Annotated in this window: 94 protein-coding genes, 4 pseudogenes and 1 riboswitch (1 of these 99 running past the window's edge); of the genes and pseudogenes, 47 read left to right on the top strand and 51 right to left on the bottom strand. The window is 67.6% G+C overall.

The window, feature by feature from the left end; all coding sequences use genetic code 11:
* The first annotated feature begins 206 nt into the window (after positions 1-206).
* The gene (locus ACJH7A_RS06835; RefSeq protein WP_406801642.1) at positions 207-800 is read left to right on the top strand and encodes a dihydrofolate reductase family protein; all 594 of its coding nucleotides are present in this window, start codon (positions 207-209) and stop codon (positions 798-800) included.
* On the opposite strand, the pseudogene ACJH7A_RS06840 reads toward ACJH7A_RS06835, so the two are convergent.
* From ACJH7A_RS06840 to ACJH7A_RS06860, 5 genes and pseudogenes are all read right to left on the bottom strand, one after another.
* Positions 737-1,306: pseudogene (locus tag ACJH7A_RS06840) on the bottom strand (TetR/AcrR family transcriptional regulator); the annotation flags it as partial. The gene ACJH7A_RS06835 and the pseudogene ACJH7A_RS06840 overlap by 64 nt on opposite strands.
* Before the next feature lie 56 nt (positions 1,307-1,362).
* Positions 1,363-1,497 carry a hypothetical protein gene (locus ACJH7A_RS06845; protein WP_020103445.1) on the bottom strand — a complete coding sequence of 45 codons (135 nt, stop codon included), beginning with the start codon at positions 1,495-1,497 and terminating at the stop codon, positions 1,363-1,365.
* A 439-nt stretch (positions 1,498-1,936) separates the two neighbouring features.
* Complete coding sequence (locus ACJH7A_RS06850) at positions 1,937-2,158, bottom strand: hypothetical protein (protein ID WP_212807964.1); 222 nt, start codon at positions 2,156-2,158, stop codon at positions 1,937-1,939.
* 175 nt (positions 2,159-2,333) lie between these two features.
* Positions 2,334-3,806: an aldehyde dehydrogenase gene (locus ACJH7A_RS06855; protein ID WP_212807965.1), complete on the bottom strand. Its 1,473-nt coding sequence runs from the start codon at positions 3,804-3,806 to the stop codon at positions 2,334-2,336.
* 55 nt (positions 3,807-3,861) lie between these two features.
* A complete protein-coding gene (locus ACJH7A_RS06860; protein ID WP_406801694.1) occupies positions 3,862-4,620 on the bottom strand; it encodes a class I SAM-dependent methyltransferase in 759 nt (252 codons plus the stop codon).
* Between the two features lie 57 nt (positions 4,621-4,677).
* Between ACJH7A_RS06860 and ACJH7A_RS06865 the strand changes: the two genes are divergently transcribed.
* The gene (locus ACJH7A_RS06865) at positions 4,678-5,865 is read left to right on the top strand and encodes a glycosyltransferase family 4 protein (RefSeq protein ID WP_346416515.1); all 1,188 of its coding nucleotides are present in this window, start codon (positions 4,678-4,680) and stop codon (positions 5,863-5,865) included.
* Between the two features lie 483 nt (positions 5,866-6,348).
* The gene (locus ACJH7A_RS06870) at positions 6,349-7,650 is read left to right on the top strand and encodes a sugar transferase (protein ID WP_406801643.1); all 1,302 of its coding nucleotides are present in this window, start codon (positions 6,349-6,351) and stop codon (positions 7,648-7,650) included.
* On the opposite strand, the gene ACJH7A_RS06875 is transcribed toward ACJH7A_RS06870, so the two are convergent.
* Together ACJH7A_RS06875 and ACJH7A_RS06880 are read right to left on the bottom strand one after the other, a co-directional pair.
* A complete protein-coding gene (locus ACJH7A_RS06875) occupies positions 7,616-9,271 on the bottom strand; it encodes a hypothetical protein (protein ID WP_406801695.1) in 1,656 nt (551 codons plus the stop codon). The genes ACJH7A_RS06870 and ACJH7A_RS06875 overlap by 35 nt on opposite strands.
* A 17-nt stretch (positions 9,272-9,288) precedes the next feature.
* Positions 9,289-10,485: a DUF3068 domain-containing protein gene (locus ACJH7A_RS06880; protein ID WP_318984785.1), complete on the bottom strand. Its 1,197-nt coding sequence runs from the start codon at positions 10,483-10,485 to the stop codon at positions 9,289-9,291.
* A gap of 217 nt (positions 10,486-10,702) precedes the next feature.
* Here ACJH7A_RS06880 and ACJH7A_RS06885 point away from each other — a divergent pair, with 217 nt between their 5' ends.
* Positions 10,703-11,812, top strand: a complete 1,110-nt coding sequence (locus ACJH7A_RS06885) for an acyltransferase family protein (protein WP_406801696.1) — start codon at positions 10,703-10,705, stop codon at positions 11,810-11,812.
* A 76-nt stretch (positions 11,813-11,888) separates the two neighbouring features.
* Positions 11,889-12,230, top strand: coding sequence for a type II toxin-antitoxin system HicB family antitoxin (locus ACJH7A_RS06890; protein WP_020103455.1), 342 nt, complete (start codon positions 11,889-11,891; stop codon positions 12,228-12,230).
* A 200-nt stretch (positions 12,231-12,430) separates the two neighbouring features.
* On the opposite strand, the gene ACJH7A_RS06895 is transcribed toward ACJH7A_RS06890, so the two are convergent.
* Positions 12,431-16,672 (bottom strand): alpha-(1->3)-arabinofuranosyltransferase, encoded by a 4,242-nt coding sequence (locus ACJH7A_RS06895; RefSeq protein ID WP_406801697.1) that lies wholly within the window; start codon positions 16,670-16,672, stop codon positions 12,431-12,433.
* A complete protein-coding gene (locus ACJH7A_RS06900; RefSeq protein ID WP_020103457.1) occupies positions 16,623-16,796 on the bottom strand; it encodes a DUF2613 domain-containing protein in 174 nt (57 codons plus the stop codon). Before ACJH7A_RS06900 ends, ACJH7A_RS06895 begins: the two co-directional genes overlap by 50 nt.
* 99 nt (positions 16,797-16,895) lie before the next feature.
* Here ACJH7A_RS06900 and ACJH7A_RS06905 point away from each other — a divergent pair, with 99 nt between their 5' ends.
* The 5 genes and pseudogenes from ACJH7A_RS06905 to ACJH7A_RS06925 all read left to right on the top strand — a co-directional run bounded on the left by ACJH7A_RS06905 (position 16,896) and on the right by ACJH7A_RS06925 (position 22,010).
* Positions 16,896-18,083, top strand: a complete 1,188-nt coding sequence (locus tag ACJH7A_RS06905) for a glycoside hydrolase family 3 N-terminal domain-containing protein (RefSeq protein ID WP_406801644.1) — start codon at positions 16,896-16,898, stop codon at positions 18,081-18,083.
* Between the two features lie 25 nt (positions 18,084-18,108).
* A complete protein-coding gene (locus ACJH7A_RS06910; protein WP_073697390.1) occupies positions 18,109-18,708 on the top strand; it encodes a TetR/AcrR family transcriptional regulator in 600 nt (199 codons plus the stop codon).
* Positions 18,709-18,956: 248 nt separating this feature from the next.
* Positions 18,957-19,143: riboswitch (cobalamin riboswitch) on the top strand.
* Positions 19,144-19,210: 67 nt separating this feature from the next.
* Positions 19,211-20,218 carry an ABC transporter substrate-binding protein gene (locus tag ACJH7A_RS06915; RefSeq protein WP_406801645.1) on the top strand — a complete coding sequence of 336 codons (1,008 nt, stop codon included), beginning with the start codon at positions 19,211-19,213 and terminating at the stop codon, positions 20,216-20,218.
* A gap of 20 nt (positions 20,219-20,238) precedes the next feature.
* Positions 20,239-21,228: a FecCD family ABC transporter permease gene (locus tag ACJH7A_RS06920; protein ID WP_406801698.1), complete on the top strand. Its 990-nt coding sequence runs from the start codon at positions 20,239-20,241 to the stop codon at positions 21,226-21,228.
* Positions 21,225-22,010, top strand: a pseudogene (locus tag ACJH7A_RS06925) (ABC transporter ATP-binding protein). The gene ACJH7A_RS06920 and the pseudogene ACJH7A_RS06925 overlap by 4 nt, the downstream one beginning before the upstream one ends.
* A 177-nt stretch (positions 22,011-22,187) precedes the next feature.
* On the opposite strand, the gene ACJH7A_RS06930 reads toward ACJH7A_RS06925, so the two are convergent.
* Positions 22,188-23,030, bottom strand: a complete 843-nt coding sequence (locus ACJH7A_RS06930; RefSeq protein ID WP_406801646.1) for a MaoC/PaaZ C-terminal domain-containing protein — start codon at positions 23,028-23,030, stop codon at positions 22,188-22,190.
* 4 nt (positions 23,031-23,034) lie between these two features.
* The gene (locus tag ACJH7A_RS06935) at positions 23,035-24,396 is read right to left on the bottom strand and encodes a 3-oxoacyl-ACP reductase (RefSeq protein ID WP_406801647.1); all 1,362 of its coding nucleotides are present in this window, start codon (positions 24,394-24,396) and stop codon (positions 23,035-23,037) included.
* Positions 24,397-24,541: 145 nt separating this feature from the next.
* Between ACJH7A_RS06935 and ACJH7A_RS06940 the strand changes: the two genes are divergently transcribed.
* On the top strand, positions 24,542-25,849 hold the full coding sequence (locus ACJH7A_RS06940) for an acetyl-CoA C-acetyltransferase (protein WP_406801648.1): 1,308 nt from the start codon (positions 24,542-24,544) through the stop codon (positions 25,847-25,849).
* A gap of 210 nt (positions 25,850-26,059) precedes the next feature.
* On the opposite strand, the gene ACJH7A_RS06945 is transcribed toward ACJH7A_RS06940, so the two are convergent.
* Together ACJH7A_RS06945 and ACJH7A_RS06950 are read right to left on the bottom strand one after the other, a co-directional pair.
* Positions 26,060-26,383: a DUF488 domain-containing protein gene (locus tag ACJH7A_RS06945; RefSeq protein WP_406801649.1), complete on the bottom strand. Its 324-nt coding sequence runs from the start codon at positions 26,381-26,383 to the stop codon at positions 26,060-26,062.
* Positions 26,380-27,495 (bottom strand): TDT family transporter, encoded by a 1,116-nt coding sequence (locus ACJH7A_RS06950; RefSeq protein WP_406801650.1) that lies wholly within the window; start codon positions 27,493-27,495, stop codon positions 26,380-26,382. The genes ACJH7A_RS06945 and ACJH7A_RS06950 overlap by 4 nt, the downstream gene beginning before the upstream one ends.
* Between ACJH7A_RS06950 and ACJH7A_RS06955 the strand changes: the two genes are divergently transcribed.
* From ACJH7A_RS06955 to ACJH7A_RS06965, 3 genes are all read left to right on the top strand, one after another.
* Entirely contained in the window at positions 27,494-28,459 is a 966-nt protein-coding gene (locus tag ACJH7A_RS06955; protein WP_406801651.1) for a TIGR03564 family F420-dependent LLM class oxidoreductase, read from the top strand. The genes ACJH7A_RS06950 and ACJH7A_RS06955 overlap by 2 nt on opposite strands.
* Positions 28,460-28,520: 61 nt before the next feature.
* The gene (locus ACJH7A_RS06960) at positions 28,521-29,234 is read left to right on the top strand and encodes a VIT family protein (protein ID WP_406801652.1); all 714 of its coding nucleotides are present in this window, start codon (positions 28,521-28,523) and stop codon (positions 29,232-29,234) included.
* Between the two features lie 335 nt (positions 29,235-29,569).
* The gene (locus ACJH7A_RS06965) at positions 29,570-29,929 is read left to right on the top strand and encodes a hypothetical protein (RefSeq protein ID WP_406801653.1); all 360 of its coding nucleotides are present in this window, start codon (positions 29,570-29,572) and stop codon (positions 29,927-29,929) included.
* Positions 29,930-30,092: 163 nt separating this feature from the next.
* On the opposite strand, the gene phaZ is transcribed toward ACJH7A_RS06965, so the two are convergent.
* The 3 genes and pseudogenes from phaZ to ACJH7A_RS06980 all read right to left on the bottom strand — a co-directional run bounded on the left by phaZ (position 30,093) and on the right by ACJH7A_RS06980 (position 34,097).
* Entirely contained in the window at positions 30,093-30,911 is an 819-nt protein-coding gene (gene phaZ / locus ACJH7A_RS06970) for a poly(3-hydroxyalkanoate) depolymerase (protein WP_406801654.1), read from the bottom strand.
* A pseudogene (locus ACJH7A_RS06975) lies at positions 30,908-32,593 on the bottom strand (PHA/PHB synthase family protein). The gene phaZ and the pseudogene ACJH7A_RS06975 overlap by 4 nt, the downstream one beginning before the upstream one ends.
* 1 nt (position 32,594) lies before the next feature.
* Positions 32,595-34,097 (bottom strand): long-chain-fatty-acid--CoA ligase, encoded by a 1,503-nt coding sequence (locus tag ACJH7A_RS06980; protein WP_406801655.1) that lies wholly within the window; start codon positions 34,095-34,097, stop codon positions 32,595-32,597.
* 107 nt (positions 34,098-34,204) lie between these two features.
* On the opposite strand from ACJH7A_RS06980, the gene ACJH7A_RS06985 reads away from it, so the two are divergent.
* Together ACJH7A_RS06985 and ACJH7A_RS06990 are read left to right on the top strand one after the other, a co-directional pair.
* Entirely contained in the window at positions 34,205-35,383 is a 1,179-nt protein-coding gene (locus tag ACJH7A_RS06985; RefSeq protein ID WP_406801656.1) for a PucR family transcriptional regulator, read from the top strand.
* A gap of 340 nt (positions 35,384-35,723) precedes the next feature.
* On the top strand, positions 35,724-36,620 hold the full coding sequence (locus tag ACJH7A_RS06990; RefSeq protein ID WP_406801657.1) for a DUF559 domain-containing protein: 897 nt from the start codon (positions 35,724-35,726) through the stop codon (positions 36,618-36,620).
* A 185-nt stretch (positions 36,621-36,805) separates the two neighbouring features.
* Here the strand turns inward: ACJH7A_RS06990 and ACJH7A_RS06995 are convergent, their stop codons facing one another.
* A complete protein-coding gene (locus tag ACJH7A_RS06995) occupies positions 36,806-38,641 on the bottom strand; it encodes an acyl-CoA dehydrogenase (protein ID WP_133425841.1) in 1,836 nt (611 codons plus the stop codon).
* Between the two features lie 607 nt (positions 38,642-39,248).
* Entirely contained in the window at positions 39,249-50,303 is an 11,055-nt protein-coding gene (locus tag ACJH7A_RS07000) for a type I polyketide synthase (RefSeq protein ID WP_406801658.1), read from the bottom strand.
* Positions 50,304-50,661: 358 nt separating this feature from the next.
* On the opposite strand from ACJH7A_RS07000, the gene ACJH7A_RS07005 reads away from it, so the two are divergent.
* The 4 genes from ACJH7A_RS07005 to ACJH7A_RS07020 all read left to right on the top strand — a co-directional run bounded on the left by ACJH7A_RS07005 (position 50,662) and on the right by ACJH7A_RS07020 (position 57,291).
* A complete protein-coding gene (locus ACJH7A_RS07005; RefSeq protein WP_133425844.1) occupies positions 50,662-52,071 on the top strand; it encodes a condensation domain-containing protein in 1,410 nt (469 codons plus the stop codon).
* Between the two features lie 6 nt (positions 52,072-52,077).
* Positions 52,078-55,053, top strand: a complete 2,976-nt coding sequence (locus ACJH7A_RS07010; RefSeq protein ID WP_133425845.1) for an RND family transporter — start codon at positions 52,078-52,080, stop codon at positions 55,051-55,053.
* Positions 55,050-56,219, top strand: a complete 1,170-nt coding sequence (gene pe, locus ACJH7A_RS07015) for an acyltransferase PE (RefSeq protein ID WP_133425846.1) — start codon at positions 55,050-55,052, stop codon at positions 56,217-56,219. The genes ACJH7A_RS07010 and pe overlap by 4 nt, the downstream gene beginning before the upstream one ends.
* Positions 56,220-56,394: 175 nt before the next feature.
* Entirely contained in the window at positions 56,395-57,291 is an 897-nt protein-coding gene (locus tag ACJH7A_RS07020) for a hypothetical protein (protein WP_406801659.1), read from the top strand.
* A 118-nt stretch (positions 57,292-57,409) separates the two neighbouring features.
* On the opposite strand, the gene ACJH7A_RS07025 is transcribed toward ACJH7A_RS07020, so the two are convergent.
* Both ACJH7A_RS07025 and ACJH7A_RS07030 read right to left on the bottom strand, forming a co-directional pair.
* Positions 57,410-58,051, bottom strand: coding sequence for a GAP family protein (locus ACJH7A_RS07025; protein WP_406801660.1), 642 nt, complete (start codon positions 58,049-58,051; stop codon positions 57,410-57,412).
* Positions 58,052-58,060: 9 nt separating this feature from the next.
* On the bottom strand, positions 58,061-59,773 hold the full coding sequence (locus ACJH7A_RS07030) for an AMP-binding protein (protein WP_406801661.1): 1,713 nt from the start codon (positions 59,771-59,773) through the stop codon (positions 58,061-58,063).
* Between the two features lie 316 nt (positions 59,774-60,089).
* Here ACJH7A_RS07030 and ACJH7A_RS07035 point away from each other — a divergent pair, with 316 nt between their 5' ends.
* The 7 genes from ACJH7A_RS07035 (at position 60,090) to ACJH7A_RS07065 (ending at position 66,959) form a co-directional block, all read left to right on the top strand.
* A complete protein-coding gene (locus tag ACJH7A_RS07035; protein WP_406775417.1) occupies positions 60,090-60,962 on the top strand; it encodes a CDP-diacylglycerol diphosphatase in 873 nt (290 codons plus the stop codon).
* Between the two features lie 234 nt (positions 60,963-61,196).
* Positions 61,197-61,514: a WXG100 family type VII secretion target gene (locus ACJH7A_RS07040; protein ID WP_406775416.1), complete on the top strand. Its 318-nt coding sequence runs from the start codon at positions 61,197-61,199 to the stop codon at positions 61,512-61,514.
* Complete coding sequence (locus ACJH7A_RS07045) at positions 61,515-62,603, top strand: glycoside hydrolase family 19 protein (protein WP_406775415.1); 1,089 nt, start codon at positions 61,515-61,517, stop codon at positions 62,601-62,603.
* A gap of 512 nt (positions 62,604-63,115) precedes the next feature.
* Entirely contained in the window at positions 63,116-63,985 is an 870-nt protein-coding gene (gene rfbA / locus ACJH7A_RS07050) for a glucose-1-phosphate thymidylyltransferase RfbA (protein ID WP_212808001.1), read from the top strand.
* Entirely contained in the window at positions 63,985-64,983 is a 999-nt protein-coding gene (rfbB, locus tag ACJH7A_RS07055) for a dTDP-glucose 4,6-dehydratase (RefSeq protein ID WP_406775414.1), read from the top strand. Before rfbA ends, rfbB begins: the two co-directional genes overlap by 1 nt.
* A gap of 14 nt (positions 64,984-64,997) precedes the next feature.
* Positions 64,998-66,404, top strand: a complete 1,407-nt coding sequence (locus ACJH7A_RS07060; protein WP_406775413.1) for a sugar nucleotide-binding protein — start codon at positions 64,998-65,000, stop codon at positions 66,402-66,404.
* 69 nt (positions 66,405-66,473) lie between these two features.
* The gene (locus tag ACJH7A_RS07065) at positions 66,474-66,959 is read left to right on the top strand and encodes a flavin reductase family protein (RefSeq protein ID WP_406775412.1); all 486 of its coding nucleotides are present in this window, start codon (positions 66,474-66,476) and stop codon (positions 66,957-66,959) included.
* Between the two features lie 3 nt (positions 66,960-66,962).
* Here ACJH7A_RS07065 and ACJH7A_RS07070 read toward each other — a convergent pair whose 3' ends face one another.
* A complete protein-coding gene (locus tag ACJH7A_RS07070; RefSeq protein ID WP_406775411.1) occupies positions 66,963-67,451 on the bottom strand; it encodes a CGNR zinc finger domain-containing protein in 489 nt (162 codons plus the stop codon).
* Positions 67,452-67,515: 64 nt separating this feature from the next.
* On the opposite strand from ACJH7A_RS07070, the gene ACJH7A_RS07075 reads away from it, so the two are divergent.
* Positions 67,516-68,913, top strand: a complete 1,398-nt coding sequence (locus tag ACJH7A_RS07075; RefSeq protein ID WP_406775410.1) for an MFS transporter — start codon at positions 67,516-67,518, stop codon at positions 68,911-68,913.
* Between the two features lie 8 nt (positions 68,914-68,921).
* Here ACJH7A_RS07075 and ACJH7A_RS07080 read toward each other — a convergent pair whose 3' ends face one another.
* The 5 genes from ACJH7A_RS07080 to ACJH7A_RS07100 form a co-directional block, all read right to left on the bottom strand.
* The gene (locus ACJH7A_RS07080; protein ID WP_166427982.1) at positions 68,922-69,083 is read right to left on the bottom strand and encodes a hypothetical protein; all 162 of its coding nucleotides are present in this window, start codon (positions 69,081-69,083) and stop codon (positions 68,922-68,924) included.
* A 77-nt stretch (positions 69,084-69,160) separates the two neighbouring features.
* The gene (locus tag ACJH7A_RS07085; RefSeq protein WP_029121197.1) at positions 69,161-69,913 is read right to left on the bottom strand and encodes a succinate dehydrogenase/fumarate reductase iron-sulfur subunit; all 753 of its coding nucleotides are present in this window, start codon (positions 69,911-69,913) and stop codon (positions 69,161-69,163) included.
* A complete protein-coding gene (locus ACJH7A_RS07090) occupies positions 69,910-71,820 on the bottom strand; it encodes a fumarate reductase/succinate dehydrogenase flavoprotein subunit (protein ID WP_212808005.1) in 1,911 nt (636 codons plus the stop codon). Before ACJH7A_RS07090 ends, ACJH7A_RS07085 begins: the two co-directional genes overlap by 4 nt.
* A gap of 50 nt (positions 71,821-71,870) precedes the next feature.
* Entirely contained in the window at positions 71,871-72,698 is an 828-nt protein-coding gene (locus ACJH7A_RS07095; protein WP_064986059.1) for a hypothetical protein, read from the bottom strand.
* A 92-nt stretch (positions 72,699-72,790) separates the two neighbouring features.
* Complete coding sequence (locus tag ACJH7A_RS07100) at positions 72,791-73,075, bottom strand: hypothetical protein (RefSeq protein ID WP_064986061.1); 285 nt, start codon at positions 73,073-73,075, stop codon at positions 72,791-72,793.
* Positions 73,076-73,220: 145 nt separating this feature from the next.
* On the opposite strand from ACJH7A_RS07100, the gene ACJH7A_RS07105 reads away from it, so the two are divergent.
* The 4 genes from ACJH7A_RS07105 (at position 73,221) to nirD (ending at position 77,430) form a co-directional block, all read left to right on the top strand.
* Positions 73,221-73,979 carry an isocitrate lyase/phosphoenolpyruvate mutase family protein gene (locus ACJH7A_RS07105; RefSeq protein ID WP_029105699.1) on the top strand — a complete coding sequence of 253 codons (759 nt, stop codon included), beginning with the start codon at positions 73,221-73,223 and terminating at the stop codon, positions 73,977-73,979.
* Complete coding sequence (locus ACJH7A_RS07110; protein ID WP_406775409.1) at positions 73,970-74,380, top strand: hypothetical protein; 411 nt, start codon at positions 73,970-73,972, stop codon at positions 74,378-74,380. Before ACJH7A_RS07105 ends, ACJH7A_RS07110 begins: the two co-directional genes overlap by 10 nt.
* A gap of 130 nt (positions 74,381-74,510) precedes the next feature.
* A complete protein-coding gene (gene nirB, locus ACJH7A_RS07115) occupies positions 74,511-77,027 on the top strand; it encodes a nitrite reductase large subunit NirB (protein ID WP_212808007.1) in 2,517 nt (838 codons plus the stop codon).
* A 13-nt stretch (positions 77,028-77,040) separates the two neighbouring features.
* Positions 77,041-77,430: a nitrite reductase small subunit NirD gene (gene nirD, locus ACJH7A_RS07120; protein WP_212808008.1), complete on the top strand. Its 390-nt coding sequence runs from the start codon at positions 77,041-77,043 to the stop codon at positions 77,428-77,430.
* A 13-nt stretch (positions 77,431-77,443) separates the two neighbouring features.
* Here nirD and ACJH7A_RS07125 read toward each other — a convergent pair whose 3' ends face one another.
* From ACJH7A_RS07125 to ACJH7A_RS07160, 8 genes are all read right to left on the bottom strand, one after another.
* Positions 77,444-78,256 carry a hypothetical protein gene (locus ACJH7A_RS07125; RefSeq protein ID WP_212808009.1) on the bottom strand — a complete coding sequence of 271 codons (813 nt, stop codon included), beginning with the start codon at positions 78,254-78,256 and terminating at the stop codon, positions 77,444-77,446.
* A gap of 65 nt (positions 78,257-78,321) precedes the next feature.
* A complete protein-coding gene (locus ACJH7A_RS07130) occupies positions 78,322-79,005 on the bottom strand; it encodes a sirohydrochlorin chelatase (RefSeq protein WP_133425856.1) in 684 nt (227 codons plus the stop codon).
* The gene (locus tag ACJH7A_RS07135) at positions 79,002-80,150 is read right to left on the bottom strand and encodes a uroporphyrinogen-III synthase (RefSeq protein WP_133425857.1); all 1,149 of its coding nucleotides are present in this window, start codon (positions 80,148-80,150) and stop codon (positions 79,002-79,004) included. The genes ACJH7A_RS07130 and ACJH7A_RS07135 overlap by 4 nt, the downstream gene beginning before the upstream one ends.
* A 137-nt stretch (positions 80,151-80,287) precedes the next feature.
* Positions 80,288-80,854: a GNAT family N-acetyltransferase gene (locus ACJH7A_RS07140; protein WP_133425858.1), complete on the bottom strand. Its 567-nt coding sequence runs from the start codon at positions 80,852-80,854 to the stop codon at positions 80,288-80,290.
* Positions 80,855-80,903: 49 nt separating this feature from the next.
* Positions 80,904-81,797, bottom strand: a complete 894-nt coding sequence (locus tag ACJH7A_RS07145) for a 5-oxoprolinase/urea amidolyase family protein (RefSeq protein WP_133425859.1) — start codon at positions 81,795-81,797, stop codon at positions 80,904-80,906.
* 10 nt (positions 81,798-81,807) lie between these two features.
* Positions 81,808-82,470 carry an allophanate hydrolase subunit 1 gene (locus ACJH7A_RS07150; protein ID WP_212808010.1) on the bottom strand — a complete coding sequence of 221 codons (663 nt, stop codon included), beginning with the start codon at positions 82,468-82,470 and terminating at the stop codon, positions 81,808-81,810.
* A gap of 74 nt (positions 82,471-82,544) precedes the next feature.
* Positions 82,545-83,240, bottom strand: a complete 696-nt coding sequence (locus ACJH7A_RS07155; protein ID WP_133425861.1) for a queuosine precursor transporter — start codon at positions 83,238-83,240, stop codon at positions 82,545-82,547.
* 28 nt (positions 83,241-83,268) lie between these two features.
* A complete protein-coding gene (locus ACJH7A_RS07160) occupies positions 83,269-84,258 on the bottom strand; it encodes an ABC transporter substrate-binding protein (RefSeq protein WP_212808011.1) in 990 nt (329 codons plus the stop codon).
* A gap of 477 nt (positions 84,259-84,735) precedes the next feature.
* Here ACJH7A_RS07160 and ACJH7A_RS07165 point away from each other — a divergent pair, with 477 nt between their 5' ends.
* Together ACJH7A_RS07165 and ACJH7A_RS07170 are read left to right on the top strand one after the other, a co-directional pair.
* Entirely contained in the window at positions 84,736-85,407 is a 672-nt protein-coding gene (locus ACJH7A_RS07165; protein ID WP_133425863.1) for a hypothetical protein, read from the top strand.
* A gap of 163 nt (positions 85,408-85,570) precedes the next feature.
* Positions 85,571-85,987 (top strand): DUF732 domain-containing protein, encoded by a 417-nt coding sequence (locus ACJH7A_RS07170; RefSeq protein WP_212808012.1) that lies wholly within the window; start codon positions 85,571-85,573, stop codon positions 85,985-85,987.
* A 13-nt stretch (positions 85,988-86,000) separates the two neighbouring features.
* Here ACJH7A_RS07170 and ACJH7A_RS07175 read toward each other — a convergent pair whose 3' ends face one another.
* The gene (locus ACJH7A_RS07175) at positions 86,001-87,059 is read right to left on the bottom strand and encodes a patatin-like phospholipase family protein (RefSeq protein WP_406801662.1); all 1,059 of its coding nucleotides are present in this window, start codon (positions 87,057-87,059) and stop codon (positions 86,001-86,003) included.
* 307 nt (positions 87,060-87,366) lie between these two features.
* On the opposite strand from ACJH7A_RS07175, the pseudogene ACJH7A_RS07180 reads away from it, so the two are divergent.
* Positions 87,367-88,122, top strand: a pseudogene (locus tag ACJH7A_RS07180) (L,D-transpeptidase); the annotation flags it as partial.
* Between the two features lie 161 nt (positions 88,123-88,283).
* The gene (locus tag ACJH7A_RS07185; RefSeq protein WP_131810278.1) at positions 88,284-88,505 is read left to right on the top strand and encodes a hypothetical protein; all 222 of its coding nucleotides are present in this window, start codon (positions 88,284-88,286) and stop codon (positions 88,503-88,505) included.
* 376 nt (positions 88,506-88,881) lie between these two features.
* Here the strand turns inward: ACJH7A_RS07185 and ACJH7A_RS07190 are convergent, their stop codons facing one another.
* Complete coding sequence (locus ACJH7A_RS07190; protein WP_133425867.1) at positions 88,882-91,776, bottom strand: RND family transporter; 2,895 nt, start codon at positions 91,774-91,776, stop codon at positions 88,882-88,884.
* The gene (locus ACJH7A_RS07195) at positions 91,773-92,204 is read right to left on the bottom strand and encodes an MmpS family transport accessory protein (protein WP_133425868.1); all 432 of its coding nucleotides are present in this window, start codon (positions 92,202-92,204) and stop codon (positions 91,773-91,775) included. Before ACJH7A_RS07195 ends, ACJH7A_RS07190 begins: the two co-directional genes overlap by 4 nt.
* Before the next feature lie 304 nt (positions 92,205-92,508).
* Here ACJH7A_RS07195 and ACJH7A_RS07200 point away from each other — a divergent pair, with 304 nt between their 5' ends.
* Positions 92,509-93,090, top strand: a complete 582-nt coding sequence (locus ACJH7A_RS07200; RefSeq protein WP_166427985.1) for a TetR/AcrR family transcriptional regulator — start codon at positions 92,509-92,511, stop codon at positions 93,088-93,090.
* Here the strand turns inward: ACJH7A_RS07200 and ACJH7A_RS07205 are convergent.
* The gene (locus tag ACJH7A_RS07205) at positions 93,077-93,496 is read right to left on the bottom strand and encodes a nitroreductase family deazaflavin-dependent oxidoreductase (protein WP_133425869.1); all 420 of its coding nucleotides are present in this window, start codon (positions 93,494-93,496) and stop codon (positions 93,077-93,079) included. The genes ACJH7A_RS07200 and ACJH7A_RS07205 overlap by 14 nt on opposite strands.
* Before the next feature lie 141 nt (positions 93,497-93,637).
* Positions 93,638-94,810: a hypothetical protein gene (locus ACJH7A_RS07210; RefSeq protein ID WP_212808014.1), complete on the bottom strand. Its 1,173-nt coding sequence runs from the start codon at positions 94,808-94,810 to the stop codon at positions 93,638-93,640.
* A gap of 427 nt (positions 94,811-95,237) precedes the next feature.
* Between ACJH7A_RS07210 and ACJH7A_RS07215 the strand changes: the two genes are divergently transcribed.
* Positions 95,238-96,095: a DUF732 domain-containing protein gene (locus ACJH7A_RS07215; RefSeq protein WP_212808015.1), complete on the top strand. Its 858-nt coding sequence runs from the start codon at positions 95,238-95,240 to the stop codon at positions 96,093-96,095.
* Between the two features lie 78 nt (positions 96,096-96,173).
* Here the strand turns inward: ACJH7A_RS07215 and ACJH7A_RS07220 are convergent, their stop codons facing one another.
* Positions 96,174-97,289 carry a hypothetical protein gene (locus ACJH7A_RS07220; protein ID WP_212808016.1) on the bottom strand — a complete coding sequence of 372 codons (1,116 nt, stop codon included), beginning with the start codon at positions 97,287-97,289 and terminating at the stop codon, positions 96,174-96,176.
* A gap of 416 nt (positions 97,290-97,705) precedes the next feature.
* Here ACJH7A_RS07220 and ACJH7A_RS07225 point away from each other — a divergent pair, with 416 nt between their 5' ends.
* Positions 97,706-98,272, top strand: a complete 567-nt coding sequence (locus ACJH7A_RS07225; protein WP_244872705.1) for a hypothetical protein — start codon at positions 97,706-97,708, stop codon at positions 98,270-98,272.
* A 9-nt stretch (positions 98,273-98,281) separates the two neighbouring features.
* Here ACJH7A_RS07225 and ACJH7A_RS07230 read toward each other — a convergent pair whose 3' ends face one another.
* Positions 98,282-98,683 (bottom strand): MerR family transcriptional regulator, encoded by a 402-nt coding sequence (locus ACJH7A_RS07230; RefSeq protein WP_133425877.1) that lies wholly within the window; start codon positions 98,681-98,683, stop codon positions 98,282-98,284.
* Positions 98,684-98,738: 55 nt separating this feature from the next.
* Between ACJH7A_RS07230 and ACJH7A_RS07235 the strand changes: the two genes are divergently transcribed.
* Complete coding sequence (locus ACJH7A_RS07235) at positions 98,739-99,200, top strand: PPOX class F420-dependent oxidoreductase (protein ID WP_212808018.1); 462 nt, start codon at positions 98,739-98,741, stop codon at positions 99,198-99,200.
* A 186-nt stretch (positions 99,201-99,386) separates the two neighbouring features.
* Here ACJH7A_RS07235 and ACJH7A_RS07240 read toward each other — a convergent pair whose 3' ends face one another.
* The gene (locus tag ACJH7A_RS07240) at positions 99,387-99,857 is read right to left on the bottom strand and encodes an STAS domain-containing protein (RefSeq protein WP_073694664.1); all 471 of its coding nucleotides are present in this window, start codon (positions 99,855-99,857) and stop codon (positions 99,387-99,389) included.
* 165 nt (positions 99,858-100,022) lie between these two features.
* Positions 100,023-101,261, bottom strand: coding sequence for a non-homologous end-joining DNA ligase (gene ligD / locus ACJH7A_RS07245; RefSeq protein ID WP_212808019.1), 1,239 nt, complete (start codon positions 101,259-101,261; stop codon positions 100,023-100,025).
* A gap of 77 nt (positions 101,262-101,338) precedes the next feature.
* Between ligD and fadD2 the strand changes: the two genes are divergently transcribed.
* Positions 101,339-103,039: a long-chain-fatty-acid--CoA ligase FadD2 gene (gene fadD2, locus ACJH7A_RS07250; RefSeq protein WP_318984738.1), complete on the top strand. Its 1,701-nt coding sequence runs from the start codon at positions 101,339-101,341 to the stop codon at positions 103,037-103,039.
* A 4-nt stretch (positions 103,040-103,043) separates the two neighbouring features.
* Here fadD2 and ACJH7A_RS07255 read toward each other — a convergent pair whose 3' ends face one another.
* The 5 genes from ACJH7A_RS07255 to ACJH7A_RS07275 form a co-directional block, all read right to left on the bottom strand.
* Positions 103,044-103,337, bottom strand: a complete 294-nt coding sequence (locus ACJH7A_RS07255; RefSeq protein WP_318984737.1) for a hypothetical protein — start codon at positions 103,335-103,337, stop codon at positions 103,044-103,046.
* A gap of 126 nt (positions 103,338-103,463) precedes the next feature.
* Positions 103,464-105,674 (bottom strand): acyl-CoA dehydrogenase, encoded by a 2,211-nt coding sequence (locus ACJH7A_RS07260; protein WP_406801663.1) that lies wholly within the window; start codon positions 105,672-105,674, stop codon positions 103,464-103,466.
* 90 nt (positions 105,675-105,764) lie between these two features.
* Positions 105,765-106,748, bottom strand: coding sequence for a 2-hydroxyacid dehydrogenase (locus ACJH7A_RS07265; RefSeq protein ID WP_406801664.1), 984 nt, complete (start codon positions 106,746-106,748; stop codon positions 105,765-105,767).
* The gene (locus tag ACJH7A_RS07270; protein WP_212808024.1) at positions 106,724-107,863 is read right to left on the bottom strand and encodes an alpha/beta hydrolase; all 1,140 of its coding nucleotides are present in this window, start codon (positions 107,861-107,863) and stop codon (positions 106,724-106,726) included. Before ACJH7A_RS07270 ends, ACJH7A_RS07265 begins: the two co-directional genes overlap by 25 nt.
* A complete protein-coding gene (locus ACJH7A_RS07275; RefSeq protein ID WP_212814446.1) occupies positions 107,860-108,489 on the bottom strand; it encodes a TetR/AcrR family transcriptional regulator in 630 nt (209 codons plus the stop codon). The genes ACJH7A_RS07270 and ACJH7A_RS07275 overlap by 4 nt, the downstream gene beginning before the upstream one ends.
* Before the next feature lie 95 nt (positions 108,490-108,584).
* Between ACJH7A_RS07275 and ACJH7A_RS07280 the strand changes: the two genes are divergently transcribed.
* The 3 genes from ACJH7A_RS07280 to ACJH7A_RS07290 are packed head-to-tail and all read left to right on the top strand — an operon-like array spanning position 108,585 to position 110,650.
* The gene (locus tag ACJH7A_RS07280; RefSeq protein WP_133425883.1) at positions 108,585-109,163 is read left to right on the top strand and encodes a VOC family protein; all 579 of its coding nucleotides are present in this window, start codon (positions 108,585-108,587) and stop codon (positions 109,161-109,163) included.
* Between the two features lie 5 nt (positions 109,164-109,168).
* Positions 109,169-109,789, top strand: coding sequence for a hypothetical protein (locus ACJH7A_RS07285; protein WP_212808025.1), 621 nt, complete (start codon positions 109,169-109,171; stop codon positions 109,787-109,789).
* Between the two features lie 33 nt (positions 109,790-109,822).
* The gene (locus ACJH7A_RS07290; protein ID WP_212808026.1) at positions 109,823-110,650 is read left to right on the top strand and encodes a hydrolase; all 828 of its coding nucleotides are present in this window, start codon (positions 109,823-109,825) and stop codon (positions 110,648-110,650) included.
* 19 nt (positions 110,651-110,669) lie between these two features.
* Here the strand turns inward: ACJH7A_RS07290 and ACJH7A_RS07295 are convergent, their stop codons facing one another.
* The 3 genes from ACJH7A_RS07295 to ACJH7A_RS07305 are packed head-to-tail and all read right to left on the bottom strand — an operon-like array spanning position 110,670 to position 112,973.
* Positions 110,670-111,491: an SAM-dependent methyltransferase gene (locus ACJH7A_RS07295; RefSeq protein ID WP_406775406.1), complete on the bottom strand. Its 822-nt coding sequence runs from the start codon at positions 111,489-111,491 to the stop codon at positions 110,670-110,672.
* Between the two features lie 58 nt (positions 111,492-111,549).
* A complete protein-coding gene (locus tag ACJH7A_RS07300; protein ID WP_406775405.1) occupies positions 111,550-112,359 on the bottom strand; it encodes a helix-turn-helix domain-containing protein in 810 nt (269 codons plus the stop codon).
* Positions 112,356-112,973 (bottom strand): TetR/AcrR family transcriptional regulator, encoded by a 618-nt coding sequence (locus ACJH7A_RS07305; RefSeq protein ID WP_226520446.1) that lies wholly within the window; start codon positions 112,971-112,973, stop codon positions 112,356-112,358. Before ACJH7A_RS07305 ends, ACJH7A_RS07300 begins: the two co-directional genes overlap by 4 nt.
* A gap of 77 nt (positions 112,974-113,050) precedes the next feature.
* Here ACJH7A_RS07305 and ACJH7A_RS07310 point away from each other — a divergent pair, with 77 nt between their 5' ends.
* The 3 genes from ACJH7A_RS07310 to eccA all read left to right on the top strand — a co-directional run.
* Positions 113,051-113,929, top strand: a complete 879-nt coding sequence (locus ACJH7A_RS07310) for an oxygenase MpaB family protein (protein ID WP_133425888.1) — start codon at positions 113,051-113,053, stop codon at positions 113,927-113,929.
* A gap of 46 nt (positions 113,930-113,975) precedes the next feature.
* Positions 113,976-114,863, top strand: a complete 888-nt coding sequence (locus ACJH7A_RS07315) for a class I SAM-dependent methyltransferase (RefSeq protein WP_133425889.1) — start codon at positions 113,976-113,978, stop codon at positions 114,861-114,863.
* 347 nt (positions 114,864-115,210) lie between these two features.
* A protein-coding gene (eccA, locus tag ACJH7A_RS07320; RefSeq protein WP_406801699.1) for a type VII secretion AAA-ATPase EccA crosses the window boundary here: on the top strand, positions 115,211-115,343 show its beginning. 1,709 nt of this gene lie beyond the right edge of the window; only the first 133 of its 1,842 coding nucleotides appear in the window; the start codon lies at positions 115,211-115,213; the stop codon falls past the right edge of the window.

A 115,343-nucleotide genomic window follows, 5' to 3' on the forward strand; every position in this document is an offset into this window, starting at 1 on the left:
GCCGGCATTGCCCAGACATTCCACAAGCAGGAGTCCGTCAGTGGACGGCTCCAAGTTCCCAAACAGGGACACCCGCCTGGCCACGGGTCGTGCTCGCAGACGGCCACTCAAATTTCAGGAATCCGCGAGGTCCCAGTCGGTGGGTTCGGCCGTCCGCGAGCACTCACCCAATCTAAATGTCGGTGGGTCACGGCATACTCGGCGAGATGGCGACCATCTACTACACCGCATCCAGCTTGGACGGCTTCATCGTCGATTCCGCGGGCAGCCTGGACTGGCTGCTCTCGCGTGACATCGACGTCGACGGGCCGTTCGGCTACAAGGCGTTCGAGAAGTCCGTCGGTGCCCTGGTCCTGGGGTCGACGACGTACCAGTGGGTCGTCGAGCACGAGCCGGGCGACTGGCCGTATCCCCAGCCGACGTGGGTGCTCACGTCCCGGCCCGGCATCATCGTCGACGGCCATCCGGTGCAGGCGGTGAGCGGTGATGTGGCGCAACTGCATCCGACGCTGGTCGAGGCGGCGGGCGACCGTGACGTGTGGATTCTCGGAGGCGGGGACGTTGCGGCGCAGTTCGTGACGGCCGGCCTGGTCGATGAACTGGTGGTGTCGTACGCGCCGTGCTCGCTGGGCGAGGGCGCGCCGGTGCTGCCGGTGCGCTCGGAGTGGCGGCTGGTGGAATCCGCCGTCAACAGGGACTTCGTGTGTGCGCGCTGGGCTCGCGCGGAAGGCAAACTGCCGGCGGTCGGCAGGCCGTTGTTCTTGACGAAAGCCTTTGCCTTGATCAGGAATTCGAGCTGAGTGGCAACATCGTGCAACGGCTCGACCCTGCGTGACGAGCGGCTGAGGATCACGGCGCCCTCGAGCGCGGCCAGGCAGGTGACGGCCAGGGTTGACGCGTCGGTGTCGCTGAAGCCTTCGGCGGTAAAGGCGTGTCCGAGCGCGGTGCGCCACCGGTCGAAGATCTCGGCGGCGATGGGGGTCAGGGTCGGCGCTTCGTCGCCCGACCCGACCGCCGCGGCGACCACCGGACACCCGGCGGTGAAGTCACTGTCGGCGAGGATGCGATCCCAGAACGTGACGAATCCGCGGACGAGGGCGATGCCGCCGTAGGCGGCGGAACCGTCGATATGGGCAGCAATCGCATCGCCGGCGAACTGCAGGGCCTCGATCAGCAGCTGGCTGCGGCCCTCGGGAAAGTGGTGGTAGACCGAGCCGCGCGGGGCACCGCTACGGACCAACACCTCGTCGATGGTCAGGCCCGCGGCGCCGCGTTCACGCAGCACGGCGGCGGCGCTGCGCACCATCCGTTCCCGAGTGGCGCCTCGCTTGTTGACCGTCTTGGTGACGGGCTCAGCTGACGTCAATGCGTGACCCGGTTCCGCAGCTGCGTCATCCGATCCTGCACGCCCCGCGCCGCTTCACGCAGCCGCTCGTTGGCACCCAGGACGGTGTGCGTGAAGCGATGGCCCTTCACGTTGACCTCGACGACCCACATGGCGCCCTCCTCGATATGGGTCTCAGCATAAAACGTCGGACACATCGGGCCAAAGAATGTATTCCAGGTCACTATTGGGCGGCCGCAGCGGCCAAATGGCGTCGAAATTATGGCCGGTTACATAATTCTGTGATCAAGAATTCACTTCTGGGTGGACGTCCGAACTCGATGTGCAGACCGTCATCAGGGGTCTTCCGCAGGGGCGTTGTGGGTTCGCCTCCGAGCGTGCGCTCAGATCGGGGATCTGGCCTGCAGGACGATCTGTCCGCACATTGGCGAAGATGTACGGCCGCGTTGATCACGAGCGTGCAGCCAGATCGAAGATCGGGCGAGAGGTGCGATCTGAGTGCACCCTCGTGGCGGGCAACGAGACGAGCAGACACAAAACTGCCCCCACTCCGAGGAGTAGGGGCAGTTTTGTGTCTGCTCGCGGAGAAAATTAGCCGGCGTTCTCCAGCGCGACGAGCGCGGCCGCGACGGCGAAGTACTTGTTGGAGCCGAGCTGGCGCACGGTCTTGATGTTGAATGCCGCGGCGAGGTGCTCGGCGTCGGAGTCACTGACCCCGGCCAGCGCGGCGGGCGATGCGTCGAGGATGTCCTTGAGGGACTTGTCCTCATATGCCTTGTCGAGCGACTTGTCGAGATCCACAGAGACAGCCATACGTTTCCTCCCAGATTGTTTGCCAGACCTTCGGACGGGCGTGACGCTATCAGCGTTCGCTGGGCGCCGCCTGGGATAAAACACCTGTGCTGAAAAGCCGAATGGCCACCCGGCCGAGTCCCCCGAGGGGCGAAGGACAAGGCGCGGATGGCCATCCGGACGAAGGCAGTACTGCTTACTCCGGGGTGTAGCCGAACGGCATGAGCACGCTCTTGGCCTGGCAGTAGGCCTCGATGCCCTCGGGGCCGTTCTCGCGGCCGATGCCCGAGTTCTTGTAGCCGCCGAACGGCGCGCCCGGATCGAAGGCGTACATGTTGACCGCGTAGGTGCCGGTGCGAATCTGCGAGGCGATCTTCATGGCCCGCGGGATGTCGGTGGTGTAGACGCTGCCGGCCAGACCGTAGGCCGAGTCGTTGGCGATCCGGATGGCGTCCTCTTCGGTGTCGAAGGGGATGATCGCCAGCACCGGGCCGAAGATCTCCTCCTGGGCGATGGTCATCGAGTTGTCGACGTCGGCGAACACCGTCGGCTGCACGAACCAACCGGAGTCCAGGCCCTCGGGACGGCCGCCGCCGGTGGCGATGCGGGCGCCTTCTTCGACGCCCTTCTTGATGTAGCTCTCGACGCGCTCGCGCTGCTTCTCGCTGATCAGCGGGCCGATCATCGCGGCCGGGTTGTCCGGCAGGCCGACCTGCATGGCGGCCGCGCCGGCGGCCACCTTCTCGACGACCTCGTCGTACCGCGATCGCGGGGCCAGGATGCGGGTCTGTCCGACGCAGGCCTGGCCGGTGTTCATCAGGCCCGAGAACAGCAGCATCGGGAGGGTGGAGTCCAGGTCGGCGTCTTCGAGGATGATCGCCGCGGACTTGCCGCCGAGTTCCAGGGTGCAGGGCTTGAGCCGCTCGGCGGCGACCTTGCCGATCTCCTTGCCGACGGCCGAGCTGCCGGTGAAGGTGAACTTGTCGATCTCGGGGTTGGCGGTCAGCGCGCGGCCGGTCTCGGGGCCGCCGGGCACGATCGACAGCACGCCCTCGGGCAGGCCGGCGTCGGCGAAGGCCTGCGCCATGGCGAAGACCGACAACGGCGTCTCGGCGGCGGGCTTGAGCACGACGGTGCAGCCGGCCAGCAGTGCCGGGCCCAGCTTGTTGGCGGCCAGGAAGAACGGCACGTTCCACGCGGCGACGGCGGCGACGACGCCGATGGGCTCGCGGGTCACCAGGGTCTGGCCGTAGATGCCATCGCGGATGTCGCTCCACTGGAATTTGTCCGCGGCACCGGCGTAGTAGTTGAACGACGACATGGCCGCGCCGTACTGCATCATGTCGACGATGCTCGGCGGCTGGCCGGTCTCGGCGGAGAGCAGGAACTTCAGCTCGTCGGCGCGCTCGGTCATGATGCGCGACGCCTCGGCGATCACCGCGGCGCGCTCGGCCGGGGACATCTTGGGCCACGGGCCCTCGTCGAACGCCTTGCGTGCGGCGGCACAGGCGGCATCCACGTCGGCCTTCGAGGCCAGCGGCACCTTGCCGACGAGCTCGCCGGTGGCCGGGGAGTGCACCTCGATGACGTCCGACGTCGAGGGTGCGGTCCACTGACCGCCGATGAACAGCTGATCCCACTCGGTTTTGAATGCCGTGCTCTGTGTCATGGCCGTCACACTACCCAGTTTTCGGCCAAACGAGAACATGTTCCAATTAGGTCATTCAGCTGGGCTGGAGCACCAACACCAGGTTGCTCGTCAAGAACTCCTGTAACACCGGTACAGAAGTCGCACGCCAGGCCCATCGCGGGTGGTAGCGGGGGAATGCGGCGACCAGCGTCCCCGTGCTGCGCGCCCACTCCAGCCCAGCTGCGGCAGATACCGCGAACAACGACGATCCGTAGTCGTTCTTCGGCCGATGGCCGTGTTTGCGGGTGTACATCTCGGCGGCCCGCCGGCCGCCGAGGTAGTGCGTCAGCCCCATCTCGTGGCCGCCGAACGGACCCAGCCACACCGTGTACGACAGGATCACCAGCCCGCCCGGCCGGGTCACCCGCAACATCTCCCGGCCCATCAGCCACGGTTCGCGGACATGCTCGGCGACGTTCGACGACAGGCAGACGTCGACGCTGCCGTCGGCGAACGGCAGGGCCATGCCCGAGGCGCGTACGAAGGTGCCGGCGCCGTCGGGTTGGGCGGCCGGGCCGGCATGCATCTCCCGGGGGTCGGGTTCGACACCGATGTATGTCATTCCGGCGCTGGAGAATTCGGTGGCGAAGTAGCCGGGACCGCCGCCGACGTCGAGCACCGTGGCGCCGTCGGGTGCGGCTCCGTTGAGATCGCGCCACAGGCCGTCCACCAGGGCGACGGTGTCGCGGGCGAGACCGCCGTAGAAGCGGGCCGGGTCGCTCTGCTCGAAACGGAACTCGCTGAGCAGGCGGATCGAGCGGGCGAGGGTGGCCCGCTCACGCGTGATGACCAGTCGTTTGGCTGCCCAGCGATTCACTCCGCAACCCTACTGACCGGTACCCTTCATTCGATGCCAGACCACCCCCAGCAACCCGCTGGATCTCCTGACGAGATCCGGTCGGTGCTGCTGCTCTGCTGGCGGGACACCGGCCATCCCCAGGGCGGTGGCAGCGAGACGTATCTGCAGCGCATCGGCGCGCAGCTGGCCGAGTCCGGGGTGCGGGTGACGCTGCGGACGGCGCGCTATCGCGGGGCGTCGCGCACCGAGGTCGTCGACGGCATTCGGATCAGTCGCGGCGGCGGCCGGCTGTCGGTCTACATCTGGGCCGGGCTGGCCATGGTGCTGGCCCGTGTCGGGCTGGGTCCGCTGCGCGGCGTCCGGCCGGATGTGGTGATCGATTCGCAGAACGGCATCCCCTTCCTGGCTCGCTTGGCCTACGGCCGGCGCGCGATGGTGCTGGTACATCACTGCCACCGTGACCAGTGGCCGGTAGCTGGGCGGTTCATGAGCAAGTTCGGCTGGTTCGTGGAGTCGCGGCTCTCGCCCCGGCTGCACCGCAACAACCAGTACGTGACGGTGTCACTGCCGTCGGCCCGGGACCTGGTGGACCTGGGTGTCGACGCTTCGCGGATCGCCGTCGTCCGCAACGGGGTCGACCTCGCTCCGGCGGCGTCCCTCGCGCTGCCCCGCGCTGCCGAGCCGCGCATCGTGGTGCTGTCGAGACTGGTGCCGCACAAGCAGATCGAGGACGTGCTCGACGCCGTCGCGCTGCTGGCGCCGGTGGTGCCGGGACTGCGCCTGGACGTCGTCGGCGGCGGCTGGTGGGACGAGCGGCTGGTCGCCCACGCTCGCCGGCTCGGTATCAGCTCGGCGGTCACGTTCCACGGCCACGTCGACGAGGCCACCAAACACGAAGTGCTGCAACAGGCTTGGGTCCACGCGCTGCCGTCGCGCAAGGAAGGCTGGGCGCTGGCCGTCATCGAGGCCGCCCAGCACGGTGTGCCGACGGTCGGCTACCGGTCCTCGGGCGGCCTGACCGACTCGATCGTCGATGGGGTGACGGGCCTGCTGGTCGATGACCATCGCGGTCTGGTCACGGCGCTCGAGACTCTGCTGACCGACGCCGTCCTGCGCGACGAGCTGGGTGCCAAGGCGCAGGTGCGGGCGGCCGAATTCTCGTGGCCGCAAAGCGCTTCCGCGTTGCGGACCGTTGCCGAAGCGGTCCGGGACGGCAAGTTTGTCAACGGGATCGTCTGACGTCGCATCCGGGCCGCGCAGTACTGCCGCCGGGCGTCCACGCCCACCCCGGAAATTCTGCGTGACGGCCAGCCAAATCTGCCGTTTTGCTGTTGGACACCGCCGGGCCGCATAAACTGACGGCCAAGTCAAATTTAATAGCAATGAGGGCCGCCTGCGGGTTCCGGCTTTCGTGGTGTCCCTCGAATTTTGCGGATCCAGGCAACTGGGCCCGGTGATGCAGTGCGTTCGAACTCCGTTCTCATTCAATGTAATTGGATATACCGCTCCATCGAAGTACCACCGGGTCTGAGGAGTTGAGCATGTGGAGTTGCCGATGACGCTTTCGACGTTCGGGCTCACGCGGCTGGCGAGTTCACGCACGGTCTGGCAGCCGCATTACGCGCGTCGTGTGCTGCTCACCGACGCCGCGACCATCGTCCTCGCGATGCTGTTCGCACAATGGGTCCGATTCGGCGGAGTGGGCTACGGCCCGTCGCCTCCATGCTCTATACCGGGTACTCGCTGGTGCTGGCCTGCCTGTGGCTGGGCGTGCTGACGCTGCATCACGCCCGGTCCGCGTCGATCCTCGGCTGCGGCATCGAAGAGTATCGCCGCGTCGTCGCCGCATCCTTCTGGACGTTCGGGGTCATCGCGATCGTGGCGCTGCTGGCCCGCCTCGAGATCGCGCGCGGCTACCTGGCCCTCGCGTTCCCGTTGGGCACCATCGGGCTGCTCATCGGACGCAAGCTGTGGCGGCGGCGGGTGCGGGCGCGCCGACAGGCCGGCGAATGCCTGACATCCGTTCTCGCCATTGGTGATCGGGACGCCATCGCCGTCCTGGCAACTGAACTCATGAACGATCCCGGCGACGGTTATGTGGTGGTCGGCGCCGGCATCCCGGGAGACCCCGGCGCGCGCGGCGACGTCATCAGGGTCGGTGACCGGATGATCCCGATCTTCGGCGACGAGAACGACGCCCTCGGCGCGCTCGGCGACCGGTGCGCCGCCGACACCGTGGCGCTGACCGACGCCGAGCACTTCGGTGCCGCCGGAATCCAGCGGCTCACCTGGCGTCTCGAGGCCTCCGACGTCGACCTGGTGGTGTCGCCCGGCCTGCTCGACGTGGCCGGCGCGCGACTCGCGATGCGGCCGGTGGCCGGCATGCCGCTGCTGCACGTGGAGAAGCCGCAGTACCACGGCGCCAAGAGCTTCCTGAAGAAGGCGTTCGACTTCGGCTTCGCGCTGGCGGCGCTGATCGGGACGGCGCCGCTGCTGGTGCTCGCGGCCATCGCCATCAAGATGACCAGTCGCGGCCCGGTGTTCTACCGGTCGGAGCGCATCGGGCTGGACGGTGAGCCGTTCACGATGATCAAGTTCCGCAGCATGGTGGTCGACGCGGAGGAGCGCCTCGAAGACCTGCTGCCCTCGAACGAGATGGCCGGCGGCGTCATGTTCAAGATGCGCGACGACCCGCGGGTGACGATGGTCGGAAAAGTGTTGCGCCGCTACAGCATCGACGAGCTGCCGCAGTTCATCAACGTGCTCAAGCAGGACATGAGCGTCGTGGGCCCCCGGCCACCGCTGCGCCGGGAGGTCGAGACGTACAACGGCGATATCAGGCGCAAACTACTCGTCAAGCCGGGTGTGACGGGGCTGTGGCAGATCAGCGGCCGGTCGAACCTCACATGGGACAAGGCTGTGCGCCTGGATCTTTCGTACGTCGACAACTGGTCGATGCTCACCGATGTCGGCATCATCCTGAAGACCGTCAGTGTGGTGGCTCGCGGCGAAGGGGCGTACTGAGGCCCCGCCGCCGCTGGATCACCATCGCGGTCAGGGCTCCGATCAGCACGCCCAACCACACCACGTGTGCGGCGATCAGCAGCGCGCGTCCCGACGCCGCGGGCGTCGTCCCGCCCACTCGGTACAACGCAATGTCGTTGTCCCGGTAGGCCATCGGTAGCGACAGCGGCGGAGCTGAGCCTTCCACCACCACCCAGCCCACCCCGGCCGCGGCCAACTGGTGCACGTCGGCGCCCCGCAGCAGCAGGTCCTGCACCCGCCGCGCCCGCACGCCCTCGCCGGGCACGGTCCGGCCCCCGATGACGAGGTCACCGGTCGCCAGCACGTCGGCGGACACCCAGCGCGGCAGCGGGTCGAGTACGGCCGTCGGGCCGGCCCAGGGGAACTGGCGGATGACGTCGGGCGGCAGGACCGCGACGGGTTTCGGGTCCGAGTTGATCTGTGCGGCAACCGCGTACCAGCCGGCCGGGTACTGCACCGACCGCAGCTGGCCGCCGACACCCCAGGCGAGGTCGGGCAGCGCCGCCAGCACCACTACGCAGCAGCCCGCAGCAGCGAAAGCCGTTGGTAGCCAGCGCCGTAGCACCGCCACCGCGGCCGCCGCGGCCAGGGCATAGCCCGGCATCGCCAGGGCCACCCACTTCTGTCCGTCACGCAGCACGCCGGTGCTGGGGACGGTCCGGATCAGCCAGTCGAGGAACGCCGACCCCGGGTCGGTCGCCAGCAGCGCGGGCACCACCACGGCGACGACGGCGAGCACCAGCAGCGGCCGGGCCGCGGTCACGGACCACGCCTTCCGCGCGCCACAGGCCACCACCGCCAGCAGCGCGACGGTCCCGACCACGGCCCACAGCGTCGTGCGGGACACCGGTACCGCCGCGGCGTTCCAGATGCCGCCGAGCCCGGCCAGGCTGCCCAGCGTCCCGAGCCCCGGTTCGGCCCGCGCCGCGAACGCCGGCACTCCGGCACTGGCCACCGGTAGGACCGAGCGGGCGACGACCGTCGCCACCAACCAGGGCAGCGCCGCTCCGACCGCGGCGGCCAGTGCGACCCACACGCCGCGCCAGGTGCGCGAACACGCCAGCGCCACCACCAACGCCAGCAGCAGGCCCGTCGGCGTCAGCCCGGCCAGCGCGATCCAAAAGACGAGGCCCCAGTGATTTGTGCACGACTTTTCGCGCTCACCGCGGAAAATCGTGCACAAATCACTGGAGAAGGCGACCCAGGGCAGGCAGCCGTAGCCGACGAGCAGGCTCCAGTGCCCTTGCAGCAGTCGCTCGGCGACGTAGGGGTTCCACACCGCGACGGTGACGGCCACGAGCTGCCCGCCGAGGCCGGCGTCCAGCACCGCGGCGGCCAGCTTCGCCGCGCCCCAGCCGGCGAACCACAAGCCGAGGATCGTCAGCGCCTTGACCAGCACCCCGCCGTCGACGACGGGCGAGAGGACGGCCAGGAAGAAGTCCTGCGGCAGGGCCCGGGGCGCGGCCTCGGACAAGCCGAGGGCGGCGTCGGACAGGTAGGACCGCGGCGTCGAGACCGCATCACGCAGCAGCAGATAACCGGGCGCCAGCAGCGGCGCGGTGACAGCGAGCGTCAGCCCCAGCGCGTACAGCGCCGGCAGGGCACGACGAAAAGCGATCAGATCCGGTCCGGTGGCAGATCGGTCGGCCGCTGGGTGGGCAGCTTCTCGGTCATGGCCTCGGCCGCGGGCATCGGGCCGGAATCGGTCTCACGCCGGCCGAAGAAGCCGTGCCCGGCGGCATCGAGGCCCGGATCGATCAGTGCGGCCTGCGACCGCAGGCTGTACCCGGCGAGCAGCACACCACCGACCAGGAACACCAGGCCCAGGCCACCGAAGGTGATGGGCAGGATGCGGTCCCACAGGGCGAGCTTGTCGCGCTCGTCGTGGGCGGCGGCGACCTGCGACTCGACCGTCTGCTCGTTGGAGGTGACGGTGTAGTCGGCGAACGTCACCTCGGGCTTGAGGGCGTCACGCGAGTAGTAGTGGAAGCCGCGGTCCTTCTCCTTGACGATGGTGCCCGAGACCGGGTCCACCCAGAAGGTGCGCGCCGCGGCGTAGTAGCGCTGCATCGTGATCGGGTCGGTCGGCTCGGCCGACGGCACGCCCCACAGTTCGGCGCGCGCGGTCACCGAGCCGTCTTCATCCTTGTCGTACAGCGACGAGTACTTGATGGGCTCGACCAGCTTGCCGTCGGCGTCGAAGCCGACGTTCTGCGTGAACTTGTAGACCGACAGCCCGTTGACGTCTTCTTCGCCCTCGTAGTTGGCGTCGTACGCCTTCTGCGCGATCGGGTCGAACACCTGGTAGGTCTTCTTCTCCGTGCTGAACGGGAAGCGGTAGCTCAGCCCGGTGTGGGGCAGCGCGATGTTGGTCGGCGGGTTCTGGTCCTCGATGGTGCGTGGCTTCTGCACCGAGCCGGCCGCACCGGTCACCGCCGCGGCGGTGGTGCGGTTGAGCGTCACGGTGTCGACGAGCGCGAGCAGCAGACCGTTGTCCTGTTGCTTGTCGGTGCGGCGCACCGTGCTGCCGACCTGCAGCGTCACCACATCGGCGTTCGCCGGGTTCTCGACACTGATCTGGCGCTGCAGCACCAGCGGCACGTTCTTGTTGACGACGAACTTCTCGCCCAGCAGCGACGCGGGGTCCAGCGCGGTCCCGGTGCCGTTACTGACCAGCGTGGTGTCGATGTCGAGCGGGATCTTGGAAATCTTGCCCGACGTATAGGTACTCAAGAGCAGAGCAGCAATCAGCAGGGCGGCGCCGAGCCCCATCAAGACGCATGCCGCGATTCGCAACCCCACAGCGCGGTTCAACCCGTGCTCCTTACTTTGTCTGCCAGCCACACAGCAACCCGACTGACCCTAACAGCCCTTACTAAGGCACACCCTCAGAGTGGTGTGCGGGTGTCGGTGAGATTCGCCGCCGAGACCGGGCACCCGGCACACTGGGGTCGTGGGCGACCTGGGACACGACACCGCGGGCAGTGCTGAGGTGAGCGGCACCCGCAGTTTCCTGCCCGCTGTCGAGGGCATGCGGGCCTGTGCCGCCATGGGCGTCGTCCTCACTCACGTGGCGTTCCAGACGGCCAACAGCAGCGGCTGGTACGGCCGCTTGTTCACCCGGTTCGACCTGGCGGTCGCCGTGTTCTTCGCGCTGTCGGGCTTCCTGTTGTGGCGCGGGCACGCCGCCGCCGCGCGCGGCCTGCGGCACCGGCCGCCGACGGGCCACTACCTGCGCTCGCGCATCGTCCGCATCATGCCGGGCTATCTGGTGGCCGTCGTGGTGATCCTGGCGCTGTTGCCCGAGGCGCACGCCGACCTGACGGTGTGGCTCGCCAACCTCACGCTCACCCAGGTCTATGTACCGCTGACGCTGACCGCCGGGCTGACGCAGATGTGGAGCCTGGCCGTCGAGGTCAGCTTCTATCTGGCCCTGCCGCTGCTGGCGCTCTTGGCCCGCCGGTTGCCGGTGGACTGGCGGGTGCCCGCCATCGCGGCACTGGCGGTGGCGAGCTTCGCGTGGCCTGCGCTGCCATGGCACCTGCCGTTCGGCGTCAACCAGATGAACTGGCTGCCGGCGCTGTTCTCGTGGTTCGCCGCCGGCATGCTGCTGGCCGAGCTGACCGTCATGCCCGTCGGCCGCATGCACCAGCTGGCCCGGCGCCGCTGGGTGATGGCGGCCATCGCCGGGGTCGCGTTCGTCATCGCGGCGACGCCGCTGGCCGGCAACATCGGACTCGCACCGGGCGCCGTCAGCCAGGTCGTGGTCAAGACGGCGATGGGTGCGGTGGTCGCCGGGGCACTGCTGGCGCCGCTGGTGCTGGACGCACCCGGGACGCCGCACCGGATCCTCGGCAGCACCACGATGGTGACGTTGGGCCGCTGGTCCTACGGCCTGTTCATCTGGCACCTCGCGGCGCTGGCCATGGTGTTCCCGGTGATCGGTGAGTTCCCGTTCAACGGCCACATGCCGATCGTGCTGATCTTGACCTGGATTTTCGGTTTCGCGATCGCCGCCGTCAGCTACGGATTGATCGAGTCGCCCTGCCGCGAGTTGCTGCGCCGCTGGGAATCCCGGCACGCCCCGTCACCGCGGGACAGCGCGATCACGGACGCTCCGGAGCCCGCCGCGGTCGGATAGCCGCTGCTACGCGCCGCCGGTGCGGCCACGGTCCCACGGATCGGGCCGTGTCGGTCGGGTGCGCCATGCTCGCGCCATGACGCAATACACCTACCGGGCGGAGTGGTCGCCGGAGCGTGGCCGCTATCTGGCCGGATGCCTGGAGTTCCCGCGGCTCTGGGCGACGGGCATGACCGCCGCGACCGCGATTGCCGCAATGGAACAGACGGTGGCCGACGAGGTCCGCGATCTGCTGGCGAGTGAAATGTCGCCGCCTGAATCCATCACGGACCGCAAGTACAGCGGCAAGTTCCTGTTGCGGATGCCGACGGCCATGCACGCCAAGCTCAGTGTCGAAGCGGCTGAGCAGGGCGTCTCACTGAATCAATGGGTGGTCCAGAAGCTGGCTGCCCGGCCACCGTCATTCGACGATTTCTAGCAGTGTGCGGCCGGGGGTTCGGTGTGCCGGCGTGTCGAGTTGTCAGTTGGCCCAACCGATTCCGGAACTCGGTATCGCCCGCGATACCACCTGCCAATCTGTCCTGGTCAGGCCGCGCCTGATACTGCCGGCGATACCGAGTTCCAGATGCGTGTGGCGACCGACAGATCGGTGCGTGTGATGCAGGTGTGACTCGTGAATCACTCGTCGAGCTGGCGCGTCCATCTGGCCGGTGCCTCCCACAACGACGCGGCCAGCGCGGCCACCGAGATGAGCGCCAGGAACTGCACCCACGGCGAATGCCCGACGTAGCCGTCCACCGAGCGCCACGGGTACGCGCTGAGCACCGCGCCGGCACCGATGAGGCCGCTCGCCGAGGCGATGACGGTCCAGCCGTCGAGCCACCGCTCCTGCGACCGCAGCAGGTATCGGATGCCGATGGCTGCCCCGACGGTCGCCAGACCCGCGAATCCGGCCGCCAGGAAACCGAATCCGACGAGGGCCACGCCGACGAGCGCGGGCCCCGGCTGCCAGGTCTGCGTCGGCTCGTCGTCGACGCGGCGGCGCATCGGCAGCAGCGCCAGGAGCGCCAGGAGCGGCAGCAGCGCGAGCCCGCCGAACAACCCGATGCGGTACGGGGTGTTCAGCCCGAATGTCAGAGCGACGGTGCCCGCGGTGCCGGCCGGCAGCACCCAGCCCTGCTGCCAGCCGTTGATGGTCACCGGCGTGAGGACGGCGCCGTTGGCGGTGTGGGCGGTCCAGCCGGGGTTGACGCTCTCGGGCACGACGAGCACCCGCTGCACCGGTGACGGCGTCACGTCCACCTCACGGTGATCGGAGGTCCATTTCTTCAGCTGCGCGGGAGTCGTTGGGGCACTGTGGATGTGGGCGGCGAGCGGGCCGGTCAGGCGGGCGCCGACGACGGTGAAGAACGGGCCGGGGCTGATCAGCAGCTCCTGTTTCCCGGCGGGCAGTTGCAGCGGCGCGGATTGGCAGGGCTGGGCCGCGATGGGCTCGCTGTCCAGGAGCGCGCCGACGGTGGTGTGCACCGAGGTCTGCAGGAACTGGCCGGCGATCGCGACGATCGGCCCGCGGCCACACGGCAGCGTGATGGCGCGGCGCCGGTTGGCGGCCGCGTCGGCGGGGGCGATCGGCGCGCCGCGCTCGTCGAGGGCGGTGACCTCGGCGAGGCCGGGCGGCTTCACCTGGTCGAATCCCAGTGACGTGCGGTCGATCAGGTCGTGCCAGTCGAGGATCGACAGCTTGATGGTGTCGGTCTTCGCGGGGTTGAGCTTGATGGTCTGCGGGCCGTCTCCGATGCGTCGCACCTGCGGTCCGTTGCCGAGGTCGACGGCGACGACGGTCGGATGCGCCGGCAGCTCGGAGGCGCTGGGCGTGAGTCGCAGGGCGCTGACGGTCGTCGGCGCCGGCAGGTGCACGGTGAGGTTGGCGCCGTTGCGGAACTGGACGATGCCCTGCGGCGCGACCCAGGCGGTGCGCGGATCGCCGTCGGTGGCGGCGTAGGCCGATCCCGCGACGTCGATGACATCCGAATCGCCGGACGCCCGGGTGGTGCCGGGCTGGCTCACCAGGTCGGCCAGGTGCGGCCCCTGCCGGGCCTGCACCCAGATTGTCGGCACGACGGCCGTCGGTGTCGGCACGGTGAGGGTGCGGCTCATGTTGACGGGCTCTTCGGGCGACTGCGCCATGGTGGCGGCGCACCGGACCCCGTTCGGGCCCTCGGCGCAGCCGGGCCGGCCCAGCTGGTCATTGCCCAAATCCCATTGCGCGACAGCCGATCCGGCCGGCGGGCCGGGTACGTCGACGGTGTGGCGCAGGCTCACGGCGTGGGCGAAGCCGGACGCGTCGTACTGCGTCACGGAGAAGTCGGTGATGCCGAACTGCACGCCGGGCGAGCCGTCGTCGGTGCCGGTCGCGGTGAACCGGACCCAGGAGGTCTCGCCGTAGGGCAGGGCCGCGGTCAATGGCTTGCCGGGCTGGTCGAAGCGAATTGTGCTGGTGCCGTTGGCGGTTGCGACTTCGATACGGCGCACCTGGGCGCCGACGGCGGTGGCGCTGGGCGTCAGGGTGATGGTCGCGTTGGTCACCGGATGGTCGAAGTCGACCTGAAGCCATTGCCCCACAGCGGTTTGCAGCGAGCTCGACACCCAGCTGGTCGAGGTGTCGCCGTCGATCGCGGCGGCCGGACCGGCCGCCGTCGCCACATTGGGCAGCGCGGTGGAATCGGACGACGAACTCGACGTGGTGATCCGTCCACCCGGCCATTGGCCGTAGGCGGTGGTGGCGCCGGGGCTGGGGTAGTCCATGACGCGGTTGTAGGTGCGCCGCGGATCGTCGGGGGCCCGCACCGCCGACGAGTGGTCGTCGACGCGTCCGTAGTCGGTCTCGCGGGCCAGCGGGGTGTCGGTGACGGTCACCTCGGGCACCGGCAATCCGGCGTGCTGCGCGTCGGACGTCAAGATCATGGGGCCCAACGGGTTTCGCCCCATCAGGCGGCGGCGCTCGTCGATGCGCAGCAGTGATTCGGGCCCGCCGTCGACGCGCGGCATGGTGTCGGTGTCGGCGAGGTACGGCACGGTGGGCACGGTGCCCGCCACGCGGTAGATCTCGACGGCGGGGTAGCGCGGCCGCAGGCCACTGTCGGAGACGAACCCGTCCAGGGTGCCCGGGCCGACGGGATCGCCGAACTGTGCGACTTTCGTGAGCCCCCTGGAACCTTCCAAGGCCCGGTGCACCAGCAGCGGCCGGGCCGACCGCGAGTTGTCGGGGTCCAGGTCGTTGCGCACCACGACGAACGAAATACCTTGGCGGGCAAGGGTGTCGGCCAATCCGGCGGACGGCCGCCCGGTCGCGAACAGGCGCTGCACGGAGTCCAGGGCGCGGATGGTCTCGGGCGGCGTCAGCGGAATCGAGTCCCGCACCCCCCACGCACCGCGTTCGAGGACCTGCAGCGGCTCGTCGTGCGTGTTGCCCCAGACCTGGTTGGCGAACGGCGCGCCCGGCGCGACGAGCACGCGGCCCGGGGTCTCGGCGTTGTGCGCGTCGAGCCAGTCCGCGGTCTGGTGCCAGTACTGCGGGATGGCGCGGTAGGCGCCCGGCGCGGCGAGCCGGCCCGTCCACGCCAGCGACGTCCCGGCGACCAGTGCCGTCAGCAGCACGACGGCCACGGCCATCCGCTTGTCCCGCTCGAGGTGCGCGAACGCGTTGATCCACTCCCGCCGCGGCGCGGTGCCCGGCAGGGGAATCCGGCCCAGCACGTGGGCCAGGCCCAGCGCAAGCGGCAGGCGCAGCACGGGTTCGAGTTTGTGCACGTTGCGCAGCGGGGTGCCGCCGGCATCGAGGAAGGCCCGCACCTGGTGCGCGATGGGCGAGCCCAGCCCGCCCGCGTACGCGACCGCGAGCAGCAGCAGCCCGAACAGCAGCATCGCGATGAGCCGCCCGCGGGCCGGCATGCTGCGCATGGCCAGGCCCGCCATGCCGCCGGCGGCCACCAGCGTCGTCGCCAGGACCGCGACCGAACCGGTCACCAGCGACGAACCGGCCGTCGCGTTGGTCGCGACGAACGCCGTCCAACCGTAGGTGCCGCGCAGCACCTCGGTCAGTGACAGCCACTGCGTCGTGACGCCCGACGATTCGATGAAGTCCAGGAACGGCGGGCTGATCCGGCCGAGCAGCAGCAGCGCCACGGCCCACCACAGGATCGCGAGCAGCGTGCAGCCGAACCACCAGGCCGTGAAGCGCCACCACCGCCGGTTGGGCCGGTGCGCGGCCCACCAGATGATCGCGGCCAGGCAGCCCGTCAGCGTTGCGACGGCATTCACCGCGCCCATCAGCGCGACGGCGACAGCCGAGCGGGCGGCCAGCTGCCGAATGCGCGGATCACCGCGCAGCGCCAGGATCACCGGCAGCAGCACCCACGGCGCCAGCATCATCGGCAGGGTCTCGGAGGAGATGGCGCCCAGCGTCGTCAGCGCCCGCGGGGACAGGGCGAACGCCACGGCGGCGAGCACGCGGGAGGACCGGCTGCCGATGCCCAGGGCCTCGGCGACCCGGATGACTCCCCAGAACCCGACGACCAGCAGCAACGCCCACCACAGCCGCTGCGTCACCCAGCCGGGCAGGCCGATGACGTCACCGGCGAGGAAGAACGTCCCGTGCGGGAACAGATAGCCGTAGGCCTGGTTCTGCGACTGGCCGAAGGGCAGGTCGCTGCTCCACAGATTCGCCGCCCGCGCCAGGAAACGCGCGGGGTTGGCGGTGAGATCGAGTTTGGTGTCGGGCGAGACCCGGCCCGGTGACTGGGCGAACGTCAGGACCAGTGCGACCGCGCTGACGACCCATAGGCAGCGCCGCGAGAGGGGCGCTACGGGATCAGCTGCGGTTGCCGTATTCGACCCGGTTGAGCACCGATGACGCTGGATCGCCCGATTGCAGCGTCGGCTTGGTGTCCTGCTCCAGCATCAGCGTGGTGCCGAAGACCGCTGCAGCGCCGAGCAACAGACCGACCACGATGCTGGCTCCGGCGGGCACGAGGAAGCGGTCCATGGCGCCCAAACTAGCATGACGACCTGCCTGGGCCCCGTTTCGGCGGCCGTCTCACGGGGTCCCGGGGGACCGCGACCGGAACCGTTAGGCTCGAAACCCATGTCCCTGCCCCGAACCCTCGGAGTGCTGGCACTGGTGTCCGGACTGGTGGCTGGTTGCTCGTCGTCGTCCGACCATCCTGCCGCGTCCAGCACGTCCAGCCAGGCCAAGACCACGTCGTCGTCGAGTAAGCCGATGGACGCGCCCGCCCCCACGGCTCCGCCGTGCGATCCGCACGCGCTGCTGAGCACGCTGACGCTGCGGCAGAAGCTGGCCCAGTTGCTCATGGTGGGCGTCAAGGACGCCGCCGACGCCCGTGCCGCGGTGACACAGCAGCAGGTCGGCGGCATCTTCATCGGCAGCTGGACGGACCTGTCCATGCTGTCGGACGGTTCGATCCCTGAGCTGCAGGCGGCATCCGGCGCGTTGCCGCTGGCGGTCAGCATCGATGAAGAAGGTGGCCGGGTGTCCCGGCTGAAGAAGCTGATCGGCAAGCAGGAGTCGGCGCGGGTGCTGGCGACGACGAAGACGCCGGCCGAGGTCCAGGCCATCGCCAAGGACCGCGGTCAGCAGATGAAGGACAAGTTCGGCATCACCATCGACTTCGCGCCCGACGCCGACGTCACCGAAGAGTCCGACGACGAGGTGATCGGCGACCGCTCGTTCGGTGCGACGCCGGACAAGGTCACCGAGTACGCCGGTGCGTACGCCGCGGGCCTGCGGGAGGCGGGTTTGGTTCCGGTGCTCAAGCACTTCCCTGGGCACGGGCACGGTTCGGGTGACTCGCACACCGGTGGCGTGAAGACCCCGCCGCTCGAGGCGCTCAAGGACAGCGACCTCGTGCCGTACCGGACGCTGACGACGCAGCAGCCCGTCGCGGTGATGGTCGGTCACCTGCAGGTGCCGGGACTGACTCTGGGCGACGACCCCGCCAGCCTCAGCAAGCCGGCCTATGACCTGCTGCGCAGCGGCGAGTACGGCGGCCCGCCGTTCGACGGCGTCGTGTTCACCGACGACCTGACCGGCATGGCCGCCATCACCCAGCACTTCGGCATCGCCGACGCGGCGCTGAAGGCGATCCAGGCCGGCGCGGACGTCGCCCTGTGGATCACCACCGACGGCATCCCGGACGTGCTGGACAAGCTGGAGGCCGCCGCGCGGGCCGGCCAGCTGGACCAGGCGCAGGTCGACAAGTCGGTGCTTCGGGTGGCGGCCATGAAGGGCCCGGGTGCCAAATGCGTGAAGTGAGCTGCTTGTTGCATACCCTGTTCTGATGGCAGGTGGAACCAAGCGGCTGCCGCGGGCCGTCCGCGAACAGCAGATGCTCGACGCTGCCGTGCAGATGTTCTCGGTGAACGGCTATCACGAGACCTCGATGGACGCGATCGCCGCGCAGGCCGAGATCTCCAAGCCGATGCTGTACCTCTACTACGGCTCGAAGGAAGAGTTGTTCGCGGCCTGCCTTGACCGGGAGCTGACGCGCTTCGTCGACACCGTCCGCGCGGACATCAACTTCGCCCAGAGCCCGCGCGACCTGCTGCGCAACGCGGTGCTGTCGTTCATGACGTACATCGACCGCAACCGGGCGTCCTGGATCGTGCTGTACACCCAGGCCACCAGCTCGCAGGCCTTCGCCCACACGGTGCGCGAGGGCCGCGAGAAGATCATCGACCTGGTGGCGCGGCTGCTCAGCACCGGTACCCGAAACCCGGAGCCGGACAGCGACTTCGAGATGATGGCCGTGGCCCTCGTGGGCGCGGGTGAGGCCATCGCGTCCCGCGTCAGTGCCGGCGACACCGACGTCAATGACGCCACCGAGCTCATGATCAACCTCTTCTGGCGCGGCCTGAAGGGCAAGCGCGCCGAGTCGTAGGTTTCTCGCGCTCCGGCGGCGCCGCGACGGTGCACACAGATCGCCCTCCCAGCGATTCTGCCGATCTGGTCGCACATTCGCGGACGGTCAGCCCGTCCCGGGCTCTCTCCCTTGGCACCTTTCGCCGGGAGCCGTCAACTTTCCCTGACGCGTCAAGGAAAGTTGACCACTCCAAATCGCATGTGTCACAGGAGAGAACAACACGCCGCCGGCAGCGACACGCCGGCGCCGGCCCGCCACGCCGCTGGTATGGTCCGATTCGAGCCAGTCGAACCCAACGCGGTTGGGTCAGGGAATCCGGTGCGAAACCGGAACTGACGCGCAGCGGTAAGGGGGACAGGCGGAGCAACGGCCACTGGCCCCACGTGGGCTGGGAAGGCGCTCCGGCCTGGATGATCCCGAGTCCGAAGACCTGCTGGCTCGGGTTCTCGCGGCCTGGCGGCGCGAGGTCCCGCCCACGCATGGACTCCGCGACCTGAGTCCCGGATCGGAAGGCGCCGCCGTGTCTCGACGTACCATTCTGCTTGTCTCACTGGTTGTTTCGCTCGTCTGCTCGTGTAGCGGTCCGCGGGCGACAGGAACCGTCAACGCTGGAACCGCCGGCTATCCCGTCACGCTGCAGAACTGCGGACGCACGGTGACGGTGAAATCGCCGCCGCAGCGCGCGGTTTCGATCAACCAGCCGGCCAGCGAGCTGCTCCTGGCGCTCGGGCTCGCCGACCGGATGGCCGGCACCGCGTCCTGGAGCGACGCCGTCCGGCCCGACCTCGCCGCCGACAACGCCAAAGCGCCTGTGCTGAGCCGGGATTTCCCGTCGTTCGAGCGGGTACTGGCAGAGAAGCCCGACTTCGTCTACGCGACGTTCGACTGGTCGTTCACCGATCAGGGCGTCGCCCCACGGGAGCGGTTCGAGCGCCTCGGGGTGCCGACGTATCAGTCCTCCAGTGAGTGCGGCGGTCAGGACGCGCCGCAGGCGCGGGCGTTGACGCTCGACGACATGTATGCCGAAATCGCCGATGTCGCCCGGATTTTCGGGGTTTCAGAGCGCGGGGACAAGCTGGTGTCGACGTTGCGGGCGCGCATGGCGACCGCAACCATCGGTCTCAGGGCCGACGGTGTCTCCCTGATGTGGTGGTACGCCGGTACCAGAACTCCGTACATCGCGGGCTGCTGCGGAGCGCCCGGCATCATCACCACCGCGGTCGGGGCGCGCAACGCGTTCGCCGACAGCAGGCAGTTGTGGCCCGAGATTTCGTGGGAGGCCATCCTGCAGCGTGACCCCGACATGCTGGTCCTCGCCGACCTCACCCGGGGCAAGGACGGCGACAGCGTCGCCGACAAGATCAAGTTCCTCGAAACCGACCCGGCCGCAAGCAAGTTGAAGGCCGTGCGGGAGAAGCGGTGGATCATCTTGCCGGCCAGCGCGATGGATCCGTCGCTGCGCAACGTCGACGCCGTCGAGACCGTCGCGTCCGGGCTCCGCGCATTCGGACTGGGCGGGAAGTCCTGACGGCGGTGCGCACCGCCGGGATGGTGGCGCTCGGCCTGGTCGGGCTGGTGCTGTCGATCGTGGCGGCCATGGTCATCGGGCCGGCCGACCTCGGCGTGGGTGACGTGTATGCCGTCGTCGCGCAACATCTTTGGGGACGCGCCGCCGACATCGCGCCGATCGATGACGGCATCGTCTGGGAATTGCGACTGCCCCGCGCGTTGCTCGCCGCGATCTGCGGCGCGGGCCTGGCGATCTGCGGCGCGATCCTGCAGTCGCTGATGCGCAACCCGCTGGCCGACCCGTTCATGCTGGGCATCTCGTCCGGTGCGTCCACGGGAGCGGTGCTGGTCGTCGTCGCGGGGATCGGTGGCGCCCTGACGCTGTCGGGCGGGGCGTTCGTCGGTGCGGTGCTCGCGTTCGTGCTCGTGCTGGCCCTCGCCGCGGTGTCCGGCGGCGGGCCGGACCGGGTGGTGCTGGCCGGGGTCGCCGGCACTCAGCTCTTTTCGGCAACGACCGCCTTGGTCGTCTTCTCCTCCGCCGACGCGCAGCAGACCCGCGGGGTGCTGTTCTGGTTGCTCGGCTCGCTGGCCGGGGCGAGCTGGTCTCAGGTGGCACTGTGCGGTCTGGTGTGCGCGGCGTGCCTGGCCATCTGCTGGCTGCAGTCAGATGCCTTGGACGCGTTCGCGTTCGGCCATGATGCGGCCGCCGCGCTGGGTGTCTCGGTGCGGCGCGTGCGCGCCGTCTTGTTGGCGACGACGGCTCTCCTGACGGCCGTGCTGGTGAGCGCCGCCGGCGCAATCGGTTTCGTCGGGCTGGTGTTGCCGCACGCGGCCCGGATGATCGTCGGGCCGTCGCACCGCCGGCTGTTGCCTGTCACCGCGATCACCGGCGCCATCTTCATGGTCTGGGTCGACGCCGCCGCCCGCACCGTATTCGCGCCGCAGGAGTTGCCGGTCGGCGTGGTGACGGCGCTCGTCGGTGTGCCGATCTTCATGTGGATTCTGGCTCGGCGCCGGAGGTTTCGATGACGAGCGGGCTCGCCGCTGAATCCGTCAGCTGGTCGACGGGCGGTCGGCTCGTCATCGACGGGGTGTCGCTGGTCGTGGCCGACGGTGAGACGCTGGGGCTGCTCGGGCCCAACGGCGCCGGCAAGTCGTCGCTGTTGCGGTTGCTGGCCGGGCTACGGCATCCCGACACTGGTGCCGTGCTGCTCGACGGACGTCCGCTCGCCGGTCATCGTCGTCGCGCGGTGGCGCAACGGGTCGCGGTGGTCGAGTAGCAGGTCAGCACCGAGCTCGACCTGACCGTCGGCCAGATCGTGCGGCTGGGCCGAATTCCGCACCGCGGCATCTGGTCTGGTGATACCGAGGCCGACCGCCGCGCCGTCGAGCGTGCCCTGCACCAGATCGAGACGACAGCCCTGCGCGACCGGGATTGGCGCACGCTGTCCGGTGGTGAGCAGCAGCGGGTGCAGATCGCCCGGGCGCTGGCCCAGGTGCCCCGCGAGTTGCTGCTCGACGAGCCCACCAACCACCTTGATGTCCGGCACCAGTTTGAGCTGATGGCGCTGATCCGCGCGCTGCCGGTGACGGCGGTGGTGACGCTGCACGACCTGACGCTGGCGGCGTTGTTCTGCGACCGGCTGGTCGTGCTCGACAAAGGGCGGGTTGTCGCGGCCGGGGCACCCGCCGAAGTCCTTACCGCGGAACTGATTTCGTCGGTCTACGGTGTTGCGGCCCGGGTCACGGTCGACGACACCGGCCGCCCGGTGGTCCACCTCCTCCCGCCTGGGTCGCCGAGCCCGAGGTAGGTCGCGAGAATCCACTGAACCTACTCGATCAACGTCACGTTGATTGCGAGCTTTGAGCCCGGTCTCCCAACATGTTTCGGCTGGAATCGTCAACTTTCCCTGACGGGTCAAGGAAAGTTGACGGCTCCAAATCGCAAGTGCCGCAGGAGAGCCGACACGCCCGGGCGCGCACGAGAGCTACAGCTCGGTGACCGTCGCCGTCAGGTGCGGGTAACCCTTCGACAGGTTGCGCAGGGCCAGCTCCCAGCCGCCGTCGATGGGCTCGACGTACAGCCCCACCTTGGCCGGCAGCAGCACGGGCTTGCCGAACTTCACGGAGTATCGAACGGCATCGGGTAGCTGGCCTTCGATGTTGGCCAGAACCGCTGCAGCGCTGAACATCCCGTGCGCTATAGCGGTCGGGAAGCCGAACAGCTTGGCGCCGATCGAGCTGGTGTGGATCGGGTTGTGGTCGCCGCCGACATCGGCGTAGTGCCGAATCTGGCCCGGCGTGATGCTGATGACCGCATTGGGCGGCGGCAGCTTCGGCTGCTTGACCGGCTCGGGCTTCGGCCCGCCGGACAGGCTGGTCCGCTGCTGGTGCAGGAACGTCGTGACCTGGTTCCACACCAGGTCATTGCCGACCTTGATGTCGGTGATGATGTCGACCAGCAGGCCCTTGCGGTGTTCACGCAGGTTCTCCGCCCGCACCGCCACGTCCAGCTTGTCCGTCACCTTGATGGGCCGGTACTGGGTGATGTGGTTCTCGATGTGCACCGAACCCATTGCGGCGAAAGGGAAATCGAAGCCGGTGACCAGCGACATCATGGTCGGGAAGGTCAGTGCGAACGGGTACGTCAGCGGCACGGTGTCGCCGAACCGCAGCCCGGTCACCGCGGCGTACTCGGCGACGTTCTTGGGGTCGATGGTCAGGCCCGACACCGTGACGGTGCGGGCCGGCAGGGTCGAGCCCCGCGACACGAACGGCAGCGCACCCGCCACCGCCCGTGCCATGTTGAGCAATCCGTTGGGTTGCGACATCAGGTCACGCTCCCAACAGGGCCTGGCCGCAGACCCGAATAGTGTTGCCGGTCACGGCATTCGACGCGGGGCTGGCGAAGTAGGCGATGAGCTCGGCGACGTCGACCGGCAGGCCGCCCTGGAACAGCGAGTTCAGGCGACGGCCGACCTCGCGGGTGGCCAGCGGGATGGCGTCGGTCATCTTGGTCTCGATGAAGCCCGGCGCGACGGCGTTGATGGTGACGCCCTTCTCACCGAACACCTCGGCGTACGCATCGGTCATGCCGATCATGCCGGCCTTGGTGGCGGCGTAGTTGGTCTGGCCGCGGTTACCGGCGATACCGGCCATCGAAGACAGGCCGACGATCCGTCCACCGGAGCCGATGGTGCCGTTCTCGACCAGGCCCTGCGCAAGACGTTGCGGCGCAAGCAGGTTCACGGCGATGACCGAGTCCCAGCGGGCGTCGTCCATGTTGGCGAGCAGCTTGTCGCGGGTGATGCCGGCGTTGTTGACGAGTATGTGAGCCTTGCCCCCCGAAGTTTCCGAGTGGTGCTCCGTCAGGTGGGCGACGATCTGGGCGACGGCGTCGTCGGCCGTCACGTCCAGGGCCAGCGCCGTGCCACCGACGGCCGCGGCGGTCTCGGTGAGTGCGTCGGCGGCCTGCGGCACGTCGATGGCGACGACGGCGGCGCCGTCCCGCGCGAACACGCGCGCGATCTCCGCGCCGATGCCGCGGGCGGCGCCGGTCACCAGCGCGACCTTGCCGGCCAGCGGCTTGTCCCAGTCGGCCGGGGCGACGGAGTCGGCGGCGCCGACGTAGAACACCTGGCCGTCGACGTAGGCGGACTTGCCCGACAGCAGGAAGCGGACGGTCGACTCGATACCCGAGGCGGCGGGCGAAGCCGCGGCGGACAGGTAGACCAGGCCGATGGTGGCGCCGCGCTGCAGCTCCTTGCCGAGCGAGCGGGTGAAGCCTTCGAGGGCGCGCTGGGCGATGCGCTCGTCGATGGTGGCGGCCTCGTCGGGCGTGGTGCCGACGACGACGACGCGGCTGTTGGCGGCGAGGTTGCGCAACACCGGGGTGAAGAACTGGTGGAGCTGCTTGAGCTGCTCGGGCTTGGTGATGCCGGTGGCGTCGAACAGCAGGCCGCCGAAGGAGTCGGCCCAGCGGCCGCCGACGTTGTTGCCCACGAGGTCGTAGTCGTCGGCGAGGGCGGCGCGCAGCGGCTCGGCGACACGGCCTTCGCCGCCGATCAGCAGCGGGCCGTTCAGCGGGGGTTCGCCGGCCTTGTAGCGGCGCAGCGGCTGGGGCTGCGGCACGCCGAGCTGCTTGGCCAGGAACGAGCCGGGACCGGAGGTGAGGACTTGGGAGAGGACGTCAGCCATTGCGGACCTTTCTGCGGACGTGTGTCGTATAGACGGAACCGTCTTGTCAGAGACGAACTTACTCCAGAGTAAGAACGGTGGGTAATATGGGCGTCAAGCAACATCTTGCCTCAGTCCTCGAACGTCAACGAACTGGAGAAAAACCGTGGCCGAGTCCAACAGCCGCCGCCGCGTGGCAGTCCTGGGTGGTAACCGCATTCCCTTCGCCCGATCCGACGGCGCGTACGCAAATGCCTCCAACCAGGACATGTTCACCGCCGCGCTGGACGGTCTGATCGACCGCTTCAACCTCAAGGGCGAGAAGCTCGACATGGTGATCGGTGGCGCGGTCCTCAAGCACAGCCGTGATTTCAATCTCATGCGCGAATGTGTGCTCGGCACCTCGCTGTCGCCGTACACCCCGGCCTTCGACCTCCAGCAGGCGTGTGGCACCGGTCTGCAGTCGGCCATCGCTGCCGCTGACGGCATCGCCGCCGGCCGCTACGAGGTGGCCGCCGCCGGAGGTGTGGACACCGCCTCGGATGCCCCGATCGCCCTCGGCAACGACCTGCGCCGCGTGCTGCTGAGCCTGCGCCGCGCCAAGTCGAACGTCGACCGCCTCAAGCTCGTCGGCAAGCTGCCGGCCGCCGTCGGCGTCGAGATTCCGGTCAACAGCGAGGCCCGCACCGGCCTGTCGATGGGCGAGCACGCGGCCCAGACCGCCAAGGAGATGGGCGTCAAGCGCACCGACCAGGATGCCCTGGCCGCCGCCAGCCACCAGAACATGGCCGCCGCTTACGACCGTGGCTTCTTCGACGACCTGGTCAGCCCGTTCCTGGGCCTGTACCGCGACAACAACCTGCGGGCCGACTCGTCGACCGAGAAGCTGGCCAAGCTCAAGCCCGTCTTCGGCGTGAAGCTGGGCGACGCCACCATGACCGCCGGCAACTCGACCCCGCTGACCGACGGCGCGTCGGTGGCGCTGCTGTCGACCGACGAGTGGGCCGCCGAGCACAACATCCCGGTGCTGGCCTACTTCGTCGACTCCGAGACCGCCGCCGTCGACTACGTCAACGGCACCGACGGCCTGCTCATGGCCCCGACCTACGCCGTGCCGCGCCTGCTGGCCCGCAACGGCCTGACGCTGCAGGACTTCGACTTCTACGAGATCCACGAGGCCTTCGCCTCCGTGGTCCTGGCGACGCTCGCGGCCTGGGAGTCGCCCGAGTACTGCAAGGAGCGCCTCGGCCTGGATGCGCCTCTGGGCTCGATCGACCGGTCCAAGCTCAACGTCAACGGCTCGTCGCTGGCCGCGGGGCACCCGTTCGCCGCGACCGGCGGCCGCATCGTGGCCCAGCTGGCCAAGCAGCTCGCCGAGAAGAAGGCCGCGAACGGAGGGACCGGGACCTACCGCGGCCTGATTTCCATCTGCGCCGCAGGTGGCCAGGGCGTCACCGCGATTCTTGAGGCGTAGACCAGCGATTTGTGCACGATTTTCCGCGCCGGCCGCGGATTTTCGTGCACAAATCGCTCGGGTGTAACGCCCCGCGAACCGTCAGCGATACCCCAAGTGCCTCGTGTTTCCGTCTGACCCCCGACCTGACGGAGGCACGGGGCACTCTCGTGTTCGGGGTGATTTGTGCACGATTTTCCGCGCGACCCGCGGATTTTCGTGCACAAATCCCTACAGCAGGGCCGCGAGGATCGGCACGTGGCTGATGGTGACGTCCTTGGCCGAGGTCGTCAGGGTGACGGGGCCCATCGCCCGGAGTTTCGCCAGCTCCTCGGAGGAGTCCAGCTCCTCGCGGTAGCGGGCCGCGAAGTCGTCGTACTGATCCAGATGCGCGTGGTACCACTTGCGTAGCTCGTTCGACGGCGCGACGTGCGGCATCCAGGTGCCGACGCGCGGGTCTTCCTTGGGGATCCCTCTGGGCCACAGGCGGTCCACTGTCACCCGTGGCGGCTGGGCTGGATCAACCGGGTCGTACACCCGCGCAGTGTCGATCATTTCGGGTCCTTGTGGATGGCCGCCGGGGCGGGCGGCGGGGTGAACAGGCTGCCTCCGACACTGCCACGCAGCGTGCGCACCGCAACCAGTCCCCAGGTACACAGCAGGAAGACGTACGCCACGACGGCGGCGACCCGGAACGCCGGCAGGCCGGTGTGCAAGGCGAGCTGCGACGTGCCGGTGACGAAGGTGCCGACGGGGAACGTCAGGCTCCACCACGTCAGCGCGAAGGGCATGCCGCGCCGCATGGTCCGCACGGTCAGCGCACTGGCGAGGCTGATCCACAGCACCGCGAAACCCCACACCGGGACGCCGAACAACACCGCGAAGATGTTCATGCCCGAGGCCAGCTCCGGGCTGATCGCCGAGGCTGCCGCCGTCCCCAGCAGCCCCGCGGCGGTGATGCCCTGCCCCAGCGGGCCCAGCACGATCCACAACGTCGGGACGCGGGCCGAGCCCGAAGTGCCGTAGTGCGCCAGCCGGCTCCAGATCATCGTGATGATGATCAGCGCGGCGATCAGCGACAGCCCGAACATCGCGAAGCAGCCGTAGAACATCGTGGTGCGGGCCGTGCCCGGCGGCAGATGCGGCAGCAGCAGGGCGCCGGAGGCCGCCGACACCATCGGGGGCACGACGGGCATCAGCCAGCCGCCGAACGCGGCGTCCGGGCCGACTTCCAGCTGCGTGAACATCAGGAACGGGATGGTCATCGCGGTGAACAGGCCCCCGATGGTGCCCGCGGTCCACAGGATCCAGTCGAGGTCGACGGCGAAGCGCGTGCCGATCAGGTCCTTGCCGAGCAGCAGTGCGCCGACGCCGACGGTCATCAGCGCCATCGGCGCCGCGCCGTAGAAGTGCGTCATCTGGGGGTTGCGCACCTGGCTGCGCGCCACCGTGGGGTGGCGCACCCACTGCACCGACACCGCGACGATCAGCAGCACCAGCAGCGCGGTGGCGATCACCCAGACGCCTTCGGCGAATCCCCGCAGCCCCGGCAGGTGCACCGGCAGGGACGCGGCCGCGGTCGCGACGATGCCCGTGCCCATTACCGACGCGAACCAGTTGGGTCCGAAATATTGCAGCCGGGCAGTCTCTGGCGCGTCGATCGTCATGGTTCGATACTCACAGGTGACACAATCCGGCCTCAAGGAGCATCCCGTGCAGATCAGCATCATCGGTTCGTTGAGTGGTCTCAAATCCCCCGTCGATGACACCATCGCGTACCTGAACCAGCTGCGTGACGAGGGCTTCCGCCGGGCCTGGTTCGCCCAGATGCCTTATGAGCCAGACCTTCTCACGGTCCTGACGGTCGGACTGCGCGAGGTCGACGGTATCGAGGCCGGCACCGGTGTGCTGCCCATCCAGAATCAGCACCCGATGCTGCTGGCGCAGCGGGCACTGACCATCAGCCAGATGGCGGGTGGACGCCTGCTGCTCGGATTGGGGATGACGCACCAGGCCGTCACCGAGGGCATGTGGGGCATCCCGTGGGACAAGCCGGTACGCCGGCTCAACGAATACCTCGACGGCTTGCTGCCACTGCTGAACGGTGAGAAGGCCGACGCCACGGGCGAGACAGTGACCACCCGCGGTGCGCTGATCATCCCTGGCGCACCGACCCCGCCGGTGTATATCGCCGCGCTCGGGCCGAAGCTGCTGCAGATCGCCGGACGGCGGTCCGCGGGCACCGTCACCTGGATGACGGGGCCGAAAACCCTTGCGGGCCATGTCAGTCCGACGTTGCGTCAGGCAGCCGCGGACGCCGGCCGCGCCGATGCGGTCCGGGTGGTCGCCGCGATTCCGGTGGCCGTGACCGACGATGTCGACGGCGCCCGCAAGCAGGCCGCCGAGCAGTTCGCGATCTACGGTCACCTGCCGTCGTATCGGGCGATGCTCGACCGCGAGGGCTACGCGGGTCCGGAGGACATCGCGATCATCGGCGATGAGCTGACGGTGCGCGACCGGCTGGCCGAACTCGAGGCCGCGGGTGTCGACGAGTACGTCGGCGTGACGTTCGAGCCGTCCGCCGAAGGCCGGGCCCGGACCCGCGCGGTGCTCAAAAAACTGGAATCCTGAGCAGGTTTGGCAAGGCTTCATTGGCTGGCGGATCGGCGCGGGCCCGCATAGCGTTGCAGGAATGGCGATCTCGTCCCATGATGCCGAGCCCCACGCGGGTTCGGTTGCGTCGAAGCTGAACTGGTTGCGCGCCGGCGTGCTCGGCGCCAATGACGGCATTGTGTCGACTGCCGGCATCGTCGTCGGTGTCGCGGCCGCGACGGTGGAGCGCGGGCCGATCTTCACCGCCGGTATGGCCGGATTGGTGGCCGGTGCGGTGTCGATGGCCTTGGGCGAGTATGTGTCCGTGAGTTCCCAGCGCGACACCGAACAGGCCCTGCTGGCCAAGGAGAAGCGCGAGCTTCAAGAAGATCCCGCGGCCGAACTCGAGGAGCTGGCCGGCCTGCTGGAAGGCCGGGGACTGTCGACGCCGACGGCCCGCACCGCCGCCGAGGAGCTGACCGATCACAATGCGTTTGCGGCGCATGCGGTGGTCGAATTGGGTATCACGCCAGGTGATTTGGCGAATCCGTGGGCGGCGGCGTTCTCGTCGGCGGTGTCGTTCACCGTCGGGGCGTTGTTGCCCTTGATCGCGATCCTGCTGCCCCCGATGGCGCTCCGCGTTCCGGTGACCATGTTCGCGGTGCTCCTGGCGCTGGCGATCACGGGCGTGGTGTCGGCCCGGCTCGGTGGCGCATCCGTCGGAAAGGCTGTGGCACGCAACGTGATAGGCGGCGCCCTGGCGTTGAGCGCCACCTATCTTGTCGGCCATCTCGTCGGCGGCGTCATCGCCTGAATCCGGTTGTGCGGGCCGCGGTTCTTGCCGGCGTCGCCTTAGCCCGACGGACCGCCGGCAGTTCTTACCGGCGTCGTCGCCTGAGCCCGACGGACCGCCCGCAGTTCTTACCGGCCGCCGCCCGAGCCCGACCGACCCCGCCGTCCTTGCTGGCGTTGTCGGCGTGTCGGAATTGGCGTGTCGGCTCTCCTGCGGCACATGCGATTTGGAACGGTCAATGTGCCTTGACCGTCAAGGCACATTGACCACTCCAGATCGAACATGTCCTAGAAGTCCGCGGGACCTGTCGGTGCCCGCGCGCATACTTCCCGAATATCTCTGGGGAGGGGTAAAGCATGGGTGGACCGAGTGATGACCCGTACATGCGTGAGCTGGGTCGTCGTGCGCTGGTGGATCTCCTGGGCGAGGAGGGCGCCTACCGTGCCCTCAATGGCCTCGATGACGACTTGCCCGACGATGACGTGTTCGAGGAGCGTGAACCCGAACCCGACCCGGTGTTGGCCGACTTCTACAGCGGAAACAGCGTGCGCGCCCTCGCCGATGCTCGTGACGGACTGGCCGCCGCGAAAGAGTGTTATGACCAGGCCGTCATCCAGGCCCGCTCGGCCGGGTGGACGTGGCCCGAGATTGCCCGTGTTCTCGGCGTTTCCAAGCAAGCCCTGCACAGCCGGTTCCGGGACCGGACACTCGATTAGTCGGGCGTCTGCCCGCACATGTTTCGTCTGGAGCGGTCAACGTGCCTTGACGGTCAAGGCACGTTGACCGCTCCAGATCGCATGTGCCAAGGGAGAGAGGTCTGCGCTGGGTCGGCCCGGCACGTGCCCACTGCCCGCGATCAGACGCGTTTCCCAAGCTCGTTCAGGCGCGTGCCCCCGGCTCATTGAGGAACGTGGCGATCACCGGTGCCAACTCGTCGGCGTTGGTGATGAGGTCGACGTGCCCGCCGGAGTGCAGGTGCAGGTGCGAATGCGGCATCAGGAAATTCATGATGCGCGCGTTGGCCACCGGGATGATCGGGTCGTCCGTGCCAGCCACGATCAGCGTCTCCTGACGGACAGCGGGCAACGCGTGGATGCTGGTCCACACTGCGCCGGCCATCAGCTGGTGCACGTAGCCCATCTTCGAACCCGCATGCAGCTGCTGCAGGAACAGCTTCGCGATGTCGTCGCCGTGCTGACGGACCGTGCCACCGTAGAGTTCCCCGGCGATCGAGGCGGCGTACGACGCATTCGAGAACCGCTTCGGCGTCAACATTTTCGCCAGCACCCGAGGATGCCCGGGAATCATTACCGCCCCGGTTCCGGTGGCCACCAGCACCAGCCGACGGCAGCGCCGCGGGTTCTGGAACGCGAATTGCTGTGCCAGCGCCCCGCCCCAGGACAGGCCCAGGACGTCGACGACGGTGAACCCCAGCTTGTTCAGCATCCGCCCCATGACCCAGGCCAAGTACGGAAAGCCATAGGGCGCGAACGATGTTGGCGATCCGCCGGTGCCGGGCACGTCGAACCGGATGATCGTGGTGTCCGGCAGGTGCTCGACCAACGGGTCGAGCACCTCGAGGCTGGCGCCGATGCCGTTGCACAGCACCAGTGGAACCGCATTGGGATCGGTGCCGCGGTCAACCCGGACCCGAAGCCGCTGACCGCCGACGGACACATACCGCTCGGTGACGGTCATTTCTGCAGCACGTACGTGCCGGGTGCGGGGCCGACGGCGATGAAGCCCTCGGCGCCCAGCGTCGTCGGGGCGTCGATGTCGTCGCCGCTGCGTTCGGCCAGCCACGCGACGTAGTCGGGCCACCAGGAGTCACTGGACTTTTCGGCCTCGGTCAGCCATTCCTCCGGCGTTCCATCGGTCACCTGGGCGATCCGGTACGACGCCTTCGGGTTCCCGGGCGGGTTGACCAGTGCCGCGATGTGGCCGCTGGTGGACAGCACGTAGCGGTTGTCCTTGCTGCCCAACAACTTCGCGCTGCGGTAGGTGGCCTGCCACGGCGAGATGTGGTCGGCGATGCCGCCGATGACGTAGGCGTCGCACGTGATCTTGGACAGGTCGACGGGTGTGCCGAGCATGCTCACCGCACCGGGCGTGACCAGTGAATTGTGCAGGCCCATCAACACCATGTCGCGGTGCAGTGCGGCCGCCATGCGGGTGGTGTCGGCGTTCCAGAACAGCACGTCGAACGCCGCCGGGCTGCGGCCCTGCACGTAGTTGTTCACCCAGTACCGCCACACCAGATCGGTCGGCCGCAGCCAGGCGAACATCTCGGCCATGGCTTTGCCGTCGAGATAGCACTTCTTCGCGGACGTGGCGATCGCGGCCTGTGCCGCGCGGTCACTCATTGCGGCAGAAGCGAATCCGGCGCGGTCCTGGTCCAGCACCGTCACCGCCAGGGTGAGGCTGGCGACTTTGTCGGCGTCGCCGGTCTCGGCCAGGTGTGCCGCGGTCATGGCGGTGATGATGCCACCGGAGCAGCTCGCCATCAGGTGGGCGCCGGCCGTGCCGCAGATCGCCCGCACCGCGTCGATGGCCTCGATGATGGCGGCGCCGTAGGCGTTGATGTCCCAATCCTTGTGCCGGGCCTGCGGATTGCGCCACGAGATGGCGAACACCTGCTGCTCCTGCTGCACGAAGTACTCGATCATGCTGCGGCCCGGAGCGATGTCCATGACGTAGTACTTGTTGATCACCGGCGGCACCATCAGCAGCGGCACTGTGTGGACGGTCGGGGTCTGGGGTGCGTACTGGATCAGCTCGAACATCCGGGTCTGCAGCACCACAGCACCTTTGGTGACGGCGACCGTCTCGCCGACGGTGTAGGCGTCCGGCTCGACCATGGCCGGCACCCGGGGTGACGACATCATGTCGCGGGCAAAGGCTTTCAAACCGCGGACGGCGCTGAGGCCGCCGGTGTCGATCATCGCCTTCCAGCCCAGCGGGCTGATCTACGGGTTGTTGGTGGGGGCCAGGCCCTCGATGGCGTTGTCGAAGACGAACCGCATGCGGGCTTCGTCGCGCCAGTCCAGATCGGCGTCGGAGAACAGCTTCTCAGCGGTGTCCGATGCGGCGAGGTAGCCCTGCATGATGCGGTGCAGGAGTGGATTCTGTTGCCACGCAGCGTCACTGAAGCGCTTGTCGGCGCGTTGTGGTGCCCGGTCGGAGTCGCCGGTGGCGATCTCGCCGAGCTCGCCGGCCAGCTCCTTGCCACGCTCCAGCAGAGTGCCGGGCTGCTTGGCCAGGCTGACGGCCATGCGGGCCCACGTCTGGTCGGGCAGCATCCGGCGGGCGAACGGTTTGGTGGCGCTGGTCAGTAGCAGGTCCAGTGGTGCGGCGAGCTCTTCGGGGTGCAGGGTTGCCATCTCAGTTGTCGCTTTCCGTTGTGGGGATGGTGATTTCGCGACGGAGGAGCTTCCCGGTCGGGCCCTTGGGCAGGTCGTCGAGGAACCAGATGCGTCGCGGGTACTTGTAGGCGGCCACCTGGCTCTTGACGAACTCGCGGAGTTCATCGGCGGCGACCTCGATGCCGGGCTTGAGGCTGACGGCGGCGCCGACCTCCTCGCCGAGCGAGTCGTGCGGGATGCCCACGACAGCCGCCTCGGCGACCGCCGGGTGGGTGTACAGCACCTCTTCGATCTCGCGGGGGTAGACGTTGAAACCGCCACGGATGATGAGCGCCTTCTTGCGATCGACGATGTAGTAGTAGCCGTCTTCATCGGTCCGGGCGATGTCGCCGGTGGCGAACCAGCCGTCGGCGTTGATGGCTTCCGCGGTGGCCTCGGGCAGGTTCCAGTAGCCCTTCATGACGTTGTGCCCGCGAATCTGGATTTCGCCGGGCTCGCCTTGCGCCACCTCGGCGCCGTCGTTGTCGACCACGCGCATCTCGACCCCCTCGACCGGCGTACCGATCGAACCGGGCTTGCGCGGCCGGTTCGGGTGGTTGAACGCCGCCACCGGCGAGGTCTCGGACAGGCCGTAGCCCTCCAGCACGGGGCAGTCGAAAGTCTTCTCGAAGTCCTGCAGCACCTGTACCGGGATCGCGGCGCCGCCCGAGACGGCGATCCGCAGCGTGTCCGTCGACGTCGTGCCGGCCGCGGCCAGCAGTGCCGAGTACATGGTCGGCACGCCCTCGAAGATGGTGACGCCGTCGCGCTCGATCAACTCGAGCGTCCGGGCCGGGTCGAAGCGCGGCAGCAGGCTCAGCGTCGCACCGGCCAGCACTGCCGAGTTCAGGCCACACGTCAGGCCGAACACATGGAACAGCGGCAGGCAACCCATGACGACGTCGTCGGGCCCGATGTTTAGCAGCGTCCGCACGCAGACGTCGGCATTACGGCCCAGGCCGCCGTGGGTCAGCTCGGCGCCCTTGGGCTTGCCCGTCGTACCCGACGTGTGCAGGACGACGGCGGTGTCGTCGCCGGCGCGCTCGACCGGCGCCGGTTGGGCCGGGAGGTCCGCGATCAGCGCCGCCAACCCGGCGTCGTCGACGATCCACCAGCCCGCGCTCGCCGCGGCGGCACCGGCCCGCGCTTCGTCGGCGAAGGCCGGCGGGGCGAACAGGGCCTTCGCCGTGGTGTTGGAGAGGTAGAACTCGATCTCGGGCGCCTTGAGCAGCGGGTTCATCGGCACCGCGACGGCGCCGGCGTACAGGATCCCGTAGAACGCGGCGGCGAAGGCCGGACCGTTCGGCAGCATGACGCCCACGCGGTCACCCGGTTCGATGCCGGCCTGCCGCAGCAGCGTGGCGACGCGGGCGGCGGCGTCGTCGAACTGGGCGTACGTGTAGGTCTGGTCGTCGCAGCGCAGCGCGACGCTGTCGGGGCGGCGGGTGGCGCTGGCGACGAGGTTCTGGCTCAGGTTGGTCATGTATCAAGCGTGATTCCGCGCGGTCCCAGAGGCGATGGTGGCGGGAACAACAGTGACCACCGCCAAATGTGACCGGCCACAATCGGCGCCTCGCCTAAGGTTGGCTGATGGCCGGGGTCGAGGAGCACATGCGGGAACTCAGCCGGATCATGCTGACGCGCGTGGAGACTCTCGGCGAGCAACTGGCCGACCGCATCTACAGCCGCATCGACGGCTACCGCACCACCCCGTCGGCGCGCGACAACGTGCGCGAAAGTTGCGTCGCCAACATGACTTTCGTGTTCCACACCCTCTGCGCTGACGGCGAGGCCGACCTGTCGCCGGCGGAAGCGACCGGCCGGCAACGCGCCGTCGAGGGCATCCCGTTGGCCGCGGTGATGACGGCCTATCGCATCGGTTTCCGCTTCATGTGGGAGAGCAGCGTCGCCGCCGCGCGGGAGGCCGGCATCCCGACCGAATCCATCCTCGAGGCCAGTGCGCGCATCTTCCTGAGCCAGGACGAGTTCACCCAGGCGATGACCGGCGCCTACCGCGAGCAGCTCACCAGCCAGATCATGGATCGGGAAGAGGAGCGGTCGGCTCTGGTCGAGGCGGTGCTGCTCGGGCGCATCACCGACAACCAGAGTCTCTGGGAGGCAGCCGATCTGCTGGGACTGCCCACGACGGGTCCGTATGTGGTTGCGGCGGCGGAGATTCCGGCCATCGGCAAGCTCGGGCTACCCGAGATCGCGAGCAAGCTCGCGGCCCGCGACATCCGCTCGGCCTGGCGCCTGCTGCCCGACCTGCAGGTCGGCGTCGTGCACCTGCGGCAGGACGCGACGTACGGCGTGCTGGTCGAGGTGCTGCGCAAGATCGCGACGGCGCGCGTCGGCCTGAGCCCGGCGTTCGCAAGTTTGGCGGAGACGGGCGAGGGCCTGCGCCTGGCCCGGCTGGCGGTGGCCGGCAAGCCGAGCCGCGACGGCTTCGTCTGCGCCTTCGACGACGCGCCGCTGGCGTTCGCCGCGGTCAGCGCGCCCGAGGTGATGAACCGCATCGAGGAGTCGGTGCTCGGCGGGCTCCGTGGGCTGCCCGCCGAGGAGCGGGCCGTCCTCTCCCAGACCTTCCAGGCGTGGCTCGACGCCGGTGGTTCCGCCAACGAAGCGGCTGCGGCAATCTTCTGTCACCCCAACACCATTCGGCACCGGCTGCATCGCATCGAGGAGCGGACGGGACGGTCCCTGTCCCGTCCCCGCGACGTCGCCGAGCTGTGCCTGGCGTTCGAGATCAGTCAGCGCCTGCCGGACTAGGTGGGGCTCGCGGGCCGGGCAGGGCGGGGCTCGGGTCGCGGCTCGGCTCGCGGGGCGCCGAGGCGTTGATCGTGCGGCTTGGCAGACGGCTACTCGCAGAGATTCTGCTGTGGCGCACAGTCAATGATCCCGGGAGTTCACCGTGCGCCTTGGCAGGCCTCCACTCGCAGAAAGTCGGCTGTGGCGCACAGTCAACCGGTGCGGAGATGGCCGGGGATCGAGTGTGCGTCCGGCATCACGCGGGCGCAGGCTATCCACAGTTCGCGATCCGTCCACAAGCGCCGCCTCCGGTGTGGCTGACACTGCAGTAGATGTCTGCGGCCGCGGAGACGGTGTCGCTATGACCGAACCATTCGTCGGTAGCGAGGCCCTGGCCTCCGGCATGCTCAACCGCTACGAGCTCAGCCGCTACTACCGGCTGCTCATGCCGAAGATCTACGTGGACAAGCGGACAGAGCTGTCGCTCCAGCAGCGCACGACAGCCGCGTGGTTGTGGACGGGTCGGGAAGGCGTCGTCGCGGGAGCCGCTGCGTCAGCTCTTCATGGCGCGAGTTGGGTGGCCGACGACATTCGCATTGAACTGATCAGCGCCAAAATCCGCGCACCTCGCGGCGTGGTCACTCGCCGCGACCTGGTCTACGGCGACGAGGTCACCCGCGTCGACGGGTTGCTCGTCACCAGCGTGGAGCGGACGGCGTTCGACCTTGGCCGTCGGGAGCTGATCGGATCTGCTGTGGCGCGCCTCGACGCCCTGGCTCGAGCTACCGGATTCACGGCCGACGATGTTCTGGCGCTGGCTACGCGCCACCCGCATGCCAGGGGCTTGAGGCAACTGGAGCCGGCGCTGGGCTTGTTCGACCCCGGCGGCCATTCGCCGCAGGAAACTCGATTGCGATTGACGTTGATCGGCGCGGGGTTTCCCAAACCTCAGACTCAGATACCGGTACCTGGGCCCGACGGCAACCCGAAGTATTTCCTCGACATGGGCTGGGAGGAACTGATGCTTGCGGTCGAGTACGACGGTGCGCAACATGCTGAGTCGCTCGCCTACGACATCGAGCGTGCCGACTACATCGCGCAAGTCGGGTGGACCCATGTCAGGGTTGCCGCAGGGCATCGCAAGGCGTCCGTGATTGCGCGGGTGGAGCGCGAGTGGAATCGCCTCTGGCGGCCAGGACTCGGAGTTGCCGGGCGCACGCCGCCCCTTCCAGGGCCTCCGCTGGACCTGATGCGTTGACTGTGCGTCTTGGCAGACGGCTACTCATAGAAGTTCTGCTGTGGCGCACGGTCAACGGGACGAGGGGACGCCCTCGCGTTGGGTGTGCGTCTACGCAGGCGCCGACTCGCAAGAGTTCTGCGCTGGCGCACAGCCAAAAACAGCAGCCCCCGGCGAATGCCGGGGGCTGCTGTTCTTGGTGAGGATCAGAAGGACGCTTCGTCCAGCTCCATGGCCTCGTTGTCGACGGACTCGATGACCGAGCGAACGCTGGTCAGCAGCGGCAGCATGTTCTTGGCGAAGAACGACGCCGACGCGATCTTGCCCTCGTAGAACGCGCGGTCGTCGCCGGTGGCGCCCTCGTCGAGCGCCTTGATGGCGACCGCGGCCTGCTTCAGCAGCAGCCAGCCGATGACCAGGTCACCGACGGCCAGCAGGAAGCGCACCGAGCCCAGGCCCACCTTGTAGATGGACTTCGGGTCTTCCTGAGCGGCCATCAGGTAGCCGGTCAGGCTGGCGGCCATGCTCTGGACGTCGCCCAGGGCGGTGGCGAGCAGCTCGCGCTCGGCCTTCAGGCGGCCGTTGCCGTCCTGGTTCTTGATCAGCTGCTCGATCTCGCCGGCGACGAACGCCAGGGCCTGGCCCTTGTCGCGGATGATCTTGCGGAAGAAGAAGTCCTGCGCCTGGATGGCGGTGGTGCCTTCGTACAGCGAGTCGATCTTCGCGTCACGGATGTACTGCTCGACCGGGTAGTCCTGCAGGAAGCCGGAACCACCGAAGGTCTGCAGCGACTCGGTCAGCTTCTCGTAGGCCCGCTCGGAGCCGACGCCCTTGACGATCGGGAGCATCAGGTCGTTGACCTTGAAGGCCAGCTCGGCGTCCACACCGTGAACGGCCTTGGCGACCTCGGGGTCCTGGAACGACGCGGTGTACAGGTACACGGCGCGCAGGCCCTCGGCGTAGGACTTCTGGGTCAGCAGCGCCCGGCGAACGTCCGGGTGGTGCATGATCGAGACGCGCGGAGCGGTCTTGTCCATCATCTGGGTCAGGTCAGCGCCCTGGATGCGGGTCTTGGCGTACTCGAGAGCGTTCAGGTAGCCGGTCGACAGGGTCGCGATGGCCTTGGTGCCGACCATCATGCGGGCCTGCTCGATGACGTCGAACATCTGCGCAATGCCGTTGTGGACCTCGCCGACGAGCCAACCGACGGCGGGGATGCCGTGCTGGCCGAGGGTCAGCTCACAGGTGGCCGAAACCTTCAGGCCCATCTTGTGCTCGACGTTGGTGACGAAGGCGCCGTTGCGCTCGCCGGGCTCACCGGTCTCGGGGTCGAAGTGGAACTTCGGCACGAAGAACAGCGACAGACCCTTGGTGCCCGGGCCGGCGCCCTCGGGGCGGGCCAGGACCAGGTGCATGATGTTTTCGAACAGGTCGTCCGAGTCGGCCGAGGTGATGAATCGCTTCACACCGTCGATGTGCCAGGTGCCGTCGGCCTGCTGGGTGGCCTTGGTGCGGCCGGCGCCCACGTCAGAACCGGCGTCGGGCTCGGTCAGCACCATGGTGGCGCCCCAGCCGCGCTCGGCAGCCAGAACGGCCCACTTCTTCTGCTCGTCGGTGCCGTTGTTGTAGAAGATTTCGCACATGCCCGAGCCCATGGCGTACATGTAGGCGGCCGGGTTGGCGCCGAGGACGTGCTCGATGAGGGCCCACTGCAGCGCGCGGGGCATCGGCATGCCGCCGAGCTCTTCCTTCAGGCCGACCTTGTCCCAGCCGCCGTCGAGCAGGGCACGCATCGACTTCTTGAAGGGCGCGGGCAGGGTGACGGTGTGGGTCGCGGGGTCGAAGACCGGCGGGTTGCGGTCGCCGTCGGCGAACGAATCGGCGATCGGGCCCTCGGCCAGGCGCGCGATCTCGTTGAGCATTTCACCGGCGGTGTCGGCGTCCAGGTCGGCGAACTTGCCTTCACCCATCGCCTTGTCTACGCCGAAGACCTCGAACAGGTTGAACACCTGGTCACGGACGTTGCTCTTGTAGTGGCCCACGATTTCTCCTCGATGAGATGGACTGTAGGGGTTGGGTACTCAGGGCTAAGTTACCCACCAGTAACTGGGGCTAACTATACCGCCGGGTAACTTCATCGCAAAGCAGTCAAGAGCAAATTTTTCGCAGCTAACCAACCCAGTGGTTGAACGGGGTGGTTTCGCGACCGGTTTATGGCCGCTGACCTGCAGTTTAGTCCGAATGTGATGTCCGCCACCGGAAACTTCCGGAACTGAGGATGACGTGTCAGTTGGGGCCAATGGGAGCCCTGTTGTGGCGTCTTCGCGGTGGATGCGAAGGCTTACGCCCGCCGTGATCTCAGCGCCCGAATCGGCGCGGTCCGACGGCAATCCTGGGGGGTCGCTGTGAGGCGGGTCACCATGCCGTGGTTATGTGAGGTATGCGTCGGGTAGCGGTGTGGGGCACAGGCAACATGGGGGCGACGGCGATCCGGTCGGCGGTCGCGTTCCCGGGGCTCGAGCCTGACAGAATTGCTCGCGCACGTCAATAACTTATTGACGCCAGTGCGGGGTATTTCTGGGCTGGTAGGCCCAAAGGACTGGGTGTGCACGCGGCCGGTTCAGACCGCGTGCACACCCGTCACAGTCGTCACTCCTGTGCGGCAGGTGCCTCAGGCTCGGCGTCGCCGGCAGCCTCGGCAGGCGCCGCAGCCTCCGCCGCCGACTCCGCCGCGGCCGACTCCTCAACCGTCGCCTCCGGTGCACCCGATGGCGCATCCGACGGCGGCAGCTGCGACGCCAGGTGCCCGGCGAGTTCGCCGAGGGTCGGGTAGTCGAAGATCGCCGTCGGGCTGATGTCGAACTTGCCGCCGAACTGACCGAACAACCGGTTGCGGAGCTCGACCGCCATCAACGAGTCGGTGCCCAGATCGAGGAACCGGCTCGTGGCCGCGGGCGGCTGCGCCAGGCGCAGGAAGCCCTGCACCTCCTTCTGCAGGAACTCGGTGATGAAGCCGGCGCGCTGGGCGTCCGGAATCTCCTGCAGCTGCCGCAGCAGCTCGCTGTCGCCGGCGGCCGCGGTGTCGCTGGTCGGCAACACCTGGTCGAGCAGCGGCGGGCGGATGCCGCCGAGCATCTTGGCGGCCCGCTGCCAGTTGGCTTTGAGGACCGTCGCCTGCGCCGCACCGTGGCGGATCACCTCACCGAGGGCAGCCAGGGCCGCCGACGGCTCGAGCGGCATCATGCCCTGCGCGCTGAGGTTCGCGGTGGCAGCCTGCGAGCTGGCCATGCCGCCGCGGCCCCACGGACCGAAGTTGACGGCCGTGGCCGGCAGACCCAGTGCCCGGCGGTGCGCGACGAGGCCGTCGAGCAGCGCGTTGGCCGTCGCGTAGTTGGCTTGCGCCGGTGAACCCAGCACCGCCGACGCCGACGAGTAGACGATGAAGAAGTCGAGATCGTCGTCCTGCGTCAGCTTGTGCAGGTGCAGCGCGCCGAAGGCCTTGGGGCCCAGGGTCTTCCGGAAGCGCTCCAGATCCTGCTGGGGCAGCAGCGCGTCGTCGAGCACACCCGCCAGGTGGGCCACGCCGGCCAGCGGCGGCAGTTCGGTGCGGATCCGGTCGAGCAACGCGGTAACCGAGGACTCGTCACCGACGTCGCCGGAGAAGACGTGCACCCGGCAGTGGAAGCGCTCCATCATCGCGTCGATGGCGCGCTGCGCCTCGCCGTCCGGCTCGCGCCGGCTGGTCAGCACGATGTCGCCGGCACCCAGCTGGGCCAGGTAGGCGGCGGTGTGCAGACCGAGCGCCCCGAGACCACCGGTCACCAGGTAGGTCCGATCACCGTGCGGCTGCAGCGGTTTCGGCATCTGCACCACGATCTTGCCGATGTGCCGGGCCTGCTGCATCCGGCGGAACGCCGTCTTGGCCTCGGTCAGCGGGTAGACCTCGGCGGGCACCGGCGTCCACTCACCCTTGGCCAGGCCGTCGGCCACCTCTTCCATGAGCCGCTGGATGTGCGCGGGATCGGTCATCATCGTCACGTCCAGCGCGACGATCTCGTAGTTGATGTCCGGCCGCGCCTCTGCCATGCGTTCGGGGGTCCAGATGTCGCGCTTGGCGATCTCGGCGAATCGGCCGCCCTGGGCGGTCGCGCGCACCGTGGCCTCGACGAAGCCCTCGTTGGTCAGGCTATTGAGCACCACGTCCACGCCCTCGCCGTTGGTGTCGGCGAGAATCTGGTCCGCGAAATCGGTTGTGCGCGAGTCGTAGACGTGCTCCACGCCCATCTTGCGCAGCGTCGCGCGCTTGTAGGTGCTGGCGGTGGCGAAGACGATCGCGCCCTTCTGGCGCGCCATCTGCACCGCCGCCAAGCCGACACCACCACTGGCGGCGTGGATCAGCACGCGGTCGCCCGGCTTGAGCTGCGCCCAGTCGAACGCCAACCGGACCGTCAGCGCCGCCGCGGGCAGCGTCGCCGCGTCGACCGGGTTGATGCCCTCGGGGACCACGGCGAGCAGCTGCTCCGGCACGTTGAGCCGGCTGGAGAAGGCGCCCTGCATGGAGCCGAACACCCGCTGCCCGACCTCGAATCGGGTGACCTCCGAACCCAATTCGGTGATGACACCGCACAGATCGCCACCGATGGGCCCCGGATCGCCCGGGTACAGGCCGAGCACGTTGAGCACGTCGCGGAAGTTGAGGCCGGCGGCCTCGATCCGGACCTGCACCTCGTGCGGCTCGGGCGGCGTCACTTCTTTCTCGGTCAGCCGCAGGTTGTCGATCGCGCCCCGCTCGGTGGGAGCCAGCACGTAGTCGTCGGAACGCGGCATCGGCAGGTGGCCGCTGCGCGCCCAGTGCATCAGCCGTGGCACGAGGAACTTGCCTTGCCGCAGTGCGAATTCCGACTCGGTGACGGGAGTGCCCAGAATGCCGGTCAGCCAGTTGGTGGCGTTGTCGTCGGCGCCGTCGAGGTCGACGAGCTTCAGCCGCAGGGTCGGCTGCTCGTTGATGACGGTGCGCCCCAGGCCCCACAGCGCGGCCTGCACGGGGTCGACGGGCTCGCCTGGCTCGGTGGCCACGGCGCGCTCGGTGACGATCCACAGGCCGCCGGTGAGGTTCAGCTTCTCCTCGGCGAGTGCGATCTGCATGCCTGCCAGCACGGTGCCGACCTCGGTCTCGAGGCGGGCCGCGACGTCGGCGTCCTCGTAGCCCGAAGCGCGCCAGACGATTCCGGTGACGGGGGAGCCGGCCTCGGCTGCCGTGATGATCGCCTGCTGCCAGGCGGCGGCGTCCAGGGTCTGGTCGAGCTTGACGGCCCCGGGGAGACCGGCGGCCAACTCGTCGAATCCCGCGACCAGCCAGGTGCCGGTGGTCGCTGTGGTCGCAGCTTCGGCCGCGTCAGTAACACCCGGTGCCGCACCCTCCTGCCAGCCCAGCGTGTACAGCAGGCGAGTGGTGTCGCCGCCAAGCCCGCGCATCAATGCCTCACGGGGTGCCCGCTTCACGGTGAACTCGGTGATACCGCCGAGACGTTTGCCGTCGCGATCGAGGAAGTCGATGTCGAAGACCTGCGTCTCGTTGGTCAGCTCACTGGTGTGCCAGCGGGCCCGGGCGTAGAAGCGCCGTGGCATCTTCTCGCGCAACTCGACCTGGCCGTACCGCAGCGGCAGGAACAGGTCGTGCATGCCGTGTTCGGCGGCCAGCAGCGCCGGGAACGCCGGGAAGGCGACACCGGTGCAGAGGTCCAGCAGGACGGGGTGGATGGGCTCGCTGCTGAGGTGCTCGGCGAGCTCGTCGCCGACCGACACATCACCGATGGCCATGCCGTCGCGGACCCACAGCGACTTGAGCGACGTGGACCACGTTGGGCCCCAGGCCAGTTCCATGTCGTTGAAGGTCTCGAAGAGCTGCTGCGGGCGCAGCCGCTCCATGCGCTCGACGACGTCCTCCATCGAACCGGCGACGTTGTCGGACGCGTCGGCCTCGTCGGCGCCGGCCAGCAGGGTGCCGTCGGCGTTGAGCGACCACTCGGCTTCCCGCACGCCGTTCGGGCGGCTGTGGACCTGGAACTTCCAGCCTTCGCCGCCCTCGAGGGTGCGGATGGTCAGCTGGGTCTCACGAGACGCCTTGTCGGGCAGGATGATCGGCTCGTAGAAGAAGACTTCCTTCACCCGCGCCGGTGCGCCGACCGAGGCCAGCGCCATGGCCGCGTACGTCGCGCCCGGCACCACGACGGTGCCGTAGATGACGTGGTGCGACAGCCACGGCTGCGTCTTGACCGACAGCACATTGCTGTAGATCGTGTCGCCGGTGGCCAGATCCTTGGCACTGCCCAGGATTCCGGACGTGGCGGCGGCCCCGCCGGAGCTCATTCCCACGACGTTGGCGGTCTTGGGCCAGAAGCGGCGCCGCTGGAACGGGTACGTCGGCAGCTCGACACGGTGTCCGCGGTTCTTGACCGAGAAGTCCGGCCGGTGCCCGCAGATGTACGTCGTGGCAAGCGCTTCGGTGATCTGACGCTGCGCGTTGGCACCCTTGCGCAGGGACACGATGGCGCGCGGGGTCTCGGCGCCCTCGGGCCAGCACTGCAGCGCGGCCGCGGTCAGGATCGGCTGCGGCCCGATCTCCATCAGCACCGAGCAACCCAGCGCCGCCACGGTCTTGACGCTCTCGGTGAACTGCACGGGCTGACGCGAATGCCGCCGCCAGTACTGCGCGTTGATGGGCGTCTCGGCAGTGAGGACCGAACCGGTCCGGTTGCAGATCAGCGGCAGGGTCGGCACCGCGAACTGGAACTGCGTTGCGAAGGCCTCGAATTCGTCGAGTACCGGGTCGAGCAGCTCCGAATGGAAGGCGTGGCTCGTCTCGAGCCAGGTGCAGCGCGTGGCGTCCTCGCTGCAGGCGGCGACGATCTGCTCCAGGTCCTCACCCGGACCCGACAGCACGGTGTTGCGGCCGTTGTACGCACCGACCGACACCCGCGGGAACGCCTCAGCAGCACGCTCCACATATTCGGGATCGGCGAACACCGCGACCATGCGGCCACCGGCCGGCAGGCTGGCGAACAGCCGGCCGCGCTCGGCGATCAGACGGGCGCCGTCCTCCAGACTGAACACCCCAGCCACGCAGGCCGCCGCGTACTGACCGACGCTGTGGCCCAGCACCGCATCGGGCTCGATGCCCCACGACTGCCACAAGCGGGCCAGGCCCATCTCGACGGCGAAGATCGCGGGTTGCGCGAACGCGGTGTTGCGTAGGGTCTCTGCCGCCTCGCGGTCGTTGCCGAACATGACCTCCAGCAGCGGGCGCGGCAGCATCGGGTCGACGGCCTGCGCGCACCGGCGTACGACGTCGGCGAAAACCGGTTCGGTGTCGAACAATTCGCGCGCCATGCCCGGGTACTGGCTGCCCTGGCCGGGGAAGAACCACGCCGTGGTCGGCGGGTCGGTGCATTCGCCCTTGAGCACGCCCGGCCGCAGCTTGTTCGCCACCAGGTCTTCCAGCAGGTTCTTGGCGTCGTGGACGGTGTTCGCGACCACCGCGGCGCGGTGCTCGAAGTGCGAACGTCCCGAACCGGCGGTGAAGCAGACGTCGGCGATCGAGGCGTCGGGGTGCGCTTCGAGCCAGTCGCGGTACCGCTGGGCGAGCGCCGTCAGGCCTTGGGCCGAGCGCGCCGACAGCGGCAGGACGCTGATCGGTTCGGCGGCAGGGGTTTCCGGTGTGGTCTCATCCGTGACGTCGTCATCGGCGGTGATCACCGGTGCCTCTTCCAGCAGCACGTGCGCGTTGGTGCCGGTGAAGCCGAAGGAGCTCACACCGGCGCGACGCGGACGGCCGTCGGTGTGCCACGGGGTGGGCTTGTCGACCACCTGGACGGGCAGCGAGTCCCACGGGATGTGCGGCGACGGCTTGTTGAAATGCAGGGTCTGCGGGAGCATTTCGTGCTCGAGCGACAACACGACCTTGACCAGACCGGCGACGCCGGCCGCGGATTCGAGGTGCCCGATGTTGGTCTTCGCGGTACCCATGAGCAGCGGCCGGTTGGCATCACGGCCGGCGCCATAGGCGGCCGCCGCGGCCTGGACCTCGATCGGGTCGCCGAGCGGCGTGCCGGTGCCGTGCGCCTCGAGGTAGTCGACGTCGCCGCCGCTGAGTCCGGCCCGGGCCAGCGCGGTGTTGATGAGTCGTTGCTGTGCACCACCATTGGGGACGGTGAGGCCGCTGGACGCACCGTCCTGGTTGACCGCTGTGCTGCGGATGACCGCGGCGATGCGGTCGCCGTCGCGCTGGGCGTCACTGAGCCGCTTGAGGACCAGGACACCGCAGCCTTCACCGCGGACGTAACCGTCGGCGGCGGCGTCGAACGTCTTGCAGCGGCCGTCGGGCGCCAGCATCCGCGCGCGGGACGCCGCGACGATGGACGCCGGGCTCAGCAGCACGTTGACGCCACCGGCCAGAGCCATGTCGCAGTCACCCGCGTGCAGGGCCTGCACCGCCTGGTGCACCGCGACCAGCGAGGAGCTGCAGGCGGTGTCGACCGCCATGGCCGGACCTTCCAGACCCAGCGTGAACGACACGCGACCCGCGATGGCGTTGAGCGCGTTACCGGTGATGAAGTGCGGTTCGAGATTTTCGACGGAGCCGCCCGAGAGCAGGTGCGAGTACTCGTTGGCGCCGACGCCGATGAACACGCCGGTTCGGCTGCCGCGCAACGCCGCCGGCGCATAGCCGGCCCGTTCCAGGCCTTCCCAGGCGATTTCGAGCATCAGCCGCTGCTGCGGGTCGATCCACACGGCCTCGCGCGGCGAGATGCCGAAGAACTCCGGATCGAAGGTGTCGACGCTGTCCAGGTAGCCACCGGAGCGGGTGTAGATCTTGCCCGGCGTCATGGCGTCGGGGTCGTAGAACTCGTCGACGTCGAAGCGGTCCTCGGGGATTTCGCTGATCGCGTCGACACCCTGAGAAAGCACCTGCCAGAACGCATCCGGATCGGGCGAGCCCGGGAAACGGCACGCCACAGAGACGATGGCGATGGGCTCGTCGGCAGCGGCGAGCGACTTGACCTCGGTGACGGCCTTCGTACCGGCCTTCTCGCTGAGGTTGAGGATGTCGCTGAGCAGGTAGTCCGCGACATCGGTGAGGCGGGGGTGGTCCATCGCGAGCGTCGCCGGAAGTTCCTTGCCGACACCCTGTTCCAGACGGCGACGCAGTTCGACGGCCATCAGCGAGTCCATGCCGAGGTCGAAGAATCCGGTCTCCTCGCGGATCTCGGAGGCCTCGATGCGCGTCACCTCGGCGACGGCGTCGCGCAGGTACTCCAAGACGAGCTTCTTGCGCTGCTGCACCGGCGCGGCGATGAGCTGCTCGACCAGTCGGGTGTTGCCGGACGCGCCGACGGCGCCGGCGGTCGCGGATTCGGGCACCTCACGGGCGACCTCGGCGAGCAGGGCACGGGACCCGGCCTGCGAGTAGATCGGCAGGAACTTGGCCCAATCCATGCGTGCCACAACGGCTTCCGCGGGGTTGCCACCGGCCACCATGACGTCGGCCATGCCGGTGAGGGCGTCGGCGGGGGACAGGGTGCGGACGCCGCGGCGCTCCAACTGGGCGCGGGCATCGGGGTCGGCCATACCGGCGGCGTGGCCGTTCCCGCCCGCCCCCCAAGGGCCGAAGTTGACGCTCATGCCGGGCACGCCCTGCTCACGCAGGCGCCAGGTCAGGCCGTCGAGGAACGCGTTGGCGGCGCTGTAGGCGGTCTGGCCGTAGCTGCCCCACACCGCCGAGATCGACGACGTGGACAGGAAGAAGTCCAGCTTCAGGTCGGTGACGGCTTCACTCAGGTACCAAGCGCCCCAGACCTTCCCGGAGAAGACGCGCTCCAGCTCGGCGTCTTCCAGGGTGGCCAGCGGCGTGGTGCTGTTCTCGCCGGCGGCGTGCACGACACCGGCCAGCGGCGGCAGTTCGGCGCGCAGGGTCGACATCAGGCGGGCGACGTCGTGCGGATTGGCGACATCGGCGGTGACGACACGCGTCTGGCAGCCGTACTGCTCGCGCAGTGCGTCAATGCGCTGCTGCGCTGCCTCACTCGGCGCGCGCCGGCTGGTCAGTACCAGATTCCGGGCGCCGTGCGCGGCCAGGTGACCCGCGATCTCCAGGCCGAGCGAACCCAGGCCACCGGTCACCAGATACGTTGCGTCAGTGCGCAATTCCAGCTGAGTCGGGTTCGGCTGCCCGGTACGGCGGACCAGGCGCGGCACGTGCACCCCCTCGGCGCGCAGCGCGATCTGGTCTTCGCCGCGCGGCGCCGCGATCACCTGGGTGAGCAACCGCGACCATTCCTCGGTGCTGCCCTCGGCCAGGTCGGCCAGACCGCCCCACACCTGGGGGTATTCCAGCGCTGCCGAACGGCCGAAGCCCCACAGACCCGTCTGCTCGGGTGCGACGGTGTCGGTGTCGGTAACGCGTTGTGCACCACGGGTGATCACCCAGATGGGCGCCCGCAGCTCGGCGGCGGCCGCCGCGCGGAACAGGCGCTGCGTGCCGCTGAGGACATGGTGCTGCACCCGCAGCACGGCCTGCATGGAAGCCCGGTCGGCATCGAGCCCGGCGACGTGCAGGATGCGCAGCGTCGGCTCCTCCTCGACAGCCGCGCGCAGGTCGGCCTCCAGCTGCTGCTCGTCGGCGTCGGAGCTCAGCAACCCGAGAACGCGGTGCCGGTGGCCGGCCCGGGTCAGGGCCTCGGTCAGCGGCGCGAGCACGGCCGCGTCGTCGCTGATGACGACCCACGCGGAGCCCTCGCCGACCTCCGCGGGCGCTCCGGCCGCGATCTTGTCCCAGCGGATTTCGTACCGGGCGTCCGAGACGGATTGCGCGGTGCGCTGCCGGTTGTGCTGGGCCGCAAGCTTGTTCAGCACTGCGGTCGTCGATTCATCGGTGCCGCCCAGCAAGGTGGCGAGCTCATCGATGCGGCCGTCTTCGAGCAGGCGGACGGCCTCGGTGGTCGCCCCGCCCATGTGCGCCGTGGCGGACGGTGCGACGCGCTCGTCGCGGAACCAGTACGCCTTGCGCTGGAAGGGGTAGGTCGGCAGATCGACATTGTGGGCCGAGCCGGGCCGGACGGCGGCGAAGTCGGGCAGGTGGCCGGCGGTGTAGGTGGTGGCCAGCGCCTCGGTGATCTGCCGGTGGTCGGCGCCCTTGCGGCGCAACGACGCAATGGCGCGCGGTGCGCTCGTCGGGTCGGGCCAGGCGCGCAGGGCCGCGGCGGTCAGGATCGGCTGCGGGCCGACTTCGAGCAGTACCGCGCAACCGAGCTTGGCGAGCGTCTCGACGCCCTTGGAGAACTCGACGGGCTGACGTGCGTGCCGGCGCCAGTACTGGCCGTCGAGCTTGGCGGTGCGCCCCAGGGTGTCACCGGTGCGGTTGCACACCAGGATGCGCTGCGGCGCATTGAACGTGAATTGGTTTGCGTACGACTCGAATTCGTCGAGCGCCGGGTCCAGCAGCGCCGAGTGGAAGGCGTGGCTGGTCTCCAGCCAGTCGCAGCGGATGCCGTCACCGGTCAGCCCGGCGACAGCGCGTTCCAGGTCGGCGCCCGGACCGGAGAGCACGGTGTTGGCGCCGTTGTACGCGGCGACCGAGAGGCGGGGGTATTCGTCGGTCAGCCGCTCGACGCGCTCGGGTGCGGCGAAGATCGCCGCCATCCGGCCGCCCGGGGGCAGGTTCCCGAACAGGCGACCGCGCTCGGCGAGCAGGCGCATGCCGTCTTCGAGGCTGAACACCCCGGCGACGCAGGCCGCGGTGTACTGGCCGACGCTGTGGCCGAGCACGACGTCGGGCTCGAAACCCCACGACTGCCACAGCCGCGCCAGGCCCATCTCGACGGCGAAGATCGCCGGCTGGGCGTAGCTGGTGAGGCGCAACGTCTCATCCGGACCTTCGAAAATGACGTCCAGCAAAGGCTTTTCGAGCACATCGGCGACTGCGGCCGCGCACTGCTTCACGGTCTCGGCGAACACCGGCTCGGTCTCGAACAGCTCCTTGGCCATGCCGGCGAACTGGCTGCCCTGACCGGGGAACAGCCAGGCGGTCTTCGGCTTGTCGGCGGACGTGCCGCGCACCAGGCCCGGCGCCGGGCGGTCGTCGGCCAGCGCGCCGAGCAATTCGCGCGCGGAATCCAGGGAATTGACCACGAGCGCGGCACGGTGCTCGAAGTGGGCGCGGCCCGCACCCGCGGTGATGCAGACGTCCGAGAGGGTGGCCTCGGGGTGCGCGGTCAGCCAGGTGCGGTAGTCCTCGGCCGACTGCAGCAGCGCGGCCGGGGTTCGGGCCGACAGCGGCAGCACCATGAAGCGCCGGTCGTCAGGCTCCTCGGCCGGTGCCTGCGCCGGCGCGGCGGCGGGTGCTTCCTCAAGCAGGACATGGGCATTGGTGCCGGAGAAGCCGAACGAGCTGATGCCCGCGACGCGCGGCCGGTCGCCGCGTTCCCAGGTGGTGGCCTCGTCGACGACCTTCACCGGGATGCGGTCCCACGGGATGTGCGGCGACGGGTTCTTGAAGTGCAGGTGCTTGGGCAGTTCCTGATGCTCGAGCGACAGGATGACCTTGATGATGCCGGCGACGCCCGCGGCGGCCTCCAGGTGCCCGATGTTCGTCTTCACCGAGCCGATCAGCAGCGGGTTGTCGGCGTCGTGCCCGGTGCCGTAGGCCGCGGCCGCGGCCTGCACCTCGATCGGGTCACCCAGCGACGTGCCGGTGCCGTGCGCCTCCAAGTAGCCGACGTCGGCAGGCGACAGGCCCGCGCGCTCCAGCGCTTCGGCGATAACACGTTGCTGCGCAACACCATTGGGGACGGTCAGGCCACCCGAGGCGCCGTCCTGGTTGATGGCGCTGCCGCGGATGACGGCCCGGATCCGGTCGCCGTCGCGCACCGCGTCTTCCAGTCGCTTCACGACGATGACGCCACAGCCCTCGCCGCGCACATAGCCGTCGGCGGAGGCGTCGAACGTCTTGCACTTGCCGTCCGGGGCCAGCATGCGCGACTGCGAGAAGGTGATCATGGTCGCCGGGCTCAGGATGACGTTGGCGCCACCGGCCAGCGCGAGATCGCACTCACCGAGCTGCAGCGCCTGGCACGCCTGGTGGACGGCCACCAGCGACGAACTGCAGGCGGTGTCGACGGTGACGGCCGGACCCTGCAGGCCCAGCCGGTAGCTGATGCGGCCGGCTGCCGCGGCGCCTGAGGTACCGATGGCCATGTAGGCCTCGATCTCCGGGTAGGTCAGCTCGCCCGAGGCCATGCCCAGGTAGTCGTGCGTTGCCAGACCGATGAACACGCCCGTCTGCGTGTTGGCCAGGGCGGACGGCGCCGTGCCTGAGTGTTCGACGGCGCGCCACGCCATCTCCAGCAGCAACCGCTGCTGCGGGTCCATCATCTTGGCTTCGCGGGTGGACACCCCGAAGAAGGGAGCGTCGAACCCGACGGCGTCATCGAGGAAGCCGGCGCGGCGCGTGATGATCTTGCCGCGGGCGTCCGGGTCGGCATCGAAGAACTCGTCGACGTCCCACCGGTCTTGTGGCACCTCGGATACGGCGTCCCGGCCTTCGCGCAGCATCTCCCAGAAGGATTCGGCGTCGGTGGCTCCGGGGAAGCGGGCGGCGTACCCGACGATCGCGAAGCTGGACGTTTCCGGACCTTCGATCGTTGCCATGAAAAAGCTGTCCTCCGCGTTTTGCCGGTGACGTCCGATCCCGCGCAGGAGACCGTGTTCAGCGCCAGAATTTATGTTGCGAACGGCCGGCCTCGACGATTGGTCGGCAGATCTACTTGACGGCCGGCTCAGTCATGAATGGCCAGTTGATCTTCCGAACGGCCACGGCCAGCTCATCTTCTGCGGGCCAGTATTACATGTAGGTTGCTGAAGCACGAGGATTATGTGCGCCGGTGGTGGTTGGTCAGCGCGGACCGCCCCACCAGGCGTAACGGCGCCGGCAAAGGTTGCCGGGGTATGTTGATGGCGCCAACAGTGTTGCCGGGCCTCTGTGTGCCCAAACCTGGGAGGAAAGTAATTGCGAATCGGGAAGATCACGATCGGAAAGATCGATGATTGGACGCCGATCCCAGGTGTTCTGACCTCCTGGCACCCCACCGAGGCGGCTCGCGAAGTGGCCCGGCGGGCACCTGTGAGTTCGGTGCCGGTCAGCTACATGCAGGGCCAGCACATCCGCGGTGTCGTCGAGCGCACGGGCTCGGGCCTGGAGTACTCCCGGCAGATCATCGCGACGTGCGAAGTCCCTGGTCAGTGCGACATCGCGGCCATGAACGAAGCGCTGAACTCCTATCTGCGCAGGCACGACACCTACCGCAGCTGGTTCGAGTACACCGGCGACGGCGACATCCTCCGGCACACCCTCACCGACCCCGATGACCTCGAGTTCGAGCCCGTCAACCACGGTGAACTGGCGGTCGAGGACGTCCGCAAGCACCTCGTGGACATCCCGACACCGCTCGAGTGGGGCTGCTTCTCCTTCGGCATCGTCCAGAGCGAAGACAGCTTCAACTTCTACGCGGCCATCGACCACGTCCACGGCGACGCGGCGCTCATCGGCATCACGATGCTGGAGGCTCATGGCCGGTACACAGCATTGACAACAGGTGGCTCAGCGTTTGCTCTGCCCGACGCCGGCAGCTTCGACGAATGGTGCGTCCAGGAGCACGAGCGCACCTCGGCGCTGACCGTCGACTCTCCCGAGGTGCAGGCCTGGATCGAGTTTGCTGAGAACAACAACAACAGCATGCCGGAGTTCCCGTTGCCGTTGGGGAACGCCATGGAGCCGTCGGTCGGCGACATGGTCGGCGAATCGCTCATGGACCCCGAGCAGACGGCACGGTTCGAGTCTGCCTGTGAGGCGGCCGGTGCCCGCTTCGTCGGCGGCCTGTTCGCCTGCATGGCCCAGGTCGAGCACGAATTGACCGGTGCTGCAACGTATTACGGGCTCACCCCGCGTGACACCCGGCGCACGTCGGACAACTTCATGACGCAGGGCTGGTTCACCGGACTGGTGCCCATCACCGTGCCGATCGCCGCGGCGACCTTCAACGAAGCCGCCTGGGCGGCGCAGGAGTCGTTCGACGGCAACCTCAACATGGCGCGGGTTCCGTACTACCGCGTCCTGGAGCTCGCACCGTGGCTGGACTGGCCGCGGCCCAACTTCCCGGTGTCGAACTTCCTGCACGGCGGCGCGGCGCCACTCAACACCATCCTGGCCGCCACCGAGATGGGATACGCCAACAACATCGGCATCTACTCCGATGGCCGGTACTCCTACCAGCTGACCATCTACGTCTTCCGCTACGAGGGCGGCACGGTCATGGAGGTCATGTACCCGGACAACCCCATCGCCAAAAAGTCCGTGACCCGGTACCTGGAGGCGATGAAGTCGGTCTGCACGCGGATCGCCGACGGCGGGAACTGGTGACCTGACTTGCGACGGCTAGCCGATTTTGTGGTGCGGTGGCCTTGGGCGGTGATCGGCCTGTGGATCACGCTGGCGGTGGCCCTGCCCCTGGCTGTCCCCAGTCTCAACGAGATGGCCCAGAAGCATCCGCTGGCGATGCTGCCCGCCGATGCGCCGTCGAACGTCGCCGCCCGGCACATGACCGAGGCCTTCAAGGAACCCGGTACCGACGACCTGCTGCTCGTGGTCCTGATCAACGACCGCGGCCTGGATCGCAACGACGAAGCCACCTACCGCAAGTTGGTGGACGCCCTGCGCGACGACCCGCACGACGTCGTCATGATGCAGGACTTCATCAGCACCCCGCCGCTGCGCAACTTCATGACCAGCAAGGACAAGAAGGCCTGGGTGTTGCCCGTCGGCCTGGCCGGCGCGCTGGGCACGCCGCAGTCGTACGCCGCCTACAACCGGGTGGCCGACATCGTGCGGCACAGCACCGCCGGCAGCCCGCTGAAGATCCACCTGTCCGGCCCCGCGGCCACCGTCGCCGACCTCACCGTTGCCGGTGAGAAGGACCGGATGCCCATCGAGATCGCCATCGCGGTCCTGGTGCTCCTCGTGCTGCTGGTCGTCTACCGAAATCCCGTGACCATGATGTTGCCGCTCGCGGGCATCGGCATGTCGTTGGTGATCGCGCAGGCGACGGTCGCCGGGTTGTCGCAGCTGACCGGGCTGGGGGTGTCGAACCAGGCCATAATCCTGTTGAGCGCCATGATCTTCGGCGCAGGCACCGACTACGCGGTGTTCCTGATCAGCCGCTACCACGACTATGTGCGGCAGGGCCTGGGATCCACCGATGCCGTCCGGCGCGCGCTGGGTTCCGTCGGCAAGGTCATCACGGCGTCGGCCGCGACCGTCGGCGTCACCTTCCTCGGCATCAGCTTCGCCAAGATGGGCGTCTTCTCCACGGTTGGCGTCTCGTCGGCCATCGGCATCCTGGTGGCGTTCCTCGCCGCGGTCACGCTGCTGCCCGCGATCATCACGCTCGTCGGGCCGCGGGGCTGGATCAAGCCGCGCAACGAGATCACCGCGCAGCTGTGGCGCCGGTCCGGCGCGCGCATCGTCCGCCGACCGAAGCTGCACTTGGTGGCCAGCCTGCTCGTGCTGCTCCTGCTGGCCAGCGCCGCGGGCTTCGCGAAGTTCAACTACGACGACCGCAAGGCCGTCGCAGCGTCGGCCCCGAGCTCCATCGGGTACGCCGCGCTCGAGAGCCACTTCAACGTCAACCAGTCGGTGCCGTCCTACGTCCTCGTCCAATCGCCGCGCGACCTGCGCTCCCCGCAGGCCCTCGCGGACCTCGAGCAGATGGCGTCGCGCATCAGCCAGTTGCCGGACGTCGCCATGGTCAGCGGCATCACCCGTCCCCTCGGCGAAGTGCCGCCGGAGTTCCGCGCCACCTTCCAGGCCGGCCTGGTCGGTGACCGGCTGACAGAAGGCGCGGGCATGATCGGCCAGCGCACCAACGACATCAACCGGCTGGCCAAGGGCGCCGACACGCTCGCGACCAACCTCGCCGACGTACGCGGCCAGGTCGGCCAGATCGCCACGCAACTCCAGACGACGCTCGACGCCTTCACCGCGATCCGCAGTCAGTACGGCGGCAACAAGCTGGTGCAGAACGTGGAAGTCGCGGCCAAGCTCGTCAACAGCGTGAGCAAGCTGGGCAACACCCTGGGGCTGAATTACACGGCGGCCAAAGACATGTTCGGCTGGGTCGGCCCCGTGCTGGCGGCGCTGCAGAACAACGCGGTGTGCGACCTCGACCTGTCGTGCGCCGAAACCCGCGGCCACTTCCAGCGGCTGGAAGAAGCGCGCCAGGACGGCACCATCGACGAGATCAACAAGCTCGCCGGGCAGCTGCAGACGATGCAGGACCAGAAGACGCTCAACGCGTCGGTGCAGCAACTCCAGAGTGCGATGACCAACCTGACCAAGGTGATGCGCACCATGGGGATGGACAGTCCCGCGGGCGCGCAGGCCAATCTGACCAAGCTCCGCCAGGGTGCCGATCGGTCGGCGAGCGGCAGCCGCGAAGTCGCCAACGGGGTCGACGAGGTCGTCGAACAGATCCAACTGATGCGGTCGGGCCTCGACCAGGCCGGCGCCTTCCTGCTGTCGATGAAACAGAACGCGGGCGGCCCGACCCAGGCGGGCTTCAACATTCCGCCCGAGGTGCTGCAGCTCGAGGCCTTCAAGTCGGCGTCCAAGATGTTCATCTCGCCCGACGGGCACTCGGTGCGCTACCTCGTCCTCACCAAACTCGACCCGTTCAGCGCCGCGGCGATGGACCAGGTCAACACCATCCGCGACACCGCCCGCGGCGCCCAGCCGAACACGTCGCTGTCGGATGCCACGGTGTCGATGGGCGGCTATCCCGTGGCGCTCAAGGACACCCGCGACTACTACCAGAACGACATCCGGTTCATCATCATCGTCACCGTCGCGGTGGTGCTGCTGATTCTGATGCTGTTGCTGCGGTCGCTGATCGCGCCGCTGTATCTGGTTGGCTCCGTGGTGCTTTCGTACTTCGCGGCGCTCGGCATCGGCGTCGTGGTGTTCCAGTACCTGTTCCACCAGCCGCTGCACTGGACCGTTCCACCACTGGCTTTCGTGGTGCTCGTCGCGGTCGGCGCCGACTACAACATGCTGTTCGTCTCGCGCATGCGTGACGAATCGCCACACGGCATGCGGTACGGCATCATCCGCACGCTGTCGTCGACCGGCGGCGTCATCACCGCGGCCGGCCTGATCTTCGCGGCCTCCATGTGGGGTCTGCTGTTCTCCAGCATCGGTACCGTGATCCAGGGCGGCTTCGTCATCGGCGCCGGCATCCTGCTGGACACCTTCCTGGTGCGGACCATCACCGTGCCTGCCATGGCCACGCTCGTCGGAGAAGCGAACTGGTGGCCGTCCCGCCCGAAACCGCAGGGGAGCAACGTATGAACAAGCGACTTGCCAGCTCGTTGGCGATTGCCACCACGCTGTTGACGGTCGGTGCTTCCGGGCCCCTCGCCGACTGGATCGCGACGGCCGACGAGCCCTGGACCGGTCCCGGTTCCAGCTCTGACGCCGGCTCCGGCGGCCCGCTCGTGCCGGCCATCCCGCCGATCGGCACCCCCGGCCGTGGGTACGCACTCGGCGGCGCGCACGTCATGGGCATCCCGTACGACGAGTACATCCGTCGTACGGGCGCCGACTGGTTCCCGGGTCTCAATCGAGAGATCGTCGACTACCCCGCCGGCCAGGTGCAGGGCCACGTGCTCAGCGTCATCCCGGGCATCGACGAGCTACATCAGAAGATGCCCGAGATCGGCTTGAACGGACCCAGCATCGGTGAGTCCGTCGAGGTCGGTAAGAACAACGTCATCAACCGCGTTCAGGCCGGCGGCCCCGGCACGGTGATCGGCCTGTCCGAGGGCGCCATGGTCGTGCACGCCGTGCAGGACCGGCTCGCGTACGACCCGGCCGCGCCGCCACCGAACGAGCTGTCGTTCGCCACCTACGGTGACCCGCTCGCCATCAACCCGTGGACGCAGAGCTTCCTGCGGCAGACCTACCCCGTCGGCAGCACGGTCCCCGCGCTCGACTTCCTGATGCCGCCGGTGGTCGACAGTCAGTACGACACTTACCAATTCATCTCCGCGTACGACAGCATCGCCGACTGGCCGGACCGCCCGGACAATCTGATGGCGCTCGCGAACGCCGTCGTCGGCCTGGCCACCGGCCATACCGCGGTGGCGTTCACCAACCCGAAGAACGTGCCGCCGCAGAACGTCATCAAGACCGTCAACTCCCGCGGCGCGACGACGACGACGTACATGATCCCCGAGCAGCACCTGCCGCTCGTCGTGCCGTTCAAGTACCTCGGCATGTCCGAAGCGGACATGAATCACCTCGACGCCGTGATGAAACCCATGGTGGATGCCGGATATTCGCGCAACGACGACCCGGCGACCGCACCCGTCACCGTCGATCCCGTCAACGGCTACGACCCCGCCGCAGCCACCGCCCCGGCCACCCAGGCCGCCTTCGGTGGTGCCGCCGACCCGGTGTCACAGCTGATGTCGGGCATCAACTACGTGCTGAGCCACGGGCCGAGCGCGCACTAGGGGTTGCGCGTCCTCGCTCGGTCCGCGAGTGTGCGTACAGATCGCGAGAATCGCGTTTGGGGCGCGCTGGCAGCACATTCGCGGAACTGAGCGGGCTATCCACAGTGCGCGATCCATCCACAGATCGTGCCTTCGCGGTTCCCGCGATACCTGCGATGCCGCAATGTGAGTGCTTGTGCAGACCCCATTCATCGGCAGCGAGGCGGTTGCCGCCGGGCGAGTGCGGAAGCATCAATTGCGCTCCCGGTACACCGCGATGTTCCCCGACGTCTACACCGACAAGTCGGGTGACGACCTCACGATCTACCACCGAGCCACGGCGGCCTGGTTGTGGTCACGGCGCGGTGGGGTGATTGCCGGCCTTACCGCCTCGCGCCTGCATGGCGCGGATTACATCGAAGATCGCCTCCCGATCGAACTGGCCTGGTCGGGCCGCCGGCCACCAGCTGGAATCGTCACGCACAAGGTTCAACTGGCGGCAGACGACGTCGTTGTTCGCGGCGGACTTCCCTTCACCAGCGTTGAGCGGACGGCCTTCGACATCGGCCGCCGCGGCACCCTCGATGAGTCGATCGCTCGGCTCGACGCACTCGGCAACGCAACCGGTTTCACGGCGGATGCCGTCCGCCGGCTTGCGCTCGAACATCGCGGCGCGCGCGGCATGCGGCAATTGGTCGCCGCCCTCGACCTCTATGACGCGGGTGCCGAGTCGCCACCCGAGACCTGGTTACGGCTATTGCTCATTCGCGCCGGGTACCCGAGACCGACGACGCAAATTCCGGTGCGGAGTGCCGACGGCAAGCGGCAGTACTACCTCGACATGGGTTGGGAGAAATACAAGTTGGCAGTCGAGTACGACGGTGACCATCACCGGACGGACCCACGTCGGTTCGCCCACGACATCATTCGATCAGAGGACCTAGATGAGTTGGGCTGGACGCGGATACGAGTGGTCAAGCGGCACGCCGAAAGTGATGTGCTGGCCCGGGTGGCTCGAGCCTGGGCCGCGACTGGTGAACCCGCACCGGCATCCCTCGTCGAGCGTGCATCCAGATCACGGAAAATTGCGTAGGGATGCGCTGTCTGCACATTCGCGACGATGCGCGGCCCGGCGGTTCGCGAGCGTGCACACAGATCGCGGATCCGGGGTTCGGGAAGCGCTGGCTGCACATTCGCGGCCACAACGGCAACTAGATCCCCACCGCACCCGCGGTGACGAGCACAACACCCACTGCCGCCAGCAGACCCGCGACCTCGTGACGCTGGCGCGCGCGAATCCAGTTGTGCAGGTTGCTCATTGCGGTGCGCGTGCGTTGCGGTGCGATGAGGTAGGCCAGCAGCGGGATTTCGACCAGCGAGAACGCCACCACGTTGAAGGTCACCAGCGCACCCATTCGCACCCCCGCCTCGAGGTGCGCGGCGGCGATGACGGCCAGCGCCGCGAGATAGTCGACCGAGGGCAGCGCGATGCCCAGGCCCGCGACGCCCGCGACCCACAGCGACCGCCCGGTGAGCAGCCGGGTCAGCCAGTCCGGGACGGTCCGCTCGCGCCCCTTCGTCACGGCCAGCAGCACTGCAGCCACCAAGGCCAATACGCCGATCACGATCTGGACCGTCGGCAGGTTGAAATGTGCTGAGGCCCAAGCGGGTAACCGGGACTCGAGGAAGAACAGCACCACCGCGCCGACGGACAGGCCCATCAGGAAACCGCCGCACAGGAATGCCGCCAGCTGCAGGTGCGGGCGCGGCCGGTTCAGCATGACAACGGACATGCCGATGCGGAACGGCTCCAGGCTGACCGCGATCGCCATCACCAGCAGGGTGATCCACATGCGGTGCGGTTACGCGTCCAACCGGATGAACTGTCCCTGCCGATACTGCTCGACACACGCCGACCGCCGCATCTTGCCGCTCGTGGTGGTCGGGATGGACCCGGCTTCCACCAGAACGACGTCGGCGACCTGCAACCCGTGTGCCCGCGAAATCGCCGCCACCACATCGTTTTTCAGCCCGTCGAGCGTCGCGGCATCGGCGCGCGCCTTGAGCTCGATGATGGTGACCAGCTGGTCGGTGTGGTCGTCGGTCACGGCGATCGCCGCCACCCGTCCCCGGCTGATCTTCTGCACCGTCGCTTCGATGTCGTCGGAGTAGTGGTTGCGGCCGCGCACGATCAGCATGTCCTTGATGCGGCCCACGATGAACAAGTCGCCATCTGAGATGAAGCCCTGATCCCCGGTGCGCAGCCAGCCCGTCCCGGGGGTGCCCTCGGGGGCGTTCACCAGGGTCGCGTCGAAGGCGGACCCGGTCTGCTCGGGCTTGCGCCAATACCCGGCGGACACGTTGTCGCCACGGACCCAGATTTCGCCGACGACGCCGTCGGGGCACACCTGGCAGGTGTCGGCATCGACGATCTCGAGGAGCGGCGAGGGCGCCCGCCCGTACCGCATGAGCGGCGTCCCACCGGGTTTGCGCAAGGCGATGCCCTGCGTCAGTTCTTCGGCGGCGAACTCGACGACCTCGGGCGGCCGGCCGTGCGCACCGCTGGCCACATAGAGCGTGGCCTCGGCCAGGCCGTAGGACGGCACCATCATCTCGGGCCGGAAGCCGACGGCCGCGAAGCGCTCGTCGAACTTGATCAGGGTGGGCGGGTGGATGCGCTCGGCGCCGTTGTTGATGCCGATGACGCCGCTGAGGTCGAGCTCGGCCATCTCCTCGTCGGTGACGCGGCGCGTAGCGAGATCAAACGCGAAGTTCGGCGCCGCCGACCACGCCGGGTTGTTCCGCGACAGCGCCTGCAGCCAGCGGACCGGGCGCGTCAGGAAGGCGATCGGACTCATGAGGTCGGCCTTGTGGCCGGAGAAGATGGGCACCGCGATCCCGAGCACCAGGCCCATGTCGTGGTAGAAGGGCAGCCACGAGACCAGCGTCGACCCCGGCGGCAGCTCGCCGCCGTGCTGCGACAGCAGATCGGCGAGCAACTGCTCGATGTTCACGCGCAGGTTCTTGTGCGAGATCATCACGCCGGCCGGCAACCGCGTCGACCCCGACGTGTACTGCAGGTAGGCGATGTCCGGGCCGGCCGGCACCTCTTCATCGAAGTCCCGGTCCGCGTCCAGATCGAGCGTGTCGACGGCGATCACGGCGACCATCGAGGCACCGTCGTCCACGTTCTGCGCGGCGATGTCGAACGCGGCCGCGGTGGTCAGCACGACCGTCGGCGACGTGTCGGTGATGACGGCGCTCACCCGCTCGTCATGCGAACCCGGTAGCGGGACCGACAGCGGCACCGCGATGAAACCCGCCTGCATGGCGCCCAGGAACCCGACGATGTAGGCCAGCCCCTGCGGCGCGATGATCAGCGCGCGGTCGCCGGGGACGCCGTGCATGCGGAGCTCATGCGCCACGTTGAGGGTGCGACGGTACAGCTGGGCCCAGGTCAGGCTCTCGGTGACGCCGTCCCAGTCGTGGTCGTAGTCGGTGAAGGTGTAGGCCACGTCGTCGGGAGTCGCGCCGGCGCGCTCGCGCAGCACGGACAGGATCGACGCATCGGACATGGCGCCAGGTTACTCAACTCACATGTGACCGGTGGTACCTGGTTTGCCGGCGGGGGCTACACCGGTCACCGAGGCCGGGCTCTCCACAGACACCTTTCGTCGGGAGCCGTCAACTTTCGTTGACGGCCAAGGAAAGTTGACGGCTCCAAATCGAATGTGTCGAAAGAGAGCCGATCATCGGAAACCGGTGCATGTCCCCCAATCGGGGGACGCCGATTTCGTCCGGTCGAGGGCCCGATCAGCGGACTGACCTGGGGCGTCGATTCCGCGAAGGTTGTTTCAACGCCAAAACGGCCCACAACCTTCAGGAGACGATATGACCACCACGACCGTGACCACCCGCTCCCGCTACACCCGCCGCATCGCGGCCGCCGCCGCCCTGGTGGCAGCGCCGGCGCTGGCGTTCGGTCTCTCGCCCGCCGCCCACGCGGAGACGGGCACGCAGCATTTCATGGAGTGCGACCTCACCCACAAGGACGACAAGATCTGGGACGGCGTGAAGCCGCCGGCGCACGGCGTGGGAGAGCACTCGCCGAAGAACCCGGGTCACAACTTGCAGGTCCAGTGGCCGGGCAATGACTCGACCCGTGGCTTCGCTGTGCACCCGGGCAAGCACGACATCAAGGCGGTCCAGGATCTGCTGGTGGTGCCGACGGTCCGGGAGACCGGGATCGAATGCCCCAACCTGCTGCGCTCGGACGCCCCCAACTACTTCAAGGACGCCTACGACTCGATCCACTTCGGGAGCTCGCCGGACTGGGCCCTCGGCATCAACTCGCAGGACGGCCGCGGATACGACCAACTGCACATCCACCTCACCCGGCTCTACGGCCCCGCCCGCGAAGACATCGACCGGGCCGTCAAGGCCGGCAAGGTCAGCAAGGACGAGCACAAGTGGGTCGACCAGGTCATCGAGGTCACCGACCACGACAAGACCTTCGTCCAGAACAGCAAGCATCAGTACCGCGCCTGGAACGCGAACGGCATCGACACCAACTTCTTCGCCAAGCTGAACGACGACGTCGTCACGCCGCTCTACAACCACGGCAACAAGCACGCCGCGATGGCGCACGAGACCATGCTGGTCACGCTCAACCACGAGGGCAACGGGCTCATCGTCCTGGCCAGCGACACCAACAGCGGCATCCACGGTGTCGACCAGATCGAGGGCATCATGGACAAGCGCTAGGGACGCTGTAGCCAGACAGAGGCCGCCCATCTCACGCCGAGGTGGGCGGCTTGTTTCTGTTCAGGTCAGAAGCAGGGCGGCTGTTTCGTGCTCGGATCGTCGCGTTCCCGTTGGTTGACGCAAACATCAGCTGCCAGGGATGGTCGTAGCGCAGCCCTCAAATTGATGACGGAACGCTGCGGTGCAGGGCGATACGCTGGTTCGGGGGAGCCATCTGTAGGCGACAGTGGGGGCGTGATTGTGGGCGACTTGCAGGTTGATCCGGTGATTGTCCACCAGGGCGGTGGTCATGTTTTCGACGCGATTCAACATGCGGCGGGATGCTTCATTGATCATGAAGCCGAGGTAGAGGATGCATCCGAGGGGTGGATCGGCTCCTCGAAGCAATCCCTGGGCGAGGTTGCAGGAGTGTGGCAGGCTCGCCACACAGAACATCTGCAGGCTTTGACGCAGTTGTCGGAGGCGCTGATAGAGGCAGCGGCCTTGTACACAGGCACCGATGTGGATGGTGCCGAGAACATCACGGGTATCGCCGGGCGGATGGGTCTATAGGTGGGTGATCTTTCCACCGACGATGTGCGGCGCTGGAACCTGTTCGCCATTGAGCAGATTTTTGACGCGGCCACTGGCCGGTCCCAAACTCTGAAGACGACGGCAGGCCGTCTGCAGCAGGTGCAACAAATGCTGGCGGACTGGCACGGGGATGCTGCCGACGCCTTTCGCGCAAACATCACTAAAGCCATCACTCAGACCAATGCTGACGCCACCCAAACTGCCAAGGTTGCTGCCGCTGCGTCCAAGGCGGAAGAAGATGTCCGCCAGTGTCGTTCGGAAATGCGTCGGATCGATGAACTCGCTCGAGCGAATCACTGGACCGTCACGCCGGACTGGAAAGTGGATATCGGCAATACCGGCGAAGGGCGCGGTAGTGACCTGGCCTTCATCGGAGCTTGGCAGACGTTGCAAGATGACCTGACAAAACTGCACGCCAAAGCCGAAGCCACCGATGACGAGTTGGCCGCCGCAATGCGAGCTGCCGTTGGCGATGACCCAACGACGTCACAGGCACCACCACCAGCGCCACCGCCGACCGATGGCTTCACTCCCGTTACGGCGGACCAGTTAATGCAGATTGTGCCCGAATTAAGCCGGGAGAAAGCGGAAGAGATGGTCGGCCCGCTAAACGATGCGATGCGTCAGGGCGGCATGAACACTCCAGCGAGACAGGCCGCGTTCATCTCTCAGATTGCCGTCGAGTCCGATCGATTTAGGACGTACGAAGAATACGCAAGTGGTGCCGAGTACGAAGGTCGGTGCTCTGGACCGAGCGGTTTGGGAAATTGTCAGCCTGGTGACGGGATGCGTTTCAAGGGTCGGGGAGTCATCCAGTTGACAGGCAGAGATAACTACGCCGCAGCGAGCAAAGCACTGGGAGTTGACCTTGTTGGCCATCCTGAGCTGGCTGCGACCCCAGAGTGGGCGTTCAAGACTGCCGTTTGGTACTGGGATACGCACAACGGTAATGCTGTAGCAGATACTGGGGATATTCGGGCCATCACAGAGATGGTTAATGGTGGTGACCATGGTCTGGCGGCGCGGACTGAGTACTACCAGAAAGGATTACAGGTGTTAGGTCGATGAACTTGCCCATCGCAATGCTCGTAATGGCCTGCTGCGCCGCCGGCGCGGGATGTACAAGTACCTCGTCCCGAAGCGAGACTTCCTCGCCGTCTGCGCCCGCAGCAGACTGCAACGGCCAGTTCATGGCCTCGCAATTCGTTGGCACTTGGAAGGAATCGGAAGCGGACTCGACTGGCATCAAGACGTTGAACGCGGATGGCACGATGACCAGCGGTGGTGGGGCTGAGACCGTTGCCGGCACTTGGGAATTCACTAAGTGGAGCAACACGCCCCAGCCAGCCCGCCCAGGTGATGAGAACGACTGCGTCCTGTGGCTCAAGCCGAGTCCGGTTCTTAACCTGGTGTATGGGGTTCTCAACGTCACTGAGCGCTCGATATCACTGACATATATCGGGCGTGGGAACACGATTGTCTGGAATCGGTCGGACTCGACGTAACGTTCTGGCGCTTATGCCGGCTGCGGCCCGTCGCATGTTGCTCTGCAGCCAACCGCCGTATGTCAGGATGGCCGGGTGAAAGGCATCATCCTGGCCGGGGGCGCGGGCACGCGACTACACCCCGTCACCGCCGGGGTGTCCAAGCAGCTGATCCCGGTCTACGACAAGCCGATGATCTACTACCCGCTGTCCACGTTGATGCTGGCGGGGATCACCGACATCCTGGTCATCACGACGCCGCTCGACGCGCCGAGTTTCGAGCGGCTGCTCGGCGACGGATCGCAGTACGGCGTCTCGATCAGCTATGCCCAGCAGCCGTCGCCCGACGGGTTGGCGCAGGCCTTCACCATCGGCGCCGACTTCCTCGGCGGCGACAGCGTGGCGCTCGTCCTCGGCGACAACCTGCTGTACGGCCCGGGTCTGGGCACGCAGCTGCAGCGGTTCAACAACGTCGACGGCGGCGCGATCTTCGGCTACTGGGTCGCCGAACCGTCGGCCTACGGCGTCATCGAATTCGACGATGCCGGGCAGGCGGTTTCGCTCGAGGAAAAGCCCGCGGTGCCCAAGAGCAACTACGCCGTGCCGGGGCTGTACTTCTACAGCAACGACGTGGTGTCGATCGCGCGCGAGTTGAAGCCCAGTGCCCGCGGCGAGTACGAGATCACCGACATCAACCGAACGTACTTGGCGCAGAACCGGTTACGTGTGCAGGTGCTGCCGCGCGGCACGGCGTGGCTCGACACCGGGACGTTCGATCAGATGACCGACGCCGCCGAGTTCGTGCGGACCATCGAGCGCCGCACCGGTCTGAAGATCGGGGTGCCCGAGGAAATCGCCTGGCGGCGTGGCTATCTGAGCAGCGACGAGCTGCGCGAGCGCGCCGAGCCGTTGGTGAAGTCCGGCTACGGCACGTACCTGCTGGATCTGCTGAGCAGGGGGTACTGATGGCACGGCTGCTGGTCACCGGTGGCGCCGGATTCATCGGCGCCAACTTCGTCCGATACGTCCTGGCCCACACCGACCATCACGTCACGGTGCTGGACAAGCTGACCTACGCGGGCAACCGGGAATCCCTTGCCGGGCTGCCCGAACAGCGGATGACGTTCGTCCTGGGCGACGTGGCCGACGCCGCGCTGGTCGACGAGCTCATGGCGACGACGGACATCGTGGTGCACTTCGCCGCCGAATCGCACAATGACAACTCGCTGCGCGATCCGGAGCCGTTCCTGCACACCAACGTGGTCGGGACGTTCACGCTGCTGGAGTCGGTCCGCAAGCACGGCACCCGACTGCACCACATCTCGACCGACGAGGTCTACGGCGACCTCGAACTCGACGACCCCGCCAAGTTCACCGAACGCACGGCCTACAACCCGTCGTCGCCCTATTCGTCGACCAAAGCCGGCAGTGACCTGCTGGTCCGGGCCTGGGTGCGCTCGTTCGGTGTCCGCGCCACAATCTCCAACTGCTCCAACAACTATGGGTCCTACCAGCACGTCGAGAAGTTCATTCCGCGGCAGATCACCAACGTGCTGTGCGGCATCCGGCCGAAGCTCTACGGCGCGGGCCGCAATGTGCGGGACTGGATCCACGTGGACGACCACTCGTCCGCCGTGCTGACGATCATCGAGAAGGGCCGCCTCGGCGAGACCTACCTGATCGGCGCCAACGGCGAAAAGGACAACAAGACCGTCATCGAGATGATCCTGACGCAGATGGGCCGGCCGTCCGACGGCTACGACCACGTGACGGACCGCGCCGGACACGACCTGCGTTACGCCATCGATTCGACCAAGCTGCGCACCGAACTCGGTTGGCGGCCAAAATATGTCGACTTCGCTGACGGGCTGAGCGCCACCATCGCCTGGTACCGCGACAACGAGGCGTGGTGGCGTCCGGTCAAGGACGCCACCGAAGCGCGCTACGCGAGCCAGGGCCAGTGAGTGATGGGCAACCCGTGACCGAGTACGGAAAACCGTTGTCTGCCACTGCCACACCGATTCCGGGCCTGACCGTCTGGGACCTGCCGGTGCACGGCGACAACCGCGGCTGGTTCAAGGAGAACTGGCAGCGCGAGAAGATGACGGCGCTCGGGCTGCCGGATTTCGGGCCCGTGCAGAACAACATCTCCTTCAACGACGCGGCGGGCACGACCCGCGGCATCCACGCCGAACCGTGGGACAAGTTCGTCTCGGTGGCGACGGGCCGGATCTTCGGCGCCTGGGTCGACCTGCGCGACGGCCCGACGTTCGGCGCGGTGTTCACGGCCGAGCTGGACCCGTCGCGGGCGGTGTTCGTACCCCGCGGGGTCGGCAACGCGTTCCAGACCCTGGCGCCCGACACCGCGTACGTCTACCTCGTCAACGACCACTATTCGCCTGACGCGCAGTATGTTTCGGTGAACCTGGCCGACGAGACGCTGGCCATCGACTGGCCGATTCCGCTCGAACGCGCCGAGCTCTCGGCCAAGGACCGGACGCATCCCCGGCTGGCGGACATCCAACCGGTCGCACCGCGAAAGACGTTGGTACTGGGCGCCAATGGCCAAGTCGGCCGGGCCGTGCGCGCCGAATACGGGGATGACCCCAGCGTCGAGTTCGTCACCCGCGAGCAGGTGGACCTGTCCGGTGACCTCGAGTCGGTGCTGCGCTGGCAGGACTATGACACCGTCATCAACGCCGCCGCGTACACCGCCGTGGACGCGGCCGAGACCCCGAGCGGGCGAGCCGACGCCTGGGCCGTCAACGTCACCGGCGTTGCCGCGCTAGCCCGTATCGCGACCGCCCGCGGCCTCACGCTGGTGCACCTCTCCAGTGACTACGTGTTCGACGGCACCTCTGACTCGCCCTACCGGGAGGACGACCCGATCGGCCCGCTCGGGGTGTACGGCCAGACCAAGGCGGCCGGCGACCAGATCGTCGCGACGGTGCCGCGGCACTACATCCTGCGGACGTCGTGGGTGATCGGGGACGGCCGCAACTTCGTGCGGACCATGGCGTCGCTGGCCGAGCGCGGCGTCGACCCGTCCGTGGTCGACGATCAGGTCGGGCGGCTGACGTTCACCTCCGAGCTGGCCCGGGCGATCCGGCACCTGACCACGACCGGCGCGCCGTACGGGACGTACAACGTCACCGGTTCGGGCCCGGCGATGTCGTGGGCGGACATCGCCCGCCGGGTGTTCGAGCTCTCCGGCCACGATCCGGCGCGGGTGACAGGCGTCAGCACCGAGGCCTACTTCGCCTCGGCGACCGGCGCGGTGGCCCCGCGGCCGCGCAACAGCGTGCTCGACACCCAGAAGCTGGAATCAGCGGGATTCATACCCGAGGCGGCCGAAGACTCGCTGGCGCGCTACCTCGGCCGGTAGCAGGGCGTTCCCGCCAAGCGGACGCTTGCTCGGGTGCCTCGGGGAGTGCCATGTGAAGATGGACGGACTATGAGCTCTACAGATCTCAGCCCGGCATCCCTGCGCGCGGCGTTCGGCCACTTCCCGATCGGTGTCGTCGCCATCGCAGCCCACGTCAACGGCGAGAAGGTCGGCCTGGCCGCCAGCACCTTCGTGCCCGTGTCGCTGGAACCGCCGCTGGTGTCGTTCTGTGTGCAGAACACGTCGACCACCTGGCCGAAGCTCAAGGACCTGCCGGCCCTGGGCATCAGCGTGCTGGGCCAGCAGCACGACGCCGCGGCGCGCACGCTGGCCGCCAAGACCGGTGACCGCTTCGCCGGCATGGAAACCGAGGCACGCGACAACGGTGCGCTGTTCATCCACGGCACCAGCGTGTGGCTCGAGACGTCGATCGATCAGCTGGTCCCCGCCGGCGATCACACCATCGTGGTCCTGGCGATCAGTGACATCGTCATCAACCCCGACGTCGAGCCGATGGTCTTCCACCGCAGCGCATTCCGCCGCCTGGAGGCCTGAGACTCAACCACTGCGCCGTGATGATGCCCGATGCCGCCGCACGGCGTCGCGGTTGGCGCAAGGGTGGCTGCAGTATTTCTGCGTCCCCGGTCGAGTGAAGTCGACGAAGGCGTTCGAGCAGCCGGCCCGTGCACATCTGCGTATCCGGTGCAGGCCCCGGTCAGTGAGGTACTGGGCCGCAGCGGCGCTGGTAGCGCCGGCCAGGGTGGCGGCGAATCCAGCGTCGGGAGCGCGGTAGTGCAGGTGCCAGCCGCTGCCGTCGTGATTGGTGATCGACGGACTGGTCGTATAGCGGTCCAGCAGTTCATTGAGAACGCTCACCCGGTCTTCATCGGTGCGTGCCTCGACCAGCTTTTCCCACTGCTGTAAGAACTCTCGCACGTGACGCAGGTCTTCGGCCGTCGCATCTTGGTCGGTCGGCATCGCCCGGGCGGTCCATCGATCCTGGAGCTCGGCGGGCGTGGATGCGGGCCGGTTGAGCAGGTCGGTCACGTTCTGCAACAGTGGCGCGGTGTAAGGGTTTACACGCACAAGGGCATTACATCAACGTGGCACTGTGCCGTCAACATCCTCCGCATCGAAGTCCAGTCAACGTATCGCCGTGGTCAACCGGCCGGCAGACCGACGCCCGCTGTTGGCATGTTGCGCCGCAACGTTTCTTCTCCTCGTCTACACCACGGTGGTAACGGTCAGTGCCACCACCATCGCTGACGACTTCGGGACCGGATTCACTGTCGCGCAGTGGATCGTCGACGTCTACACGCTCGCCCTCGCCGCCCTGGTCTTGGCCATGGGAACTCTGGGTGACCGGATCGGGCACCGCCGGCTGTTCCTGCTCGCCTTGGCCGCATTTGGCGCCGCGTCATCGGTCTGCGCGCTCGCGGGCTCCGGCGGTCAATTGGTTGCCGCCCGTGCCGCCCAAGGTGTCGGCGGCGCAGCGATATTCGCGACTGCAGTGCCGCTGCTGGCACAGTGCTATGCCGGGCGCGCCCGCGGAATCGCGTTTGCGGTATGGGGCGCGGTGGCCGGCGCGGGCAGCACGGTCGGCACCCTCGCCGGGGGTGCCGTCACCGAATTCGTCAGCTGGCGTTGGTTGTTCGCCGCCGCAGTGCCCGTGTGTGGCATCGCGTTACTCCTCGGCGTTGTCTCACTACCGCGTGAGCACCACCGCGGTGGCCGAGTGGACCTCGCAGGCGCAGCGCTGATCACGGTGGCGATGACCGGGCTCACCTACGCCATGATCAACGCCGGAGAACACGGATGGACCTCGACCGGCACGGCCGCCGGCGCTGCGACAGGTCTGGTGTCTGCCGGCGTGTTCGTCGTGGTTCAACGCCGCGTTGCCAATCCGGTCTTGCCTGCCGGCCTCTTCGCCACCCGCGGCTTCACCGGCGCGCTCGCCGCCTCGTTTGCGTACTATTTCGCCGGTTTCGCGGTATTGCCCGCGCTGTCTCGCTGGCTGCAGGGCACCGCAGGCATGAGCGCACTGCAGGCGGCGCTCATCCTGACCATTCAGCTGGTGGCCTTCATCGCGGTATCGCTAGCCCTCAGCGCCCGTCTGCACGACGCCCCGCCAAGTTGGGTGCTCGGAGGCGGCACGGTCCTGACCGGACTGGCATGTCTGTCGGGCGGCGCCGTCGTCACCCGGCCGGAGTGGACGACGTTCATCGGCGCGCTGGTGGTGTCCGGCGTCGGAGCGGGGATCGTGTCACCCGTGCTGCCCGCCGTCGCCGCAACCTCGGTACCACCGGTTCGTGCCGGAACCGCGGCCGCCGCGGTCAACGCGGCTCGTCAGCTCGGTCTGACCATCGGCGTTGCGCTGTGCGGCGCGCTGGCCGCAACCGGTGACCCGGCCGCCGGCATCTCGACACCTGGCCTGAGCGCGGCGTTCATCGTCGCGGGGCTGGTTGCGATCTGTGGTGGAGCAGTGAGCTTCGGATTGCTCTCCGCCTAGCGCCCGCGTCAGGGCCGGGAGGCCAGCTCCTGGCGATACCCCGCGACCCGCGCCTCGAGTTCAGCGGCGTCGTCAGGCCGCCCTTCCTTGCGGGCCAGTTCGGCGCGCAAGGAGAGCTCGCGGATCGCGGTCCGAATGTCGTTGACGCTGTGCGTTTCTGATTGGCCCATCTGGCTGCCTTTCGTCAAGGATTGGCTGCCCTTCCGAGCGTACGCCGAAACATCGCCGGCCCCGCCGGATCGGCAACCTACCGCCGGAAGAGCTTGTTCCCCAGCCAGACGATCGGGTCGTACTTGCGGTCGGCGACGCGCTCCTTCATCGGGATCAGCGCGTTGTCGGTGATCTTGATGTGCTCGGGGCAGACCTCGGTGCAGCACTTGGTGATGTTGCAGTAACCCAGGCCGAACTCGTCCTGCGCCATGTCCTTGCGGTCGAGGGTGTCCAGAGGATGCATGTCCAGCTCGGCCACCCGCATCAGGAAGCGCGGCCCGGCGAAGGCCTGCTTGTTCTCCTCGTGGTCGCGCACCACGTGGCAGGTGTTCTGGCACAGGAAGCACTCGATGCACTTGCGGAACTCCTGCGACCGCTCGACGTCTTCCTGCTGCATCCGGTACTCGCCGGGCTTGAGGTCCTTCGGCGGCGCGAAAGACGGGATCTGGCGCGCCTTTTCGTAGTTGAACGACACATCGGTGACCAGGTCGCGCATGATCGGGAACGCCCGCAGCGGGGTGATGGTGACGGTCTCGGCCGGATCGAACGTCGACATCCGCGTCATGCACATCAGCCGGGGCCGGCCGTTGACCTCCGCAGAACACGACCCGCACTTGCCGGCCTTGCAGTTCCACCGCACCGCCAGGTCCGGGGCCTGCGTGGCCTGGATGCGGTGGATGATGTCGAGCACCACCTCACCGTCATTGACCTCGACCTTGAAGTCGTCGAGGCCGCCACCGGTGTCGTCCCCGCGCCAGACCCGCAGATTGGCTTGGTAGCTGTTGCTCATCGCTGGCTCCGTTCCGGATGGGCGGCCAATTCGGCGTCGGTGTAGTACTTCTCCAGCTCGGACAGCTCGAAGCAGGCGAGCAGCTCGGCGGGCATCGGCACCTGCTGTTCCGGCGTGACGGTGACGTCGGGGACGATCGGGTCACCCCCACCGGCACTGCACACCAGCAGGATGTTGCGCCAGTCGGCGCTCATCTCCGGGTAGTCGTCGCGGGTGTGGCCGCCGCGGCTCTCGGTGCGGGCCAGCGCGGCCTTGGCCACGCACTCGCTGACCAGCAGCATGTTTCGCATGTCGACGGCCAGGTGCCAACCGGGGTTGAACTGCCGGTGGCCCTCGACGGTGATGTTGTGCATCCGGCGCTTGAGCTCGTCGAGCTTGAGCAGTGCCTGCTCGATCTCCTCCTTGGTGCGGATGATGCCGACCAGGTCGTTCATGGCCTGCTGCAACTCGGTGTGCAGCGTATACGGGTTCTCCGCGCCGACGTGTTCGTCGAACGGCGCCAAGGCTTCCCGCGCCGCCGTGGTCAGTGCGTCATCGGAGACGACCGGCCGCGCGGGCAGCGCCTTGACGTACTGCGCGGCGCCGAGGCCGGCCCGCCGGCCGAACACCAGCAGGTCGCTCAGCGAGTTACCGCCGAGCCGGTTCGAGCCGTGCATACCGCCCGAGCACTCGCCGGCCGCGAACAGGCCGGGCGTGCGGGCCGCACCGGTGTCGGGATCGACCTCGATGCCACCCATGACGTAGTGGCACGTCGGCCCGACTTCCATCTCGTCCTTGGTGATGTCGACCTCGGCCAGCTCCATGAACTGGTGGTACATCGACGGCAGGCGCTTCTTGATCTCCTCGGTGGGGATGCGCGAGGCGATGTCGAGGTAGACGCCGCCGTGCGGGGTGCCGCGGCCGGCCTTGACCTCGGAGTTGATGGCGCGGGCCACCTCGTCGCGCGGCAGCAGGTCAGGGGTGCGGCGTGCGGAGTCGTTGTCCTTGAGCCACTGGTCGGCTTCTTCCTCGGTCTCGGCGTACTGGCCTTTGAACACCGAGGGGATGTAGTCGAACATGAAGCGCTTGCCCTCGGAGTTCTTGAGCACTCCGCCGTCGCCGCGCACGCCCTCGGTGACGAGGATGCCCTTCACCGACGGCGGCCAGACCATGCCCGTCGGGTGGAACTGGATGAACTCCATGTTGATCAGCGTCGCGCCGGCCCGCAGCGCCAGGGCGTGCCCGTCGCCGGTGTATTCCCAGGAGTTCGACGACACCTTGAACGACTTGCCGATGCCGCCGGTGGCCAGCACCACGGCGGGCGCCTCGAACAGCACGAACCGGCCCGACTCGCGCCAGTAGCCGAACGCGCCGGCGATCCGGTCGCCGTCCTTCACCAGCTCGGTGATGGTGCACTCGTGGAACACCTTGATGCGGGCCTCGTAGTCACCCGTCTCGGCGAAATCCTCCTGCTGCAGCGAGACGATCTTCTGCTGCATGGTGCGGATGATCTCCAGGCCGGTGCGGTCACCGACGTGCGCCAGGCGGGGGTAGGTGTGGCCACCGAAGTTGCGCTGGCTGATCCGGCCGTCCTTGGTCCGGTCGAACAGCGCACCATAGGTTTCCAGCTCCCACACGCGGTCCGGTGCTTCGCGGGCGTGCAGCTCGGCCATACGCCAGTTGTTCAGGAACTTGCCGCCGCGCATGGTGTCACCGAAGTGCACCTGCCAGCTGTCCTTGGAGTTCGCGTTGCGCATCGAGGCGGCGCAGCCGCCCTCGGCCATGACGGTGTGGGCCTTGCCGAACAGCGACTTACACACCACCGCCACGCGCAGGCCCTGCTCCCGGGCCTCGATGACCGCACGCAACCCCGCCCCGCCGGCTCCGATTACGACGACGTCGTACTCGTGCCGTTCGAGTTCAGCCATGAAATAACTCCAAATTGTTGTGAATAGCGTTGAAAATCAAGACGTTTGACTCAGCCGACGAATCGCAGGTCGCTGAACCACCCGGCGGACACCGCCATGACGTAGAAGTCGGTGAACATCAGGGTGCCGAGGGTGATCCACGCGTACAGCTTGTGGCGGGTGTTGAGCTTGCTGACCTGCGTCCAGATCCAGTAGCGCACAGGGTGTTTCGAGAAGTGCTTGAGCCGGCCGCCGGTGACGTGCCGGCAGGAGTGGCAGGACACCGTGTAGACCCACAGCATGATGACGTTGCCCAGCAGGATGATGTTGCCGAGCCCGAAGCCGAAACCGCTGGGTGAGTGGAACGCGACGATGGCGTCGTAGGTGTTGATCACCGAGATGATGACCGCGATGTAGAAGAAGTACCGGTGGGTGTTCTGGATGATCAGCGGGAACCGCGTCTCACCGGTGTACTTGGCATGCGGTTCGGCGACGGCGCACGCGGTCGGGGACTGCCACACCGTGCGGTAGTAGGCGCCGCGGTAGTAGTAGCAGGTCAGCCGGAACAGCAGCAGGAACGGCAGGGACAGCGCCGCGAAGGGAATCAGCGACAGCGGTCCGTCGGCCGGCAGAATCTGGGGCCAGAACTCGCTGGCCGCACCACACTTGACGCTCAGACACGGTGAGTAGAACGGCGTCAGGTAGTGGTAGTCCGCGACGTAGAAGTGGTCCCGCTGGAAGGCGCGCACCGTCGCGTAGATGACGAACGCGGCGAAACCCAGGTCGATGAGAATCGGGGATTTGAGCCAGTTGTCGGTCCGCAGGGTGCGCTGCGGTATCTGCGCACGCGTGGGGGAGAAGACGCCGGTCCCGGGGCGGTTGGCGGCGGGTGCGCTCACGAAAGCATCCTCGATTTCGGTTGGGGGCAGGGCCTACCTATGAAGTTGTAGGACGGCGGTGATGGGCACGACGGCCGTCGTGCCCGAGTCGGTCAGCCGCCGACGCCACCGTCGTGGTCGTTCCAGAATTCGCTGGAGTAGTCGTGGTCGGGGATCACGATCTTTTCCTTGGCGTGCTGGGTCTTGATGCCGCGGCTGAATTCCAGCTCTTCGATGTCGATGTCCAGCCGCTCGATGTCGACGGCCAGGCGCTCGGCGTCATTCGCGATGCGGCGGGTGGCGGGGGAGTCCCCGTATTTGGCGGCCAGCGAGCTGACGGACCGGCGCAAACTGCCGATCAACTCGTGCAGTTCGGTGAGCTCAGTGGTGGTGGACATCGGGCGACCTCCTTGGGCTGAAGGGTGTCATAAATCACAGTACGACACCGGATGCTAGTCAGATCCGGAGATGAAAGTGAGACAGGTCACGTTTGTCGCGACGGTGTCGGCATGTCGTGGCAGTGGCTGTCGGTACGGTATGACCATGTCCGACGCGGTTCTGGCGCAGCGCGCCGAAGCACTATTGGCCCTGCACCAGCCGGGAAATCCGGTCGTCCTCCCGACTGTGTGGGACGCCTGGTCGGCGAAGCTCGCGGTGTCGGCCGGGTTCGTCGCGCTGACGGTCGGTAGCCACCCCGTCGCCGACTCGGTGGGCAAGCCCGACGGCGAAGGCATGTCGTTCGACGACCTCACCACGCGCGTCAGCCAGATCACCGCGGCCGTCGACGTGCCGGTGTCGGTCGACATCGAATCCGGTTACGGCGAGGCCCCGAGCCGCCTCATCTCCGGGCTGCTCGCCGCGGGCGCGGTGGGTCTGAACATCGAGGACACCGTGCACAAGGACGGCGGCCGCATCCGCGACGCGCAGGAGCACGCCGACCTGGTCGGTGAATTGCGCAGGGCGGCAGACGCTTCCGGGGTGCACGTCGTGATCAACGCGCGCACCGACCTGTTCCTGCGCCAGATCGGTGACGAGGCCGACCGGTACGAGCGCGCCGTGCAGCGGTTGAAGCTGTGCGCGGCGGCCGGCGCGGATTCCCTGTACCCGGTGGGCCGCCACGATGACGACACCTATCGCCGCCTGGCCGCCGACCTGCCGTTGCCCATCAACGCCATCGCGATCCCGGAGTCCGACGATCCCGCGTCCTTCGGCCCGCTGGGCGTCGGCCGCATCAGCTTCGGGCCGTTCCTGCAGCGCGCTCTGGGTACGGTGGCCGCCGATATTCTGGCGCGGTGGCAGTGAGCGAGCCCGACGGCGCCGAGGAGAACTACGGGTTGTGGTGGGCCGCAGGCGTTGCCGCCGCGATCCTGCTGATCATCCTGATCTACCAGGTGATCCAGACTTCCGAGGAGTCCGAGCAGCCGTCCGGTCCCGTCGGTGACTCTACGGTTTTGACGACGTATCCGACCACCACCAAGCGGACGACGACCCGGACCACCACGACGACGACCACCACCACGACCACAACGACGACGACGACGACGGAAAGCACGTCGGAGACGTCGACGACGGATGACACGACGACGTCCACCAGCACCTACACGCCGTCGAGCACCTCCGGTTACGGGACGACGACCACCACGACCACGATCTACAACCCGTACACCACCCCGACCACCGCCCCGCCTGCCGGCGTCGGGTAGCTCGGAAGCCCAGGTCTGTGACCGGGGCCACTCACTTCACCGGCGTTTGCCGAGGCCTGTGAGAAGAGCGTGACGGTCGATTCACACGCGGCAACACAATCCGCAATATCGGCTTCCTACCTTTTGGGGCATGGACGCGAAGAACCTTGTGGTCGTCGGCCACGGAATGGTCGGGCATCGCCTGGTCGAGGCGCTGCGCTCGCGGGATACCGCGGGCCAATGGCGCATCACCGTGCTGTCCGAAGAAGCGGACGCGGCGTACGACCGCGTCGGGCTGACGGGTTACACCGAGCACTGGGACCGGTCGAAGCTGGCGTTGCCGGGCAACGGGTATGACGGCGACGGCCTGGTCGACCTCGTGCTGGCCGACAAGGTCGGCGGTATCGACCGCGCCACCAAGACGGTGGTGACCGAGTCGGGCCGCGGCATCTCGTACGACAAGTTGGTCCTCGCCACGGGCTCTTACGCTTTCGTGCCGCCGGTGCCCGGCCACCAGCTCGACGGCTGCTTCGTCTACCGCACCCTGGACGACCTGGACGGCATCCGCGCCGCCATGCAGCGGTCGGCCGAACACGGCAACAACACCGGCGTGGTCATCGGTGGTGGTCTGCTCGGTCTGGAAGCGGCGAATGCGTTGCGCCAGTTCGGCATGCAGGCCCACATCGTCGAGCGGGCGCCCCGTCCGATGAACCAGCAGCTCGACGACGCCGGCGGTGCGCTGCTGGCCCGCATGATCGGCAAGCTGGGCATCTCGGTGCACCTGGATGTCGGCACCGACGCCATCGAGCCGCTCGACGAGGGCGTGCGCGTGCTGCTCAGCGACGGCACCCTGATCGACGCCGGCCTGGTCATCTTCGCCGCCGGTGTACGTCCGCGAGACGAACTGGCCCGCGACGCCGGTCTGGACATGGCCGAGCGCGGCGGCGTCCTGACGGACTTGTCGTGCGTGACAAGCGATCCGGACATCTACGCCGTCGGTGAGGTGGCCGCGGTCGAGGGCCGGTGCTACGGCCTGGTCGGTCCCGGTTACACCACGGCCGAGGTGGTCGCCGACCGCCTGCTCGGGGGTGCCGCCGAGTTCCCCGAGGCCGACATGTCGACCAAGCTGAAGCTGCTCGGCGTCGACGTCGCGAGTTTCGGTGACGCGCAGGGCGTCACACCTGACTGCCTGCAGGTCGTGGTCAACGACCCGGTGAAGCAGACCTACGCCAAGCTGGTGCTGTCCGACGATGCCAAGACCCTGCTGGGTGGCATCCTGGTCGGCGATGCGTCGGCGTACGGCGTGCTGCGCCCGATGGTCGGCGAGGCACTGCCCGGTGACCCGCTGGCGCTCATCGCCCCCGCCGGATCCGGCGACGGCGCAAGCGCTCTCGGTGTGGGTGCCCTGCCGGACGCCGCGCAGATCTGCTCGTGCAACAACGTCACCAAGGGCGACCTGTGCGGTGCGATCGAAGGCGGCTGCAGCGACGTCGCCGGCCTGAAGGCCTGCACCAAGGCCGGTACCTCCTGCGGCTCCTGCGTTCCGCTGCTCAAGCAACTGCTGGAAGCCCAGGGCGTCGAGCAGTCCAAGGCGCTGTGCGAGCACTTCCCGCAGTCGCGGGCCGAGCTCTTCGAGATCATCTCGGCCACCGAGATCCGGAAGTTCTCCGGGCTGATCGAGAAGTTCGGCACCGGAAAGGGTTGCGACATCTGCAAACCCGCCATCGCCTCGATCCTGGCGTCGACCAGCAGCGGTCACATCCTCGACGGCGAACAGGCCGCCCTGCAGGACTCCAACGACCACTTCCTGGCCAACATCCAGAAGAACGGCAGCTACTCGGTGGTGCCGCGCGTCCCGGGTGGTGACATCACGCCGGAGCAGTTGATCCTGATCGGTGAGATCGCCAGGGACTTCGGGCTTTACACCAAGATCACCGGTGGCCAGCGGATCGACATGTTCGGTGCGCGGGTGGACCAGCTGCCGGAGATCTGGCGGCGCCTCGTCGACGGCGGCATGGAGTCCGGGCAGGCGTACGGCAAGTCGCTGCGCACCGTCAAGAGCTGCGTCGGCAGCGACTGGTGCCGCTACGGACAACAGGATTCGGTGCAGATGGCCATCGATCTGGAGCTGCGCTACCGCGGACTGCGGTCACCGCACAAGATCAAGATGGGTGTCTCCGGCTGCGCCCGGGAGTGCGCCGAGGCCCGCGGCAAGGACGTCGGCGTCATCGCCACCGAGACCGGCTGGAACCTGTACGTCGGCGGCAACGGCGGCATGACACCCGCCCACGCGCAGCTGCTGGCCGGTGACCTCGACGATGAGACCCTGGTCCGCTACATCGATCGGTTCCTGATGTTCTACATCCGCACCGCGGACCGGCTGCAGCGCACGGCGCCGTGGGTCGACCAGATGGGTCTCGACCACGTCCGTGACGTCGTGTGCAACGACTCTCTCGGCCTGGCAAGCGAATTCGAAGCCGCCATGGAACGGCACGTCGACGGCTACTCCTGCGAGTGGAAGGGCGTGCTGGAGGACAAGGCCAAGCTGACCCAGTTCGTCTCGTTCGTCAACGCGCCTGACGTCGCCGACCCGACCATCGCGTTCACCGAACGCAACGGCCGCAAGGTGCCGATCGGCATGCCCACCGTCCCGCCCGCCAAGAGTTGATCAGGAGGCCACGATGACGCTCAACGACCTTTCCGAAGTTGCTCAGTACCAGGACCGTTCGGAGTGGACCGCGGTCTGCTCGTATCACCGGCTGGTGCCCGGCCGCGGTGCCGGTGTGCTGCTGCCCGACGGCTCGCAGGCCGCGCTGTTCCGCCTGCACGACGGATCGCTGTACGCCGTCGGCAACATCGACCCGTTCTCCGGTGCGGCCGTGATGTCCCGTGGGCTCGTCGGTGACCGCGCCGGCCGGGTCTGCGTGCAGAGCCCCATCAAGAAGCAGGCCTTCGCCCTGGATGACGGTGTCTGCCTTGATGATCCCTCGGTGCGCCTGCCCGTCTACCCGATCCGGGTGTGGGCCGGTCTGGTCGAGATCGGCCCGCTGGGCGTCGACGTGGCAGCCTGATTGCCGCTGGGCATCAGCGCGAGCAGCTGTTGTCCTCGATGGTCTGCAACACCCAGTACGCCGTGAACTCGATGATCAGCGCGATCTCGGCGATCAGCACGGCGTGATTGAAGCCGTCGAGACTCAGGTGCAGCACCACCGCGGTCAGCAAGCTGGCGGCCATCAACAGTGAGATCGTCTGGTACGCGCCACGGTAACGACTTCCACACGCCGGCGCGGTGCCGAAAGCCGAGCTGAACACCGTCAGCACGATGGCGCCGAACATGACGGCCGCGGCGATGCCGTGGGCGTTGATCCGGAACCAGTCCGGGGCCACGATCAGCACCACGACGCCGGTCCCGAGCACCGCGCGCTGCAGCCACCTCGCGGCGGCACCCAGCACGGTGCCGGGCCGCTTGGGCCGGAACAACAACCACGACGCGGCGCGTGAACCGGCGAGCACCACCGTGACCGTCCAGGCGTTGAACAGTACGGCCGACCCCGTCTGCACTGCCACGGGATCAGCTGTGCCGCACTGCAGTACCGGCCGCGTGGTGGGGACGACGGCGATCACGAAGGCCAACACCCCGGCCAGGTTGAGCAGCGTGTTCTCGGTGTCGCTGGCGCCCTGGTAAACGATCAGCATGGCGCCGATGGCGAACAGCACGCCCACGAACACGGCATGCGCGGTGGTGAAGTAGTAGGCGCTGATCGACGTCTGCCAGCACGTGGCGTGCGCGCGCTCGACGGCCAGCGCGGCACCCAACAGCACGGCCATGACCACCATGCCGCCACGGAGAAACCGGTAGGTGTCCAGCGCTACGTCATTGCCCGTCCGCTTGGCCATGTCTCCAGTATGGGCCGCGATATCCCCCACAAATGCGCGGTACCCCTTGCGTTTCCGCCGAAAACCTAGGCGGCCAGCGACAACCGGGCCGTCCGGAACCGGTGTGCCACCAGCTTGGCGACGCCCGGGTGCCGGCCCAACGGGTCGGTCACCACGTCGGCTCCGCACGTGTACAGCCGGTCCTGGAAGAGGCCGTCGGCCAAGAGGTACGACGCGACGGCGACGCGTTCGGCGCCGTGCTTCCGCAGCCGGGCCACCACGTCGCCCACCCAGTGCGTGCCACTGATCGCGAATGCGAGCTCGACGCGGCTGCCCAGCGTCGCCGACAGCATGGCGCACGTCCGGCGCAGGTCACCGGCTGCACGCGGGTCCGAGGTTCCGGCAGCCGCCAGCACCACGGAATCCGATGGGCGCCAGCCCGATTCGATCAGTCGGTCAGCGAGCACCCGGACCATTGCGGTCGAGGGCCCGAGGGCCGGCGTCACCGTGACGTCCCGGTGGCCGCTTTCGGCGATGCCGGCGGGGATGTCCTTGTGGACGTGGTAGCCCGACGACAAGAAGGCCGGGACGACGACGGCGGGTCCGGGCGGCAGCGTCGACAGCACCTCGGCCGGTGTGGGCCCGAGGACGTCGACGAACGCGGTGTGCACGCGACGGTCCAGCAGTCCGCTGACCTGCTCGGCCAGCTCGCCGATCATCGCGACACCCGAGCCCTTGCGGGTGCCGTGGGCGACCAGGACGGGGTTCATCGTGCACCTACCGAGTAGTCATCGACCGCCAGCCGGTAGCCACGCTTCACCACGGTCGCGACGATCTCCTTGTCGCCCAACGTGGTTCGTAGCCGCAGCACCGCGGTCTCGACGGCATGGGTGTCCGACCCGCTGCCCGGCAACGCGGCCAGCAGTTCCTGCCGTGACACCACCGCACCGGGCCGCAGCGCCAGCGCCCGCACGATGGACATCCCGGCCGGCGAGAGGTCCTTGACCACCCCGTCGACCACGACGCAGGTACCACGGATCTCGAGATCGTGTCCGGCGGCCCGCAGCTTTCGGGTCTGCAGCACGGGGAGCTCATCGGCGATGTGGCGCGCGAGCGCACCCAGGCGCATGCGCTCGGGGGCGGACGTCGGCACCCCGAGCCGGGCCAGCGGCCGCGCCGTCACCGGCCCGACGCACATGGCGTGCACCGGGCCCCGAAACGCGTCCAGCACTTGATCATTGATGCCGAGCTCGGTCGCGCGCATCAGGGTCGCCGCCACCGCGGGCGCCGAGGTGAAGCTGACGGCGTCGAGCCGGCGCTCGGCGATATCGCTGACCAGCGAGTCGAATGCACCGCCGGACGGCACCGGCTGCCACCGGTACACCCGGATCGGGACGACGTCGGCGCCGGCGCGGCGTAGCTCATCGAGGAACTCGGGGAACGGGTCCCACTCATCGGTGGCGCCGTGCAGCTGCACGGCGATCCGCATGCCGGCGATACCGCCCTGCAGCAGGTAGCCCAGCACCTCGCGGGACGACTCGGAATCGGGTGACCACTCCTCGGGCAGGCCTGCCGCCCGCAGCGCACCGGTGGCCTTGGGGCCGCGGGAGACGATCCGGGCGCGGCTGAGGGCATCGGTCAGTTCGCCTGACACGCCCCAGTCGTCGGCGGCGGACATCCAGCCGCGGAAGCCGATGCCGGTCGTGGCGATCAGGACGTCGGGCGGCACTTCGAGCAGCGCCTGGGTGTTGGTGCGGAGCTCGTCGTCGTCGGGCAGCGGGACCATCGAGATGGCGGGGGCGGCGATCACCGTCGCGCCGCGGCGGCGCAGCAGGGTGCACAGCTCATCGGCACGTCGTGCGGAGGTCACCGCCACCCGAAATCCGGTGAGCGGGGCCCGTTCGGGATCACTCATGCGTTCAGTGAAGGGACAACGTGTTTCCGGCTGGTTACCCGGCCATTGCTCAGCGGTGTCGCCGCCCCGGAAACGGTGACGTTTATGTCACACGCGGTGCTGAACTGGGCTTTTGTGGGCAGAAACCTCACAAGACCTCACCAGACGTCGCCTTCGCGCCAGTCACACGTGATGTCGGCGGTGGTGTCGACCTCAACCGAGACCGGCAGCACGAACAGCGAATGGTCGTCTTCGGGCGTGCGATTGACGCCGGCGGGCGCCAGCACGGACGTCGTGCCCCGCCACGGCAGCCAGCCGCGTGCGGTGTAGATCGGCCGTCCCGCATCCGAGGAACTGAGCGCCCCGATCTCGTAGGCGCCGCGGATCACCTGCTCGACGGCGTCGAGCACCGCCGTGGCCAGGCCCTGGCCCCGCCAGTCCTCGCGGACCGCAACGGCTTCGACGTAGCCGCACCGCAGCGCGGTGTTGCGGTACATCAGCCGGCGTTGGACGACCGCACCGTGCGCGATGATCGCGCCGTGGCGGCAGACCAGCGCATGCATGCCGCCCAGTGAGTGCTCCCAGTCGGCATCCGAGAAATCGCCGTCGTAGGCGTCGATGACCATCTGCCGGGCGCCCTCCCGGGTCTCGGCATCCAGATCAGCGGTGTGGACCAGTCGCGCCGTGTGAACGTTGTGGACGCGGGAGAGATCCGTGGGGTGCACCCCCTCGTTCTACCAGGATTGCGCAGCCTGCGCTGGTGCCTGTGCGGGTTCAGGCGCCAAACGGATGACGCGGCCTGGACCAGTGCATGCGCACGTGCTGACCGGGCCGGATCTGCCCCACTTTGTCGATGTCGTGGTCGGCGACGACACCGATCACCGGGTACCCGCCGGTGACCGGATGGTCGGGGCCGAGGATCACCGGTAAACCGTTGGGCGGCACCTGAATTGCGCCCCGTGTCGCGCCCTCGCTGGGCAGCTGGCGGTCCGGCCAGCGGTGCTGCAGGGGCCGGCCGTTCAGCCGCATGCCGACGCGGTCGCTGCGATCGGTGACGATCCACTCCGTGTGCACCAGGGCGTCGGGGTCGACGAACCAGTCATCACGCGGGCCGGGCACCACCAGCAGCTCCAGCAGGTCCTCGGCGATGGCCGCCACGGGCGCCTGATCCAGCTCCGGGAACTCCGCGGTGTGCGCACCGATGGTCAGCATGTCGCCGACCTGCAGCGGCCGCGGGCCGATCGCGGACATCACGTCGTAGCTGCGGGAGCCGAGCACCGGGTCGACGACGAAGCCGCCGCGGACCGCGACGTAACTGCGCAGACCGGTGTGGGGCGCACCCAGGGAGATCACCTCGCCGTCGTGCGCGTAGTGGATGCTGTTGGTGCCGAACGGGATTCCGTTCGCGGAGGGATCGGCGTCGGCGCCGGTGACGGCCACCGCCACGCCCTCTTTCCCGCCGCCATGGACCCGGGCAGAAAAGCCACCGAACGTCACCTCGATGGTGGCGCGGTCGTTGGGGTTGGCCACCAGCCGGTTGGCCAGCGTGTGTGAGCGGCGATCGGCCGCGCCCGAGCGGCTGACGCCCATGTGGGCCAGGCCGGGCCGGCCCAGGTCCTCGACGAGCGCGAGCGGGCCGGTCTTGAGGATTTCGAGTGTTGCGGTCATGGTCGCGCTCCTAACCGATTGCCCGGAACTGCACGTGCATGCCCGGAATCAGCAACGCCGGCTGCTCCCGTTCGAGGTCCCACAACGTGGCGTCGGTACGGCCGATCAACTGCCAGCCGCCCGGGGTCTCGCGCGGGTAGACGCCGCCGAACTCACCGGCGAGGGCCACCGAGCCCGCCGGCACGCGCGTGCGCGGCTCGCTGCGGCGCGGCACCTGGAGTCGCTCGTCGCCACCGACCAGATAGGCGAAGCCCGGCGTGAAACCGCCGAATGCGACGCGCCACAGCGACCCGGTATGGGCGGCGATCACCTCGTCGGAGGTCAGCCCGGTCAGCTTGGCGACCTCGTCGAGATCGGTGCCGTCGTACACGACGTCGATGGTCACGTCGGCCTGCTGCGGGGCGCTGGCCTCGGTGTTGTCGATTTCGCCGAGGCGGAGCTTGGACAGCCGCTGTGCGGTGGGAATCTGATATCGCGGTGCGGCGAGCTTGATCAGGATGGTCCGCGACGCCGGCACGATGTCGAGCACGCCGGGCAAACCCGCCGTGCGCAGCGTGTCGGTCCACGCCAGGACCTCGGCGGTGCTGTTGAATTCCAGGAGCAGCGCCTGGTCGCCATAGTCGCGGACGGTGCCGAGCATCGTCATGTCAACTTTGTCCACTGTGACGGTCATCACTCCAACCTACCCGCGAGTAGCCGGTAATTAACGCGTCCTTACGCACTCGCCAGAAGAGCCTTAACAACCGCTCAGACAGCAAATTCGTACGTTGGTTCGTGCCGCTTGATGTAGCTGATCACCCGGTACGTCACCGGCAGGAAGATCACCTCGACGGCGGTCTTGTACAGCCAGCCCTGGCCGGTGTAGACGACGAAGTCGTGGAGGGTGCTGATGCCGATGGCGTTGGCGGCGATGGCGCAGAACACCAGCGTGTCACCGAGCTGCCCGGCGAACGTCGAGCCGACCAGGCGAGCCCACAGGTGCTTCTCCTTGGTGCGTTCCTTGATGGCCACCACGACCCACGCATTGATCGTCTGCCCGACGATGAAGCCGGCGAGCCCGGCGATGATCAGCTGCGTGTAGGAGTGCACGACGTTCTCGAAGTGCGCCTGGTTCGGGTAGAAGTCCGCGGCCGGCAGGTAGATCGTCGCCCAGAAGGTCAGGGCGGCAAGGATATTCATGGCGAAGCCGAGATAGATCGCCCGCCGCGCGGCCTTGAAGCCGTACACCTCGGACAGCACGTCACCGATGATGTAGGTGAGCGGAAAGACGATGAAGCCGCCGTCGGTGATGATCGGCCCGAAGGCCACGCCCTTGGTGGCGGTGACGTTCGAAATGATCACCAGGGCCGTGAACACCGCGATCAGGATCGGATAGTAGGCCGATCCGACCTGCGCGAAGCGGGCGTGCTGGTCGGGGCGCTCGGCGACGGTCACGTCGAACATCTTGGCAGGCAGAGCTGCGAGTGCAACCTCAGGCCAGCGCGGCGGTCAGCAGGGGTGGCAGCTGATCGGCCACGGCGGGGTAGGACAGCACCGAGGCGAATGTGATGGCCGCGGACAAATCCTTGTTGGGGAAGACGATCCGGTTGGACTTGGCCTGGCTCAGTTGTGCGATGGTCGGGTCGGCCAGCACCGCGGGCCGCTGTTCGTCGGCGTCGAGCGTCCAGATCAGCACGTCGGCGTCGCGGAACGCCGTGGCGATCTGGTCGCGGGGCACGAAGGCGTGTTGCCCCTTGGTGAACGAGTCGAGTCCGCCCGGCAGGGCGATGCCCATCTCGGTGAGGAAGTCGGTGCGCCAGCCCGCCGGTGTGATCTCGACGCCGTCCGCAGTCGGAAGACCGTTGACGATCAACATCTTTCGGCCACCGAGCCGCGGGTTGGCCTGCCCTGCGCCGGCGAACTTCGCATCGACGCCGTCGATGAGTCGCTTCATGTCGTCGGCCTTGAAGACGGCCTGCCCGATGACGGTGGCCTGTTCTTTCCAGGGCTCGAAGAAGGCGTCCTGGCCGGACTGGGCGATCGTCGGGGCGACCGCCGAGAGCTTCTTGTAGGTGTCGGCGTCCAGTCCCGCGTTGGTGGCGATGATGAGGTCGGGCTTCAGCGCGGAGATCTTGTCCACCTGGATGCCGTCGTTGAGGTTCAGGACGACCGGCTGGGCCGGGCCGAGCGCGGGCTGCGCCCACGGCCACACGGCGAATGGCTGATTCCCGAACCACTCGGTCACCGCGATCGGGACGACGCCGACGGCCAGCAGGTCGTCCTGCCCGGTGAGGCCCGCGCACACGACACTCTTCGGCGGCGCCGGAATGCGGGTGGATCCGAACGCGTGATTGATCGTCACCGACCCGTCGCCGGCGACGGTGCCCGAGGCCGGCGGCTTGGAGCATGCGGCGACCATCGCGGCACCGGCCGCACCGACGGCCAGTGCCAGGAAATTACGGCGCGAGCGGTTCGGGTACACGTCGTGAGTCTTGCATCTGCCTCGCGGAATGGCTCTGCTAACACGCGAACGCACCCGGGGCGGCTGGTGTGTGACGCGCCAGGATGCCGTTACCGACCGAATTCCCGGGATGGTTTGCCGACAACGTAAATATCGATGGCGGGGAAGCTGCGTGCCGATGGGGAAGGGTAAACATACCCTAGGTATGTACCTTATTGGACTATTAGCTGGGCGCGCGTGTGCCGTGGCCCGCCAAACTTTCGGTGGCCAGGTGCTTTCGCGGGCGGGTATCCCAAAAATGGCAGTTAAATGCCGATATGTAACACACGTTTCCCCTGGGGCAGGTGGTCCAGTCGTTACCCGTGGTTTGGCGCATTGGGTTAGCGAGAACCGCGCAATGTCAGTCGTTTGACGTATCGTCGGGCCGCCTGTGGCCATGCTCTAATGGGAACGGACGTCGTTCTTCGGCGGACAAGAGGAATTTGCTGGGAGGCTGCTATGACGATCGATTCGAGCGGGCTGCGCGGCTCGCGGCGACATAGTCGGGCCGAGGTGCGTCAGGGGCTCGGTTCGAAGCGACCGGAGCGCGTCGTCACCCGGCATCTCCCCGAATTGCTCATCGGAATGCGGTGGTTGTTCGACACGGCCCAACCGGACGGCGCGATGGTGAGCGCGGGCGGTCAGATCGTGCGTTCCGGCCGGCGGACGTTGCGGTTCCGGCCGGTCGACTGGCAGGGCCACGCCGTGATCGAGATCGTCGGCCCGGCCGCCGCCGGCGACCCCTCGCCGCGCGCCGAGTTGGAGGCGTACGTCCAGGCTCTCGACGACATGGGTGAAGACGTGGTGGCCAGCTGGATCGGGCGCCGCGGCCAGGTGCGCAGCATCGCTTTGGCCCGTCCCGTGCATCCGACGCTTCGTGCCGCGGTCGACCGTTATGTGGCCGGCTGCGCCGAGCATCCCGGTCAGCAGTGCGCGTGTGGCCGCAGGGCCCGTGACTGCAGCGTGTCGCTGCGCGCGGTGGAGCGGGCGGTGGGCCGTCATCAGGTGGAGTTCGACGCCCTCGCCGGGCCGTGGCCCGATGCGCTGGACCCGTCGGGAGAGCTCGGTCTGGTCGCCGCCGGAATGGTGCCGCAGGTCGCCGAACAAAAAGTGGCCGGAAGCGCCGTCTGACCGTTTCGCCGGTATTACGGCCATAGGTCGTTAAAGCTTCATTTCCCGTTCGGTTATCGCAATGCCCGAACAATCTTTATTATTCCGTTACGGACACTGCGGGGGCGGTGCCCGGCATTAATTGACGGAAGCGTCTTATATGGCGGCGGGAGGTGTCGTTGCGATGACTGCGCGCGTGATCACCGGTCAGTTGTTGGCGGCTCTGGCGGTGGCTGCGTCAGGCCTTTCTGCCCCCGCATCGGCTGACGTCGGAACGGGCCAGATGGCGGCCTGCGCCGAACGCGGCAACCCGCTCGACTGCGTGCCGACGAATGCCGCCGCCAACGCAGCGGAGCTCGCCTATCTCACCGAGCTGCACGGCCGCATGCAGAGCAGCGATGCCGATCTGCTCAAAACCGGGCGCCTGACCTGCAATATGTTCGTGTACGCCGGTCAGCCGACCGGCGACGCCGTCAACGACATCTCCAAGTCCCTGAAGGTGAACAAGGCCTCCGCGACTTTCGTGATGGATATGGCGATGGTGCATCTGTGCCCCGGTTTGAACATCGGCGCCGACGGAGTGCCGCGCCCTCGCTATTGAGATGGCAGTGAATTCACGCCGAACCGGCGCGAAATCGATGTAGGTAAGCGGGCCAGTCCCAGGTATTCAGGAATTCGTTTGCGGCGGAGTAGCCGTTGTCATATAGCCGCTTCCGGTCGGCCTGGGAAATGTCGAAATTCAGGTATCCGATGCCGGCGGCGTCGACCACTATCGTGCGCGCCGCGACGGATGGCTGCCGGAGATAAGTCTGGTCGTGACCGAGCAATGCGGTGTTGATGAGGTTCTCCAGGAGATGCGGGGCTCCGGGCAGATCGATCACCGGTGCCAGACCCGGGCTCGGGTCGCCGTCACCCTGGGCCGGTCGCTGTGCCGTCACAGTGATGCCGAAGCTGGGCCAGCGCGGGACCTTGCCGTCGGTGCGATCCAGCGAGTACATCGGGAAGTTCGACAGCAGCCCGCCGTCGATCAGCGTCGAGGTCGTCCCCGCGGCGCTCGTGATCGTCACCGGCCGGAAGAAGAACGGGATGGCCATGGACGCGCTGACAGCGTCCGCGACGGACTGTTCGTCGGGGTCGAGGCCGTACATCCGGCGGTAGTCCCACGGTAGCCGGACCAGCGTGCCGCGGGTGATGTCGGCGACCGTGACGACCAGGCGGTAGCGCTGCTCCGGCGGCAGCTCGCGGTCGTCGAGCGCCAGATCGCCGAAGGTCCGTACGCCCAGATTGCGCAGCTCGCCGTCGACCCAGTCGTGAATGGCGTCGCCGCGGTACATCCCCTGGCCACGGAAAGCCGTCCAGTACTTGCCGAGCACCGGGATTCGGCTGGTGCCAACGGGATCCAGAAATTTGCGATAGGGCAGGGACATCGCCAGTTCCCGGAGTTGGGCACCGGTGAGTTGGCACCCGGCCGGCTGACGACGGTTCGCGGCGGCGATGACGGCGCCCACGAGGGAGCCGGCCGACGTCCCGGACACCCGGCCGACGCGGTAGCCCGCGTCGCCCAGAGCGACGACGGCCCCGACCAAACCGATTGCCTTGACGCCGCCACCCGACAGCACCAGATCGGCGGTCTTGACCGGGACCGCAGGGGAGTCGTCGGGCCTGTGCGCCATCGGTGACGATGCTAGGTGAACGCCCGCGGTTAGCCTTGGACGGCAACGGATTGTGACGGCGGAGCGGGCGCTCGTGGCGGTGTGGCGGGCGTTACTCGGCCACTCAGCCGATTCTTAGGCGCAGACTAAGCCGCCCTCAGTACCCGTCCCTAATGTTGCTGGCACAACGAGGGATTCACCGGAGAGGGGGTGGCGAATGGAGCATCGGTACTGTGACCGCATGTTGGCGGCACGCGCGTTTGTATTGGCAATGTCCACGATTCTTCTCGTCCCCACCGCGGTGGCATCCGCAGACGACGATGCGCCCCCGCCCGGGCCACCGCCGGTCTCGTTCACGATGACCTCCGGGGCACCGATTCGGGACGGCGCCACCTACGGCGTCGGCACGGTGATCGTCGCGCACTTCGCCGCTCCGGTCGATGAGGCCGCCGCCGCGCGGGATCTGGTGGTGACCGCGAACCCGCCGGTTGCCGGGTCGTGGCACTGGGTGAACAACACCACCGCGCACTGGCGCCCGCCGCAGTACTGGGCGCCGGGCACCGTGGTGTCGGTGGCCGGGGGCCCGACGTTCAACATCGGCGCGTCCCACGTGTCGATCGCCGATGACAAGACCAAGAAGGTCACCGTCTACGACGGCGGCGCACTGGTGAAGACCATGCCGACCTCGATGGGGCGCGGCGGCACCGAAACCGTCAACGGCAAGACGCTGAGTTTCTGGACCCAGCCGGGGGTTTACACCGTGCTCGACAAGAGCAATCCGGTGGTCATGGATTCGTCGACGTACGGCCTGCCGATCAACAACCACCTCGGGTACAAGGAGACCATCCCGTACGCCGTGCGCGTCAGCACCGATGGTGTGTACCTGCATCAGCTCGACGCGACGGTGTGGGCTCAGGGCAACACCAACACCAGTCACGGTTGTCTGAACCTGAACCACGACAACGCGCAGTGGTTCTACAACTTCTCCGTACCCGGCGACGTGGTCGAGGTGCGGAACACCGGCGGCAAGCCTTTGGAGCTGTGGCAGAACGGCGACTGGAGTGTGCCGTGGGACCAGTGGTGATAACGATGCGATCAAAGTTGAATCTCGGTCGCGTCGTTGTGACGCACGCCACAACGCATTAGGTACACTGGTCAGTGTCACGGCAAAAGGCCTAGTCACGACCGGTACTTAGCCGATAAAATTAGATAGCTGGAAATATCAGTTTGAGGTCAGGAGTGGTCGTGGGAGCAGTAGCGCATTTGCCGAACCAGTTCGAGTCGGCACAGCCGGCGGCGGACGCATCGTTGATGGATCTGCTGTCGACGTGTTCGGGCATCATCGAGTCGACCTTCGCCGACCGCATCCGCGAACTCGGTGGCACGGAAGCCGAAATCCACCAGCTGTCGGGTTCGGCGGCCTACGCGGTGTTCGCGTGGTCCACGGGCCGCGGCTTCGGCGCCTGATTCCGTAGCCCGGCAGCGCCGCGGTGCTGCCAGGGCCCGGCCGGCCCGCCATTCCAACCCCTACTCACGCTTGTGCCCGTCTCCGAGCGACAACCTCGTCGCGCGGAGGCGGGCATTTTGCGTGCCAGGGGTACGTGCGCTGCTCCCGTACCGGCCGGCTTCGCGAATGTGTGCGTGAGTTCAATCGTGACGGCGATCTGACGCCGCGATCGAACCCAGGGACCGTCGGCGGCCGGAGAATGTCCCTGGCTGCAGTCGGGATGGCCGTCGGTGCCTCGTGACTGAAACGACGTATCTCGCAATTGGGGAGTTCTCTACAGAACAAAAACGCCGCGCTGAGAGGCGATCTCAGCGCGGCGCTTTTCGGTACGACGGGTCAGACGGTCGCGTCGACCTTCTCGGCGGGGGTCGGCCACGGCACCGGCTTCGGCCGCTGACGCACGATCTGCGGCCACCAGAACCACTTGCCCATGAGGGCGGCGATCGACGGCATCATGAACGACCGGACGACCAGGGTGTCGAACAGCAGGCCCAGGCCGATCGTGGTGCCCACCTGGCCGATGATGCGCAGCTCGCTGATGATCATCGACGACATGGTGAAGGCGAAGACCAGGCCGGCGTTGGTGACCACCGAGCCGGTGCTGCCCATCGCGCGGATGATGCCGGTGTTGAGGCCGGCCTGAATCTCTTCCTTGAAACGGGCGACCAGCAGCAGGTTGTAGTCCGCGCCGACGGCCAACAGGATGATCACCGACATCGGGATCACCATCCAGTGCAGCGGTAGCCCGATGAGGTACTGCCAGATGAGGATCGACATACCCAGCGACGCGCCGAGCGAGATCGCCACCGTCGCCACGATCACCGCCGCCGCCACCACCGCCCGGGTGATGAGCAGCATGATGACGAAAATCAGTGCGAGAGCGGAGATTCCGGCGATCATCAGGTCGTAGTCGGAACCCTCGGCCATGTCACGGAAGGTCGCCGCGCTACCGGCCAGGTAGATCTTCGAGCCCTCCAGGGGAGTGCCCTTGATCGCCTCCTTGGCGGCCAGCTTGATGGCATCGATGTGCGAGATGCCTTCGGGCGTAAGCGGATTGCCCTCGTGCTGCACGATGAACCGCACCGACTTGCCGTCCGGCGAGATGAAGTTCTTCATGCCGCGCTTGAAGTCGGCGCTGTCGAAGGCCTCCGGCGGCAGGTAGAACGAGTCGTCGTTCTTCGACTTGTCGAAGGCCTCACCCATGGCGCTGGAGTTCTTCTGGCCCTCGGCCTGCTGATCCAGCTGCCCCTTCTGGGTGGCGTACATCATCTGCATGTACTTCTTCATGTTCTTCATGGTCTCGATCTGCGGAGGCATGACCGTGACCATCTGCTTCGTCAGCGCGGACATCTTGTCCATGTCCGGAATGACGGACTGGAAGTCATCCGTCATGGTGTCGATGCCGTCGAGGGTGTCGAACACCGACCGCATGGACCAGCAGACCGGGATGTCGTAGCAGTGCGGTTCCCAGTAGAGGTAGTTGCGGATCGGCCGGAAGAAGTCGTCGAAATCGGAGATGTGGTTGCGCAGATCTTCGATGTCGTACAACATGCCGTGCATCTTGCCGACCATGCTGTCCATGACGGTCGACATCTGGACCGTGATGCCCTGCATCTTGGTCATGGTGTCGATGCTCACCTGGATGTCACCGATCTGCTTCTGCATATCGTTCATCATGTCCTGCTGGTACTTCTGGTTCATGACCTGCGTGGTGCTCTGCATGCCCAGCTGGAACGGGATGGTCGAGTGCTCGATCGGCGTGCCCTCGGGCCGTGTGATGGCCTGCACCTGAGCGATACCGGGAACGGCCACAATGGCTTTCGCGATCTTGTTGATCACGAGGAAGTCCGCCGGGTTGCGCAGGTCGTGGTCGGTCTGGACCAGCAGTAGGTCGGGATTCATGCGGGCCGGGGAGAAGTGCCGGGTGGCGGCCGCATAACCCTCGTTGGACGTGAGGTCCGCGGGCATGTACTGGCGGTCGTCGTAGCTCGTCTTGTAGCCGGGGATCGCCACCAGGCCGACCAGCGCCACCGCGATGGTGGCGACGAGGATCGGGCCCGGCCAGCGGGTGATCGCCGCACCGATCTTGCGCCAGCCCCGCACCCGCATCGCGCGCTTGGGTTCGAGCGTCTTGCCCCACTTGGTGACCACGGTGATGAGGGCCGGGCCGAGTGACAGCGCGGCGAACACCACGGTGACCATGCCGATGGCCAGGGGGATGCCCAGCGTCTGGAAGTACGGCAGTCGAGTGAAGTGCAGGCAGTACGTCGCGCCGGCGATCGTCAGACCCGAACCGAGAATGACGTGCGCGGTGCCGTGATACATGTCGTAGTAGGCGTCCTCTTTGGACATGCCCGCGGTGCGCGCTTCCTGATACCGGCCGATCAGGAAGATGGCGTAGTCGGTCGCCGCCGCGATGGCCAGCATCGGCAGCAGGTTGGTGGCGAACGTCGAGAGGCCGATGATCTTGTAGTAGCCGAGCACGGCCACCAGGCCGCGCGCCGCCCCCACCAGCACCATGACGATGAACAGCTCGATCAGCACCGTGATGATCGACCGGTACACCAGCAGCAGCATGATGATGATGACCGCGAACGAGACGGCCTCCATGATCTTCAGGCTGCGGTCACCGGCGACGTTCATGTCGGACGCCTGGGCGGCCGCACCGGTGACGTAGCTCTTGACGCCCGGCGGCGCGGGGACGCTCTTGAGGATCTTGTCGACGGTCTCGACGGACTCGTTGGCGAGCGATTCGCCCTGATTACCGCGCAGGTAGACCTGCACGTAGGCGGACTTGCCGTCGGCGCTCTGCGAGCCCGACGCGGTCAGCGGGTCGCTCCAGAAATCCTGGACGTGCTCGACGTGCGCGGTGTCGGCCTGGAGCTTGGCGACGATCTGGTCGTAGTACGCGTGGGCGGCGGCGTCCAGCGGCTGCTCGCCCTCGAGCACCACCATGGCCGAGCTGTCGGAGTCGAATTCCTTGAAGTCGGAACCGATCTGCTTCATGGCGATCATCGACGGCGCGTCGTGCGGCGACATGGAGACCGAGCGCATCTTGCCGACCTCGTCGAGCGGCGGGACGATCGTGCTCAGCACCACGACGATGCCGATCCAGGCCAGGATGACCGGGACGGCGAGCGTGCGGATGACCCGCGGGATCAGCGGCCGGTGCGGTGCCTGCCCGGCCTTGGGAAACGAGTCGGTCGGGGTATCGAGGCTGTGGTTGCTCATGCGGATTTCACCAGGCAGAAGGTCTGGGCGTGCACGCCCGTGGAGGTGCGGGTGTCTTTGAGTTCGTCGTCGACGTGGACGGTGCAGGTGATGGAGTCACCGTCGCCCTGGGCGACGATGTTCGGCGACGCTGCCGGTGCGGTGGTGGACAGGGTGAGCTTCCAGGGCAGGGGCGCGTGGTCGATGCGCTGGGGCTTGGCGTCCAGGTCGAGGTAGTTGATGTCGGCGTAGCTGCCGGTGCCGGTGATCTCGTAGGTGACGACCTTGGGTTTGAACGGTTTGGCATCGTCGGCGAAGTTGCGTGGGGTGACGATGACGGGGTTCTGGCCGAAGTAGGTGCGTACGCGCTGCACGGTGAAGCCGGCGACGAGGGCCACGGCGAGGATGAGCAACGGGATCCACGCCTTCTTGAGCGCATTGCCGATCACGCTGCGATCTCCTTGGTCACGCTGACCTCCCCGTCCTTGTTGCTCGACATGCCTTGGCGGACCGTGTGAGCTGGGGCGTTGCGCACCGCTTGTGCGGCACCTCCAGCTGTGTCACATTTCAATCTGCCGATCGGCAGACTCAGCGTATCCACCACGGTAAACTTAGACAAGTTAAGCGAATCAATTGATGCAGGTCGGTGCCCACATCGGGGTTTCCCGTGTGACGCAGGTGACGTCGCCGCAACAGCGGTGACCGCCGCTACACGACGACCGGTTCGGGTCGGCGTTGAACAGGGAGCGAGGATTGGCCAAATCGGTGGGGCCACGCGGATCGGCGCGGGCACGGGTGATCGAAGCCGCCCTGGCGTTGTTTGCGGACCACGGCGTGAACGGCACATCGTTGCAGATGATCGCCGATCACCTCGGGGTCAGCAAGGCTTCCGTGTACTACCAGTTCCACTCGAAGGACGACATCGTGCTTGCCGTGATCCGGCCGGTATTCGCCGAACTCGATCAACTGGCCACGGCGATCGAGGCCGCGGAGAGCGCGGCGGCACGGCAGGAAGCCGCGATCACGGGTTTCGTCGAGCTCGCGGTCCGGCACCGGCGCGTGACGGCCGTCTTCTATCGCGACCCGGCCATCGACACCCTGGTCAAAACCCACGAGGAGTGCAGCGCCATCAACCAGCGCCTGCGCAAGGTGCTGGGCATGGACAGCGCGGATACCGAGACCCGGGTGACCATGTCGCTGGTCACCTCGGGCGTCTACGGCAGTGCGATGGATCCCGACTTGCAGGACATCCCCGACGACGAACTCCACCGCATCTTGTTGCAGTCCGCGCGGCGGCTGCTTGCGGTGGAGGAGCGGGACGCTATTCGGCGATGAAGACCGGGATCAGCCGGTCGGTCTTGGTCTGGTACTCGGCGTAGGGCGGGTAGGCCTCGACGGCCCGGTCCCACCATTCCTGCCGTTCCTCACCCTCGAGCTCACGTGTCGTCAGCTCGTAGACCTTGTCGCCGTCCTGCGCGGTGATCTGCGGGTGGGCCTTGACGTTGTGGTACCACGACGGGTGCTCGGGGGCGCCGCCCTTGGATGCCACGAGGGCGTAGCGGCCGTTGTGCTCGACGCGCATCAACGGCACGAGACGCTTCTTGCCGGACTTGGCTCCGGTGGTGGTGAACAGGACCACCGGCCGATCGAGGATCTGCACACCATCGGTGGTGCCCTGCGCGAGAATCTGTTCGGTCTGCTTGCGCACCCAGTCGGTGGGGCTCAGTTCATGTTCGGTCACGTCGATTCCCAACGGATTGAGGAAGCCGGGTTATTCCGGTCACGACCGATTCTTCCCGGTCGGCGGGCATCGGGGGAGTCCTCGGCGGAAATCCCGTGGGCGCCCGCGAAAGTCGCCGCGTCCGGAGACCTGGGCCAGGACCTAGTTGACGAATCGCTGGGCGCGAGCGGGTGCCGACGAGGTGGCGCGCGCCTGCCGGTAGCCGACCAACCCGCCAGCGGCGGTGAGCGTGATGATGCCGGCGAACCCCGGGACGGCGACCGCCGCCACCTCACTGAGGCCGGCGGCCCGCAGGTAGTCCGGATAACCCGGCCGGAAGTCCTTCGACGCGACGAGGTGCGACTCGGCGGCGAAGACGCTCCGGGGCTGGACCGGCGGGACCGGCTTGTCGGTGGTGCCCGGAGCGCCCGGCGAGATGTCGCGTGGCAACGAATCAGTGCTTGCGGCAAAGGTTTTCGGCAGCTGGGACGAGCTCTGCGGGAAGGACCGGCTGTCCGGTGGCAACTGGATGGCGGGCATGCCCGGCGTGTATTGCAGGAACGGCAGGTTGGACGCGGCCGTCGCCAACTCGCGGACGGTGGTCTCGATGGGGTTGATCAGGGCGTCGGCGAAGACGGGTAGTGCCGCGAGACCCGGAATCGGGACCGCGTCGACGACCGTCGGGATGGTGGTCTTGACGAGGTCGAGTGCGGTCAACGGAACCTGGGCCGCGGCCAGCGGCAGCTGCGCCAGCGGGGGCTTGGACTCGGTCGCGGGGCCGGTGTCCTGGCTGTTCTTCGTCGGTTCCGGAGTCAGAGCCGCCGACGGCTGCGGTGCCCCGGTGTTTGCCGGCGCCGGCGCGGAGAACGTCGACGAGCCGCCGGGGGTGAGCAGCGGAGCGTTCTGACCGGGCTTGGGCTTGACGCCCGGCACGAGGCCCGTCAGCGGTGCACCGCCGATGACGCTGGTCGGGTGCTGGATGATGCGGGTGAACTGGCCGACCATGCCGCCCAAGGTGGTTTGCAGGTTCGGTGACGAGCTGCCGCCGGTCGTGGAGCCGGTGGTGGTCGACGATCCCGTGGTCGTGGAGCCGGTAGTGGTGCTGCCACCGGTCGTCGACGAGGTGTCCGAGCCGGTGGTGGTGCCGCCGGTGGTCGTGCCCGTCGTGGTGCCTGTGGTGCCCGTGGTGCCGCCGGTGGTCGAGCCGCCCGAGGTCCCTGTGCTGGAGCTGCCGCTGTCGGTGTCGGCCAATGCCACGACGGCTGCGGGGCCCAGCGCCAGCAAACCCGCTGTTACGAGGCTGGAGGCGGCGAGCAGCCGCGCGTGGGGCATCACGCGGAGATCACCTCCCCTTTTCTGACCAAAGTGCAGTATGTCACACGCGTCTGACCATTACCTATGAACAAAGTAAGGCCTACTCCGGCGTCAATTGATGCGGGGTTTTCTCGACGTCCGACGGCGGGTCGAGTTGGTGATGACAGGGCTCGAAACGGCCGATCTTCGGCCAGGTATTGACGCCACATTCAATTTGTGTCAAAAGGTGCAAATGGGGCGAATGTGACTACTGGTGTTATTGAGTTGAAGCTCCCGTAAGAAAAGGAGACAGAATTTCAGCCCGGTCTCAGAGATCAAGGTAGCGAAACGCATAGGGTTCGAACGGTTATCGGTCCGTGTTGTTTTTGTGACTTTTGTAGCCCACCGTTACCGAAGTGAAACCAGTGCCCAGTGTGGCGCCGAGCACTCAGGAACAGGGAGCGTGCTGATGACCGCAACTACTGAAGTGACGTACCGCAGACGACCGGTGGCCGCCCGCCCGGGCCGGCCGAAGACCGGAAGGACCCAGGTCGGCTCGGTGGATGTCATCGCGACGTCCGCCGCGGTGCTGCGACCTGTCGTGGTGGCCGGCGCCATCGTGGCCGCCGCCCTCATGTGGGGACCGCGCGCGCAGGCCGACGTCGTCCATGACGCGCTCAATGATGTCGGCATCGGCAACAACGGACCCGTCAGCAACGCGATCGCCGAGGTGGGTGCCTCGATCTGCCCGCTGCTGGTGCAGCCGGGTAGTCAGATGGCCAGCACGGCAACCCAGATGAGCGGCAACGGCGGCATCGCCCCGCCGCTGGCCGGGTTCGCCACGCAGGTCGCGATCCAGACTCAGTGCCCCGCATTCATGACGGCGCTCGCCAACGGCAACATCCCGGCCCTGATGAACGGCGGCCTGCCGGTGACGCCGCCGGGGCTGCCCTCTGTGCCGTCGGTCGGCCTGCCGAACCTGTCGGGCGCGACGGCTGCGGTTCCGGGCACGCTGGGCGCGGCGACGACCCCGGTGTCGAGCGTCGTGGGCGCGGCGACGGCCCCGCTGCCGGGCACCTTGGGGGCCGCGACGGCACCACTGCCGGGCACGCTGGGCGCTGTTACGGCACCCCTGCCGGGCACGCTGGGGGCCGCGACGGCTCCGGTCTCCGGTGCGCTCGGTGCGGCGACCGCCCCGGTGGCTTCGGCGCCGGGCCTCACCGCCCCGGCGGTAACGGTGCCCACACCGGGTCTGCTGGCTCCCGCGACGCAGGCGCCGCTGCAGCTGGCGTCCTCGCCGGTCGTTCCGGCGATACCCGGCTACTGATTCTGATCCCGCCTACGGGAACGCATTGAGGGCTGTGGCTTCGAAAAGCCACAGCCCTCAATGTTGTTGCGCTAGTTGTCAGCTGTCGTGGCTGCTGCTGCTGCTCGACGCGTGCGACGCGCTGCCGCCCTCGGGGGCGCGGTGCTTGCCGCCGGTCGAACCCGCGGGAACGGAGACCGAACCGCTCGCGCCCTCGGGAGCGCTGTGCTTGCCGCCCTTCGCGGACTTGTCGGTCTTCTTGGACTTGCCCGAGGTGGCCTTCGCGGACTTGTCGTCGGTCGACTTGTCGGCGCCCTTGGTCTCGGTGTCCTTGGCGCCCGAGTCCTTGGCATCGGTGGTCTTGGTCTCGGTGCCCTTGGTGTCGGTCGACTTGGTGTCGGCGCCCTTGGTCTCGGCCTTCTCGTCGGTCTTGCCGGCGGTCTTGCTGGTGTCCTTGGCGTCCGTCTGGCTGTCCGTGGGGGCGCCGGCGGTTTCCGTCGTCTTACCGGTGTCGGTGCCCGTGGGCGTCGTGCCCGGTGTGCCGGATTCGGGCGACGTCGCACCGGTGGCCTTCGGCGTCTCCGCCTCGGCGGCGGCGGGCTTGGCCGTCAGCGACAGCGTCTGGGTGGTCGGCAGCGTCGTGGTCGAGGCCAGCGTCTTCAGCGACGTGGTGGCGGCCAACGGCGTTGCGGCCAACGGGAATCCGGACAGGATGGCGCCCGGCAGCGCCTGCAGTCCGGCGATGAGGGCACCCGGCAAGGCGCTGATCCCCTTGATGATGGTGGCCGGCAGCGTGCTGAGGTTCTGCAACGCGGCGATCGCGGTGTTGATCGCGGTGGTGATGAGCACCGGGATCTTCGCGGTCGTGCCGTTGAAGAAGGTGGCGTTGATCGCGTTGATGCCCTTGATGATGGCGTTCGGCGCCGCGATCAGGGTGTTGACGATCGGCAGGAGCGTCTGGTTGTAGATCGCCTTGTTGATGGTGTTCAGGCCGGTGATGATCGCGTTCGGGCCCTGGATCAACTGCGCGACGAACGGCCCGACGGTCTGGTTGTAGATCGCGGCGTTGAGCGTGTTGATGGCCTTGATGAACTCATTCGGGCCGGCGATGAGGTTGTTCAGGAACGTCTGGTATGCCGTGAACGGCAGCGAGATCAGCTGGAGCAGATCGGCCGGGAAGGCGGTCAGGTAGTACTTCTCCGCGTAGGTGGACACGTGGGACACGGTGGCCACAGCGGAATGTGCCGCCTGCAGGGAGTGCGGCGCGGGCAACGGTGCCGCGGCTCCTACCGAGGCGACGACGCACACCGAGCACATTCCGGCAACGAGAGACGAAGGCAGTGCGTTGTGCCGAACAGCGATTTGCATGATGGACCCCGGATTCAGTGAGGCAGAGCGGAATTAGGCGGTCTGAAAGTAGCGGAAAGACGGAGGTGCCTCTAGCCGAGCAAAAACCCCCATCGGCCGCCTGACCAGGCAATACGTGCACTATTTCCCTGCCCGGGTAAATAAATCAAGCTGAAGTTTTCCAAGAATTCATCCAGGCCCGGCCGCTGTGACGGCCACATCATTTGCCGGCGGTGCGGTGTGGGCGCTCGCCGAACCGGTCACGGTGTGATGTGGTGGTGACGATGTCCGACTTCAGATTCCGTGCCGGGGGGCTGGCTGCCGCGACGCTGACGGGTGCGGTGTTGGCGCTGGCCGGAAGCCCGTTGGTGGTGGCCGAGCCCGCGACGGACGCCCAGGGGTTCCTCGACTCGACGGCGCGCTGCCCGACGGGCGATACCGCGGTCGCGTTCGGCAGTACCGCATCGTCACGGGTCGCCGTCTGCAGGAGCGCCGGCGGAGAGTACCAATATCGCGGCGTCCGGATCAGCGACGGCGCGAAGCTGATCGTCGCCGCGAGCGCGGACGGCCGCGGCGGCTACACCGCGACGAGCGATGGCATCACCTATACCGTCAGCGCGAAATCACTTGATATCAGCGCGGGTTCGCAGTCCATCCGGTCCGAGCCCATGACCTTTTTCCGCAGCGGCGGGCCCCTGCCCGGAGCCGCGGCCGCCACGCCTGCGCCGGCTGCGCCACCGGTGGGTGCGCCGCCCACACCGGTCACCGGAGCTCCCGCGCCCGTACCGACCACGCCGTTGCCGCCGCCGTTGCCGGCGGAGGTCGGCGGTTCCCGCGCGGGCGGGCACTGACAGCAGGCCTCAGGCCGTCCGGGTGTCCCCGGGCTTGGCGGGGTGAATACCGCAGCTGCACGCGCTGATCGATGGACAGGTGCACTGCATGCCCCATTCGACGACCGCGCGCGCGAGGTGCAGTTCGGCGATCTTGGCGTCGATCTCGGCAAGCTTGGTCTCCGCGAGCGCGCGGCTGGCCGGGCGCCCGGGCGCGTCGTCGGCGAACAGCAGCTGGATCTCATCGAGAGAGAACCCCGCCGTCTTGCACACCCGGATGACGTTGAGGCGATCGATGACGGTGTCGTCGTAGCGGCGCTGCCCCCCGGCGCGTGCCGGCGCCGGGATGAGGCCGATCTGTTCGTAGTAGCGCAGCGTCGTCGCGGCGACGTCGGTGCGCGCCGACACTTCGCCGATGGTGAACGTGGCCATGACACTCCTGGTTCGGCCTTGACTTGAAGCCAACTCTAAGTCGTTGACTGTCCGTATGGCTACCAACACACAGCGATCAGACATCAGTGAATTGGGCAGGACCCGCTACGCAATGCTCCGGAGCTATCGGCGCGACGGCGAGCCGGTCGATACGCCGATCTGGTTCGCCGTCGAGCAGGATTCGATCGTGTTCCGGACCAAGCGCGGTCCGAAAACCGCACGGCTGCGCGCACATCCGCAAGTCGAACTGACGGCGTGCGACTACCGCGGCCGAAAGCGCAGCGGCGCAACCGTATTCACCGGCACGGCGACGATCCTCGAGGATGGGGCCGCGGCCGAGGCCAACCGGGTGTTGCACCGGCGCTACGGGTGGCAGTGGAATCTGGTGCCGCTGATCAGGATTCCGGGAGTGACCCAGGTGCACGCCGGGCTGCCGTGGCGGGAAAAGTGGCAGAAGGCGCGGAACCGCGGTGTCTGGGACGACAGCGCGATCGTGCGCATCGACTTCAGCGCCTGACGTTCGATCCTGTGCCCAGACAGGAATCAAGACTGACAAAAAGCACGGTGCCGACACCAGATTGGTGTCGGCACCGTGTTGGAGGTCGAAGCGGTCAGAAGGCCGGCGTCGCCATCTGCGTCTTACGACGGTGGTGGAGCAGGGCACTCAGCCAGCGGAGATCGATCAACATGTTCAGTTCCTGTCTTACGCGGACTTCTTGGTGAGGAACGGCAGCAACCGGCGACGCTCGTACATGCTGTCCGAGAAGTGGTGCAGCGCTTCCGAGACGGAGGTTGCGGTCGGGAAGGCGGACTCTGCGCCGCAGGCCAGCAGTGCGGTCGAAACCGGCTGGGATGCGATGAGAGACCACTCGTTGCCTGCTGCGATGCAGCTGTCGTTGACCTTGTCGAGCAGTTCGACGCAGGACACTGCGAACGAGGTGACCCCGCTCAGGTCCAGGATGAACGGCTTCTCTGGGAGTACGCAGCGCCGTGCCTGCGCTGCAACCAGGTCCACATCGGTTTCGTCGATGACTCCGGTGACGGTGAGCACCGTCGCCAGTTGACGGCACTGGGCGCGCACCTCGGCGTCGCCGCAGGCGACCGCCGGATTGCCATAGCGGAAAGCGGCAGACGTTGTTGCGTCGCCGGTGGCCTTGCCTGTCACTACAGCCATGTGATGCCTCCCTTCGATGTTGCCGGACGCCCGACAGCTGTGTCGTTTCTCCGGCTCGAGATCGAAGTTATGTGGCCAAGTTAAGGTACCGGGGAGTAAGTCCTAAATCATCGCTAAGAAGTGTGATTGCTCCAGCTAGCAAACATGATCTCAGCGGGGTAACGGTCACGGACGGCGCATCTGATGGCCGTGGTACCCGACCCACGGCGAATAGTCGGCGATGAGAGGCTCCTGCGGCGGCCGCAATTCCTCCGGCACGTGCTGCAAATTGATCCTGATGCGGTACCAGATCGAGCTGGGGCCGCGCATGCCGTCGACCAGAACATCTATGGCTTCCAGCGCAGATGCCGCTTCCGGATGCTTCGCCCGCCATTCGTCGAGCGCGGCCATCGCCTCGTCGCGCGTCTTTGTCCGGGCCACCTCGATGAGCGGCATCTGCGACGCCCGGCGTCCGTCGGCCGACGCGCCACCCCCGGATTTCTCGGTTTTGGGCATCGGACCCAGTTCTTCGGCCAGCGCCAGCAACCCCTCCAGGCCGCCGGCAGCGTCGTCCATCCCGGCCCAGGGGTCACCGAATTGCGCGTACCGGCCGGGCACCGTCGCCACGGTGAACTCCTCGGGACGGCAGCCCGGAACCTCGTCCCAGAACAGCGGTGTCGAGACGCGGGCGTCGGGCCGCGACCGCACCGAGTAGGCCGACGCCACCGTCCGGTCCTTGGCGTTCTGGTTGAAGTCGACGAACACGCCCTGGCGTTCCTCTTTCCACCAGCGACTGGTCGCCAGGTCGGGCACCCGTCGCTCCACCTCACGGGCCACGGTCTGGGCCGCCAACCGCACCTGCTTGTACGGCCAGTTCCGCTCGATCCGGGCGTAGATGTGGAAGCCCCGCGAGCCGGACGTCTTGGGCCAGGCCGTCAGCCCGTAGTCGGTGAGCACGTCGCGGACGACAGCTGCGACGTCGAGGATCTGCGGCCACTCGACACCCGGCATCGGATCGAGATCGACGCGCAGCTCGTCGGGGTGTTCCAGGTCGTCGGCCCGGACCGGGTGGGGATTGAAGTCGATGCAGCCCAGGCCGACGGCCCACACCAGCCCGGCGGCCTCGTCGATGACGGCTTCCTTCGCGGAGGTGCCCGACGCGTATTTCAGCTCGGCGACGTCGATCCAGTCCGGCCGCTTCTCCGGTGCCCGCTTCTGAAAGATCGCTTCCTGGGCAATGCCTTTCACGAACCGCTTCAGGATCATGGGCCGCCGGGCCACGCCGCGCAGCGCGCCGTCGGCGACGGCGAGGTAGTAGTTGACCAGGTCGAGCTTGGTCACGCCCGGTTCGGGAAAGATCACCTTGCCGGGGTTGCTCACGACAACCTCGCGCCCACCCACCTCGAGGGACCGCGAGTCACCCATGAAGTCATCGTAATTGGCCCGAGAATTGGGGCTGGAGTTCTGGCCGCGTTACCCGCGGTGTCACCTATGGTTGGCTCATGGCGAAGCTGACCGACCTCCCGTCACAGGTGGCAAACAAGGTTCAGGAAACTTTGGAGAAGTCGGTCGGTAAATATGTCGACCGCGGCGCCGCCGAATTGCACTACGCCCGGAAGATGTTCGAAGCGGGTGCGCTCAAACTCGAATCGCCACAGCACATCGCGGCGATGCTGGCCGACATCGTCCGGTGGGGTGAGATCGGTATGGTCCCGGCGCTCAACGCGCGCCGCACCCCGCACCGCACCGCCGTCATCGACGACGACGGCGACATCACCTTCCAGGAGTTCGACGACGCCGTGAACGCGACGGCCAACGCGTTGCGCGCCAAGGGTGTTCAGGCCGGCGAAGGTGTGGCCATCCTGGCCCGCAACCATCGGTGGTTCCTGATCTCGGTGTACGGCGCGGCGCGGGTCGGCGCGCGAATCATCCTGATGAACACCGAATTCTCGGGTCCGCAGATCAAGGAGGTCTCCGAACGCGAGGGCGCGCAGCTCATCATCTACGACGACGAGTACGCCGACGCCGTCGCGCTGTCCGAGCCGCCGCTGGGCAAGCTGCGGGCCCTGGGACACAACCCCGACAAGGCGGAACCGTCGGGCAGCCTCGATGAATCCCTGGCCGACGTCATCGCCCGGACCAGCAGCCTCGCGCCGCCGAAGGTCGCGAAGCCCGCGTCCATCATCATCCTGACCAGCGGCACCACGGGAACGCCCAAGGGCGCCAACCGAAGTGCCCCGCCGTCGCTGGCCCCGGTGGGTGGCGTGCTGTCGTCGGTGCCGTTCAAATCGGGTGAGGTCACCAGCCTGCCCGCGCCGATGTTCCACGCGCTGGGCTACCTGCATTCGACCATCGCCATGCTGCTGGGCAGCACGTTGGTGTTGCGGCGCCGGTTCAAGCCGGCGACCGTACTCGCCGACATCGAGCGGCACCGGGTCACCGCCATGGTGGTGGTGCCGGTGATGCTGTCGCGCATCCTCGACGAACTGGACAAGACGTCACCGAAGCCGAATCTGTCGAGTCTGCGCATCGTGTTCGTGTCGGGGTCGCAGCTGGGATCCGAACTGGCGACGCGCGCGCTCAAAGATCTGGGCCCGGTGATCTACAACCTCTACGGGTCAACCGAGATCTCGTTCGCCACCATCGCGCGTCCGCAGGACCTGTCGATCAACCCGGCGACGGTCGGCCCGGTGGTCAAGGGCGTCCGCGTGAAGATCTTCGACGACAACGGCAAGGAAGTGCCGCAGGGCAGCGTCGGGCGCATCTTCGTCGGCACCACATTCCCGTTCGAGGGGTACACCGGCGGCGGTGGCAAGGAGATCATCGACGGGATGCTGTCGTCGGGCGACGTCGGCTACTTCGACGAGCGCGGACTCCTGTACGTCAGCGGCCGTGACGACGAGATGATCGTCTCCGGCGGCGAGAACGTGTTCCCCGCCGAGGTCGAGGACCTGATCAGCGGACACCCCGACGTGGTGGAGGCGACCGCGATCGGCGTCGACGACAAGGACTTCGGCGCGCGGCTGCGGGCCTTCGTCGTCAAGGTCGACGGGGCGACGGTCACCGAGGACGACATCAAGGCCTACGTGCGAGATCACCTGGCGCGCTACAAGGTTCCGCGCGAGGTCATCTTCCTCGACGAGTTGCCGCGTAACCCCACGGGCAAGATCCTCAAGCGCGCGCTGCGCGACATGGACGTCTAGTCGCCTAGTTGTTGACGTACCAGGACAGGCAACCGGGCTTGTCGTGGCACGCGATGATGGCGCCCGCGTCGGGAGCCGCGCCGCGCACCTTGGGGGTGTTGCGCGCCGGCAGGTTGCAGTTCACGACGTAGGGGTTCCACGGGACGACGCCGTCGACGCACGGTTCCCCGGTCGCATGCAGCGTTACGGTCGGGTTGCGCAGCGCCGTCGGCAGGATCGTGAACGCGATCGCGACGGCCCCGATGAACACCAGTCGCAGCGCGCGCGACGCTCGTGTCGCCAATACTCGTGTGGTCATGATCATCACCACCAAAAATGTTTCCGTCTACGTCAACGGTACACCTGGGTGGATGCCCGCAGACAGTAGGGAAAACCCCCATTTCTGCACTGAAATGGGGGTTTTCCGACCGTCGGCGAGTGCCGGCTACGGGTCGCGGGGCAGGCCCAGCAGCCGCTCGGCGATGATGTTCAGCTGCACCTCGGAGGTGCCGCCGTAGATGGTCGTCGCGCGGCCGGCCAGCAGGTATTCGTCCCACCGGCCGGAGGGCTGCTGCGGGTCACCGACGACGGCGTCGCTGCCGAATGACGCGACCCCGAATTCGGCGTAGCCCTGGCCGGTCTTCATGGACAGCAGCTTGGAGATCGCGGCGGCCGGCATCGGATCGCCACCGGCGAGGGTCAGCAGCGTCGAGCGCATGTTGAGCAGCTTGGCGGCGTGCCCCTCGGCGATCAGCTTGCCTGCTTCGTGGCGCTGCAGTTCGTCGAATTCGCCGTCCCGCAGGAACTCCACGAACTGGTCCAGGCTGGCCAGGAACGGCGGCTCGCTGCTGCCGATCGACACCCGCTCGTTGGTCAGGGTGTTGCGGCTGACCTCCCAGCCGCGGTTCACCTCGCCGAGCACCATGTCGTCGGGGACGAAGACGTCGTCGATGAACACGGTGTTGAACATCGCGTTGCCGGTGAGCTCACGCAGCGGCTTGACCTCGACCCCGGGGCTCTTCATGTCGAGCAGGAAGTACGTGATGCCTTGATGTTTCGGCGCATTGGGGTCGGTGCGGGCCAGCAGCGCACCCCACGCGGAGAACTGCGCGCCGGTGGTCCAGATCTTCTGGCCGGTGGTGCGCCAGCCGCCGTCGACCTTGACGGCCTTGGTGGTCAGGCTGGCGAGGTCGCTACCGGCGCCCGGCTCGGAGAACAGCTGGCACCAGATCATGTCGCCGCGGAACGTCGGCGGCAGAAAGTCCTGCTGCTGCTTGCTGGTGCCGAACGCCACGATCGACGGGATGATCCATGCCGCGATGCCCATCTGCGGGCGCCGCACCTTCCCGGTGCTGAACTCCTGGGCGATGGTGATCTGCTCGATCGGCGTCGCGGCCCGGCCCCACGGCGTCGGCAGGTGCGGCTGCACCCAACCGCCCTCGGCGATCGCGGCGTTGCGCTCCGGTCCGCTCGGAAGTGCCTTCAGCGCAGCCACTTCCGCACGAATCTCGGCGCGCAGCTTCTCGGTGTCCGGGTCCAGATCGATGTCGATGGACCGCATGCCGGAGGTGGTCGCGAGGTCCACGACCTGCCGCGGGTACTCGGCGGCGCGGCCGAACCCGGCGACCAGCGCGATGGCGTGCCGGTAGTACACGTTGGTGTCGTGTTCCCACGTGAAGCCGATGCCGCCGTGCACCTGGATGCAGTCCTGCGCACAGTGCTGAGCGGCGACGGGTGCCAACGTGGCGGCCACCGCGGCGGCGAACAGGTAGTCGGAGTCTTGCACTTCCCCCGTCGCTCCGCTCGCCTCCGCGTCACCCGCCGCGTGCTCGTCGAGCGCGCGGGCGGCATCCCAGACGGCGCCCGTGGCGCGCTCGGTCTCGGCAATCATGTTGGCGCACTTGTGCTTGATGGCCTGGAACTGTCCGATGGGCCGGCCGAACTGCTCCCGGATCTTGGCGTACCCGGCGGCGGTGTCGGTGGCCCACCGGGCGACACCGACGCATTCGGCCGACAGCAGCGTCGTGATCAGGGCCCGTGCGTGCGGGTTCGTCAGGCCGGTGAGGACGCGGTCGGCGGCGACCGGGACGGCGTCGGCGCGCACATGGGCGACGGGGTGCAGCGGGTCGACGCTCTGGACCGGGTCGATCTGCAGGCCCGCGGTATCGAGCACGACCCACCGGTCGTCGGCGGGCACCACCAGGAGGGCGGCTTGCGCGGCGGCGGGGACGGCGCGGATTTCACCGCTGACGACGAGTCCGTCGCCCTGGGCGGTGGCGGTCAGTCCCGAGGTCAAGGCGTACGCGGCGATGGTCTCGCCGGAGGCCAGGCCGGGCAGCAGGGCCGATTTGGGGTCGTGTGCGGCGATCAGTGCGCTGGCGATGGCCGACGGGACGAACGGGCCGGGGACCGCACCGTAGCCGAACTCGGCCAGGGTGATCGCGAGTTCGAGGATGCCGAAGCCCTGTCCGCCAACGGCTTCCGACAGGTGCAGGCCCTGCAGGCCCTGGTCGGCGGCGGCAGCCCAGTACGGCGGTGGGTTGCTGATCGGTGTCTCGAGGGCCTCGTGCAGCACCTCGGACGGCGCGACGCGCGCCACCAGGGACCGGACCGAATCGGCCAGATCGTTGTGCTCGGACGTGATCGCGATGGGCATCGTTGCCTCCTGTGACCGGCTGTGGGCTTGTGGCGCACCCAACCAAATAACTGGTCGGTTGACTCCGAGCGTAACCCACTTGACGGGTGTTTAGAGGTTCACTTCGTTAACCACGTTGGCGAGCGGCTGTCCGGCGGCGAGTAGCTCGCAGTTACCCACCGCTTCGGCCAGGTAGCGCCGCATGGTGTCGGCGGTGTCCCAGGTGGTGTGCGGGCTGACGACGACGTTGTCGAGCGCCAGCAGCGGGTTGCCGGGATCGACGGGTTCGGTGGCGAAGACGTCGAGGCCGGCGGCCTGCAGTGGTCCGTTCTGTAGCGCGGACACCAGTGCGGGCTCGTCGATGACGGCGCCGCGTGACGTGTTGACCAGGACCGCACCCGGTTTCATCCGGGACAGTGCCTCGGCGTCGAGCAGTCCCTCGGTGTGTTCGGTGAGCGGCAGGTGCAGCGAGACGACATCGCTGGTGGCCAGCAGGACAGGGAGCGCCCGCCAGCCGGGGTGGCCCTGTGCGCCACGGGTATTGGTGTGCACGACGGTCGCGCCCATGGCGGTGAGGATCGTCTCGACTCGTTTGGCGATGTTGCCGTACCCGATCAGGCCCACGGTGCAGCTGCCGAGATCCCGCACCGTCTCGCCGAGCGTCGGGTCGGTGGGCCAGCCGGCGCCGGCGCGCGTGGCGCGGTCGAGTTCCGGTAGCCGACGCAGGGCGGCCAGCATCAGCATGACGGTGCCCTCGGCGACCGACGGCGCGTTGGCGCCGGGCATGTTGGCCACCGTGATGCCGAGGCGCGTCGCGGCATCGACATCGATGGTGTTGACACCCGCGCCCATCTTGTGGACCAGCTTGAGGCGCCGGCCCCGCTCCAGATCCTCGGCGCTGACCGGCCGCAGGACATGCCACAGCACGTCGGCCTCCGGCAGTTCCCGGTAGAACGTCGCGTCGTCGTCCGCGGCGCAGAACCGCACATCGACCAGATCGGTGAGCGGGGCCAGGAATTCGGTGACGCGCGGGCCGGGCGTGAAGTGCGCCAGTACCCGGATGGCCGGATTCATCGCCACCGCTTGGCGATCCATTTGGCGATGAGATCGGCCTGTTCGCTGCGGGCGCCCGGGGTCGTGAAGTAGTGGTCGGAGTCGATGGCGTGCAGCGTCTTGTCCGTGGACGCCAGGGCGTCGAAGATGCGTTGCGCGTCAGAGGGATACACGCCGGAATCCTGCTCGGCGTTGATCACCAGCGCGGGGTTGTCGATGAGGGCCAGGTGCGGTTCGGCCCGGGTCTGCGCGTGACGCAGGCTCCACATCGTCAGCCAGCTGCGCAGCGTGCAGGCGGCGGCGATGCCGTTGGCCGAGCGGTTGGCCTGGACGGGGGTGCCCGCATAGCACTGATTGGCCGGGCGTTTGGTGGGTTCGAGCGTGGGGTCGATCATGCGCAGGTCGGCCCAGGTCCGCATGACCGTGAAGGGGCGGTCGCGGAAGCCCGCGGCGCGGACGCGCGCGTACTCGGCTTCCACCCAGTCGGTGATCGCGTGGTTTCGGGCGACCTGCGCGTCGCGGTAGCGCTGGACGAATTCCGGGGAGAAGGGCGGGCCGTTGTGCTCGGCGAACGGGTCGAGATCGGGATCGGTTGCCAGCGCGTCGGTTTCGTCGGTCACCGATCCGTCCATCCAATTGGTGAGCACGTCCGGTCGGCCCGGGTGTGCCGCGCTGGAGATGTAGCCGTCGGCCGGCGGCAGGTCGTAGACGCCCGCGGCCGGGCGCATCCCGTCCAGTGGGGTGATGTGCGGTGACAGCGCCTGGGCCTGATAGGCGGCCATGAGCGATCCGCCGCCTGAATTGCCAAGCAGAACAACGGTTTCCACGCCGGCCACCTCGCGCAGCCAGCGCACCCCCACGCCGATGTCCACGAGCGCGTGATCGAGCAGGAAGCTGGATTCGTAGCCCCGGAATCGGGTGTTCCAGCCGAGGAACCCGATACCGCGGGTTGCCATGTAGTCGGCGAGGTAGTGCTCGGCGAAATCGATCTGATAGTGCGTGGCGATCATCGCCACCTTGGGCTTGCGGCCCATGCCCCGGTAGTAGATGCCCTGGCACGGGTGGCCACCGGACCCGGCGCGCAGCGCGGTGGGCGAGTCCATTCCGATGAATTCTCGGGTGACTCCCGCGGCGGACGAACTTCCGGGTCTGTTCATGTACGCGGATTCCCCTCGTGATAGATGGTCCGGTAGAAGATGTTGGCCAGCGTGGTGACGCAGGCGTCGTCGTCTGCGGTGGTGGCGCCGTCGCCTGACAATTGGGTATAGCAGAACTGGTTCAGCATCGATACCAATGCCACGGCAACGAGCCGTGGATTGTCGTCCGGGCAGAAGCCTTGCTGCTGAGCGTGTTTGACCATCGACACGATCAGGGAGATCGGTAGCTCGCAGATTTCGGACCAATACTGCGCGAAATCCTCGTTGATCATTGCCAGCTGGGAAATGGCGATGACCTCGGCAAGCCGGTGCCGGTAGGTCTCCCAGTGCGCGGCGGCGGCCTGGTGGGAGCGTTCCCAGTTGGTCAGTTCGGCGCTGATGGCCGGCAGGGCCCGCTCGCGGGCTTCGTCGCGGAAGCGCTGTGCCCATTCATGGACCATCGCCTCCTTGGAGTCGTAGTAGTTGTAGAACGACGCGGTGGAGCGGCCGGCCTCGGCCGCGATGTCCGAAATGGTGGTCGCCAGAATGCCTTTGCGGGCAATGACGGCGCGCGCGGCGCTGTCGATCGCCGCCTGCGTCTGGCGGCCCCGCACGGTGGGGAGCTGCTCGCGGGGCGCGACGGTCACGGTGGCGTCCTTCCGAAGAGTCATTGATCAAACCTGAACCTGATGTTAGATTCAGATTAGGTGATTGACCAGACCCTGTCGTCAGGAGTGGCACGATGATCAAGCCCGACAACCGCAACGCTGAATTCGAGCTGGGCGGCATCAACCATGTCGCCCTCGTCTGCGCGGACATGGCGCGGACCGTCGACTTCTACTCGGGCGTGCTCGGCATGCCGTTGGTCAAGTCACTGGATCTGCCGGGCGGCATGGGGCAGCACTTCTTCTTCGACGCCGGTAACGGCGACTGCGTGGCGTTCTTCTGGTTCGCGCAGGCGCCCGACGGGGAGCCCGGCATCTCGCAGCCGGCGGCGCTGCCCGGCCTCGGCGAGTTCGTGAGTGCCGTCGGCTCGTTGAACCACTTGGCCTTTCATGTGCCCGCGGAGAAGTTCGACGAGTACCGCAAGCGGCTGAAGGAAAAGGGCGTGCGGGTCGGCCCGGTACTCAACCACGACGAGAGCCCCATGCAGGCGTCGGCCACGGTGCATCCCGGTGTGTACGTGCGGTCGTTCTACTTCCAGGACCCGGACGGCATCACGCTGGAATTCGCCTGCTGGACCAAGGAATTCACCGAGGCCGATACGGTGACCGAGCCGCGGACAGCGGCCGACCGGAGGCCGGCGGTGGCTCCGGCCTGACTCTGATGACCGGACGCCTGCTGTCGGCCGAGGAATGCGATCGGCTCTGGCAGGCCTGGACACCGACGGAAGTCGCCGAACGGCTCTCGGGCACCTCGGCCCGCTGGTATGTCGCCGCGGGTTGGGCGCTGGACCTGTTCGTCGGTGGGCTGGGACGTGCCCACGACGATCTCGAAATCGGAGTTCCGCGTGACCAATTCGCCGGGCTCGTCGGCGCGTTTCCGGGCTTCGAATGGGATGTCGTCGGCGGCGGTCGTGTCTGGCCGTTCCCCGAAGAAGCGGACACCATGCACCAGACCTGGCTGCGTGACCCGGCGACCGGGTACTACCGCCTCGACGTTTTCCGGGAGCCGCACGTCGGCGACCGGTGGGTGTGCCGCCGCGACGCTTCGATCACCATGCCGTACGACGAGCTGATTCTTCATACCGACACCGGCATCCCGTATCTGATCCCCGAGGTCGTGCTCCTGTTCAAGGCGAAAGCGCAACGCACCAAAGATCAAGCAGACTTTCTGCGCGCACTCCCGATGATGGATCGGTCCCGGCGATCCCGGCTGTCCGGTTGGCTGTCGCAGGTGCATCCGGATCATCCCTGGCTGGAAGTGCTCTCGAACACTGCACCTTGATCTCAACCATGGTTGAGCTTGCAGGCTGGGTGCATGCCTACTTGGATTTGCGACGGATGTGGAGTCGAGCACGCCGACACCGACACGCGGCCGCCCGAGAACAGTTGTGTTTTCACGGTCGAGGTCGTTCCCATCGAGGAATGCGGCCACTTGCCACCACATGGCACCTGGACGACTCTGGAACGTCTTGCCGCGCAGCCACATCAGACCGAATACGTCGACCATGGCCGGGGAGTGCACAGCCTGCGCAGGGCACCCCGGTTCGCGATCGGGCACCGGTCATATCTGGTGCAGACTGCTGCCGGCAACATGTTGTGGGATGCGCCGAGCTACCTGGACGATTCGATCGTCGGTCTGGTGAATGCGCTCGGCGGGGTCGCGGTGATCGCGTCGAGCCATCCCCATATGTTCGGCGCCCAGCTGTCCTGGAGCAAGGCGTTCGGCGGCGCCCCGGTCTACGTGAATGCCCGTGACCAGGAATGGGTTCCGGTCGCCGATCCGGTCATCGAATACTGGGACAGCGAGATCGAGCCGCTGCCGGGACTTCGGCTGGTGCACGTGGGTGGTCACATGCGGGGCAGTGCCGTGGCGGTGTGCCCGGACGGCACGCTGCTCGTCGGGGACACCATCTCGGGCGCCCTGGCCAAAGACTGGGTGTCGTTCCAGCGCATGTACCCCAAGCACTTGCCGCTGTCGGCGGCAGTGGTTCGGCGTATCGTCGACCGCCTTGATGCCTACGAATACGACCGGCTCTACACCCTGGGTGGCGACGAGATCGACCACGACGCCAAGGACATCGTGCACCGCTCCGCCGACGCTCATATCCGCCATGTCAGCGGTGAATTCGACCACCTGACCTGACGTCACGGCGCAGGCGCGGCTACTTCGTCGCCTCGACGAAGTAACCGCGCGGCACGTCGGGTACGTCCATCGGTACCGCGGGGGCGAACCAGCGTCCCCACTCATTGCCCGGCACAGCCACATCGGTGACGACGGCCGACCAGCCGTGGCGCTCCGCGAGCTCACCCGGTTGATCGGTCCCGAACAGCCACGGCGCGCCGTTGCGGGCCATCGACTGGCGTACCGCCGCGAGCAGCTGTGCGTCGAGCAGCGTCTTGCCGACGACGTCGTACAGCAGCACCGAACCGGCCGCGGACAGCGCGTCGACGCGTTCGAAGAGTGTGCCGACGGCGGCCGCGTCGAGGTACTGCAGTAGGCCTTCGATCAACCACACCGTCGGCTGCCGGTCATCGAAGCCATTGGACCGCAAGGCATCTGTCCAGTCGCCGGTGAGATCGACGCCGACGGCAACCCGGGTGCACGACGGTTCTTCGCCTGCCAGCGCCGCGGCCTTGGCGGCAATCACATCGGGCTGGTCCAGTTCGTAGACGGTCGTGGCGCCGGGCCAGGAAAGCCGGAACGCGCGGGCGTCCATGCCCGCGGCGAGAATGACGACCTGGCGGACAGACTGCGTGGCGCGCAGCAGGGCCTCGTCCCAGAATCGGGTGCGCACCACGATCTGCCGCGTCGGGCGGTCCCCGGCTTCGGCGACGGCCTCGGCGAGCAGTCGGCGGCCCGTCTCACCGGCCAGGCGTTCGGCGAACGGATCGGTGAAAAGGCGGTCGGGCCGGCGGGATTCGTCGGCGCGGATGGCGGCGACCAGAAGGCCGGTGTTCGCGACGGCCTGTGCTCCTTCGTGCATGCCTCCATGCTGCCGGTCAGCCGAGCCCTGCGCTTGGATATTTTTGCCGCCTCCGCGACTATCCCGTCAGCCCGACGTGACTCGGCAGCGCGCTGCGCCGCTGGGTGTACTGCGTCGGCGTGACCGAGGTGAACCCGCGGAATTCGCGCACGAAGTGGGGTTGATCGAAGTACCCGAGAGTGGCCGCGACGCCGGCGCCGTCGCCGCTGCCGGCATCGAGCAGGCGCAGGGCGGCCTGGAGCCGCCGCACGCGCAGATAGGCCTTCGGGGTGAGCCCGATCTCGTTGCGGAATGTCGCGATCAGGCGTTTGGGGGAGAGGCCGGTCAGTTCGGCCGCTTCGGAAACCCGAAGCGACGGTTGGTGTTCGGCGGTGTGCAGGACGGGCATCAGCGTGTGGGATACCGGCCGCAACCGGGCGAGGAGGAAGGCTTCCACGATCTCGATGCGCCGCGGCCAGCCCGGTGTCTCGATCAGTTGCTCACGCAGCCGGGTGGCGGCGGCGCCCCAGAGGTCGGTCAGGTTGACGCAGGAATTCTCCAAGTCCGCCAACGGGATTCCGAAGAACGGCAGCGCGCCGCCGGGCCGGAAATGAATGGTCAGTACCGCTTCGCCGGGATCGATCCGGGTGACGTACGACAGCGTGCCCGGGCCGGTGAGGAATGACGGCTCGACCGGCATTCGCGTGGCGCCGTCGGCGGAGAAGAAGTCGACGCGATCTCGGCCGCCGACATCGATCACCACGGTCGCCGCGCCGCGCGGCAGTGCCCGGCTCCGATCAGCGGTGACGCCGCCGTGCGCCCAGTACCCGAAGAAGTCGATGTGCTGGCTCAGCGGCGGCCGAGGCCGGTGCAGCTGGGGGCCGTTCACCGGCGGACGGCCCGCTTGCCGAGCGTGTCCAGCAGCAGCGCCAGATGGTCGATCAATTCGTCTGGAGTGAAGGTGATTTCGCCCGACAGCCAGGCGCTCAGCGTCTGGGCGACGCCCCCGACCGCGAAATGAGTGCTGGCCCGGCGCCGGTCTCCGGCGGGCAGCTGAAGGGCGTCGCCGGCGTGCTGGCCGAGCAGCATGGCGAAGAAGACCGTCGACTCGTTGCGCTTGCGGGCCACCACCTCGTTGGACAGCTGGGCGCTGAACAGCAGGCGGCCGACCCGGGGATCGTCGGCGATGGCGTGCACGATGTTGGCCATACCGGCGCGGCTCTGCTCGTCGGGCGGCGCCGCGGCGACCGCCGCCTGCGTCGTGGTGGCGAGCTCGGCGATCACATGGTCGAACACCGCCTCGACGAAAACGTCTTTGTCGGAGAAGCTTTCGTAGAAGTACCGCATCGCCACGCCCGCTCCGGCGCAGATGGTCCGGACAGTTAGCTCCGGTGCCGGTGGCGCGGCGCCCAAAATCTCCAGTCCGGCGTCGATCAGCCGGGCCCGTCGTTGGGCCAGGCGTTCTGCCGCGTCGATCCCGCGGTACGGCCGTACCTGAGGCACCCCGCCATCTTGACACCTGCACCGTGCCGCGGGCAATATCAGGAATCAATCGTTCTCACTTTTGCGAGGAGTGACCAATGACGGTCGATCTGGTCGAGATGCCGGTCAACGCTTGCGCGCCGGGCCGTCGGGTCCGCCGGAATGTCCAGTACGCCGACGGATTGGTCGGTGCGGCGCTGCTGGCGGGCCCGGCCAACGTGATCATGCAGCTGGCGCGGCCGGGCGTCGGCTATGGCGTCGTCGAGAGCCGCGTGGAGAGCGGCCGGACCGACCTGCATCCGATCAAGCGCGCCCGCACGACGTTCACGTACCTCGCGGTCGCGATCCTGGGATCCGACGAACAGAAGGCGGCGTACCGCAGCGCGGTCAACACGGCGCACCGGCAGGTGTACTCGACCCCGGACAGCCCGGTGAAGTACAGCGCGATGGACAAGAACCTGCAGCTGTGGGTGGCGGCGTGTCTGTTCAAGGGCGCGCTCGACGTCTATCGCATGGTGGTCGGTGAGTTGGACGACGAGACCGCCGAGGAGTTCTACCGCCAGGGCATGACGATGGGCACCACACTGCAGGTGACGCCGGAGATGTGGCCGGCCGACCGGGCCGCCTTCGACAAGTACTGGCAGGAGTCGCTGGACCAGGTGCACATCGACGACACGGTGCGCGAGTACCTGTATCCGATCGCCGCGGTGCGGATGAAGGGGCTGCAACTCCCCGGTCCGCTGCAGCGCTGGTTCGAGTCGTTCTCCCTGCTGCTCACCACGGGCTTCCTGCCGCAACGTTTCCGCGACGAGATGCGGTTGCCGTGGGATGCCAAGCGGCAGAAGCGTTTCAACTCGGTGATGAAAATCGTGAAGGCGGTCAACGGGGTCCTGCCCGGGCCGCTGCGGCGGTTCCCGTTCAACTGGATGCTGCGCGATCTGGACTGGCGCCTCCGCACGGGCCGCCCGCTGGTCTGAGTCTCGTCTCGGTCGCCGTCCATGTTGTCGGCGTACCCTCGCGCGGGTGCGGACCGACAATGACAGCTGGGACATCAACTCGAGTGTTGGATCGACTGCGGTGATGGTGGCCGCGGCGCGAGCATTGGAAGCGGCCAAGCCCAATCCGCTTGCGGTGGACCACTATGCCGAGATGTTCACCCGCGCGGTCGGCGGCGTCTGGGCCGACGTGCTGGACGGCGAGGCACCGGAACACCCGTTGGCGACGCCGGAGTTCGGCGAACCGTTCATCAACTTCCAGGGCTCGCGGACCAAGTACTTCGACACGTACTTCCAGCGCGCCGCGGCGGCCGGCGTCCGCCAGGTCGTGCTGCTGGCCGCGGGGCTCGACTCCCGCGCCTACCGCCTGGACTGGCCGGACGGCACCGTCATCTACGAGCTCGATCAGCCCCAGGTCCTCGAGTTCAAGCGGGAAGTGTTGGCGGGCAATGGGGCCGACCCGAAGGCGGAACGCCGCGAGATCGCCGTCGACCTGCGCGACGACTGGCGGACAGCGCTCACCGATGCCGGCTTCGACCCGTCGCGCCCCTCGGCGTGGATTGCCGAGGGGCTGCTGATCTATCTGCCCGCGACGGCACAGGGCGATCTGTTCACCGGAATCGATGAGCTGGCGGCACCCGGCAGCTGGGTGGCGATCGAAGAGGGCAAGCCGATGCCTGCCGAGGTGTTCGCGGCCAAGCGGGCTGCCGGGGACGAGATGGCGGAGGGCTTCTTCAAGCTGATCTACAACGAGCAGATCGCGCCCGCGGCGGACTGGTTCGGCGCGCGGGGCTGGCGCGCCGAGGCAACCGGGCTCGCTGATTACTTCCGCTCGGTGGGCCGTCCGGTGCCGACGAACCCCGAAGCGGCGACCATGATCGCCTCGAACACCCTGGTCACTGCCGTTAAGGAGTGAGCGTCGTCACCCGCTGATGCGGTGGGGTGCGTCTCGACAACTTAAGTTATGCAATGCTAACTTCGCAGGGGTTAGCTTAGGCATACTTAAGGAGATATGCGGGGACTCTAATATCCCGCGAACACAGATATGGGCACTGACACATTTGCGGTATCCGCCGCGGCGCACTTCCAGCAAGGCGCGCCCGCACGACGGCACAGTGCCCGTCTCTCGGCCCGTCGGGAACCAACCCGATCCGCATGCCGACTCCTTCTTAGGGCGGCCGCCAGATGAGTGGATTGTCCCCTGGCGTGTCGACGACGGAAAGGACCCACGTGCGACCGAGCACCGCGGGCAGTAACACAGTGGTGGCCGAAGTGGATGCGGCACAGCGGGTATCACGGGTCGACCGTGACGTGCTGACCCGGTTCGCCACCGGCTGCCTGGCGCTCGGCCTCACCGTCGACGGCCGTCGCCGCCCGGCCGACCTCGATGCCGCCC

Origin of the sequence: Mycobacterium sp. SMC-17, assembly GCF_045310915.1 — a bacterium.
Classification (GTDB): Bacteria; Actinomycetota; Actinomycetes; order Mycobacteriales; family Mycobacteriaceae; genus Mycobacterium.

Excerpts from the sequence above, each read along its gene's own strand:
- fadD2 (WP_318984738.1), top strand. The coding sequence starts at position 101,339 with ATGGCGAAGCTGACCGACCTCCCGTCACAGGTGGCAAACAAGGTTCAG.
- ACJH7A_RS07130 (WP_133425856.1), bottom strand. The coding sequence starts at position 79,005 with ATGAACCCCGTCCTGGTCGCCCACGGCACCCGCAAGGGCTCGGGTGTC.
- ACJH7A_RS07065 (WP_406775412.1), top strand. The coding sequence starts at position 66,474 with ATGAGCTCTACAGATCTCAGCCCGGCATCCCTGCGCGCGGCGTTCGGC.
- ACJH7A_RS06870 (WP_406801643.1), top strand. The coding sequence starts at position 6,349 with ATGCTCTATACCGGGTACTCGCTGGTGCTGGCCTGCCTGTGGCTGGGC.
- ACJH7A_RS07025 (WP_406801660.1), bottom strand. The coding sequence starts at position 58,051 with ATGTGGATCACCCTGCTGGTGATGGCGATCGCGGTCAGCCTGGAGCCG.
- ACJH7A_RS06950 (WP_406801650.1), bottom strand. The coding sequence starts at position 27,495 with ATGACGATCGACGCGCCAGAGACTGCCCGGCTGCAATATTTCGGACCC.
- phaZ (WP_406801654.1), bottom strand. The coding sequence starts at position 30,911 with ATGACCGTCACCGAGCGGTATGTGTCCGTCGGCGGTCAGCGGCTTCGG.
- ACJH7A_RS06965 (WP_406801653.1), top strand. The coding sequence starts at position 29,570 with ATGGGTGGACCGAGTGATGACCCGTACATGCGTGAGCTGGGTCGTCGT.
- ACJH7A_RS07000 (WP_406801658.1), bottom strand. The coding sequence starts at position 50,303 with ATGGCAACGATCGAAGGTCCGGAAACGTCCAGCTTCGCGATCGTCGGG.
- ACJH7A_RS07085 (WP_029121197.1), bottom strand. The coding sequence starts at position 69,913 with ATGAGCAACAGCTACCAAGCCAATCTGCGGGTCTGGCGCGGGGACGAC.
- ACJH7A_RS07240 (WP_073694664.1), bottom strand. The coding sequence starts at position 99,857 with ATGGCTGTAGTGACAGGCAAGGCCACCGGCGACGCAACAACGTCTGCC.
- ACJH7A_RS07225 (WP_244872705.1), top strand. The coding sequence starts at position 97,706 with ATGTCCGACTTCAGATTCCGTGCCGGGGGGCTGGCTGCCGCGACGCTG.
- ACJH7A_RS06945 (WP_406801649.1), bottom strand. The coding sequence starts at position 26,383 with ATGATCGACACTGCGCGGGTGTACGACCCGGTTGATCCAGCCCAGCCG.
- ACJH7A_RS07260 (WP_406801663.1), bottom strand. The coding sequence starts at position 105,674 with ATGCCCATCGCGATCACGTCCGAGCACAACGATCTGGCCGATTCGGTC.
- ACJH7A_RS07295 (WP_406775406.1), bottom strand. The coding sequence starts at position 111,491 with ATGCACGAAGGAGCACAGGCCGTCGCGAACACCGGCCTTCTGGTCGCC.
- ACJH7A_RS07280 (WP_133425883.1), top strand. The coding sequence starts at position 108,585 with ATGATCAAGCCCGACAACCGCAACGCTGAATTCGAGCTGGGCGGCATC.
- ACJH7A_RS06955 (WP_406801651.1), top strand. The coding sequence starts at position 27,494 with ATGGTTCGATACTCACAGGTGACACAATCCGGCCTCAAGGAGCATCCC.
- ACJH7A_RS07170 (WP_212808012.1), top strand. The coding sequence starts at position 85,571 with ATGACTGCGCGCGTGATCACCGGTCAGTTGTTGGCGGCTCTGGCGGTG.
- ligD (WP_212808019.1), bottom strand. The coding sequence starts at position 101,261 with ATGGGTGACTCGCGGTCCCTCGAGGTGGGTGGGCGCGAGGTTGTCGTG.
- ACJH7A_RS06855 (WP_212807965.1), bottom strand. The coding sequence starts at position 3,806 with ATGACACAGAGCACGGCATTCAAAACCGAGTGGGATCAGCTGTTCATC.
- ACJH7A_RS07310 (WP_133425888.1), top strand. The coding sequence starts at position 113,051 with ATGACGGTCGATCTGGTCGAGATGCCGGTCAACGCTTGCGCGCCGGGC.
- ACJH7A_RS07230 (WP_133425877.1), bottom strand. The coding sequence starts at position 98,683 with ATGGCCACGTTCACCATCGGCGAAGTGTCGGCGCGCACCGACGTCGCC.
- ACJH7A_RS06990 (WP_406801657.1), top strand. The coding sequence starts at position 35,724 with ATGACCGAACCATTCGTCGGTAGCGAGGCCCTGGCCTCCGGCATGCTC.
- ACJH7A_RS06845 (WP_020103445.1), bottom strand. The coding sequence starts at position 1,497 with ATGTGGGTCGTCGAGGTCAACGTGAAGGGCCATCGCTTCACGCACACC.
- ACJH7A_RS07090 (WP_212808005.1), bottom strand. The coding sequence starts at position 71,820 with ATGGCTGAACTCGAACGGCACGAGTACGACGTCGTCGTAATCGGAGCC.
- ACJH7A_RS07125 (WP_212808009.1), bottom strand. The coding sequence starts at position 78,256 with ATGGCCAAGCGGACGGGCAATGACGTAGCGCTGGACACCTACCGGTTT.
- rfbB (WP_406775414.1), top strand. The coding sequence starts at position 63,985 with ATGGCACGGCTGCTGGTCACCGGTGGCGCCGGATTCATCGGCGCCAAC.
- ACJH7A_RS06900 (WP_020103457.1), bottom strand. The coding sequence starts at position 16,796 with ATGGACCGCTTCCTCGTGCCCGCCGGAGCCAGCATCGTGGTCGGTCTG.
- ACJH7A_RS07215 (WP_212808015.1), top strand. The coding sequence starts at position 95,238 with ATGACCGCAACTACTGAAGTGACGTACCGCAGACGACCGGTGGCCGCC.
- nirB (WP_212808007.1), top strand. The coding sequence starts at position 74,511 with ATGGACGCGAAGAACCTTGTGGTCGTCGGCCACGGAATGGTCGGGCAT.
- ACJH7A_RS07105 (WP_029105699.1), top strand. The coding sequence starts at position 73,221 with ATGTCCGACGCGGTTCTGGCGCAGCGCGCCGAAGCACTATTGGCCCTG.
- ACJH7A_RS07255 (WP_318984737.1), bottom strand. The coding sequence starts at position 103,337 with ATGACCACACGAGTATTGGCGACACGAGCGTCGCGCGCGCTGCGACTG.
- ACJH7A_RS06980 (WP_406801655.1), bottom strand. The coding sequence starts at position 34,097 with ATGACCAACCTGAGCCAGAACCTCGTCGCCAGCGCCACCCGCCGCCCC.
- ACJH7A_RS06850 (WP_212807964.1), bottom strand. The coding sequence starts at position 2,158 with ATGGCTGTCTCTGTGGATCTCGACAAGTCGCTCGACAAGGCATATGAG.
- ACJH7A_RS07030 (WP_406801661.1), bottom strand. The coding sequence starts at position 59,773 with ATGTCCGATGCGTCGATCCTGTCCGTGCTGCGCGAGCGCGCCGGCGCG.
- ACJH7A_RS07270 (WP_212808024.1), bottom strand. The coding sequence starts at position 107,863 with ATGAACAGACCCGGAAGTTCGTCCGCCGCGGGAGTCACCCGAGAATTC.
- ACJH7A_RS07145 (WP_133425859.1), bottom strand. The coding sequence starts at position 81,797 with ATGACCGCAACACTCGAAATCCTCAAGACCGGCCCGCTCGCGCTCGTC.
- ACJH7A_RS07150 (WP_212808010.1), bottom strand. The coding sequence starts at position 82,470 with ATGACCGTCACAGTGGACAAAGTTGACATGACGATGCTCGGCACCGTC.
- ACJH7A_RS06865 (WP_346416515.1), top strand. The coding sequence starts at position 4,678 with ATGCCAGACCACCCCCAGCAACCCGCTGGATCTCCTGACGAGATCCGG.
- ACJH7A_RS06930 (WP_406801646.1), bottom strand. The coding sequence starts at position 23,030 with ATGTCGCAACCCAACGGATTGCTCAACATGGCACGGGCGGTGGCGGGT.
- ACJH7A_RS07290 (WP_212808026.1), top strand. The coding sequence starts at position 109,823 with ATGCCTACTTGGATTTGCGACGGATGTGGAGTCGAGCACGCCGACACC.
- ACJH7A_RS07100 (WP_064986061.1), bottom strand. The coding sequence starts at position 73,075 with ATGTCCACCACCACTGAGCTCACCGAACTGCACGAGTTGATCGGCAGT.
- ACJH7A_RS06890 (WP_020103455.1), top strand. The coding sequence starts at position 11,889 with ATGACGCAATACACCTACCGGGCGGAGTGGTCGCCGGAGCGTGGCCGC.
- ACJH7A_RS06985 (WP_406801656.1), top strand. The coding sequence starts at position 34,205 with ATGGCCGGGGTCGAGGAGCACATGCGGGAACTCAGCCGGATCATGCTG.
- ACJH7A_RS07285 (WP_212808025.1), top strand. The coding sequence starts at position 109,169 with ATGACCGGACGCCTGCTGTCGGCCGAGGAATGCGATCGGCTCTGGCAG.
- ACJH7A_RS06885 (WP_406801696.1), top strand. The coding sequence starts at position 10,703 with ATGCGGGCCTGTGCCGCCATGGGCGTCGTCCTCACTCACGTGGCGTTC.
- ACJH7A_RS07035 (WP_406775417.1), top strand. The coding sequence starts at position 60,090 with ATGACCACCACGACCGTGACCACCCGCTCCCGCTACACCCGCCGCATC.
- ACJH7A_RS06835 (WP_406801642.1), top strand. The coding sequence starts at position 207 with ATGGCGACCATCTACTACACCGCATCCAGCTTGGACGGCTTCATCGTC.
- ACJH7A_RS06905 (WP_406801644.1), top strand. The coding sequence starts at position 16,896 with ATGTCCCTGCCCCGAACCCTCGGAGTGCTGGCACTGGTGTCCGGACTG.
- ACJH7A_RS07135 (WP_133425857.1), bottom strand. The coding sequence starts at position 80,150 with ATGAGTGATCCCGAACGGGCCCCGCTCACCGGATTTCGGGTGGCGGTG.
- ACJH7A_RS06920 (WP_406801698.1), top strand. The coding sequence starts at position 20,239 with ATGGTGGCGCTCGGCCTGGTCGGGCTGGTGCTGTCGATCGTGGCGGCC.
- ACJH7A_RS07235 (WP_212808018.1), top strand. The coding sequence starts at position 98,739 with ATGGCTACCAACACACAGCGATCAGACATCAGTGAATTGGGCAGGACC.
- ACJH7A_RS07265 (WP_406801664.1), bottom strand. The coding sequence starts at position 106,748 with ATGGATCGCCAAGCGGTGGCGATGAATCCGGCCATCCGGGTACTGGCG.
- ACJH7A_RS06935 (WP_406801647.1), bottom strand. The coding sequence starts at position 24,396 with ATGGCTGACGTCCTCTCCCAAGTCCTCACCTCCGGTCCCGGCTCGTTC.
- ACJH7A_RS07175 (WP_406801662.1), bottom strand. The coding sequence starts at position 87,059 with ATGGCGCACAGGCCCGACGACTCCCCTGCGGTCCCGGTCAAGACCGCC.
- ACJH7A_RS07155 (WP_133425861.1), bottom strand. The coding sequence starts at position 83,240 with ATGTTCGACGTGACCGTCGCCGAGCGCCCCGACCAGCACGCCCGCTTC.
- ACJH7A_RS06910 (WP_073697390.1), top strand. The coding sequence starts at position 18,109 with ATGGCAGGTGGAACCAAGCGGCTGCCGCGGGCCGTCCGCGAACAGCAG.
- ACJH7A_RS07165 (WP_133425863.1), top strand. The coding sequence starts at position 84,736 with ATGACGATCGATTCGAGCGGGCTGCGCGGCTCGCGGCGACATAGTCGG.
- ACJH7A_RS06960 (WP_406801652.1), top strand. The coding sequence starts at position 28,521 with ATGGCGATCTCGTCCCATGATGCCGAGCCCCACGCGGGTTCGGTTGCG.
- nirD (WP_212808008.1), top strand. The coding sequence starts at position 77,041 with ATGACGCTCAACGACCTTTCCGAAGTTGCTCAGTACCAGGACCGTTCG.
- ACJH7A_RS07080 (WP_166427982.1), bottom strand. The coding sequence starts at position 69,083 with ATGGGCCAATCAGAAACGCACAGCGTCAACGACATTCGGACCGCGATC.
- ACJH7A_RS07190 (WP_133425867.1), bottom strand. The coding sequence starts at position 91,776 with ATGAGCAACCACAGCCTCGATACCCCGACCGACTCGTTTCCCAAGGCC.
- pe (WP_133425846.1), top strand. The coding sequence starts at position 55,050 with ATGAACAAGCGACTTGCCAGCTCGTTGGCGATTGCCACCACGCTGTTG.